The sequence below is a fragment of the Arthrobacter sp. FW306-1B-G06A genome, assembly GCF_058781765.1.
Window position 1 is genome coordinate 57,672 of the sequence record NZ_JBYSXB010000005.1, and the last position, 100,484, is coordinate 158,155.

At 64.7% G+C, this 100,484-nt stretch carries 104 protein-coding genes and 2 pseudogenes (1 of these 106 only partly in view); 34 read left to right on the forward strand and 72 right to left on the reverse strand.

Annotation, left to right across the window (positions count from 1 at the left end):
• From AC3WJM_RS03890 to AC3WJM_RS03900, 3 genes are all read right to left on the reverse strand, one after another.
• On the reverse strand, nt 1-165 hold the 5' portion of the coding sequence (locus AC3WJM_RS03890) for a regulatory protein RecX (protein ID WP_492271238.1). The gene continues 426 nt to the left of window position 1, outside the view; 165 of the gene's 591 nt are visible here — the first part of the coding sequence; its start codon is at nt 163-165; the stop codon falls past the left edge of the window.
• Nucleotides 166-229: 64 nt separating this feature from the next.
• A complete protein-coding gene (gene recA, locus AC3WJM_RS03895) occupies nt 230-1,279 on the reverse strand; it encodes a recombinase RecA (protein WP_059387807.1) in 1,050 nt (349 codons plus the stop codon).
• A gap of 241 nt (nt 1,280-1,520) precedes the next feature.
• The gene (locus tag AC3WJM_RS03900; protein ID WP_059387808.1) at nt 1,521-1,760 is read right to left on the reverse strand and encodes a DUF3046 domain-containing protein; all 240 of its coding nucleotides are present in this window, start codon (nt 1,758-1,760) and stop codon (nt 1,521-1,523) included.
• A 41-nt stretch (nt 1,761-1,801) separates the two neighbouring features.
• Here AC3WJM_RS03900 and AC3WJM_RS03905 point away from each other — a divergent pair, with 41 nt between their 5' ends.
• Nucleotides 1,802-2,299 carry a MarR family winged helix-turn-helix transcriptional regulator gene (locus AC3WJM_RS03905; protein WP_284989330.1) on the forward strand — a complete coding sequence of 166 codons (498 nt, stop codon included), beginning with the start codon at nt 1,802-1,804 and terminating at the stop codon, nt 2,297-2,299.
• Nucleotides 2,300-2,371: 72 nt separating this feature from the next.
• Here the strand turns inward: AC3WJM_RS03905 and AC3WJM_RS03910 are convergent, their stop codons facing one another.
• The 16 genes from AC3WJM_RS03910 to AC3WJM_RS03985 all read right to left on the reverse strand — a co-directional run bounded on the left by AC3WJM_RS03910 (nt 2,372) and on the right by AC3WJM_RS03985 (nt 17,857).
• Nucleotides 2,372-2,824 (reverse strand): helix-turn-helix domain-containing protein, encoded by a 453-nt coding sequence (locus AC3WJM_RS03910; protein WP_059387810.1) that lies wholly within the window; start codon nt 2,822-2,824, stop codon nt 2,372-2,374.
• A 132-nt stretch (nt 2,825-2,956) separates the two neighbouring features.
• A complete protein-coding gene (locus AC3WJM_RS03915; protein ID WP_306962853.1) occupies nt 2,957-3,460 on the reverse strand; it encodes a CinA family protein in 504 nt (167 codons plus the stop codon).
• Complete coding sequence (gene pgsA, locus AC3WJM_RS03920) at nt 3,457-4,059, reverse strand: CDP-diacylglycerol--glycerol-3-phosphate 3-phosphatidyltransferase (RefSeq protein ID WP_307053499.1); 603 nt, start codon at nt 4,057-4,059, stop codon at nt 3,457-3,459. The genes AC3WJM_RS03915 and pgsA overlap by 4 nt, the downstream gene beginning before the upstream one ends.
• A gap of 9 nt (nt 4,060-4,068) precedes the next feature.
• Nucleotides 4,069-6,939 carry an FtsK/SpoIIIE family DNA translocase gene (locus AC3WJM_RS03925; protein WP_492271239.1) on the reverse strand — a complete coding sequence of 957 codons (2,871 nt, stop codon included), beginning with the start codon at nt 6,937-6,939 and terminating at the stop codon, nt 4,069-4,071.
• A gap of 171 nt (nt 6,940-7,110) precedes the next feature.
• Nucleotides 7,111-8,802: a ribonuclease J gene (locus AC3WJM_RS03930; protein ID WP_059387811.1), complete on the reverse strand. Its 1,692-nt coding sequence runs from the start codon at nt 8,800-8,802 to the stop codon at nt 7,111-7,113.
• A 27-nt stretch (nt 8,803-8,829) separates the two neighbouring features.
• Nucleotides 8,830-9,741 (reverse strand): 4-hydroxy-tetrahydrodipicolinate synthase, encoded by a 912-nt coding sequence (gene dapA / locus AC3WJM_RS03935; protein WP_059387812.1) that lies wholly within the window; start codon nt 9,739-9,741, stop codon nt 8,830-8,832.
• Nucleotides 9,742-9,827: 86 nt separating this feature from the next.
• A complete protein-coding gene (locus tag AC3WJM_RS03940; RefSeq protein ID WP_306962846.1) occupies nt 9,828-10,190 on the reverse strand; it encodes a hypothetical protein in 363 nt (120 codons plus the stop codon).
• A 60-nt stretch (nt 10,191-10,250) separates the two neighbouring features.
• Entirely contained in the window at nt 10,251-10,739 is a 489-nt protein-coding gene (locus AC3WJM_RS03945) for a hypothetical protein (protein WP_306962844.1), read from the reverse strand.
• Between the two features lie 4 nt (nt 10,740-10,743).
• Entirely contained in the window at nt 10,744-11,502 is a 759-nt protein-coding gene (gene dapB / locus AC3WJM_RS03950; protein WP_492271240.1) for a 4-hydroxy-tetrahydrodipicolinate reductase, read from the reverse strand.
• Between the two features lie 61 nt (nt 11,503-11,563).
• Nucleotides 11,564-12,019 (reverse strand): molybdenum cofactor biosynthesis protein MoaE, encoded by a 456-nt coding sequence (locus AC3WJM_RS03955; protein ID WP_236816685.1) that lies wholly within the window; start codon nt 12,017-12,019, stop codon nt 11,564-11,566.
• Nucleotides 12,009-12,509 (reverse strand): MogA/MoaB family molybdenum cofactor biosynthesis protein, encoded by a 501-nt coding sequence (locus tag AC3WJM_RS03960; RefSeq protein ID WP_437773113.1) that lies wholly within the window; start codon nt 12,507-12,509, stop codon nt 12,009-12,011. The genes AC3WJM_RS03955 and AC3WJM_RS03960 overlap by 11 nt, the downstream gene beginning before the upstream one ends.
• Complete coding sequence (gene moaC, locus AC3WJM_RS03965) at nt 12,506-13,054, reverse strand: cyclic pyranopterin monophosphate synthase MoaC (protein ID WP_306962838.1); 549 nt, start codon at nt 13,052-13,054, stop codon at nt 12,506-12,508. The genes AC3WJM_RS03960 and moaC overlap by 4 nt, the downstream gene beginning before the upstream one ends.
• Nucleotides 13,042-14,262, reverse strand: coding sequence for a molybdopterin molybdotransferase MoeA (locus tag AC3WJM_RS03970; protein ID WP_476910567.1), 1,221 nt, complete (start codon nt 14,260-14,262; stop codon nt 13,042-13,044). Before AC3WJM_RS03970 ends, moaC begins: the two co-directional genes overlap by 13 nt.
• 46 nt (nt 14,263-14,308) lie before the next feature.
• On the reverse strand, nt 14,309-15,868 hold the full coding sequence (locus AC3WJM_RS03975; protein ID WP_284989341.1) for a molybdopterin-dependent oxidoreductase: 1,560 nt from the start codon (nt 15,866-15,868) through the stop codon (nt 14,309-14,311).
• Entirely contained in the window at nt 15,865-17,133 is a 1,269-nt protein-coding gene (locus tag AC3WJM_RS03980) for a sensor histidine kinase (protein WP_441433218.1), read from the reverse strand. Before AC3WJM_RS03980 ends, AC3WJM_RS03975 begins: the two co-directional genes overlap by 4 nt.
• Nucleotides 17,120-17,857, reverse strand: a complete 738-nt coding sequence (locus AC3WJM_RS03985; protein ID WP_059387814.1) for a response regulator transcription factor — start codon at nt 17,855-17,857, stop codon at nt 17,120-17,122. Before AC3WJM_RS03985 ends, AC3WJM_RS03980 begins: the two co-directional genes overlap by 14 nt.
• A 172-nt stretch (nt 17,858-18,029) precedes the next feature.
• Here AC3WJM_RS03985 and moaA point away from each other — a divergent pair, with 172 nt between their 5' ends.
• From moaA to AC3WJM_RS04000, 3 genes are all read left to right on the forward strand, one after another.
• A complete protein-coding gene (gene moaA / locus AC3WJM_RS03990; protein WP_492271241.1) occupies nt 18,030-19,160 on the forward strand; it encodes a GTP 3',8-cyclase MoaA in 1,131 nt (376 codons plus the stop codon).
• A 4-nt stretch (nt 19,161-19,164) separates the two neighbouring features.
• Nucleotides 19,165-19,431 (forward strand): MoaD/ThiS family protein, encoded by a 267-nt coding sequence (locus AC3WJM_RS03995; RefSeq protein WP_284989345.1) that lies wholly within the window; start codon nt 19,165-19,167, stop codon nt 19,429-19,431.
• 80 nt (nt 19,432-19,511) lie between these two features.
• On the forward strand, nt 19,512-19,805 hold the full coding sequence (locus AC3WJM_RS04000) for a hypothetical protein (RefSeq protein ID WP_492271242.1): 294 nt from the start codon (nt 19,512-19,514) through the stop codon (nt 19,803-19,805).
• Between the two features lie 25 nt (nt 19,806-19,830).
• Here the strand turns inward: AC3WJM_RS04000 and AC3WJM_RS04005 are convergent, their stop codons facing one another.
• From AC3WJM_RS04005 to truB, 9 genes are all read right to left on the reverse strand, one after another.
• Nucleotides 19,831-20,292, reverse strand: coding sequence for a DUF1579 family protein (locus AC3WJM_RS04005; protein ID WP_492271243.1), 462 nt, complete (start codon nt 20,290-20,292; stop codon nt 19,831-19,833).
• 87 nt (nt 20,293-20,379) lie between these two features.
• A complete protein-coding gene (locus AC3WJM_RS04010; protein WP_306962822.1) occupies nt 20,380-21,723 on the reverse strand; it encodes a M16 family metallopeptidase in 1,344 nt (447 codons plus the stop codon).
• Nucleotides 21,724-21,877: 154 nt separating this feature from the next.
• On the reverse strand, nt 21,878-24,130 hold the full coding sequence (locus AC3WJM_RS04015; RefSeq protein WP_492271244.1) for a polyribonucleotide nucleotidyltransferase: 2,253 nt from the start codon (nt 24,128-24,130) through the stop codon (nt 21,878-21,880).
• Nucleotides 24,131-24,384: 254 nt separating this feature from the next.
• Nucleotides 24,385-24,654, reverse strand: coding sequence for a 30S ribosomal protein S15 (gene rpsO, locus AC3WJM_RS04020; protein ID WP_028266602.1), 270 nt, complete (start codon nt 24,652-24,654; stop codon nt 24,385-24,387).
• A 199-nt stretch (nt 24,655-24,853) separates the two neighbouring features.
• Entirely contained in the window at nt 24,854-25,708 is an 855-nt protein-coding gene (gene kynA, locus AC3WJM_RS04025; protein ID WP_332603265.1) for a tryptophan 2,3-dioxygenase, read from the reverse strand.
• Nucleotides 25,709-25,717: 9 nt separating this feature from the next.
• Nucleotides 25,718-26,701, reverse strand: coding sequence for a bifunctional riboflavin kinase/FAD synthetase (locus AC3WJM_RS04030; RefSeq protein ID WP_284989351.1), 984 nt, complete (start codon nt 26,699-26,701; stop codon nt 25,718-25,720).
• 116 nt (nt 26,702-26,817) lie between these two features.
• A complete protein-coding gene (locus AC3WJM_RS04035; RefSeq protein ID WP_059387818.1) occupies nt 26,818-27,267 on the reverse strand; it encodes a hypothetical protein in 450 nt (149 codons plus the stop codon).
• Nucleotides 27,268-27,269: 2 nt separating this feature from the next.
• A complete protein-coding gene (locus AC3WJM_RS04040; RefSeq protein ID WP_284989353.1) occupies nt 27,270-27,623 on the reverse strand; it encodes a hypothetical protein in 354 nt (117 codons plus the stop codon).
• Nucleotides 27,624-27,625: 2 nt separating this feature from the next.
• Nucleotides 27,626-28,546, reverse strand: a complete 921-nt coding sequence (gene truB, locus AC3WJM_RS04045) for a tRNA pseudouridine(55) synthase TruB (RefSeq protein ID WP_307053508.1) — start codon at nt 28,544-28,546, stop codon at nt 27,626-27,628.
• Nucleotides 28,547-28,632: 86 nt separating this feature from the next.
• Here truB and AC3WJM_RS04050 point away from each other — a divergent pair, with 86 nt between their 5' ends.
• Nucleotides 28,633-29,787, forward strand: a complete 1,155-nt coding sequence (locus tag AC3WJM_RS04050; protein WP_492271245.1) for a pyridoxal phosphate-dependent aminotransferase — start codon at nt 28,633-28,635, stop codon at nt 29,785-29,787.
• Nucleotides 29,788-29,790: 3 nt separating this feature from the next.
• Here AC3WJM_RS04050 and AC3WJM_RS04055 read toward each other — a convergent pair whose 3' ends face one another.
• The 6 genes from AC3WJM_RS04055 to rimP form a co-directional block, all read right to left on the reverse strand.
• Nucleotides 29,791-30,276: a nucleoside deaminase gene (locus AC3WJM_RS04055; RefSeq protein WP_284989356.1), complete on the reverse strand. Its 486-nt coding sequence runs from the start codon at nt 30,274-30,276 to the stop codon at nt 29,791-29,793.
• 117 nt (nt 30,277-30,393) lie between these two features.
• Entirely contained in the window at nt 30,394-30,903 is a 510-nt protein-coding gene (rbfA, locus tag AC3WJM_RS04060; RefSeq protein WP_236816645.1) for a 30S ribosome-binding factor RbfA, read from the reverse strand.
• A gap of 235 nt (nt 30,904-31,138) precedes the next feature.
• Nucleotides 31,139-33,988, reverse strand: a complete 2,850-nt coding sequence (gene infB / locus AC3WJM_RS04065; RefSeq protein ID WP_284989357.1) for a translation initiation factor IF-2 — start codon at nt 33,986-33,988, stop codon at nt 31,139-31,141.
• Between the two features lie 152 nt (nt 33,989-34,140).
• Complete coding sequence (locus AC3WJM_RS04070) at nt 34,141-34,482, reverse strand: YlxR family protein (protein WP_306962811.1); 342 nt, start codon at nt 34,480-34,482, stop codon at nt 34,141-34,143.
• Nucleotides 34,483-34,705: 223 nt separating this feature from the next.
• Nucleotides 34,706-35,686, reverse strand: a complete 981-nt coding sequence (gene nusA / locus AC3WJM_RS04075; protein WP_059387823.1) for a transcription termination factor NusA — start codon at nt 35,684-35,686, stop codon at nt 34,706-34,708.
• Nucleotides 35,686-36,309: a ribosome maturation factor RimP gene (gene rimP / locus AC3WJM_RS04080; protein WP_059387824.1), complete on the reverse strand. Its 624-nt coding sequence runs from the start codon at nt 36,307-36,309 to the stop codon at nt 35,686-35,688. Before rimP ends, nusA begins: the two co-directional genes overlap by 1 nt.
• A gap of 166 nt (nt 36,310-36,475) precedes the next feature.
• Here rimP and AC3WJM_RS04085 point away from each other — a divergent pair, with 166 nt between their 5' ends.
• From AC3WJM_RS04085 to AC3WJM_RS04095, 3 genes are read left to right on the forward strand one after another with little or no spacing between them, the layout of a single operon-like run.
• Complete coding sequence (locus AC3WJM_RS04085; RefSeq protein WP_441437843.1) at nt 36,476-37,480, forward strand: DUF4439 domain-containing protein; 1,005 nt, start codon at nt 36,476-36,478, stop codon at nt 37,478-37,480.
• Between the two features lie 51 nt (nt 37,481-37,531).
• The gene (locus tag AC3WJM_RS04090; RefSeq protein WP_234753091.1) at nt 37,532-38,260 is read left to right on the forward strand and encodes a VIT1/CCC1 transporter family protein; all 729 of its coding nucleotides are present in this window, start codon (nt 37,532-37,534) and stop codon (nt 38,258-38,260) included.
• A gap of 35 nt (nt 38,261-38,295) precedes the next feature.
• The gene (locus tag AC3WJM_RS04095) at nt 38,296-39,318 is read left to right on the forward strand and encodes an aminoglycoside phosphotransferase family protein (RefSeq protein WP_492271246.1); all 1,023 of its coding nucleotides are present in this window, start codon (nt 38,296-38,298) and stop codon (nt 39,316-39,318) included.
• Between the two features lie 39 nt (nt 39,319-39,357).
• On the opposite strand, the gene AC3WJM_RS04100 is transcribed toward AC3WJM_RS04095, so the two are convergent.
• From AC3WJM_RS04100 to AC3WJM_RS04110, 3 genes are read right to left on the reverse strand one after another with little or no spacing between them, the layout of a single operon-like run.
• Entirely contained in the window at nt 39,358-40,743 is a 1,386-nt protein-coding gene (locus AC3WJM_RS04100) for a pyridoxal phosphate-dependent decarboxylase family protein (protein WP_492271247.1), read from the reverse strand.
• Nucleotides 40,744-40,799: 56 nt separating this feature from the next.
• Nucleotides 40,800-41,597, reverse strand: coding sequence for a sulfite exporter TauE/SafE family protein (locus AC3WJM_RS04105; protein WP_441433207.1), 798 nt, complete (start codon nt 41,595-41,597; stop codon nt 40,800-40,802).
• On the reverse strand, nt 41,594-43,405 hold the full coding sequence (locus tag AC3WJM_RS04110) for a proline--tRNA ligase (protein WP_441433206.1): 1,812 nt from the start codon (nt 43,403-43,405) through the stop codon (nt 41,594-41,596). Before AC3WJM_RS04110 ends, AC3WJM_RS04105 begins: the two co-directional genes overlap by 4 nt.
• A 564-nt stretch (nt 43,406-43,969) precedes the next feature.
• Between AC3WJM_RS04110 and AC3WJM_RS04115 the strand changes: the two genes are divergently transcribed.
• Genes AC3WJM_RS04115 through AC3WJM_RS04125 form a run of 3 tightly spaced genes read left to right on the forward strand, consistent with a single transcriptional unit; the run spans nt 43,970 to nt 46,136 of the window.
• Nucleotides 43,970-44,767, forward strand: coding sequence for an ABC transporter ATP-binding protein (locus AC3WJM_RS04115; RefSeq protein ID WP_172465501.1), 798 nt, complete (start codon nt 43,970-43,972; stop codon nt 44,765-44,767).
• Nucleotides 44,768-44,778: 11 nt separating this feature from the next.
• Complete coding sequence (locus AC3WJM_RS04120) at nt 44,779-45,522, forward strand: ABC transporter permease (protein WP_307053541.1); 744 nt, start codon at nt 44,779-44,781, stop codon at nt 45,520-45,522.
• Nucleotides 45,519-46,136, forward strand: a complete 618-nt coding sequence (locus AC3WJM_RS04125; protein ID WP_307053516.1) for a TetR/AcrR family transcriptional regulator — start codon at nt 45,519-45,521, stop codon at nt 46,134-46,136. Before AC3WJM_RS04120 ends, AC3WJM_RS04125 begins: the two co-directional genes overlap by 4 nt.
• A gap of 66 nt (nt 46,137-46,202) precedes the next feature.
• Here the strand turns inward: AC3WJM_RS04125 and AC3WJM_RS04130 are convergent, their stop codons facing one another.
• From AC3WJM_RS04130 to dxr, 5 genes are read right to left on the reverse strand one after another with little or no spacing between them, the layout of a single operon-like run.
• A complete protein-coding gene (locus AC3WJM_RS04130; RefSeq protein ID WP_306962922.1) occupies nt 46,203-47,090 on the reverse strand; it encodes a GNAT family N-acetyltransferase in 888 nt (295 codons plus the stop codon).
• Nucleotides 47,053-48,219: a flavodoxin-dependent (E)-4-hydroxy-3-methylbut-2-enyl-diphosphate synthase gene (gene ispG, locus AC3WJM_RS04135; RefSeq protein WP_013600504.1), complete on the reverse strand. Its 1,167-nt coding sequence runs from the start codon at nt 48,217-48,219 to the stop codon at nt 47,053-47,055. The genes AC3WJM_RS04130 and ispG overlap by 38 nt, the downstream gene beginning before the upstream one ends.
• A gap of 60 nt (nt 48,220-48,279) precedes the next feature.
• The gene (locus tag AC3WJM_RS04140; protein ID WP_284989364.1) at nt 48,280-48,573 is read right to left on the reverse strand and encodes a YciI family protein; all 294 of its coding nucleotides are present in this window, start codon (nt 48,571-48,573) and stop codon (nt 48,280-48,282) included.
• Nucleotides 48,574-48,605: 32 nt separating this feature from the next.
• Nucleotides 48,606-49,937: a M50 family metallopeptidase gene (locus AC3WJM_RS04145; RefSeq protein ID WP_059387828.1), complete on the reverse strand. Its 1,332-nt coding sequence runs from the start codon at nt 49,935-49,937 to the stop codon at nt 48,606-48,608.
• Between the two features lie 17 nt (nt 49,938-49,954).
• Nucleotides 49,955-51,139 (reverse strand): 1-deoxy-D-xylulose-5-phosphate reductoisomerase, encoded by a 1,185-nt coding sequence (gene dxr / locus AC3WJM_RS04150; protein ID WP_332603275.1) that lies wholly within the window; start codon nt 51,137-51,139, stop codon nt 49,955-49,957.
• Nucleotides 51,140-51,177: 38 nt separating this feature from the next.
• Here dxr and AC3WJM_RS04155 point away from each other — a divergent pair, with 38 nt between their 5' ends.
• Nucleotides 51,178-52,644: a lipase maturation factor family protein gene (locus AC3WJM_RS04155; RefSeq protein ID WP_492271248.1), complete on the forward strand. Its 1,467-nt coding sequence runs from the start codon at nt 51,178-51,180 to the stop codon at nt 52,642-52,644.
• Between the two features lie 15 nt (nt 52,645-52,659).
• Here the strand turns inward: AC3WJM_RS04155 and AC3WJM_RS04160 are convergent, their stop codons facing one another.
• Genes AC3WJM_RS04160 through AC3WJM_RS04190 form a run of 7 tightly spaced genes read right to left on the reverse strand, consistent with a single transcriptional unit; the run spans nt 52,660 to nt 60,421 of the window.
• Nucleotides 52,660-53,496 carry an HpcH/HpaI aldolase/citrate lyase family protein gene (locus AC3WJM_RS04160; protein ID WP_284989368.1) on the reverse strand — a complete coding sequence of 279 codons (837 nt, stop codon included), beginning with the start codon at nt 53,494-53,496 and terminating at the stop codon, nt 52,660-52,662.
• Nucleotides 53,493-54,011 carry a MaoC family dehydratase gene (locus AC3WJM_RS04165; protein WP_059387831.1) on the reverse strand — a complete coding sequence of 173 codons (519 nt, stop codon included), beginning with the start codon at nt 54,009-54,011 and terminating at the stop codon, nt 53,493-53,495. Before AC3WJM_RS04165 ends, AC3WJM_RS04160 begins: the two co-directional genes overlap by 4 nt.
• Nucleotides 54,008-54,760, reverse strand: a complete 753-nt coding sequence (locus tag AC3WJM_RS04170) for a CoA transferase subunit B (protein ID WP_284989369.1) — start codon at nt 54,758-54,760, stop codon at nt 54,008-54,010. Before AC3WJM_RS04170 ends, AC3WJM_RS04165 begins: the two co-directional genes overlap by 4 nt.
• Before the next feature lie 2 nt (nt 54,761-54,762).
• Nucleotides 54,763-55,530 carry a CoA transferase subunit A gene (locus AC3WJM_RS04175; RefSeq protein WP_284989370.1) on the reverse strand — a complete coding sequence of 256 codons (768 nt, stop codon included), beginning with the start codon at nt 55,528-55,530 and terminating at the stop codon, nt 54,763-54,765.
• Nucleotides 55,531-55,549: 19 nt separating this feature from the next.
• On the reverse strand, nt 55,550-56,713 hold the full coding sequence (locus AC3WJM_RS04180) for an acyl-CoA dehydrogenase family protein (RefSeq protein WP_234753077.1): 1,164 nt from the start codon (nt 56,711-56,713) through the stop codon (nt 55,550-55,552).
• A gap of 2 nt (nt 56,714-56,715) precedes the next feature.
• Entirely contained in the window at nt 56,716-58,809 is a 2,094-nt protein-coding gene (locus AC3WJM_RS04185) for an acetyl/propionyl/methylcrotonyl-CoA carboxylase subunit alpha (protein WP_492271249.1), read from the reverse strand.
• Between the two features lie 4 nt (nt 58,810-58,813).
• On the reverse strand, nt 58,814-60,421 hold the full coding sequence (locus AC3WJM_RS04190; RefSeq protein WP_492271250.1) for a carboxyl transferase domain-containing protein: 1,608 nt from the start codon (nt 60,419-60,421) through the stop codon (nt 58,814-58,816).
• 150 nt (nt 60,422-60,571) lie between these two features.
• Here AC3WJM_RS04190 and AC3WJM_RS04195 point away from each other — a divergent pair, with 150 nt between their 5' ends.
• Nucleotides 60,572-61,201 carry an SACE_7040 family transcriptional regulator gene (locus tag AC3WJM_RS04195; RefSeq protein WP_059387833.1) on the forward strand — a complete coding sequence of 210 codons (630 nt, stop codon included), beginning with the start codon at nt 60,572-60,574 and terminating at the stop codon, nt 61,199-61,201.
• Nucleotides 61,202-61,351: 150 nt separating this feature from the next.
• Here the strand turns inward: AC3WJM_RS04195 and AC3WJM_RS04200 are convergent, their stop codons facing one another.
• The 3 genes from AC3WJM_RS04200 to pdhA are packed head-to-tail and all read right to left on the reverse strand — an operon-like array spanning nt 61,352 to nt 64,934.
• Nucleotides 61,352-62,761, reverse strand: coding sequence for a dihydrolipoamide acetyltransferase family protein (locus AC3WJM_RS04200; protein WP_492271251.1), 1,410 nt, complete (start codon nt 62,759-62,761; stop codon nt 61,352-61,354).
• Nucleotides 62,758-63,768, reverse strand: a complete 1,011-nt coding sequence (locus AC3WJM_RS04205; RefSeq protein WP_059387835.1) for an alpha-ketoacid dehydrogenase subunit beta — start codon at nt 63,766-63,768, stop codon at nt 62,758-62,760. The genes AC3WJM_RS04200 and AC3WJM_RS04205 overlap by 4 nt, the downstream gene beginning before the upstream one ends.
• Entirely contained in the window at nt 63,768-64,934 is a 1,167-nt protein-coding gene (gene pdhA / locus AC3WJM_RS04210; protein WP_492271252.1) for a pyruvate dehydrogenase (acetyl-transferring) E1 component subunit alpha, read from the reverse strand. The genes AC3WJM_RS04205 and pdhA overlap by 1 nt, the downstream gene beginning before the upstream one ends.
• A gap of 195 nt (nt 64,935-65,129) precedes the next feature.
• Here pdhA and AC3WJM_RS04215 point away from each other — a divergent pair, with 195 nt between their 5' ends.
• From AC3WJM_RS04215 to AC3WJM_RS04230, 4 genes are all read left to right on the forward strand, one after another.
• A complete protein-coding gene (locus tag AC3WJM_RS04215) occupies nt 65,130-65,615 on the forward strand; it encodes an Lrp/AsnC family transcriptional regulator (protein ID WP_059387836.1) in 486 nt (161 codons plus the stop codon).
• A 146-nt stretch (nt 65,616-65,761) separates the two neighbouring features.
• On the forward strand, nt 65,762-66,391 hold the full coding sequence (locus AC3WJM_RS04220; RefSeq protein ID WP_284989375.1) for a hypothetical protein: 630 nt from the start codon (nt 65,762-65,764) through the stop codon (nt 66,389-66,391).
• A gap of 127 nt (nt 66,392-66,518) precedes the next feature.
• Nucleotides 66,519-66,932, forward strand: coding sequence for a DUF4383 domain-containing protein (locus tag AC3WJM_RS04225; RefSeq protein ID WP_059387837.1), 414 nt, complete (start codon nt 66,519-66,521; stop codon nt 66,930-66,932).
• A 29-nt stretch (nt 66,933-66,961) separates the two neighbouring features.
• Nucleotides 66,962-67,525, forward strand: coding sequence for a hypothetical protein (locus AC3WJM_RS04230; RefSeq protein WP_492260116.1), 564 nt, complete (start codon nt 66,962-66,964; stop codon nt 67,523-67,525).
• A 143-nt stretch (nt 67,526-67,668) separates the two neighbouring features.
• Here the strand turns inward: AC3WJM_RS04230 and AC3WJM_RS04235 are convergent, their stop codons facing one another.
• Nucleotides 67,669-69,285 carry a monocarboxylic acid transporter gene (locus AC3WJM_RS04235; protein ID WP_492271253.1) on the reverse strand — a complete coding sequence of 539 codons (1,617 nt, stop codon included), beginning with the start codon at nt 69,283-69,285 and terminating at the stop codon, nt 67,669-67,671.
• Nucleotides 69,282-69,659 (reverse strand): DUF485 domain-containing protein, encoded by a 378-nt coding sequence (locus AC3WJM_RS04240; protein ID WP_059387841.1) that lies wholly within the window; start codon nt 69,657-69,659, stop codon nt 69,282-69,284. Before AC3WJM_RS04240 ends, AC3WJM_RS04235 begins: the two co-directional genes overlap by 4 nt.
• 163 nt (nt 69,660-69,822) lie before the next feature.
• On the opposite strand from AC3WJM_RS04240, the gene AC3WJM_RS04245 reads away from it, so the two are divergent.
• Genes AC3WJM_RS04245 through AC3WJM_RS04260 form a run of 4 tightly spaced genes read left to right on the forward strand, consistent with a single transcriptional unit; the run spans nt 69,823 to nt 73,552 of the window.
• Complete coding sequence (locus AC3WJM_RS04245) at nt 69,823-70,989, forward strand: histidine kinase (protein ID WP_306962773.1); 1,167 nt, start codon at nt 69,823-69,825, stop codon at nt 70,987-70,989.
• 15 nt (nt 70,990-71,004) lie between these two features.
• Nucleotides 71,005-71,724 carry a LytR/AlgR family response regulator transcription factor gene (locus AC3WJM_RS04250; protein ID WP_284989378.1) on the forward strand — a complete coding sequence of 240 codons (720 nt, stop codon included), beginning with the start codon at nt 71,005-71,007 and terminating at the stop codon, nt 71,722-71,724.
• Nucleotides 71,721-72,083, forward strand: coding sequence for a DUF485 domain-containing protein (locus tag AC3WJM_RS04255; RefSeq protein WP_059387842.1), 363 nt, complete (start codon nt 71,721-71,723; stop codon nt 72,081-72,083). The genes AC3WJM_RS04250 and AC3WJM_RS04255 overlap by 4 nt, the downstream gene beginning before the upstream one ends.
• Complete coding sequence (locus tag AC3WJM_RS04260; protein ID WP_059387843.1) at nt 72,080-73,552, forward strand: sodium/solute symporter; 1,473 nt, start codon at nt 72,080-72,082, stop codon at nt 73,550-73,552. Before AC3WJM_RS04255 ends, AC3WJM_RS04260 begins: the two co-directional genes overlap by 4 nt.
• On the opposite strand, the gene AC3WJM_RS04265 is transcribed toward AC3WJM_RS04260, so the two are convergent.
• From AC3WJM_RS04265 to rpsB, 6 genes are all read right to left on the reverse strand, one after another.
• Nucleotides 73,549-74,133, reverse strand: a complete 585-nt coding sequence (locus tag AC3WJM_RS04265) for a DivIVA domain-containing protein (protein WP_059387844.1) — start codon at nt 74,131-74,133, stop codon at nt 73,549-73,551. The two genes, AC3WJM_RS04260 and AC3WJM_RS04265, sit on opposite strands and share 4 nt — an antisense overlap.
• Before the next feature lie 21 nt (nt 74,134-74,154).
• On the reverse strand, nt 74,155-75,078 hold the full coding sequence (locus AC3WJM_RS04270; RefSeq protein ID WP_306962769.1) for a phosphatidate cytidylyltransferase: 924 nt from the start codon (nt 75,076-75,078) through the stop codon (nt 74,155-74,157).
• The gene (gene frr, locus AC3WJM_RS04275) at nt 75,078-75,635 is read right to left on the reverse strand and encodes a ribosome recycling factor (RefSeq protein WP_078105729.1); all 558 of its coding nucleotides are present in this window, start codon (nt 75,633-75,635) and stop codon (nt 75,078-75,080) included. The genes AC3WJM_RS04270 and frr overlap by 1 nt, the downstream gene beginning before the upstream one ends.
• A gap of 102 nt (nt 75,636-75,737) precedes the next feature.
• Complete coding sequence (gene pyrH / locus AC3WJM_RS04280; protein ID WP_059387847.1) at nt 75,738-76,475, reverse strand: UMP kinase; 738 nt, start codon at nt 76,473-76,475, stop codon at nt 75,738-75,740.
• 146 nt (nt 76,476-76,621) lie between these two features.
• Complete coding sequence (gene tsf / locus AC3WJM_RS04285) at nt 76,622-77,458, reverse strand: translation elongation factor Ts (protein ID WP_184735951.1); 837 nt, start codon at nt 77,456-77,458, stop codon at nt 76,622-76,624.
• A 120-nt stretch (nt 77,459-77,578) separates the two neighbouring features.
• Complete coding sequence (rpsB, locus tag AC3WJM_RS04290; protein ID WP_078105731.1) at nt 77,579-78,457, reverse strand: 30S ribosomal protein S2; 879 nt, start codon at nt 78,455-78,457, stop codon at nt 77,579-77,581.
• 435 nt (nt 78,458-78,892) lie between these two features.
• On the opposite strand from rpsB, the pseudogene AC3WJM_RS04295 reads away from it, so the two are divergent.
• Nucleotides 78,893-79,405: pseudogene (locus tag AC3WJM_RS04295) on the forward strand (M23 family metallopeptidase); the annotation flags it as partial.
• A 33-nt stretch (nt 79,406-79,438) separates the two neighbouring features.
• On the opposite strand, the gene AC3WJM_RS04300 reads toward AC3WJM_RS04295, so the two are convergent.
• Nucleotides 79,439-80,629, reverse strand: a complete 1,191-nt coding sequence (locus AC3WJM_RS04300) for an acyl-CoA dehydrogenase family protein (RefSeq protein ID WP_492271254.1) — start codon at nt 80,627-80,629, stop codon at nt 79,439-79,441.
• Between the two features lie 138 nt (nt 80,630-80,767).
• Here AC3WJM_RS04300 and AC3WJM_RS04305 point away from each other — a divergent pair, with 138 nt between their 5' ends.
• The 3 genes from AC3WJM_RS04305 to AC3WJM_RS04315 all read left to right on the forward strand — a co-directional run bounded on the left by AC3WJM_RS04305 (nt 80,768) and on the right by AC3WJM_RS04315 (nt 84,252).
• Nucleotides 80,768-81,640 (forward strand): SGNH/GDSL hydrolase family protein, encoded by an 873-nt coding sequence (locus tag AC3WJM_RS04305; RefSeq protein WP_059387851.1) that lies wholly within the window; start codon nt 80,768-80,770, stop codon nt 81,638-81,640.
• A 104-nt stretch (nt 81,641-81,744) separates the two neighbouring features.
• Nucleotides 81,745-83,289 carry a polysaccharide deacetylase family protein gene (locus AC3WJM_RS04310; protein ID WP_492271255.1) on the forward strand — a complete coding sequence of 515 codons (1,545 nt, stop codon included), beginning with the start codon at nt 81,745-81,747 and terminating at the stop codon, nt 83,287-83,289.
• Nucleotides 83,290-83,403: 114 nt separating this feature from the next.
• Nucleotides 83,404-84,252, forward strand: coding sequence for a DUF427 domain-containing protein (locus AC3WJM_RS04315; protein ID WP_492271256.1), 849 nt, complete (start codon nt 83,404-83,406; stop codon nt 84,250-84,252).
• A gap of 93 nt (nt 84,253-84,345) precedes the next feature.
• Here AC3WJM_RS04315 and AC3WJM_RS04320 read toward each other — a convergent pair whose 3' ends face one another.
• Genes AC3WJM_RS04320 through AC3WJM_RS04330 form a run of 3 tightly spaced genes read right to left on the reverse strand, consistent with a single transcriptional unit; the run spans nt 84,346 to nt 86,784 of the window.
• The gene (locus AC3WJM_RS04320; protein WP_492271257.1) at nt 84,346-84,684 is read right to left on the reverse strand and encodes a putative quinol monooxygenase; all 339 of its coding nucleotides are present in this window, start codon (nt 84,682-84,684) and stop codon (nt 84,346-84,348) included.
• A gap of 37 nt (nt 84,685-84,721) precedes the next feature.
• The gene (locus tag AC3WJM_RS04325) at nt 84,722-85,723 is read right to left on the reverse strand and encodes an aldo/keto reductase family protein (protein WP_284989385.1); all 1,002 of its coding nucleotides are present in this window, start codon (nt 85,721-85,723) and stop codon (nt 84,722-84,724) included.
• Nucleotides 85,724-85,758: 35 nt separating this feature from the next.
• A complete protein-coding gene (locus AC3WJM_RS04330; RefSeq protein ID WP_492271258.1) occupies nt 85,759-86,784 on the reverse strand; it encodes a LacI family DNA-binding transcriptional regulator in 1,026 nt (341 codons plus the stop codon).
• A 56-nt stretch (nt 86,785-86,840) separates the two neighbouring features.
• On the opposite strand from AC3WJM_RS04330, the pseudogene AC3WJM_RS04335 reads away from it, so the two are divergent.
• Nucleotides 86,841-87,575 (forward strand): annotated as a pseudogene (locus tag AC3WJM_RS04335) (SDR family NAD(P)-dependent oxidoreductase).
• 264 nt (nt 87,576-87,839) lie between these two features.
• On the opposite strand, the gene AC3WJM_RS04340 reads toward AC3WJM_RS04335, so the two are convergent.
• The gene (locus tag AC3WJM_RS04340) at nt 87,840-88,265 is read right to left on the reverse strand and encodes a YybH family protein (RefSeq protein WP_492271259.1); all 426 of its coding nucleotides are present in this window, start codon (nt 88,263-88,265) and stop codon (nt 87,840-87,842) included.
• A 514-nt stretch (nt 88,266-88,779) separates the two neighbouring features.
• Between AC3WJM_RS04340 and AC3WJM_RS04345 the strand changes: the two genes are divergently transcribed.
• On the forward strand, nt 88,780-88,995 hold the full coding sequence (locus AC3WJM_RS04345) for a helix-turn-helix domain-containing protein (RefSeq protein ID WP_284989387.1): 216 nt from the start codon (nt 88,780-88,782) through the stop codon (nt 88,993-88,995).
• 143 nt (nt 88,996-89,138) lie between these two features.
• Here the strand turns inward: AC3WJM_RS04345 and AC3WJM_RS04350 are convergent, their stop codons facing one another.
• The 4 genes from AC3WJM_RS04350 to AC3WJM_RS04365 are packed head-to-tail and all read right to left on the reverse strand — an operon-like array spanning nt 89,139 to nt 92,569.
• Complete coding sequence (locus AC3WJM_RS04350; RefSeq protein WP_306962755.1) at nt 89,139-90,641, reverse strand: aminotransferase class I/II-fold pyridoxal phosphate-dependent enzyme; 1,503 nt, start codon at nt 90,639-90,641, stop codon at nt 89,139-89,141.
• The gene (locus AC3WJM_RS04355; protein ID WP_306962753.1) at nt 90,583-90,903 is read right to left on the reverse strand and encodes an aminotransferase class I/II-fold pyridoxal phosphate-dependent enzyme; all 321 of its coding nucleotides are present in this window, start codon (nt 90,901-90,903) and stop codon (nt 90,583-90,585) included. Before AC3WJM_RS04355 ends, AC3WJM_RS04350 begins: the two co-directional genes overlap by 59 nt.
• Nucleotides 90,904-90,915: 12 nt before the next feature.
• Complete coding sequence (locus AC3WJM_RS04360) at nt 90,916-91,827, reverse strand: NAD(P)H-hydrate dehydratase (RefSeq protein WP_306962751.1); 912 nt, start codon at nt 91,825-91,827, stop codon at nt 90,916-90,918.
• On the reverse strand, nt 91,811-92,569 hold the full coding sequence (locus tag AC3WJM_RS04365; RefSeq protein WP_284989400.1) for a histidine phosphatase family protein: 759 nt from the start codon (nt 92,567-92,569) through the stop codon (nt 91,811-91,813). The genes AC3WJM_RS04360 and AC3WJM_RS04365 overlap by 17 nt, the downstream gene beginning before the upstream one ends.
• Nucleotides 92,570-93,165: 596 nt before the next feature.
• Here AC3WJM_RS04365 and AC3WJM_RS04370 point away from each other — a divergent pair.
• Nucleotides 93,166-93,411, forward strand: a complete 246-nt coding sequence (locus tag AC3WJM_RS04370; RefSeq protein WP_492260106.1) for a DUF6480 family protein — start codon at nt 93,166-93,168, stop codon at nt 93,409-93,411.
• Nucleotides 93,412-93,584: 173 nt separating this feature from the next.
• Entirely contained in the window at nt 93,585-93,797 is a 213-nt protein-coding gene (locus AC3WJM_RS04375; protein ID WP_284989390.1) for a hypothetical protein, read from the forward strand.
• 121 nt (nt 93,798-93,918) lie between these two features.
• Here the strand turns inward: AC3WJM_RS04375 and AC3WJM_RS04380 are convergent, their stop codons facing one another.
• The 3 genes from AC3WJM_RS04380 to AC3WJM_RS04390 form a co-directional block, all read right to left on the reverse strand.
• Nucleotides 93,919-94,158 carry a hypothetical protein gene (locus AC3WJM_RS04380; RefSeq protein ID WP_306962748.1) on the reverse strand — a complete coding sequence of 80 codons (240 nt, stop codon included), beginning with the start codon at nt 94,156-94,158 and terminating at the stop codon, nt 93,919-93,921.
• Nucleotides 94,159-94,559: 401 nt separating this feature from the next.
• Entirely contained in the window at nt 94,560-95,621 is a 1,062-nt protein-coding gene (locus AC3WJM_RS04385; RefSeq protein WP_492271260.1) for a glycosyltransferase family 4 protein, read from the reverse strand.
• A 755-nt stretch (nt 95,622-96,376) separates the two neighbouring features.
• Entirely contained in the window at nt 96,377-96,691 is a 315-nt protein-coding gene (locus AC3WJM_RS04390) for a MerR family transcriptional regulator (protein ID WP_306972560.1), read from the reverse strand.
• A 134-nt stretch (nt 96,692-96,825) separates the two neighbouring features.
• Here AC3WJM_RS04390 and AC3WJM_RS04395 point away from each other — a divergent pair, with 134 nt between their 5' ends.
• The 5 genes from AC3WJM_RS04395 to AC3WJM_RS04415 form a co-directional block, all read left to right on the forward strand.
• Entirely contained in the window at nt 96,826-97,251 is a 426-nt protein-coding gene (locus tag AC3WJM_RS04395; protein WP_492271261.1) for an Hsp20/alpha crystallin family protein, read from the forward strand.
• A gap of 211 nt (nt 97,252-97,462) precedes the next feature.
• Nucleotides 97,463-97,885 (forward strand): J domain-containing protein, encoded by a 423-nt coding sequence (locus AC3WJM_RS04400; RefSeq protein ID WP_492271262.1) that lies wholly within the window; start codon nt 97,463-97,465, stop codon nt 97,883-97,885.
• A gap of 268 nt (nt 97,886-98,153) precedes the next feature.
• Complete coding sequence (locus tag AC3WJM_RS04405) at nt 98,154-98,429, forward strand: hypothetical protein (protein ID WP_306961453.1); 276 nt, start codon at nt 98,154-98,156, stop codon at nt 98,427-98,429.
• A gap of 474 nt (nt 98,430-98,903) precedes the next feature.
• Complete coding sequence (locus AC3WJM_RS04410; RefSeq protein ID WP_306961451.1) at nt 98,904-99,662, forward strand: HAD family hydrolase; 759 nt, start codon at nt 98,904-98,906, stop codon at nt 99,660-99,662.
• Nucleotides 99,663-99,835: 173 nt separating this feature from the next.
• A partial coding sequence (locus AC3WJM_RS04415; protein ID WP_492271263.1) for a hypothetical protein occupies nt 99,836-100,484 on the forward strand: 649 nt, incomplete at its 3' end.

The following is a 100,484-nucleotide window of genomic DNA, read 5'->3' on the forward strand; positions in this document are numbered from 1 at the left end:
GACTTCCTCGAAGCGGTCCAGCACGGCTTCGGCCACCTCCTCCGGCACGTTCCGTTCAGCCAGTTTGCGGGCAAGCTGAAGCCTGCTCTTGGGCGAGTTGGTCAGTTGCCGCAAAACAATGGACCGGGCTACCGATTCCGGATTGGCCTCAGGGTCCGCCGCCACGGACGAATCCGCAGACGGGCCCCACGACCGGGAAGAACTTGAGGAACGGGAGCGGCCCTGGCGCTTAGCCGTCAACGGCCTTCAGCTTCGGAGATTTTTCGGCTTCGGCAGGCTTGACTACTCCGACGCCAAGCTTCTCTTTGATGAGCCGCTCGAGGTCCGCAGCCAACTCCGGGTTGTCCCGCAGGAAACGGCGGGAATTCTCCATGCCCTGGCCCAGCTGGTCACCGTCGTAAGTGAACCATGAACCGGACTTCTTGATGATGCCGTGCTCGACGCCCATGTCGATGATGCCGCCCTCGCGGGAAATACCCTGGCCGTAGATGATGTCGAACTCCGCGATCTTGAAGGGCGGAGCCATCTTGTTCTTGACGATCTTGGCCTTGGTCCGGTTACCTACCGAATCCGCGCCTTCCTTCAGCGTCTGGATACGGCGGACGTCGATGCGGATGGACGCGTAGAACTTCAGGGCCTTGCCACCGGTGGTGGTCTCCGGGGAACCGAAGAAAACGCCGATCTTCTCGCGGAGCTGGTTGATGAAGATGGCAGTCGTCTTGGTCTGGCTCAGCCGGCCGGTGATCTTACGCAGGGCCTGGCTCATAAGGCGGGCCTGAAGGCCGACGTGGGAGTCGCCCATTTCGCCTTCGATTTCAGCGCGGGGAACCAATGCGGCGACGGAGTCGATCACGACGATATCCAAGGAGCCGGAGCCGATCAGCATGTCCATGATCTCCAAGGCCTGCTCACCGGTATCCGGCTGCGAAACCAGCAGCGCGTCGGTATCGACGCCCAGCTTCGCCGCGTACTCGGGATCGAGGGCGTGCTCGGCGTCGATGAAGGCTGCGATGCCGCCCTGGCGCTGGGCGTTGGCCACAGCGTGAAGCGCGACGGTGGTCTTACCCGAGGATTCCGGGCCGTAGATTTCCACGATACGGCCGCGCGGCAGGCCGCCGATTCCCAGGGCGACGTCCAAGGCGATGGAACCAGTGGGAATGACTTCGATGGGCGCACGGATATCGTCACCCAAGCGCATGATGGAGCCCTTGCCGAATTGCTTGTCGATTTGGGCAAGCGCTGCCTCGAGCGCCTTCTCACGATCCTGGTTTGCCGCCATGGTTCACACCTCTGATGCTTTCTCGCTGTGGACTGGCCTGAACGGCCGCTTTCCTGTCTCATCCGACGCTAGTACGAGCCGCTGACAATTTTGTGTGCGACTTCGTCTATGTGGACAACTACGGGCTTCGAATGACACGGAAACCGCTCCGTCAGGACCAATTTTCCTCTGATAGGAGCATAGCCTCATCCGAACAGATATTCGAACAAATTTGTGGGCGTGTCCGTCCAGGAACCGGAACTCAGAACGTCCGGGAACCCTTGTCGGCGGGCTTGATATCCCTGCCGAGCCGTCGCTCCGGCGGAACGTCCTGGACGTCGCACAGGGCAAGCCAGACGTCGCGGGGGCTGTAGCCCGCTGCCAAGGCGTCGTCTGCCGTCCGTCCGCCGACGCCGGCCAATACAAGGGAGCTGCTGAGGACCCGGGAGTAGCCAGCTCCGAATTCATCGTCCATCAGCCGCCAGAAGTCACTGATCCGCACCAATAGAGTCTCTCATGGGAGCGGACTCTAGAATGGTTGTCATGAGCAACACTCCCGACGACGCGCCAGAGATGGTGGAGGTTGGCGACAACGTCGACGCCGCCCTCCAGCAGGTGGAACACCAGCTGAGCATGTTCTGGCGACGCGCACGATCGCTGTCCCACCAGTTGTCCCGCCAGGTCCATCCCGACATGGAACCAGCCGCCTACGGACTGCTGACGATCATCCGGAAAGAGGGGCCAATCCGCCTCACGGAGCTCGCCTCGTGCATCGGCGTCGGGAAGCCATCGGTGAGCCGCCAGATCGCGTTCCTGGAAAGCATCGGCATGGTCTACAAAGAGGCCGACCCTCAGGATGGCCGCGCACAATCCATCCGGCTCACCCCCAAGGGCGAAGAAAAGATGCACCAGGTCCAGGACGCACGCCGGCAGGTGTTCCGGGAACGCCTGGGTGAATGGCCGCTGGAAGAAATCCAGACGCTTGCTGACTACATTGAACGGCTCAACGCCGCGTATGGCGAAGGTATCGGCAAGGACTGACCTCGCCAGGCCACAAAAGCCCAAGAAGGAGGGCCTCCAGCTGGAGGCCCTCCTTCTTTACTTCAGGTCCGCCTAGCGGGCTCCGGAGAGCATGCCCTGGGTGAAGTCGTCGTTCAGTTCGGCGCTGAGCTCGCGATCGAGATCGCGGCCATAGCGCTGGGCGAATTCCTGCGGGACGGTGTCCGGAACAGCGACGCCTTCGGCGACGGCAACCCGGTCACTGACCTCGCGGAGCATGCCGGACAACGGAACGTCCAGGGCCGAGCAGATCGAGGACAGCAGCTCTGAGGATGCTTCCTTCTGGCCGCGTTCAACTTCGCTCAGGTAGCCAAGGGAAACGCGGGCGCTGTGCGAGACTTCGCGGAGCGTACGGCCCTGGCGCTGGCGGACATCGCGCAGGACATCACCAATTTCGTGACGCAGTACAACCATTTTGCGCTCCTTCTGTTCGCTCGGTGCCTTCTCGGCCAAGCCCACATCCTTCCAGCGGACAACGCCGTTTATGGATACGGGCTGCTTAACCATCTGTATCGCCTTGCTCCCTCGTGAGGCCGGTTCACCTTGCGGGTGCACCGGTTGTTTTTTACATCCTAGGCGCCCCGGCCATTCCGGGGCGACACAATGTAACAACTATTGGGCCGCTGTTTTTGTTCCCGGCTACTTTACGTGCGGTAAGTCGGCATGGACAAGGCACTCCAACAAGCGCTCCAGTGCGGCCGCGGTCGCCTGCGCACGGATACTTGGGCGATCTCCCCGAAAGGAGTAGGCATGGGCCGCAGCTCCGCCCTGCGTGGCGACGCCAATGAAGACGGTGCCAACCGGCTTCCCGTCATGCGGCAAAGGTCCCGCAACCCCCGTCGTGGAGACCCCGACGTCGGCCCCGCACGCGCGCCTGGCACCGTCGGCCATGGCCGCCGCCACTCCGGCGTCGACGGATCCGACGGCGGACAGCAACTCCTCGGAGACCCCCAGGATTCCGGCCTTGACGGCATTCTGATAGGCGACCACCCCGCCCTGGAGCATGCCTGACGCGCCGGGAGTATCGGCGAGGGTGGCGGCAACCATTCCGGCTGTCAGGGATTCTGCGGTAGCCACGGTAACGCCCCGCTCGATGGCGAGGGCGACGGCGGACGCAGCCGCCTCATCAGCGGTGGGGCTCATGCGCGCTTGCCCGCCGAGCGAAGCTTTGCGGCTTCGATCACATATTCGGCGCCGGTCCACACTGTAATGGCGAGTGCGACGATCATGACCCAGAAGGCCACGCTGACGAGCCACGGCGCGAAGGAATTCAGCGGCAGGATGTAGAGGAAGATCGCGACGGTCTGGATGACGGTCTTTAGCTTGCCGCCCCGCGAGGCCGGCATCACGCCATAGCGGATGACGAAGAAGCGCAAGGCGGTGATGCCCCATTCGCGCACGAGGATGAGGATCGTGATCCACCACGGCAGCTCCCCCAGCGCCGAGAGGAGAACGAGTGCCGATCCGATCAGCAGCTTGTCGGCAATCGGGTCCGCGATCTTGCCGAAGTTGGTGACGAGGTTGCGGCTCCGGGCGATGTCGCCGTCGAGCTTGTCCGTATAGATCGCCACAGCGAAGGCCACAACGGCGGTCCAGCGCCAAATGCCGTGCTGGCTGTTGTCCGCCAAGAGGAACCACACGAAGAACGGGACGAGGACAATTCGAAGCATCGTCAGGATGTTGGGCAGGTTCCAGATATCGGAGCTGCTGGAACCGGCTTTGCTGCCGTCGGATGTAGTCACCCCTCTAGGCTACCGTCCGGTCAATGACCAGGCGTCTTCGCCGCCGTCGTCCTCGTCATCGATGCCATCTGCTCCGTCGTGGTACTCCGTGGCCTGCTTGCGGCGTTCGAGATCGGCGGCGACCAAGTCCTCGGCGTAGCCGCCGACGGCGATGTTCGCGTTCGCGTTGTCGCTCAGCGCCGCGGTGTGCGCGTCGGGGATAGCCGGAGCATCCTGCCCCTTCATGGCTGCCAGCACGGGAGCGAGGTCGTCGGGCTTGACCAGGACATCGCGGGCCTTGGAACCTTCGGACGGGCCCACGACGCCGCGCGACTCGAGCAGGTCCATGAGGCGACCGGCCTTGGCGAAGCCGACGCGGAGCTTGCGCTGCAGCATCGAGGTTGAGCCGAACTGCGTGGTGACCACCAGTTCGGTGGCCTGGAGCAGGACCTCGAGGTCGTCTCCGATGTCGTCGTCGATCTGCTTCTTCTGCGCCTCGGGTGCGACGTCGTCACGGTAGACAGCCTTGAGTTGGCCCTTGACGTGTTCCACCACGCGGTGGATTTCGGACTCGGTGACCCAGGCGCCCTGCACGCGCATCGCCTTGGAAGCGCCCATCGGCAGGAAGAGGGCGTCACCCTGGCCAATGAGTTTTTCCGCGCCGGGCTGGTCCAGGACCACGCGGGAGTCGGTGACGGAGGAGGTTGCGAACGCCATACGCGAAGGGACGTTGGCCTTGATCAGGCCGGTGACGACGTCAACGGACGGACGCTGGGTGGCGAGGACCAGGTGGATGCCGGCAGCACGGGCCAGTTGGGTGATGCGGACAATCGAGTCTTCGACGTCGCGCGGGGCCACCATCATGAGGTCGGCGAGCTCGTCCACGATCACCAGCAAGTACGGGTACGGCTTGATGACGCGCTTGGAGTCGACCGGCGGCAGAACCTTGCCGGCGCGGACCGCCTTGTTGAAGTCGTCGATGTGCTTGAAGCCGTAGTTGGCGAGGTCGTCGTAGCGGGCGTCCATTTCGCGCACCACCCACTGAAGTGCCTCGGCGGCCTTTTTGGGGTTGGTGATGATGGGCGTGATGAGGTGCGGAACGCCCTCATACGCGGTCAGTTCCACGCGCTTGGGGTCCACCATGACCATGCGGACCTCATCGGGTGTGGCACGCATCAGGATCGACGTGATCATGGAGTTCACGAACGACGACTTACCGGCACCTGTGGCACCGGCCACGAGCAAGTGCGGCATTTTGGCGAGGTTCGCGACGACGTAGCCGCCCTCGACGTCCTTGCCGACGCCCATCACCATGGGGTGGTCTGTCCGCCTGGCGTTCTGGCTGCGCAGGACATCGCCGAGGGACACGGTCTCGCGGTCCGTGTTGGGGATCTCGATGCCGATGGCAGACTTGCCCGGAATAGGGCTGAGGATACGGACATCACTCGATGCCACCGCGTAGGAGATGTTCTTGGACAAGGCAGTGACGCGCTCCACTTTGGTGCCGGGAGCAAGTTCGATCTCGTAGCGGGTCACGGTGGGTCCACGGCTGAATCCGGTGACAGTGGCGTTCACGTTGAACTGCTGCATCGTGTCCGTCAAGGCGGCCACGACGGCGTCGTTCGCTTCCGTGCGTTCCTTCGGGATGGAGCCCGGAGTCAGGTTGTCGGAGGACGGCAGCGTGTACGTGACGTCCCCGGCGAGCGAAAGTTGTTCGGTGCGCTGCGGGATCGGCGTCGGGGGCGGTGGTGGACTGACCGGTGCCGAAGGCACGATGACCGGTGGAACGGCGGCGGCCGGCGCGACCAAGGGGATCGCTTCGGTGGCGTTGTCCGCAACCGCCTTCGCGCTTCCGAGTCCCTGTGCACTTCCAAGACCTTGCGCGGCTTTGATCTTCTCGACGGCGATTTCAGCCTGGGTCGGCCTGCGCACGCCCGGCGGCACGGCGGGCCCGCCCTTCGCGGGAGGGGCATCGTCGTCGACGATTGCGTGCTCGAAGGCTTCGTCGCCCACATAGCCCTCGAGTGTGGGGTCGTCGTCGTGGTCCTTGCCGAAGAAGCGCTTCCGGCGCTTCTTCTTTGGCTCAACGGCCGCCTCGTTTTCGTAAAGGTAGCTGCGGTCGTGGGAATCGTCGTGCTGCGAGCCGGCATCCACGAGATCGACGCCCATGAGGTGCTCGTAGGCGCCCCGGATACGCCGGGGGATGGCGCCGAAGGGCGTGGCCGTGACAATCAGGAGGGAGACGAACGCCAAGGCACCGTAGACCAGGACGGGTACGGCAGGGTGGATGGCGGCAAGAGGCGATGCCGCGAGGAAACCGAGCATCCCGCCCGCACGCCGGAGGCCATCGAAGCCGTCGGCGACGGTCGGCTGGCCCCCGATGATGTGGGCCAAGCCGGTTCCGGCGAATGTCATGATCAGGAAACCGATGCCCACGCGGTTGTTGCCCCGGCTGTCCCATGGCTGCCGGAAGAGCCGGAAGGCGCAGACAAAAAGCATGAGCGGCAGGAGCAAGGACACCCAACCGAAGGTTCCGTTCACGATGCTGTAGACAACGTCCGGGAACCAGCCTTTGAAGCCCCACCAGGCGAAGGTTGCGATGAAGACACCGAGAGCCAGGTTGAAAAGGGCGGCGCCGTCCCGGCGGTCGGCGGGATCAAGGTCACTGACGTCATGGCCGATCCGGCGGACCCCCGCACCCACCACGTGCCCGATTCCCAGCCAGACACCCGCAAGCACACGCAGGATCCAGGGCTGTTGGGGTTCGACGACGGCGGCCTGCTTGCCGCGGGCCGCGCCTGTGCTGCTCCTGCCGGTCTTGGTCGGGGTCCGGCCGCTGCCCGAGCCGCTGGTTTTGCTGTTGGAGCTGCCTCTAGGCGCGGAGGTAGTACGAGTCGCCATATCGGCCACGCTACCCCAAGCCGTCCGGAAAGCCGCGGATTTCAGGGGAACGGAGGAGCCATGTTGCCCCTGTAGAACAATCCGCGGACCTGGTTCCGCTGCGGGCTTGGCGTACAACACGAACGGCCCGGTTCGCTTGAACCGGGCCGTTCGGAGGCTTCTCCGTCCGGGCTATGCTTCCAGAACCAACGGGATGATCATGGGGCGCCGGCGAAGCTTGCGGTTGACCCACGTGCCGATCACACGGCGCACGACTTGCTGGAGCTGGTGGTTGGTGTGGTCCGCGTGGTGGAGCACCGCGTCTTCGAGGGCAGCATTGATCTTGGGGATGATTTCGTCGAATACGGAATCGTCCTCGGCCACGCCGCGGGCGTGGATTTCCGGGCCCGAGACGATCTTGCCGGTGGTCCGGTTGATCACGGTGATGACCGAGATGAAGCCCTCGTCGCCGAGGATCCTGCGGTCCTTGAGGTCGGCGTCGGTGATTTCACCCACGCTGGAGCCGTCCACATAGACGAAGCCCACTTCCACCTGGCCAACAACATTGGCTTTGTGGTCCCTGACGTCGATGACTGTGCCGTTGTCGCTGAGGATGACGCGGTCCGACGGCACGCCGGAGTCCTCCGCCAGGTTGCCGTTGGCGATGAGGTGACGGGTTTCGCCGTGCACAGGCATCGCGTTCAGGGGCTTGAGGATGTTGTAGCAGTAGAGCAGTTCGCCCGCAGCGGCGTGTCCGGAGACATGCACTTTGGCGTTGCCCTTGTGCACGACGTCGGCGCCGAGCTTGAGCAACCCGTTGATGATCCGGTAGACCGCGTTCTCGTTGCCGGGGATGAGGCTCGAGGCCAGAATAACGGTGTCGCCCTGGCCCACCACCACGCGGTGGTCACCGTTGGCCATCCGGGACAGTGCCGCCATGGGTTCGCCCTGCGAGCCCGTGGACATGAGGACCACGCGGTGGTCCGGCAGGTTGTCGATGTTCTTGATGTCCACGAGGATTCCCGGCGGGACGTCAAGGTAGCCCAGTTTCGCGGCGATAGCCATGTTGCGCACCATGGACCGGCCCACGAAGGCGACATTGCGGCCATGCTTGGCGGCGGCGTCGAGCACTTGCTGCACCCGGTGCACGTGCGAGGAGAAGGAGGCAACGATGATCCGCTTCTTGGCCTGGCCGAACAAACGGTCCAAGGTGGGGCCGATCTCCTTTTCCGCCGTGGTGAAGCCGGGAACATCCGCGTTGGTGGAGTCGGCCATGAACAGGTCCACCCCTTCTTCACCCAGGCGGGCGAAGTGGCGCAGGTCCGTGATGCGGCCATCGAGGGGCAACTGGTCCATCTTGAAGTCGCCCGTGTGCAGGACGTTGCCGCCGGCAGTGCGGATGAAGACGGCCAAGGCATCCGGAATGGAGTGGTTGACGGCAACGAATTCGCATTCGAAGGGGCCGAACTGCTCCACCTGCCCTTCGGCGACCGTCAGCGTGTACGGCTTGATCCGGTGTTCCTGGAGCTTGGCCTCGACGAGGGCAAGCGTCAGCTGGGAACCGACCAACGGCAGGTCCGCGCGCAGGCGCAGAAGATACGGCACAGCGCCGATGTGGTCTTCGTGGCCGTGCGTCAGGACGATGGCAACTACGTCGTCCAGCCTGTCCTCGATGTACGAGAAATCGGGCAGGATCAGGTCGACACCCGGCTGTGTCTCTTCAGGGAAGAGCACGCCGCAGTCAACCACCAGCAGCTTGCCGTTGATTTCGAAAACGGCCATGTTGCGGCCGATCTCCCCCAGCCCGCCGAGGGGCACAATCCGGAGTGTTCCCTGCGGAAGTTTGGGCGGGGTGACAAGTCCGGGAAGGGCGGTTTGGGTCATAATGCGCTACTTTCCGGCGGAATCGTTCTAGACAGTGAAGTCCATTCCAGCTTCCGCCAAGTCCTCGCGGATGATTGCGATCTCGGCGGCGTCCGGCTCCACGAGGGGCAAACGGACAACCGAGTTGGGCAGGACTCCCTGCCATTTAAGAATTTGTTTGGCGGCGACGGCGCCTTGGACCCGGGTCATGGTTGCGCGGATCACGGGCTCGAGTTCGAAGTTGATCTTGCGTGCCGTGCCAAGGTCGTTCGAGTTGATGGCGTCGATCAGCTCACGGAAGCGGCGGGTGACAACGTGGGTGGTGACGCCAATCAGGCCCACCGCACCCATGGCCATCCACTGGAGGGTCAGTCCGTCGTCCCCCGAGTAGAAAAGAAGGTCGGTTTCCGCCATGACGCGTGTGGCCGCGGCGAAATCGGCCTTGGCATCCTTGACCGCAACGATGTTGGGGTGGGAGGCAAGGCCGATCATGGTCTCCGGCGCGATCTGGATGGAGGAACGCCCGGGAATGTCATAGAGCATGACAGGAAGCTCGGTGGCGGACGCAATGGCCTCGAAGTGGGCCCGGACGCCAGCCTGGCTCGGCTTGTTGTAGTACGGGGTGACGAGCAGGAGTCCGTCGACGCCGAGCTTCGCGGCTTCCTGGGAGAGGTGCACCGAGTGCGCGGTGTCATTGGTTCCCGTGCCCGCGATGATTGCCGCGCGACCGCCCACGGCTTCCTTCACGGCGCGGAACATGCCGAGGTTTTCCTCGTCGGTGAGCGTGGACGTCTCCCCCGTTGTTCCGGTGACCACCAGGCCATCGCAGCCGTCGTCAACAAGCTTGACTGCCAGTTCCGCTGCCTGCTTGTAGTCAACTTCGCCGTCCTTGGTGAACGGGGTGACCATGGCGGTCAGAAGGGTACCGAGAGCAGGAACGTTCGCACGAGAGTCAGACATATGAAAAACGTTACCCTGTCAGCTGCGGGTTAGGAGAATGGGGCCCGCGTGATTGTCGTCAAATTCAACGAAATGGGAGCACGGCCTCAGGCCGAAGCGTCGCTGTGGCGCCCGGGCGTCGCTGGCCTCTCCGGCGAGCAATACCGGGCAACCGCGGACTCCCGCAAGCGGTCCGCCCACGCTCCCAGCCGCTGTGCTGCCCGCACATAGTCGAACAATTCAACGGGGGTCAGCGATTCAACGTCGGTCTCCGCGAGCCGCCTGGCAAGTTCGGCGCCCGGTTGCTGTTCGCCCAGAACGGTTCCCTCTCGGCGCCACTGCACATCTTCAGGGGGTTCCCCTGCGACAAGCTGCCGGAAGAGGAAATCGACGACGCCCGGGCTCATCGCCTTCATGGGCCCATCCAGGCCTTGGGGATAGCCATTCGGCCGCTTCGAAGGATCGTTCATGCAGCCATGGTATTCGAACATATATTCGAATACAAGGTGTTCTCTCCGAGGGGCCGGCCGCTACCGCTCCGCTGCGGTGGGCTCAGCGCGGAAGAGTCGCACGGCGTCGCGCATGGATTCCCGCGCGCGCTTGCGGTCGCCGGCGGCATCGTAGGCGCAGCTGAGCCGGAACCAGGAACGCCAGTCCTCGGGGGCGGCCTCGGCCTCCACGCGGTACTTTTCAAACTCGGCGTCCGCGGCTGCACGCACGATGCGGCCTCCCGGCGTGCGCGGCAGGTTGTCCACCGGCAGCCCGCCTTCGGCTTCGAGCACCTTCGCCATCTTTTCCGTGCGCGCACCGAAAACAAGCTCGCGGATCAATGCCCACGCTCCAATGATCGGAAGCACCAGGTAGGCGGCTCCGATTCCCTTGGCGACCAGGTTCGCGTCACTGAGCAGCAGGATCGAGCGCTCGAAGGTAACCACGAGGTAGAGAACCAGCAACAGGGTGACGGCACCCACCCAGATCTTGGTGCGGTTCTCCTTGAATGCTTTCCAGAGCGAGCCCATGCGCCTACAGCCCCAGATCCAAATAGCCGTCCAGGCCGACGGTCAGCCCGGGGTGGGACGCCACATTGCGCAGTCCCAGCAGCACACCGGGCATGAAGGACGCCCGGTCGAAGGAATCGTGGCGGATGGTCAGTTGCTCTCCCGGGCCGCCGAGGAGCACTTCCTGATGCGCCACGAGTCCACGCAAACGGACGCTGTGGACGCGGACACCGTCCACGTCGCAACCGCGGGCACCGTCGAGGGCCGTGTTCGTGGCATCCGGGCTGGCCGGGACGCCGGCTTCTTCGCGGGCGGCGGCAATGAGCTGGGCGGTGCGGACGGCGGTGCCCGAAGGCGCGTCCACCTTGTTCGGGTGGTGCAGCTCGATGATTTCCACCGATTCGAAATACTTGGAGGCCTTGGCGGCGAAAGCCGAGGCGAGGACGGAGCCGAGGGCGAAGTTGGGGGCGATCAGGACGCCGGATTCCGGGTTCGCCGCAAGCAGGCCGCGCAAGGCCGCGAGCCGTGCAGCGTCCCAGCCGGTAGTGCCGACAACAGCGTGCATGCCGTGTTCGACGGCGAAGCGGACGTTCGCTTCGGTGCTGTCCGGAACGGTCAGGTCGACGACATACTTCGCACCGGCGTCGAGCAGGGTATCAAGGGAATCGCCGCGGCCGAGCGCCGCGACGAGCTTCATGTCGGCGGCTGCCTCCACCGCCTTGACGGCTTCGATACCCATGCGGCCCTGGGCGCCCAGAACGGCGACAGCAAGTTGTTCGATCATGCCCTTAACCCTACCGGGCGGCGCGCCGGGTTTTTCGCCCCAACGTGGGGTCGCCGGGAAGCTACTCCCCTGCCCCGACCCACTCGACCGTACCGTCGCTGAAGAACTGTTCCTTCCAGATGGGCACTTGCGCTTTGATCCTGTCCACGAGCTCCGAGCACACTGCGAAAGCCTGTCCTCTGTGTGCAGCAGCAACGGCGCAGACGAGCGCAGGTTCGCCAATCTCCAGCAGGCCGATCCTGTGCGCTGCCCAGATCCGTACAGGCTGGGCTGCCTCCCCCGAGTGCTCGGCCACGAGCTTCGCGACGACGTCGGCCATGACCTGGTGCGCCGTGGGGTGGGCGCTGTAGCTGAGCCTGTCGACGGGTTTGCCGCCGTCGTGGTTCCGGACCACGCCGCTGAAGCTCACTACCGCTCCCGCCGTGTCCGATTCAACCGCCGCTATGGCCTGGTCGACGGAAATCGGCTCCGCGCTGAGGATCGCGCTGATGACTTCGAAGTCGGTTTCAGTGGTCATGGCTTCCCTCCAACTGATCGCATAGGTGGGCGATGACAGGATCAAGGACGGCAAGGCCGTCCATTACGCCCTTCGGTGAGCCCGGCAGGTTCACGATGAACGTCTTGCCGGCTGTACCTGCATGGCCCCGGCTCAACATCGCCATGGGGGTCTTGGCGGCACCGGCGCGCCGGATGCCTTCCATGAGCCCCGGTATTTCTCGGTCAAGCAAAGGCAAGGTGACTTCCGGAGTGCGGTCATCGGGGCTCAGACCGGTACCGCCGCTCGTAATGACGACGGCGGGTTCCAGGGTCAGCAGCGCCCGGATGGCGGCACCGACCGGCTCCCCATCCGGCACTACCATGACGGGGAAGGTCTCGTAGCCGTGTTCGACCAGCCAGTCCAGGATCACGGGGCCGCTCTTGTCCTCATAGATTCCTGCCGCGGCACGGTTGGAGGCGATGACCACGCCGGCCTTCCGCGGCCCACGGGCGGGTTCGCAGGCATTCATGTGCGCTCTCCTTCGCCGGGCGCGCCGGACGGGGCGGGAACGGCCCAGTCGCCGCTCTTTCCGCCGCTCTTGGCCAGCACCTGGATGCCGCTGATGACTGCGTGCTTGTCCACTGCCTTGATCATGTCGTAAACGCTCAAGGCGGCCACCGATGCCGCAGTCAACGCTTCCATTTCCACGCCCGTGACGCCCCTGGTCTTCACCGTTGCCAGGACAACCACCGTGTCCGGGCCAAGTTCGAAGTCCACGGTGACCTTGGAAATCGGCAGCGGGTGGCACAGCGGGATGAGTTCGGGCGTCTTCTTGGCTGCCATGATGCCCGCAACGCGCGCTACCGCGAGGGCGTCGCCTTTCGGAAGCTCACCGGCGCCGAGCAAGGAAAGCACCTCGGCGGTGCTGTGGACGGTGGCCGTGGCGGTCGCCTCCCGTGTGGTCACGGCCTTCCCGGAGACGTCGACCATTTGGGCTGTACCATCTTGGCGCAAATGCGTAAGGGCGCCGCCGACCATGCCGGCGGGTTCTGGAGTGTCGTTCACAACATCCATACTTCCACTTCCGCCCCGGCGTCGAGTTCCGTGACGGCCGCAGGCACCTGGACCAGCGCGTTCGAGTTGGCCAGCGCATGGATGAGATGGGAGCCGGCACCGCCCTCCAGCCGGACTGTTCCCCCCGGAAGCAGCGTTCCGCGGCGGACCTGGTGTTTTCCGGCGGGCGAAGTCAAAGACTCCGTAAGGCGGGCCTGCAGGCTGGGCCGCAAGGCGGGGCTTCCGACCACGGCGGCGAGCGCCGGGCGAAGGAACATTTCGAAGGACACGAGGCAGCTCACGGGATTGCCCGGGAATCCCAGGAAGGGCACGCCGTCGAACATTCCGATCCCCTGGGGGCCGCCGGGTTGCATGGCCACCGACACGAATTCAACTGCGTGGCCCATCATCGCCTGCCGGACCACTTCGTAGGCTCCTTTGCTGACGCCCCCGGTGCTGACGATGAGATCGACGGTCCCGCTCCGGCCGCGGAGGAGCGCCAACAGCTCGGCGGGATCGTCGCCGCTGATTCCCGTCCGTGTGACGTGGAGGCCGGACTGCAGCATGGCGGCTTCGAGCAGGGTTCCGTTGGAATCGTAGATCTTGCCTGCCGGCAGGGACGTGCCGGGCTCCACGACTTCGTCGCCCGTGGTCACCAGGAGCACGCGCACCGGCGTGCGGACCTCGACGGCGGTCATCCCCAAGGCGGCGAGGAGCCCCAATTGCCCGGGCCCGAGGGCTGTTCCTGCGTGCAAGGCGACGGTTCCCGCGGTGATGTCGCTCCCGGCGTCGCGGACGAACGTTCCCGGCTCGGTGGTGGGAAGACGGACAGTTGCTGGCACGCCGGGGACGGGAAAGACATCAGGCAGGGCCTGTTCGATAGGCACGACGGCGTCGGCCCCCTCGGGCATCATGGCGCCCGTCATGATCGGGGCTGCGGTGCCCGGGATGAGTCGGACCGGTGCCGCGCCGGCCGGGACCGGGTCCACGACCGTCAGCTCCGCACCGGCGTCGCTCCCTGCGTGGGGGGCAAGGTCGGCTGAGCGGACGGCGAACCCGTCCATCTGGGAGTTGGCGAACGGCGGCAGGCTGAGCGGGGCCAGGACATCGGCGGCAAGTACCCGGCCGAGCGCCCCCATCAGCGGAAGCTCCTCGGTGCCCTTCGTGTCCGCGAGGCCGGACAGCAGCTCCTGGACGGCTTGGCGGTGTGCTGCGACGGATCGTGCCACGAGGGTTCCTCCCGGATTGGTTCGCTCAGACTTTCACAGCCTAATGTCAGTTGGCGGTGACATGGATGGTGTGGAACCCCGTGGCGCCGTCCGGGGCGACGGGAGTTTGGGCTTCGGGCTGCGGCGTACCCGTGGCATCGGTGGCACGGACCTGGACTTCATGGTTCCCGGAGCCCAGCTCAAGGCCCAGCTGCCATTGGTACCACGTATCCGACGAGATCCCGGGCGCGAGCTTGGCTTCCTGCCACTTGCCGCGGTCGACGCGCAGCTCCACCCGGGAAACGCCGCGGTGTTGAGCCCACGCGACACCGCCGAACTGGACCGTTCCCGCCTTTACTGAGCGGCCGTCCCGGGGCACGTCGATGCGCGACTGGGTCTTGATGGGACCGTGGTCGCTCCAACCGCGAGGGACCCAGTAGCCCTGATCGTCGGCGAAACGCGTCACCTTCAGTTCGGTCAGCCATTTGGTGGCCGAAACATAGCCGTAGAGGCCCGGGACGACCATCCGGACGGGGAAGCCATGCTCCAGCGGCAGGGGTTCGCCGTTCATTCCGACGGCGAGGATCGCGTCCCGATTGTCGGTGAGCGCCTCGAGGGGGGTTCCGGCGGTCCAGCCGTCAGTGCTGCGGGAGAGCACCATGTCCGCACCGGGCTTCGGTCCGGCCATGGCGAGGAGTTCGCGGACCGGCCAGCCCAGCCAGAGGGCGTTGCCGATCAGGTCTCCGCCGACTTCATTGGATACGCACGCGATGGTCACGTGACGCTCGATCATCGGCTTCGTCAGCAGGGTGGCGAAATCCAAGGTGACTTCGCGTTCCACCAGGCCAGTCACCTTGAGGGTCCAGTCCGGCGGATTCACGGCAGGCGGGATCAGCGCGGTGTCGATCCGGTAGAAGTCGGGGTTCGGCGTGACGAGCGGCTGCAGGCCCGCCAAGGTGAGGGCGGCGCCGTCGGGAACCTTTTGCGGGGGCGTCACCGGGGCAGGAAGCGCCACCCCGCGGCGGAAATCGGATGCCACCGTTCCCGCCCTCCGCACGAGGGTCGTGACGATCCCCGCCGCCGCCGCTGCTATCGCGGTTCCACCCAGCAATTGCATAAAGCTTCGGCGCGCCAAGGGCATGTCGCTTGCAACGGGCACGGGTCGCCAGGTTTCCAGCCGCTGGATCAGGAGCCGGAGGAAAAGCATGGTGACGATCGTGGCCACGACGGGGGCAATTGCGGCTGTCGGCGCGGCTTGGGCACGGGTCAGCACTGCAGCCAGCCCCGCAGCTCCAGCGAGCAAGGCGAGCGCCAGCCCCGCTCCTTTTCGCCGATACTCCAGCAGTCCTGCTACCGCGGCAAGGACCAAGGTCACCAGGGCGATGCTGACAATCAGGGCAAGTTTGTCGGCGGTGCCGAAAAGGTTGACGGCCAGTTCCTTGGCCCAACCCGGCACGGCGTCGATGACCACACCGCCCAACGCAGTGACCGGTGAAACGGACGGGCTCAGGAACCCGGCCAGCAACTCGCCGGCCGCCACCCCGAACCCGATGGCCACCACGCCGCACGCCGCCGCCCACCGGACGGCCGTCCTGGTACCGGCTTTCTTCGAAGTGGTCCTGCTCATAATGTGCCTGCCTGTTTGGGGCTCTCTGACGGAACGGTGTCCGCGTGGACTGTCTGCTTCGGAAATACCTCGGCGTGGGCCGGGGCGGCCTGTGCACCCGACGGAAGGCGGAGCGTGAATCGGCAGCCCTCGCCGGTGTTCGCCACCGTGACCGTGCCGCCGTGAGCCTTCACGATGCCTGCCACCATGCTGAGCCCCACGCCTGCTCCGCTGTATCGCGGTGGACCCCCTTCCACAGGCTTCCCCGCTCCCCGGGAACGGTCCTTTTGCCAGCCGGTCTCGAAAACGTGGGCGAGATCCTCCTCGTCGATGCCTCCGCAGCTGTCCACGACGTCGACGACGGCGTCGCTCCCGTCGCGTCCGACGCGAACCATGACCCCGCCGTCGGGCCGGCTGTAGATGATCGCGTTGAGCAGCACGTTCCGGACTGCCCGTCCCAGGCTGGGGCCGTCCGCGACGGCCATGCACTCCCGGTCGCCGCCGCCGTCGAGCCGGATGCCGCGTTGGGCGGCGAGGGGCGCGAGATCGGCGATGGCGTCGCTCACGAGGTCGTAGAGGTCGAGGGATTCTGCGCTCAGGCGGAGCGTTCCCGCCTGGATTTTGGACAGTTCCAGGAGGTCGTTGACCATGACCGCCATCTGGTCCGTCTGGGCGATGATCTTGCGGTAGTACGCGGGGATGTCGGAGGCCATGCCATCTTCCAGCGCTTCGGCCATGGCCCGCATGCTGGCCAAAGGGGTCCGGAGGTCGTGCGAGATCCAGGAGACCAGTTCGCGGCGGGCGGTTTCGACGGCGGCTTCCCGTCGCCGGGATTCCTCAAGTTTGACGCTGCTCGCTTCGAGTTCCTGGGCTAGCTGGGCGAGCTCGGAGTTCATTGCCGGTCCGGCCCGCCGCGATCCCGATTGTGGCAGGAAGGAGCCATCGAGGGCTTCTCCGCTGCCGAGGCGCCGCGTTGCTGCGACGAGCCGGATGGCGTTGCGGGACACCCCGGCCCCGAGGACCAGGGAAATCGCGATCGCCACGGCCGAGGCTACCCCGAGGATGTACCACATGACTTCGAGGTCCAGGGCGGAAATGAACATCGCATTGAAGGCGCTCACCATCCCTGCCACGAGGACGGCAACGGTGGCCACCACCACGAGGCAAATCTGGACCAGGATCGACGCGCCACGCAGGAAACGCAGCAAGGCAAGGGTCAAGGCGCCGATGAGGACAGCCCACAACAGCATCCAGCCCAGGATGGTGAACATTTCAGCCGGCTGCATGTCCACCTTCCTTCGCGTCAAAGCGGTAGCCGACTCCCCAGACCGTTTTGAGCAGCATCGGGGTGGTGGGGTTGTCTTCGATCTTTTCCCGCAAGCGACGCACGTGGACGGTCACAGTGGACAAATCCCCGAAGTCCCAACCCCACACTGCCTTGATGAGATCCTCGCGGCTGAACACCTGGTTGGGCCGGCGGAGGAGGAACGCCAGCAGATCGAACTCACGCACCGTAAGCATCAGGGGTTTGCCATCCTGGAGCACTGTGCGCGAGGCAGGATCCAATTCGAAGCCGGCGAGTTCGACTGGCGGTTCCGGGCTGAATTCCCGGATGCTCCGGCGCAGGACGGACTTCACACGGAGGACCAACTCGCGGGGCGAGAAGGGCTTGGTGACATAGTCGTCCGCTCCGCTTTCCAATCCCAGGATCCGGTCGTCTTCCGTGCCGAGGGCGGTCACCATGATGATCGGTACGCTCATGGCCAGGCGGAGCCTGCGGCACACTTCCACGCCGTCAAGTCCGGGCAGCATCCGGTCCAGGATGACAAGGTCGGGCCGCCTGGCGGCCGCGAGGCTCAGCGCGGTGAAGCCGTCGCCCGCGAGATCGACTTGGAAGCCTGCCTGGACCAGGTAGTCCCGGACGACGTCGGCGATGGTCTGTTCGTCTTCGACCAGCAGGATGCGCCGATTGCCGACGTCGGCACCGTGCGGGGCGGGCTGCGTGTTCACACCTTCAGCATAGATTCGCGTGGTGCCCGCGGTACGTGTTCCGGGCGTCCACGGGCCAACCGTATGCATTCCGTAAGAAGTCACCTCTTGCGTTGCCTTCCACGGGAGCGGATGACGAACGTGACTGGTGGCCGATATCACGCTCGGGCCCTGCCTGGCGTAGCCTGAACCCATGAGTGTTCAGCTAGGCATGCCGTTGCCCCCTACGGGCGATGGGACGGGAAGCAGCGTGTCTGCTCCTCCGCCGCGCCCTGCCGGAACTCCTCCGGGCCTGTTCGACCGTTACGGACGCCGGGCCACCGACATGCGCTTGTCCCTGACCGACAAATGCAATCTCCGCTGCACCTACTGCATGCCGGCCGAAGGCCTCGAATGGTTGTCCAAACAAGCCGTGATGACCGCCGCCGAGATCGGCCGGCTGGTGCGGATCGGCGTCGAACACCTCGGGGTCCGCGAACTGCGCCTCACCGGAGGCGAGCCCCTGGTCCGCGCCGACCTGGTGGACATCATCACCGCCCTCCGCCAGGCGCACCCCGATCTGCCGATCTCCATGACCACCAACGGCGTCGGACTCGACAAGAAAGCAGCAGCGCTCAAGCAAGCCGGACTCACCCGCATCAACGTCTCCCTCGACTCCCTCCACGAAGAAACCTTCACGAAGCTGACCCGGCGGCCTTTCCTGGACAAGGTGTTGGCCGGCGTCGACGCCGCCCGGGCCGCAGGCCTGGGACCGGTCAAGATCAACGCCGTCCTCATGCGCGGAATCAACGACGCCGAGTCCCCCGAGCTCCTGGCCTGGGCAGTGGAGCGCGGCTATGAACTGCGCTTCATCGAACAAATGCCGCTGGACGCCGACCACGGCTGGACCCGGCGCGACATGATCACCGCAGCCGAGATCCGCGAACTGCTCTCCCGCGACTTCGCCCTGGCCCCGGACCCGCGCGAACGCGACGGCGCACCAGCGGAACGATTCGAAGTACGACGGCGGCACTACGCATCCGCACAAGCCACCGGTCCGATCCTGGGCACCGTCGGCATCATCGCCTCCGTCACCGAGCCGTTCTGCTCCGATTGCCGGCGCACAAGGATCACCGCCGAAGGCAAGATCATGAGCTGCCTGTTCTCCCGCGAAGAATTCGACCTCCTCGGCTTGCTCCGGTCCGGAGCCAGCGACGAGGAACTCGCCCAACGCTGGCAGGACGCCATGTGGATCAAACCCAAGGCACACGGCATGGACCACACCGGCCTCGGCGCACCCGACTTCGTCCAACCAGACCGCAGCATGAGCGCCATCGGAGGCTGAGGCTTTGCTCGTAAGATACTTCGCTGCCGCGCGCGCCGCGGCAGGCGTCGAAGAGGAACACCACGATCTCCCGGACGGAACCAGCTTGGACGGGCTGATCGCGGCCGTGCTCGCCGTCGAACGTCCGGAACCACCGGCCGGCACGCCGCCCCTGGCCCGGATCATTTCGCGCAGCAGCTTCCTGCGCAACGAGATAGCGGTCCGCGACCATTCGGCCGCTCTCGGTGCGGACGACGTCGTCGACGTCCTCCCGCCGTTTGCCGGGGGCTGAGCCGGCCACGGCCGGAGGGTGGCTCCCGGGGTCCAAGGAGCCTACGCTGTGCCTATCCGCGCAACAGCAAAGGAACAGCCATGTACACCCTCCTGATCGAACACGCCGTGAACGACTTCGACGCATGGAAGCGGTCGTTCGACTCGGATCCGGCAGATCGCGCCGGCTCCGGCGTTGTTTCGTACAGGGTCTCCAAGCCCGTGGACGATTCCCAGCGGGTCCTGATTGAGCTTGATTTCGCCGAGCGGGAGCGCGCTGAATCAATGCTGGACACCTTGCGGACACGGGTGTGGAGTGGACCTGGAAGGCCGGCCTCGCTCGACGGCATGCCGGATGCGCGGATCGTTGAGTTGTTGGAGGCCAAGGTCCTCTGAACGCTGTGCCTGCCGGACGTGTGCCTTAGACGCGCCTGCACACAGAGACCATGAACGGGCTGAACGTCGGGGCATCCCCGAGCCTCAGTTCCGCCGTGTGGGTCAGCACGCCACCGTCCACCTTGAAGGTGTGGCGCGCGGTCCCGCGAGGACTACGCCGCTCAAGCCTGAGCGTGCCGTCCTCCCAATGCCCGCGGGCCGGAGCTTCCGGTGGCCGGCCCATGCTGTCCACGTAGTACCAGAGGGTCTCTCCGTGGTCCGGGTCAACGGTGAAGACACCGTGGCCCTCGAAATGGGTGCCGTCAGGCTCGATGTGCCGGTAGCTCTGCACCAAGGCGTAGCCTCCCGCCGCGCGCGAGAAGGTCACCTCGGCGTCGGCGGTCCGGGCGGGTCCCCAGGGCGAGGCCGCAAGCTCGGTGCTCCCCCGCCAATGACCCAGGAATGCCTCCAGCGCAGTGTGTGCATGACTCTTCGATGGCTCGTTCATGGCGACTCCTGCGCGGGACGATGGATACGTCACCATCATGTTCCCGATCGAGCAGGCGCGTCCAGCCTTCCCCACCCGGACGCGGGTTTAGAGGCCGAACGTCTCGGTTTCCTCGAAGGGCCCGACGACGGTTACGGTGCGGGGGGCTTCGGCGAGCACCCGGGCGAGTTCCTGGACCTGCTCGGCGGTGACGGCCTTGATGCGGTCCAGCGTTTCGTCGATGTCCTGGAATTCGCCGGAGACGAGCTCGGCGCGGCCGAGGCGGGACATCCGCGAACCGGTGTCTTCAAGGGCCAGGACGATTCCGCCGCACAATTGGCCGACGGCCTTGCGCAGTTCCTCGTCCGTGATTCCGTCGGCAGCGAGCTTGTCCAGCTCGGCGCCCAGGAGTTCCAGGACCTGTTTGACCTTCGACGGCGTGCAGCCGGCGTACATGCCGAAGTAGCCTGCGTCGGCATAGGCGGAGGCGAAGGAATAGGTGGAGTAGACGAGGCCCCGCTTTTCGCGGATCTCCTGGAAGAGGCGCGAAGACATGCCACCGCCAAGGACAGCGTTCAGGACGCTCATCACGAAGCGCCGATCGTCGGTGGCCACGATCGAGGGGCAACCCATGATGATGTTGGCCTGCTCCACGGGACGCTTGATCACATGCAGTCCTGCGGTACCCGTGATGTCCGCCCGCTCGGTGGAGCGGCGCTCAACGGGGGCAGCGGTCTCCTTCAGCTCCCACCCGGCCGTCCGCAAGGCATCGAGCACGAGGCGGCACACGATGTCGTGGTCCAGGCCGCCAGCGGCGGTGATGACAATTTCGTCCGGCCGGTAGTAGCGCTGGTAGTGTGCCCACACCGAATCGCGGGACACAGCCTTGATGGCGGCAGGGGTGCCCCCGATCGGTCGGCCCAGCGGATGCACACCGAGCACTGCGGCCACGAAGTTTTCATGTGCGACGTCGGTGGGGTCATCGCTGTCCATGGCGATTTCCTCAAGGATCACGTCGCGTTCCTGCTCAAGTTCCGCAGGATCCAGCACGGCGCCGGTGATCATGTCCGCGATGACGTCGATAGCCATCGGAAGATCTGTGTCCAGCACCCGCGCAAAGTAGCACGTGCTTTCCTTCGCGGTGGCCGCGTTCGATTCACCGCCGACCTCGTCGAAAGCGGACGCGATCTCCAGGGCTGTGCGCTTCTTGGTGCCTTTGAACAAGAGGTGCTCAAGGAAGTGGGTGGAGCCGTGCTGGCCGTCCGCCTCGTCCCGGGAACCGACACCCACCCAGAATCCGATGGTTGCGGATCGCTGCCCGGGCATGGCCTCTGTGAGCACCCGGACGCCTCCCGGAAGCACTGAACGCCGGACAACGGAGCCGCCTTCGGCGCCATGGATCAATTCGCCGCCGGGCACGGTCTGCGCCAATGGGAGGGGTACGACAGTCATCAAGACCTTTCAGTTCTGCGGGAAATCATGGGTGCCAAATCTGGCTGCAATCGTACCAGCGGGCGCATCGCCCCCGGGACGGGAATCCGTCGTTAAAACCGGGCAGGACCGGTGGACATGTCCACCGGTCCTGCCGCGTGTTTGCCGGTTCAGGCTACTCGGCGGAAACTTCAGCCTCTTCGGCGGGAGCTTCCTCGGAGACGGCGCCTTCTTCCTCGGCCACAACCGGGGAGAGGGAGAGCTTGCCGCGGTCGTCGATCTTGGTGATCTCGACCTGGATCTTCTGGCCCACGGAGACGACGTCGTCGACGTTGTCCACGCGCTTGCCGCTGGCCAGCTTGCGCAGCTCGGAGATGTGCAGCAGGCCGTCCTTGCCCGGGGTCAGGGAAACGAACGCACCGAAGGTGGTGGTCTTGACGACCGTGCCCAGGTAACGCTCACCGATTTCCGGGATCTGCGGGTTGGCAATGGCGTTGATCGCGGCACGGGCTGCTTCAGCAGACGGACCGTTGGTGGCGCCGATGTAGACGGTGCCGTCGTCCTCGATGGAGATGTCGGCGCCGGTGTCTTCCTGGATCTGGTTGATCATCTTGCCCTTGGGGCCGATGACCTCACCGATCTTGTCAACGGGGATGTTGACGGCGATCACGCGCGGTGCGAACTCGGAGAGCTCGTCCGGGGTGTCGATGGCGGCGTTGATGACGTCCAGGATGTGCAGGCGGGCTTCGCGGGCCTGCTTCAGGGCTGCGGCCAGGACCGATGCGGGGATGCCGTCGAGCTTCGTGTCCAGCTGGATGGCCGTGACGAACTCGGAAGTACCGGCAACCTTGAAGTCCATGTCGCCGAAAGCGTCTTCGGCGCCGAGGATGTCGGTCAGGGCAGCGTAGCGGGTCTGACCGTCAACCTGGTCGGAAACCAGGCCCATGGCGATACCGGCAACGGCGGCCTTCAGCGGCACGCCTGCGTTGAGCAGGGACAGCGTGGAGGCACAGACGGAACCCATCGACGTCGAACCGTTGGAGCCGAGGGCCTCGGACACCTGGCGGATGGCGTACGGGAATTCCTCGCGGGACGGGAGAACCGGAACCAGGGCGCGCTCTGCGAGTGCACCGTGGCCGATTTCGCGGCGCTTCGGGGAGCCGACGCGGCCGGTTTCACCGGTGGAGTACGGCGGGAAGTTGTAGTTGTGCATGTAGCGCTTGCGCGTGACAGGAGACAGCGAGTCGATCTGCTGTTCCATCTTGAGCATGTTCAGCGTGGTGACACCCATGATCTGGGTTTCTCCACGCTCGAAGATGGCGGAACCGTGAACGCGGGGCAGGACCTCTACCTCGGCGGTCAGCTGGCGGATGTCCGTCAGGCCGCGGCCGTCGATGCGGATCTGGTCCTTGAGGATGCGCTGGCGGACAACCTGCTTAGTCAAGGAGCGGAAGGCTGCGGACAGTTCCTTCTCGCGGCCCTCGAACTCGTCGGCGAGGGCGCCAAGGACTTCGTCCTTGAGTTCGTCGGAGGCGTTGTCGCGGTCCTGCTTGTCGGCGATCTGGAAGACAGCAGCAAGCTTCTCGGCAGCGGCGGCTTCAACAGCGGCGTAAACGTCGTCCTGGTAGTCCAGGAAGACCGGGAATTCAACCGTGGGCTTGGCAGCGCGGGCGGCCAGGTCAGCCTGGGCCTCGCACAGGGCCTTGATGAACGGCTTGGCAGCCTCGAGGCCCTCGGAAACGACCTCTTCGGTGGGAGCGGTGGCGCCCTGTTCCTTGATGAGGTTCCAGGAGTTGTCCGTGGCTTCGGCTTCAACCATCATGATGGCGACGTCGTCCCCGGCGATGCGGCCGGCAACAACCATGTTGAAGACGGCGTTCTCGAGCTGGGAGTGCTTCGGGAAGGCAACCCATTCGGTGCCCTGTTCGTCGGCGATGAGGGCAACGCGGACGCCGCCGATCGGGCCGGAGAACGGGAGGCCGGAGAGCTGGGTGGACATGGACGAGGCGTTGATGGCCACGACGTCGTAGAGCTCGTCCGGGTTGATCGCCAGGACGGTCACGACGATCTGTACCTCGTTGCGCAGGCCCTTGACGAACGCGGGACGCAGCGGGCGGTCCATGAGGCGGCAAGCCAGGATGGCTTCGGTGGACGGGCGGCCTTCACGGCGGAAGAACGAGCCCGGGATGCGGCCGGCGGCGTACATGCGCTCTTCGACGTCGACGGTCAGCGGGAAGAAGTCGAAGCCTTCACGCGGGGACTTGCCTGCGGTGGTTGCGGACAGCAGTGCGGTGTCTTCGTCGATGTAGACCATCGCGGCGCCGGCTGCCTGCTTGGCGAGGCGGCCGGTTTCGAAGCGGATTACACGCTTGCCGAAGCGGCCGTTGTCGATGATGGCTTCTGAGAACTGGATTTCGGGACCCTCCATTGAGAGTCACCTCCGTTTCTTGTTTAGCGGAAGTCCTCCCGCATCGACCCAGGCCAGCGTCTGTTCCTGGCCTGTACGACACCCGGTCATCGATCGAGACCCACGGGCTGTGCCTTCATCGCAGAAGGCTGCTCCCGGGGATCACTACCGAGGACCGCGAATGCGCGATGCGGTTGAACTCCTGTTAAGTGTTGGATTTAGTTATGGAGAAAAGGCGGCCCGTTCCGCGGAGGATCGGGCCGCCCGAAGTCAAACTAGCGGCGCAGGCCGAGGCGCTCGATGAGCGCACGGTAGCGGGCAATGTCAGTCTTCTTGAGGTAGCCCAGCATGCGCTTGCGACGACCAACCATGGCCAGCAGACCGCGCTGGGTGTGGAAGTCGTGCTTGTGCTCCTTCATGTGCTCAGTCAGATCCTTGATCCGCTGAGTCAGGACTGCAATCTGGACCTCCGGCGAACCAGTGTCGCCCTTGGACGTTGCGTATGCCTCGATGATGGACTGCTTAACAGCGGCTTCAAGTGCCACGTGAACTCCTAGAGTTGTGCCGTGCGTCCCGATTCAGCGCCTCGCTGCCGGGTTGTAATGCGCCGATGACCGCACACAAAACAGGTCCAGCCGCCACGGACTGCAGCCGGATCCATCCCTCAGTTTACCGGCAGCCCGGCAATCTTGTCGAAAGCTGCCGTGTGACCCTCATCAAAGCCTCTTCAACGACGGCCGCCGCTCACTGCCCGATCTCGGTCCGGACGGCGAAAAGCTCAGGGAAGAACGTCAAGTCAAGGGCCTTCTTCAGGAAGGAGACACCGCTCGAGCCTCCGGTTCCGGTCTTCATGCCGATGGTCCGCTGCACCGTGCGGAGGTGCCGGAAGCGCCACAATTGGAAGTTGTCTTCCAAGTCCACCAGTTCCTCGCACGCTTCGTACGCCGCCCAGTTGTCTGCGGCATGTTCGTAGATGTGCTTGAAAAGAGGCAAGAGCTCGGGGGCGAACTCGTGGGCCTGGGTGACGTCCCGGTCCAGGACGGACCGCGGAACGTCGTAGCCATGCCGGTCCAGGTAAGCCAGGAATTCGTCGTAGATGCTCGGGGCATTCAGGAGCTCCTCCAGCATGGTCCGGGACTCCGGATCCGATTCGAACACTGGCAGCATTTTGGCGTTCTTGTTGCCGAGGATGAACTCGACCGCGCGGTATTGGCTCGACTGGAAGCCGGAGGCATTGCCCAGGAAGCCACGGAACTGGGAGTACTCGGTGGGGGTGAGCGTTGCGAGCACCGACCATTGCTCGGTGAGCGTCTTCTGGATGTGCTTGACCCGGGCGATGGCCTTGAGCGCGGAGCCGAGGTCGTCCTGGCGGAGCCAGGCGGCCGCGCTGCGGAGTTCGTGCAGGACCAGCTTTAGCCAGAGCTCGGTGGTTTGGTGCTGGATGATGAACAGGAGTTCGTCATGGTGTTCAGGCTGGCTGACAGGTTGCTGGGCGCTGAGCAGCACGGGCAGCTGCAGGTAGGAGGCGTAGCTCATGCGTGAGCTGAAGTCCTTGACGATGCCTTCGTCGAGTGGCCGGGTGTTCTTCTCAACGCTCACGGTAGGGGGCTACTTGTCCAGCAGGAGATGGTGGGCTTGGACGACGTCCAGCCGCATCTGTTCCACCAGGGCCTCGGGTCCGCGGTAGGCCACCATGCCTCGCAGCCGCGCCGTAAATTCCACCACGACGGTCTGGCCGTAGAGGTTGAAGTCCTCCACCGCCTCCTCGGGGCGGTCGATCACGTGCGCTTCCACCTGGCGGCTCACGCCGTCGAACGTGGGGTTGGAACCCACTGAAATCGCGGCTGGCCAGCGGGTTCCGGATTCGTCCACGAGCCAGCCGGCGTAGATTCCGTCCGCCGGTACGTAGCCCGTGGCGCCGTGGTCGAGGTTTGCGGTCGGAAAGCCCAGGGCGCGTCCGCGCGCAGCGCCATGGACCACTTCGCCGCGCATCCTGTGCGGGCGGCCGAGGACGGCGGACGCGGTCTCCACGTCGCCTTCGGCAAGGGCCTCGCGCACCCAGGTGGAGGAACAGCGGCGGTCCGTGCCGCCGTCGTCGTGTACTGGAAAGCCTTCCGCGCCGAACTCGTTGACCACGTGGACGCCGAATCCGAGTTCCTTGCCCAATTCCTGCATGGTGCCGACGTCGCCGGAATTTCCCACGCCGAAACGAAGATCGTGGCCCACAACGACATGTGCTGCGTGAAGCCCGTCCAGCAGGACCTTGACGACGAATTCCTCGGGCGTCATGGCGGCAAGCGTGAGGTTGTATTTCATGACGAGGACGGCGTCCACGCCCGTGCCGGCCAGGGCATCGAGCTTGTCCTGCAGCCCCATGAGGAGCTCCGGAGCGGAGTCGGGCCGATGGACCAGTGCCGGGTGGGGATCGAAGGTCACGACGACGGACCGCGCACCGTGCTGCTTTGCCGTGCGCAACAGTTGCGTCAGCACTTGCTGGTGTCCGCGATGGACGCCGTCAAAGTTGCCGATGGTCACGACGCTGGGACCGAAATCCTCGGGGACCTCGGTGGGATCGTTCCAGATGTGGACCATCAACCTCGCCTTTTACTGCTGGTATTGACTATGCCCGGTGCCTGCTCCGGCGCCGGAATTCTCTAAGGTTACCCGCTATCCCACGGCGCCCTTGCCCGGTGGCGGGGCTCCGATTTCTACTGCGTGAGTGGTGCCGGACGCCGACGGTAGAGCCACAGTAGTCCCAGGACCGGCAGGATCAACGGCACAAAGCCGTATCCACGTCCGAACAAGGACCACACAGTGTCGTGCGGGAAAGCCACCGGATCGAAAAGGCTGATGGCGCCAACCACCACCACGCCGACCATCTCAACAAGGACGGCCGCGAGGGACACCTTGAACCACGTGCGGCCTGGCTTCGCGAGGGAGACCGTGGCCACGATGTACACCACGGCGGCGAAAGCCGAGAGGATGTGGGCCAAGGGAGCATCCGAGAACTTGGTCAGGATCTGGTAGCCGGCACGAGCCGTGGCCGAGATCGCGAACACCGCGTAGACCGCAATCAGCAGCCTCCCGGGCCCGGTGTTGCGGGTGTCCCGGTTCTTCTTCCCGGTGGTTTCAACAGTCACTTCGTGTGCTTCTTCCAATGTCAGTACCAGATCTGGTTCATGCGGGCCGCCATGACCAATGCGGTGACGCCCACGGCGCCCATGACGAAATTGCTCCAACGGGTCCGCTCCAGGATGGACCAGTACACCGCGACGACGGGGAGGATCAGCGCCGTGATGATGTAACCCCAGAATTCCCAGGGCTCCCCCGCGATCTTTTCACCCATCGCCACGCGGATGATCGATCCCACCAGATAGACCAGCAGGACGAGTTCGACGGCGGCAACCGACAGTATGGTGACGTCGTTGGGGGCCTTCTTCATGATGCCGGCCGCGACGCAAATGATGGTGGACAACAGGCCCACTATCAGGACAGCGTAAAAGTATCCGTCCATGGTTACTGTGCCTGCTTTTCGTTGTCGGGGGCGAACACCAGGACGGGCTTGGCGAAGCTCCCCGCATCGGCCAACAGCGCCACCAGCTCCCCTGACGGAGAGAACGCGGCAGCCGGGTTCTCGGCGGTGGCCGCGCCGGCCGTGCCGGCAGCGGGTCCCGCGGCGATCCTGCGGCCAAAGGAGATTTCGGTGGTTTCGGCGTCGCTCAGTTCCCGGTTGGGCATGAGCGCCCGGGCGGCGGCGGACATGTCGAGGACTTCTAGTTCCTCGGCAAGCTGTTCGAGGGTGCGGGCTTGCTCCAGGGAGTACGGTCCCACGTGGGTGCGGCGCAGCGCCGTCAGATGGCCGCCGACGCCGAGAGCCTCGCCCAGGTCGCGTGCCAGCGCGCGGATGTAGGTGCCTGAGGAGCATTCGACGGTCACGTCGATGTCCACCACCCTGCCGTCGTCGACCCTCCGGATGGCGTGGATCTCGAAACGGTGGATGGTCACGGGCCGGGCGGCGAGCTTGACCTCTTGCCCCGAACGCACGCGCGCGTAGGACCGTTCGCCGTTGACCTTGATGGCGCTGACGCTGCTGGGGACCTGCTGGATCTCGCCGCTCAGCTGCGCGACGCCGGAACGGATGGCGTCCTCAGTGACTGCGGCGGCGCTGCGGCTTGCGGTGATGTCGCCCTCGGCATCGTCCGTGATGGTTGATTCACCGAGCCGGATGGTGGCGGAGTACGTCTTGGAGGTGCCCACGATGTAGGTCAGCAATCGCGTGGCCTTGTTGATGCCAAGCACAAGCACCCCCGTGGCCATGGGATCCAGGGTCCCCGCATGGCCCACTTTCCGGGTACCGGCCAGTCGCCGCATCCGTCCAACCACATCGTGGCTGGTCCATCCTTGCGGCTTGTCAACGATTACCAGTCCAGAAAGCACGCCTCCCAGTATATCCGCGCCGGGGCATGCATCCTGCGGCCCGCGGCTTCCCTGGACGCTCCGGGACCGCGGCTAAGATGGCTCCCATGCCTGAGCTTGCCGCACACGTCTGCGAAGTGCCCGTGAACCAGATCCGCGAGATCACCGAGGCGGCCTGGAGCACCCCCGGGGTGATCGTCCTCAGCATCGGCGAGCCGGGCTTCGCGCTGCCCCGGCATATCCTGGACGCGGGGATCGCATGCCTGGACAGGGACGAGACCAACTACACCCCCAATGCCGGAATCCCGGCGCTGCGTGAAGCCTTTGCCGACCGCTTCCGTGCCCACAACAAGGTGGATATCGGGGCGGAGCGCGTGTACGTCGTGGACGGAGCCCAGCAGGGACTGCACTTCGCGATGAGCCTGCTCCTCTCCCCCGGCGACGAGATCCTGATTCCCAATCCGGGCTACCCGACTTTTGCCATGACAAGCCATTTGTTGCACGCCGTCCCGGTGCAGTATCCGCTCTACCCGGAGCACGAGTTCCAACCCCGCATCGAGGACATCGAGGCCCTGATCACGCCGCGCACCAAGGTATTGGTCCTGAATTCGCCGTCCAATCCCCTGGGCGCAGTGATCTGCGAGGAAACGACGCGCGAGCTCGTGGAATTGGCCGTCAAACACGATCTGTGGATCATTTCGGATGAATGCTACGAAGCCTTCACCTTCGACGTTCCGCACACGAGTCCCGCCCGCTTCGACAGCGCCGTTCCCGGGGAGGCCCGGGTCTTCACGTCCCTGACCTTGTCCAAAACGTACGGGCTGACGGGACTGCGGATCGGCGCACTCATTTGCCCGCCGGGCCTCGAACGGAAGATGAACAACATCATGGAAGCGATCGTTTCCTGCGTGGCTTCGCCGTCCCAGTACGCTGCCGTCGCGGCGCTGACCGGCCCGCAGGACTATGTGGACACGGCACGGGAGCACTACCGTTCCAACCGCGATGCTGCCTCGGCGGTGCTTGCCCGGAAGGGCATTCCCTTCCTGGGCGCCCAGGGAGCTTTCTATCTCTGGGCGGACGTCTCGCATGTGAGCGGCGGGGACGTGCGTGCCTGGGTGCGCACCTTCTTGGCAGACTCTGGAGTGGCCGTGGCACCGGGAACCGCGTTCGGTTCCATCGGCGAAGGATGGATCAGGATCGCTTTGTGCGGTGACCAGCAGCAACTGCTCGACGGCGTCGGGCGTCTCCCGGCGCGGACGTGAGCCTCAGTATTTGGTCCGGTTCTTGTGCCCGCGCCAGGCATCGAAGGGAGCCTCGGATGCAGGAACGTCAGTGTGTTGGACGGGCAGCAGGTCGGGCCTGTTGCCGTCGAAATATTCGTAGAACACGGCATCGTCGAAGCCTGCGGCCGCTGCCCCGTGCCGATCGGCGGCAAAGTAGACGCGGCTGACCCGGCCCCATAGGGCCGCCGAGAGGCACAAAGGGCACGGTTCGCAGCTTGAGTAGAGCACCGAGCCGCTGAGGTTGAAGCTCCCCAGTTCCGACGCGGCCCGCCGGATGGCCACTACTTCTGCGTGCGCCGTGGGGTCGTTGTCGCGGGTGACCCGGTTGACGCCGTCGTGGAGCCGTCCGTCCGGAGTGACCACGACGGCGCCGAAAGGGCCGCCGCCGTCGGCCACGTTTTGAACCGCGAGCCGCACGGCGTGTTCAAGGTAGTCTTCGGGACTCTGAGCTGCATCGTGGGCCGCCATGCTCCGATCTTAGCGACGGGCCAGCATTTTGGCCCGGCTTTTCACGGTTAAACAAGGAGGACCGGACCCGGCAGCCCTCAGAGCTGCGGATCCGGTCCCACCCAGGGAAGCGCCGGACTATTTGCCGCCGTCTTCGTCGATGTCTTCATCGGCACGGAGGTCGATGTCTTCTTCGTCAAAATCGTCTTCGTCGATGTCCGCATCCTGCGGGGCATCGCTCTTGTACGGGTCTGCGTCGCCGGCGTGCTTGGCGCCGGCGGCCAGGGCGGCCACCTCGGCGTCGCGCTGCTTGGCGGTGCGCAAGAGCTCCTCAAGGTTCGAGGCGTTGACCGGGATGAGGTCGGCAACGAATTCCAAGGTCGGAGTCAGGCGCACGGTGATGTTGCGGCCCACTTCCTGGCGCAAAACACCCTTGGCCTTCTCCAACGCCCGAACAGCATCAGAATGGGCGGCTTCGTCGCCGAAGACGGTGTAATACACGGTGGCGTGCTGAAGATCGTTGGTGACGCGGGCATCCGTAATAGTGATGCCCTCAACCCGAGGATCCTTGATCCGCCGGCCCAGTGCCTCAGCAACAACAACCTTAATCCGCTGCGCCAACTTGGCAGCGCGTGCCGGATCAGCCATTTCTACTCCTAAAATTTGCGTACGACGGCGCGGTGGCGTCTCGCAATGTTGAGTCTGCATAAGCTGCCACGCACCTGAGGTGAGTCTATGACGATGCCGGAGAGTTGTGGGGGCGCCCGGGAGTGGCATCGGGCCTACCGGAGCTGGGCGGCTCAGGATCGTAGATCCCGGGCCGCCCAGCGTAGGGGCGGGGCGCCCCCACAATTCGGAGGCACCCCGCGCAAAAGCGAATACCTTAGACCCGCGGCTTTTCGCGCATCTCGAAGGTCTCGATGATGTCACCTTCGTTGATGTCGTTGTACGAGCCAAGACCGATACCACACTCGAAGTCCGTGCGGACCTCGGTGGCGTCGTCCTTGAAGCGCTTGAGCGTCTCAACGGTGAGGTTGTCGCCGATGACCTTGCCATCGCGGCTGACGCGGGCCTTCGTGTTACGGCGGATGATGCCCGAGCGCACGATCGAACCGGCGATGTTTCCGAACTTGGAAGAACGGAAGACTTCGCGGACCTCGGCGGTACCGAGCTGGACTTCCTCGTACTCCGGCTTGAGCATGCCCTTGAGGGCCAGCTCGATGTCATCGATTGCCGAGTAGATGACGGAGTAGAAGCGCATGTCCACGCCTTCACGATCGGCCAGTTCAGCCACGCGCTCGGCGGGCTTGACGTTGAAGCCGATGATGATGGCGTTGTCCACCGTGGCGAGGTTGACGTCGTTCTGCGTGATGGCACCCACACCGCGGTGGATGACGCGCAGTTGAACGTCTTCGTCGCCCACATCGATCTTGAGCAGGGCGTCTTCGAGGGCTTCGACCGCACCGGAAACGTCACCCTTGAGGATGAGGTTGAGGGTGTCGATCTTGCCTTCGGCCACAGCCTTGTCGAAGTCCTCGAGGCTGATGCGCTTGCGGCGCTTGGCCAGTGCCGCGTTGCGGTCGGCTGCCTCGCGCTTTTCAGCGATCTGGCGGGCCGTACGCTCGTCGGAGGTCACCAGGAAGGTGTCGCCTGCACGCGGTACGTTGGACAGGCCCAGGACCTGGACCGGACGGGACGGGAGCGCGACGTCGAGGGCGTTGCCGTCTTCGTCGAACATGGCACGCACGCGGCCGTGGGCCGTACCGGCCACGATCGTGTCACCGACGGCCAGGGTACCGGACTGGACCAGGACGGTGGCCACGGAGCCGCGGCCCTTGTCCAGGTTCGCTTCGATGGCAATGCCTCGAGCGTCCTTGTCCGGGTTGGCGCGCAGGTCCAAAGCGGCGTCTGCGGTCAGCAGCACGGCGTCGATCAGTTCGTCAATGTTAATGTTCTGGCGGGCAGAAACCTCAACGAACATGGTGTCGCCACCGTATTCTTCGGGAACCAGGCCGTACTCGGTGAGCTGGCCCTTGACCTTGTCCGGGTTCGCACCTTCCTTGTCGATCTTGTTGACCGCGACGACGATCGGCACGTTGGCCGCTTGTGCGTGGTTGAGTGCTTCCACCGTCTGCGGCATGACGCCGTCGTCGGCTGCGACAACCAAGATGGCGATGTCGGTGACCTTGGCACCACGTGCACGCATGGCGGTGAACGCCTCGTGACCCGGGGTGTCAATGAAGGTGATGTCGCGCGGAGTGCCTTCGTGGACGTGGCTGATCTGGTAGGCACCGATGTGCTGCGTGATGCCGCCGTGTTCGCCGGCAACCACGTTGGTCTTCCGGATAGCGTCGAGCAATCGGGTCTTACCGTGGTCAACGTGACCCATGACGGTGACAACCGGCGGACGCGGTTCGAGGACGTCGTCGCCTTCGGCTTCCAGTTCGGCATCGAGATCGATGTCGAACGAGTCGAGGAGCTCGCGCTCTTCGTCTTCCGGAGAGACAACCTGTACCTTGTAGCCAAGTTCGGCGCCGAGCAGGCCGAAGGTGTCCTCGTCCAGCGACTGCGTAGCCGTTGCCATTTCACCGAGGTGGAACAGCACGGTCACCAGTGCAGCGGGGTTCGCCTCGATCTTGTCGGCGAAGTCCGTGATGGACGAGCCACGACGGAGCCGGACTACGGTGTTGCCGTCGCCGCGGGGTACGGATACGCCACCCAGCGACGGAGCACTCATCTGCTCCAGTTCCTGACGCTTTGCACGCTTCGACTTGCGCTGCTTGCCGCGTCCTGCGCCACCCTTGCCGAAGGCACCTTGGGTACCGCCGCGTCCGCGGCCGCCCTTGCCGAAGCCACCGCCGGCGGGAGCTCCGCCACCGGTGCCTGCACCAGGAGCGCCACCCGGACGGCCGGGGCCGCCACCACCGGGACGGCCAGCGCCGCCCGGACGGCCTGCGCCACCGGGAGCGGGACGCTCGGTGCGGTTGGGCATCATGCCCGGGCTGGGACGGTTTCCTGCGGGGCCACCTGCCGGACGCGGAGCGCCCGGACGGGGAGCACCGGGGCGCGGAGCACCCGGACGCGGACCACCGGAACCGGCTGCGGGGCGGGGACCGCCTGCGCCGGCCGCGGGACGCGGACCGCCGGGACGCTCGCCGTCAGTGCGGCCACCGGAACGTGGCATGCCCTGCGAAGTTGCGAAGGGGTTGTTGCCCGGACGGGGAGGACGCTCGCCGTCGCCACGGCCGCGGGGCATGCCCTGCGAGGTCGCAAACGGGTTGTTGCCCGGACGGGGGCCGCCTGGCCGCGGTGCCTGGCTGCCCGGACGTGCCGGGGCAGGGGCTTCGGCCTTGGGTGCCGGACGGGCGCCCGGTTTGGCGGAAACGGGGCTTGCTGCGGCTGCGGGAGCCGCAGGCGCCGCCGGGGCGGGGGTTTCAGCCTTGGGGGCTGGAACCGGAGCCTTGGGCGCAGCGGGGCCCGGAGCCGGGCGGGATGCTGCCGGTGCAGCAGGGGCAGCGGGTGCCGCGGGGGCTGCAACGCGAGGTGCTGCCGGGGCAGCGGCCTTCGCAGCGCCGGCGCCCGGATAGGCGTCGCGAAGCTTCTTCACGACCGGTGCCTCAATTGTCGAAGAGGCGGAGCGAACGAATTCGCCCAATTCCTGCAGTTTTGTCACTGCATCTTTGGAAGTAATACCGAGCTCTTTGGCGAGCTCATGTACGCGGACCTTGGCCACATTTCTCCTGTCTCGGTCCGCACCGAGCCAGGCACGAACCGTCTAATTCTTACTGCGGGCCCCTGCCGCTAACGCGGCGGATAGGCCCTGTGCAGAGCGCAACAAAGTTGTCATCGTTGCGCACTCATCGCTGGGAACTCATCGGGTTTCCATCAGTTTTCTGACCCGCTTTCAGGTTTGGACGGTTTTCCTGCTTTCACGTGGGTGTCCGCAAGGGGTATGACTGCCGCCAGGTAGCGTTCGACGGCGGTGACTTCACTTGCGCCCGCGAGGGCCCTAGCGAAAGCACGCCGTTTGCTTGCCAGCGTCAGGCATGTGGTGCTGGGGTGCAGCCACGCACCCCGGCCAGCCATCCGGCGTCGTTCATCCACCAGGACGACGGGTGACCCGCCGCCTTCGGCGACAAGCCGGATCAACTCGCTCCGCTTGCCTTGTTTCCGGCATCCGATGCAGGTGCGCACAGGCTGGTGCCTGGTGTGAAGCAGTTCAGTCACTGGGTGTATCAACCTGCCTCAGTGTCTTTGCCTGTCTTCTGCGGTTCTGCTTGGCTCGGCGCCCACCCTCGACTTGCCGGGATTATTGCCCCACAAGCCGCGAGCACGCCAAAGCGCACGGATACCGGGCATAGGCCCGGTTCCATCCATTCTAAGCCCCCGAGTGCCCGGCCACCGAATCCACAAGCTGCGGGGATCCGGGGCCGGGCACCGTTTGGTCTATTTAGTTGCCCTTGGCCGGAGTGGCGTCAGAGACGATGTCGATCCGCCAGCCGGTCAGCTTGGCTGCGAGGCGGGCGTTCTGGCCTTCCTTGCCGATGGCGAGGGAGAGCTGGTAGTCGGGAACAACCACGCGGGCCGAACGCGTGGCTTCGTCCGTGATAGTGACGGAATTCACGCGCGACGGCGAAAGGGAGTTGGCGATGAAGGTCGCCGGATCGTCGCTGAAGTCGACGATGTCGATCTTTTCGTCATTGAGTTCGGTCATGACCGCGCGGACGCGGGAACCCATTTCACCAATGCAGGCACCCTTGGCGTTGATGCCCGGGGTGTTGGCTTTGACGGCCATCTTGGTCCGGTGTCCGGCCTCGCGTGCCAATGCCACGATCTCGACGGATCGGTCCGCGATCTCCGGGACCTCCAGTTCGAAAAGCTTCCGTACAAGGCCCGGGTGTGAACGCGACAGCGTGATGGAGGGTCCCTTGGCGCCGCGGTGGACGTCCACCACAAACGCACGCAGGCGGTTGCCGTGGGTGTACTTCTCCCCCGGCACCTGCTCGGGCGGCGGCAACAGTGCTTCCACGGAACCGAGGTTCACCTGGATCATGTGCGGGTTGTTGCCCTGCTGGATCAGGCCGGCGACGAGTTCGCCTTCACGGCCCTTGAACTCGCCGAGGACGTTGTCGTCCTCGACGTCGCGCAGGCGCTGCAGGATGATTTGCCGCGCGGTGCTCGCCGCAATGCGGCCGAATCCGGCAGGAGTGTCCTCGAACTCGCCGATGGCTTCACCGTCGTCGTCGATTTCCGTGGCCCAAATGGTCACGTGCCCGCTCTTGCGGTCCAGCTCCGCACGGGCCTTTTCGAAGGCGCCCGGCGTCTTGTGGTATGCCACCAGGAGCGCCTGCTCAATGGTGGGAATCAGGAGGTCCAGCGGGATTTCACGCTCACGCTCCAGGAGTCTCAGCGCACTCATGTCAATATCCATTAGGCCTCCTCGGAAGGTCCGTTGTACTCGTCTTCCAGCACGGCCTCGTTGAGGTGGCTGAACTCTATCTCGACTTTTCCTTGGCGGATCCTGTCGAAAGGAATCTTCACGGGTTCGCCCTGCTTGGGCTTCATGCCCTTCTTGACCTCTTGCTCGGGAACCAGCGTGACGCCGTCGTCGTCGACGGACTGGATGCGGCCCGTCAGGTTCTCACCCTGGATCACGTTGACCTTGACCATGCGTCCGCGGGCCCGGTGCCAGTGGCGGGGCTCCGTGAGGGGGCGCCCGACGCCGGGCGAGGAGACCTCGAGGTCGTAGGGGCGGCCGTCGGTGCGGGGATCGTTGTCCAGGATGTCCGAGAGCGCCCTGGAGATTTCCGCGATGACGTCCAGGCTGACGCCGCCGGTTTCCTCCTGCGGCAGGTCGATGACCACGTGGACTACCCGGTGCGAACCGGCAACGTGGATGGCAACATCCTCAAGATAGAGCCGGCTCGCCAGGACGGCAGGCTCCAGAAGGGCCTTCAGCCTGCTCTCCTCGGGGTTGCGGACCTCGTGTTGTGCTGGACTCGTCGGATCCGTTCCAGCCTGGTCTGTTGAAGTCGTGGCTTCCGAATGACTCACTGGCCAGCCGCCTCCCGATAGATGATGTTGTGACTACTAGCTTAACGACATTTGCGGCGGCGTGGTGCACGGGGTCCCTCCGCGGGGACGCAAGTTGCCTGTGGGCGTGACACCATAGTCTGTTGTGAACCACGAGACTGTTGAGAAACCACGGAGCCATGGCTGGATGAGGACCCTCCTGCTGGCTTTCCTCGCAGTCCTTGTCCTCGGAGTCGGCGCCGTGCTTGTCCCGCGGGACGTTGGAAAGCCCCAGGCGGTGCCGTTTTCCGAAACTGCCCGTTCCGAAGCGCTCTCTTCGGCCGAGACGCTCCTGGGCAGCGCATCGCTCCTGGAGAGCACCGACACTGTGATGTTGCTGACAAGCCAGGCGCAGGCGCTGCTGCAACCTTCCGGCTCGTCGGCGTCGAGCACTCCCACGGCTTCCGCCAGCCTCCGTGCCACGCAGGACCGCCCAACGCGGGCTGGCTTCGTCTCCGCGCTCTCCGCGAGCGCTTCCCGTCGCTTGGCGGACGCCGCGAATGCCGACGGCGGCATGGCCCGGCTGCTTGCCGCCGTCGGGACCGCCCAGCTGCTTGAGTCATCGCGGCTTGCCACGAACTGGGGCTTGCCGCTACCAGCGACCCCGCCCGGGGCGAGTGCCGCCCCGGCACCGCCGCCGAGCTGCCCTGCCTCAACGGGCACCTCGACGACGGCACCGACACCCGGAACGGCGCCCACCCAGGCCGATCTGCCCGGAGCCCTTGCCGCCGTCGTCAGCTCGGAACAGGAGGCGATCTATGCATACCAAGTGGCCCTGACCAAGCTGGACGCGAAGGCGTCGGCGACGGCAAGCACGTGGTTGGCGCGCCACCAGGAGCTGCTCCGCGGAGCGGAGGCCCAGGGCCGGCTGCACTGCATCGCCACGCCCCCGCGGGAAGCCGGCTATCGCCTGCCTGCGACTTTCGCCGCCAAACCCGGGCTGGCGCTCGGGAGCATGGAGTCCAGCTCGCTGACTGCCTACGCCGACCTCGTCGCGTTGTCGGAGGGCGAGACGCGCCAATGGGCGATCGACGGGCTCGTGGACGCCGCCAAACGCAGCCAGGCCTGGGGAACCCCGGTTGGTCCCTTCGCTGGCCTTGCGGTCGACGGCAAGGCGCTGCCCCCGCTGCCGAGCAGCACTCCGGGTCCATAGGAAAGCCTTTCTTTGCTGGCGGCAGCAGATTCCAAGTGCTTGGCTTGTACCATGGCTTCCATCGAAACTGCAGCCCTGCACGAGAACGAACCACACGCCAACGACCTCGCCCACCGGCTCAACTGGCTCCGGGCAGGCGTCCTTGGCGCCAATGACGGAATCGTCTCCGTCGCCGCCATCGTGGTGGGTGTCGCCGGCGCCACCACGAACACCGGCGCGATCCTCACTGCCGGAGCCGCCGGACTCGTGGGCGGCGCGGTGTCCATGGCACTCGGCGAGTACGTCTCCGTCAGCAGCCAAAGTGACAGCCAAAAGGCCCTCATCGAGAAGGAACGCCGGGAGCTCGCCGAGGAACCCGAAGAAGAGCTCGCGGAATTGACTGCGATCTATGAGGCCAAGGGACTGCGGCCTGAAACAGCGCGGAAAGTGGCCGCGGAGTTGACGGAGCATGACGCCTTGGCGGCCCACCTTTCCGCCGAATTGAACATCGACGAGGACGACATCGTGAGCCCTTGGCATGCGGCCTTCGCGTCCGCCATTGCCTTCACCCTCGGCGCGGTACTGCCGATGCTCGCGATCCTGCTCCCGCCTCCGGGACTGCGTGTACCGCTGACCTTCATTTCCGTGCTGCTCGCCTTGGCCATCACGGGAGCGATCGGGGCGTGGATCGGCGGCAGCTCGAAGACCCGCGCCGCCGTGCGGGTCGTCATCGGCGGAGCCCTTGCGCTTGCTGCGACGTTCTTCATCGGAAGCCTCCTGGGCTCCTCCGGAGTGGTCTGAACCATCCCCGGACCGGCTTGGGTAGGCTGACAGTGATGTCTACCTTCGTTTCGATCCCTGGCGACCTCCAGGCACGCTACTCCCGCACAGCGGAGGGGCGGGCGTGGCTCTCAGGGTTGCCCGGACTGATCAATGCCAGCTTGGAACGCTGGCGGCTGTCCGTTGACCTGGAACCCGGCGGGCAACCTTGGAATGGCCACGGCGGCATCGTCATTCCGGTCCTCTACAACGGCGCCCGTTCGGTGCTCAAGATAGCGTTCCCGCACGAGGAGGCCCTCGTTGAACGGCACGCGCTGGCCCTGTGGGGCGGCACCGGGGCCGTCAGGATGCTCGACGCCGATGCCGCGTCCTGCGCGATGCTCCTGGAGCGGCTCGACGCCGTCAGTTGGCTACAGGGCGCCCCGATGGACGAAGCCCGCGACGTGTGGGGATCGCTCGTGAAGGAACTCAGCATCGAACCCGACGAGCGGCACGAGTGGAAAGAGTTTGAGCATATAGCGGCACGTGCCGAGCGCTGGAGCGATGAGTTGCCGGCGGACTGGGAGCACCTTGGCCAGCCCTTCCCCCGATGGCTCCTGGAAGCCGCATTGGAGGTGTGCCAGACCCGGGGCGCTGTCGGACGGCGGGCGGGCAGGGACGTCCTGGTCCATTGCGACCTGCATTTCATGAACATCCTCCCCCACCTCAATGGCGCCCGGGCCGCCGGAAGGCGCGCATACGTGGCGATCGATCCGCAACCAAAGATCGGTGAGGCGGAGTTCGCCGTCGCCCCGATCTTGTGGAACCGTATCCGCGACCTCTCCACGACGGCCCCGGAGGTTGCGCTCCTGGAGCGTTGCGCGGATTTCAGCCGCGCGGCCGGCCTGGACGGCGAAGCGGCCCGCGAATGGAGCCTGGTTCGCGAGGTCGAAAACGCCCTGTGGTATGCCCGAAAGCCACGGCATGAGGGCGACCTTGCACGCTCCTTGTGGGTGGCCAGCACCCTCGCAGGACGTCCCTTGGACGGCCTGCCCGCCGCACACGACCTGCCCGAACCTGGACTGGCCGCCTCGAGCTAGCTTCAGGGCGCCGGAGGCCGTACCGTTCAGGCGCCACGCTTAGGCGGTGGCCGCCAGAGCATCCTTGATGGCCTGCACCGCGATATCCAGGTCTGCCGAGTCCGTGGACCAGTTGGTCACCGAGACTCGCAGGATATCCCTGCCCTGCCAGCGTGAACCGGACATCCAGACCCTCCCGTCGGCCATGATGAAGTCCGTCACGGCACGCGTCCTCTCGTCGGAACCGAAGGCCAGCGACAACTGCGTGAACACCACATCGTTGAGGACCTCGACGCCGGGCACCTCGGCAAGCCGCCTGGCCAGTTCCGCGGCACACTCGGCGCGCCCGGCGACAAGCTCCCGCACGCCATCCCCACCCAGGGAACGCAAGGCCGCCCATACCGGCACTCCCCTGGCCCGTCGGGAAAGCTCGGGTACCTTCTCCATGGGGTCGCCGGGGCCGTGGTCATCCTGCATCAAGTATTCGGCGTGCATGCCGATGGCGGATCGCAGGGCAGCAACGTCACGTACCACCACGATCCCGGCGTCGTACGGCACATTGAGGGTCTTGTGGGCATCAGTTCCCCACGAATCGGCCAATCCGACGCCCTCCACCAGATGCCGCAGTCCCGGCACAGCGGCTGCCCACAGCCCGAAAGCCCCGTCAACATGGACCCACGCGCCATGATCCTTGGCAGCGGAAATCGCCTCAAGGAAAGGATCGAAGGCTCCGGAATGCAGGTTCCCGGCCTGGAGGCACACGATTGCCGGACCGGAACCGGACTCCAACGCAGTCCGAAGCGCGGCTGGGTCAATCCTTCCTTGATGGTCCGCCGCAACAACCTCCGGGGCCCCGAAGCCCAGGAAGCGCAAGGCCATGTCCAGGCTCTCGTGGCGCTCGGCCCCGACGAGGACACGAAGTTTCGGCGCGCCCTGGAGTCCCCCGGCGTTGACATCCCAGCCGACGGCGGCCAGCTGGCGCCATCGGGCCGCCGCGAGCGCCGTGAAGTTGGCCATGCTTGCGCCGGTCGCGAATCCGACGTCGGAGCCAACAGGTAGGCCGAGCAGCTCAAGGAGCCATTGCCCTGCCGCCTCTTCGATCCCGGCAGTGGCGGGTGTGGCAAAACGCAGTCCGGAGTTCTGGTCCCATGCGGAAACCATCCAGTCCGCAGCCAGGCCTGCCGGCACCGTGCCGCCGATGACCCAACCGAAGAAACGCCCCGATTGCATGGCCATGAGCCCGGGCTCTGCATGTTCGGCAAGGAAATCAATGACCGAGGCTGCGTCCAGTCCGCTGGCCGGCAACGGTCCACCGAAGACTGCCGCGACGTCGTCAGCCGTGGTGCTTGGCCGTACCGGCCGCCCGGGCAAGGCCCTCAACCACTCACGCGTATGCTCCCATGCACGTTCCAGTGCCTGCTCATAGTCGCCGGAATCGACCCACATGAGTGCATGCTACGCCCGGGGCTTCCCTGCGGCCATCGCTTGCGACGTCCGGGGCGCTACGTGGCGAAGTAGTCGTTCCAGACGTCCACGCCGAGTTTGACGATCAACGCGCCGACCACGATCAGGAACACAATCCGCACAAACCCGCTGCCCTGTTTCACGGCTGTCCGGGCGCCCAGGTAGCCGCCGGCCATGTTGGACAAGCCCAGCACGGCGCCGACGCCCCACAGCAGTGATCCGTGCGGCAGGAAGAACAACAGGGCACCGGCGTTCGTGGCCATGTTGACGATCTTCGCCTTGGCGCTGGCCTCAAGGAAGGCATAGCCCATCGCGGAGACGAGGGCGATCACCAGGAAGGAGCCTGTACCAGGACCTATCAGGCCGTCGTAGAACCCGATCACGCCGCCTATGGCGCAGGCCACCACGTAGTGCGTGTGGCCGTCATGACGCAGCGCGGTCAGCTCGCCTGCATTGGGCCGCAGCGCAGTGAAGAGCGCGACGGCGATGAGGGCCACCACGATGATGGGTTTGAAGACGCTCGCGGGAAGGTTGGCCGCCAGGACGGCTCCGCCGAAACTGCCCGCGAGGGCAATCACCGCCATGGGTATGGCCGTCTTGAGGTCAGGGCCAACCCGGCGGTAGTAGGTGACAGCGCTAGTTGTCGTCCCGAAAATAGAGCCCATCTTGTTGGTGGCCAGCGCCTGGACCGGGGTGATCCCCGGAACCAGGAGCAAGGCGGGGAGCTGGATCAGTCCCCCGCCGCCCACCACGGCATCGATCCAACCGGCCGCGAATCCAGCCACCACGATCATGACGAGCGTGGTGAGCTGGACCGACTCGAAGCCGGAGATCACTTCTGGCGTACGGCGTTGACCACGTAGTCGGCAGCCTTCTCGACTGCCACGTTCTCTGCCTGGCCCGTGCGACGGTCCTTGATCTCCACAACGCCGTCCACCAAGCCACGGCCCACCGCCACGATGGTGGGGACGCCCACGAGCTCGGCGTCGCCGAACTTCACGCCGGGGGAAACCTTGGGGCGGTCGTCGTAGATCACGTCGAGGCCGGCGGCCTCGAGTTCGGCGGAGAGCTTCTCGGCCGCCGCGAAAATTTCCTCGCCACGTCCGACGGCGACCACGTGGACGTCCGCGGGGGCCACGGAGCGCGGCCAGATCAAGCCACGGTCGTCGTTGTTGGCCTCGGCCAGGGCGGCCACGGCACGTGTCACGCCGACACCGTAGGAGCCCATGGTGACCACAACCTGCTTGCCGTTCTGGTCGAGGACCTTCAGGTCGAGGGCCTCGGCATATTTGCGGCCGAGCTGGAAGATGTGTCCCATTTCGATGCCGCGGGCAGTCTCCAAGGGGCCGGAGCCGTCCGGGGCTTCGTCTCCCGCGCGGACCTCGGTGCATTCGATGACGCCATCCCAGGCGAAGTCGCGCCCGGCTACGAGACCGAACACGTGCTTTCCGTCTTCGTTCGCCCCGGTAACCCAGCTGGTACCCGAGACAACCCGGGGGTCAACAAGGAAGAGCAACTTGGACGTTCCTTCGAGCCCCAGAACGGCCTCGCCGAGGACAAGTCCGGGGCCGATGTAGCCCTTGACGAGTTCCGGAATCTTCTTGAGGTCGTCCTCGTTCGCCGCTTCGAGCCCGATTTCGCCAGCAATGGGCAGGAATGAACCGATGTTGGCTTCGACGCGCTTGAGGTCCACGGCGCGGTCACCGGGAACGCCGATGACCACGATCTGGCGTTCGCCCGTGGGCAGCGTGACGGCGAGGACCACGTTCTTGAGGGTGTCGGCGGCAGTCCAGGCGCCGCCGTCGGAATCGCTGCGCGCGGCGAGCTGGTTGGCAGCCGTCACGAGGGTGTCGATCGTGGGCGTGTCCGGGGTGTCCAGGACGCGTGCGGGAGGCGCGTTGCTGAAGTCGATCTCGGCCGGGGCCACGGTGGTCACGGCTTCGACGTTGGCGGCATAGCCGCCCGCCGAGCGCACGAAGGTGTCCTCGCCGATCTCGGTGGGGTGCAGGAACTCCTCGCTCTTGGATCCACCCATGGCGCCTGCCGTGGCGGCAACGGGGATGACCTCAAGGCCAAGGCGCTCGAAGATTTTCAGGTACGCGGCACGGTGGGCCGCGTAGCTCGCGTCCAGGCCGGCGTCGTCGACGTCGAACGAGTAGGAATCCTTCATGATGAATTCGCGGCCGCGGAGGAGGCCTGCCCGGGGGCGTGCTTCGTCGCGGTACTTGTTCTGGATCTGGTACAGGCTCAGCGGCAGGTCCTTGTACGAGGAGTACAGGTCCTTGACCAGGAGGGTGAACATTTCCTCGTGCGTGGGGGCGAGGAGGTAATCGGCACCCTTGCGGTCCTGGAGGCGGAACAGCCCTTCGCCGTATTCGGTCCAGCGGTTGGTCGCCTCGTACGGTTCGCGGGGCAGCAGTGCCGGGAAGTGGACTTCCTGGGCGCCGATAGCGGCCATTTCCTCGCGGATGATCTGCTCGACCTTGCGCAGGACGCTCAATCCCAAAGGCAGCCACGTGTAGATGCCCGGTGCGGCACGGCGGATATAGCCCGCACGGACCAGGAGTCTGTGGCTTGCGACTTCGGCGTCGACGGGATCTTCACGCAAGGTGCGCAGGAACAGCTGGGAGAGGCGAAGGACCACGGGTCAGAATCCGTTTCTATGGCAAGAGCTGGCAAAAACTACTGTGTACCAATCTACCGGCTTGCGGCCGGGGAACCTGCCGGGGCCGTCCCCCCGGATTCCTTCCCCGGGTTCTTCGGAAAGCAAAGCCGCCCCGAACGAACATGAGCCACGCCATGGTGCGAGGAAGCCCCTGGCCGCTGGGCGGCTGGTCATCCTGCCATGGCGTGGCTCAGCGGCTGGTCGGCCGCGGGCGTTGTCCTGGAGGCTTAGTCGGACTCGTCGAATGCCTTCGAAAGATCAACGCCTACAGCCATTTGGTTTTGTGTTTCCTCTCTGAAACCGTCCGCGCCCCAGCGACACGGCTGGTTCTGAATTTATGTGATGGTGGACACTTTTTTCAAGGGCTTGGACTAATCAATTCTGGCAACGAACAACGCGGGGTCAGTTAGCGCCCATCCGGAGGTCCGACATGGGCCGTAAGTGACCCCGCGTTGCAGATCCGTCCCCGAAGCTCACAGTTGACGCGCTTGTGTATCGGATTTACCTTTTATTCATCACCTGATGAATAAATCGGAGGCCGCGATGTCCCACAGTCCAGCGGGAAGTCCTGCACCAGGCATGTCCCCTGCGTCCCCTGCGGTCACGGTGGAGGGCCTGCACGTCACGCGCGGCCGCAAGAAGATTCTCCGTGGCGTGGACTTCGCCATGGAGCCCGGACGGATCACGGGCCTGCTTGGACCCTCGGGGAGCGGCAAGACAACCCTCATGCGCTGCATCGTCGGCGTCCAGCGGCTGACAGCCGGCAGCGTGGACGTATTGGGCCGTCCAGCAGGTACTCCGTCATTGCGGCACGACGTCGGATACGTCACCCAGGCACCGAGCGTCTACACGGACCTCAGCGTCGAGGCGAACGTGAGGTATTTCGGAGCCATGCACGGCGTCTCGGCGGCCGACACCGCGGAGGCGATTGCCGCCGTCGGGCTCGAATCACTGGCACGGCGGAAGACGGCAGACCTTTCCGGCGGTGAATTCAGCCGGGTCTCGCTGGCCTGCGCGCTCGTCTCGCATCCGAAGCTGCTGGTCCTCGACGAACCGACGGTTGGCTTGGATCCGGTACTGCGTGCCGAGCTGTGGGAACGGTTCGCCGCCTTGGCCAAAGCGGGCACCACCTTGCTGGTGTCCAGCCATGTCATGGAGGAGGCCTCGCACTGTTCCTCGTTGCTCCTGCTCCGCGATGGATTGCTGCTGGCGCAGCTCAGTCCGGCGGAACTGAGCGAGCGGGGACACAGCAACGACCTGGAACAGGCCTTTCTGCACATCATCCAGGAAGCGGGCGCCGCTTCGAGCCACCGGAGTGCCAATGAAAGCCAGGTGGCGTGATGAATCCACGGATGATGTTTGCCACCACCAGGCGGGTCCTGGAACAACTGCGGCACGACCACCGGAGCGTCGCGCTCATCATGGTGGTTCCGGCCCTGCTGCTCACGGGCGTCTACTATCTGTTCGAGAACGAAACCCTGCCTCCCGGATTCCCCCGGACCTTTGACCGCGTGGGACTCATGATGCTGGCCATTTTCCCGTTTGTGGTGATGTTCCTGGTCACGTCGATCACTATGTTGCGCGAAAGGACGTCGGGGACGTTGGAACGGCTCCTGACGACGCCCATCCACAAAGCCGATCTCCTGTTCGGCTACGCGTTGGCGTTCTCTATCATGGCGGCCCTGCAGTCCCTTGTCGCAACCGCTGTGGCCTACTGGATCTTCAATCTGGATATCAAGGGCGGTCCCGGTTACGTCGTGATGATTGCCGTCATCAACGCAGTACTCGGTGTTGCGCTCGGCCTGTTGTGCTCGGCCTTTGCGAGGACCGAATTCCAGGCGGTGCAATTCATGCCGGTGGTGGTGATACCGCAGATCCTCTTGTGCGGACTCTTCGTGGCAAGGGACCACATGAACAGCCTCCTGGAGGGCATTTCCAATGTGCTGCCGCTGACGTTTTCGGTCGATGCGCTCCAGCAGATCGCCGACAACACCGAGGCGACGCAGGCCATGTGGCAGGATGCCGGGGTCATGGCGGCGATCGTTGTGGGGGTCTTGGTCCTGGCTTCGTTCACCCTCCGACGGCGGACCTCATGAGCGGCGGCGTGCCTCCCCTGCGGCGGGGACGCCGCAGCGGCGGGAGCGACTCCCGCGAGCTGATCCTCGCTACAGCGCGCCGGCTCTTCGCCGAACACGGCTTCGACGGCACGAGCCTGCGGCAAGTGGCCCGCGAAGCAGAGATGGACCCGGCCATGGTCCACCACTTCTTCAAGGGCAAGGACGAACTCTTCGCCCAGAGCATCGAACTTCCGGCTGATCCCGACGAGGTCCTGGCCGGCGTCGAATCGTTGGCCCCGGCACAGCGCTCCGAAGCAATCGTCCGTGCCGTGTTGCGTCTGTGGGAAAGCCCGGCACAACACGGGCTTGTCGCGTTTGTCAGGGGAACGATCGGCTCCAAGGCCAAGACCGCCTTGCTGCGGGAGATGGTGGCGAGGACCATCCTGTCCAGGATCACAGCGGGTCTTCCCGGTTCCCCTGAGGAGGCGAAGATGCGCGGCACCCTCGTTGCCACGCAGGTGGTGGGGCTCATGCTGATGCGCTACGTGGTCCGGCTGGAACCCCTGGCTTCGGCCTCCCAGGACGAGGTAGTGCGGCTCGTGGCCCCGAACGTCCAGCACTACCTCACCGGTGCGCTCACCCCTCCCAACTGACTCGCATTAGACGTCGTTATGAGCCCTCAAAACGACATCTATTGCGAGTTAGTTGGGTTGGGTTGATCAGTACAGCACCGTGGCGAAGGTTCCCAGGCGTTTGAACCCGACCCGCTCGTAGGTGGCGCGCGCCCTGGTGTTGTACTCGTTGACGTAAAGGCTGGTGATCGGCGCGAACTGCTGGGCCAGGACAACCACTCCCGCCATGTACCCGGCACTGAGTCCTTGGCCGCGGAACTCGGGGTTCATCCAGACGCCCTGCACTTGGGTGGCCTGCGCGGTGACCGCCCCGAGTTCGGCTTTGAACTTCACTTTCCCGCCGGCATCGATGTGCACCAGGGAATGGCCTTGCCGGATCAGTCCGGCCACCCGGCGGCTGTAGAAGTCCTCGCTCCCGAGGAAGGGAGAATACCCCACTTCCTCTTCGAACATGGCTGCGCACGCGGGCAGGATACGGTCGAAATCCGCGATGTTTCCGAAGCCGAGCTGCGGATTGGCTTCGATGGCGGGTGGCCCCGAGATGGCCAGAAGTGGCTGGTCGGCACGTACCTCGTGGGCGAAATGGCCCAGCTGCTCCAAGCGGGAATGCAGCGCCAGTACGGTCTCCGCCGGCCCGAAGATCGAGGCGTACCGGCGTCCTGCCCGGTGTGCAACCGCCGCAACGCGGGAAGCCAGCCCGGGGTCCAGCTGCACCGGAACCAGATTGGCGCCGGCCCAGCAGGCACCCACCAGGGCATCGCCGTCGAACACTCCAAAGACGCTCGCCCCACCGGACGTGGGTGCGGCGCTCCCCGACGAATCGAGATGCGCCAGAATGAAGACGTTCGCTACGGGGTCTTCCATCGCGAGCACGCGAAGGGCCCGGGTGTCGGCAGCGCCGAGCACCCGGACGGACATCCCATCGGCGGCTGTCTCGCTACGAGACGCTAACCACGGGGCTACCCTTGACAGCATCTTCGCCATCGGCCTCCCCCATCTCTTCGGCGATACGCATGGCCTCTTCGATCAGTGTCTCAACAATCTGGCTCTCGGGGACAGTCTTAATGACTTCGCCCTTCACGAAGATCTGGCCCTTGCCGTTTCCGGAGGCCACACCGAGATCGGCTTCACGGGCCTCACCCGGGCCGTTCACCACGCAACCCATGACGGCGACACGCAACGGAATCTCCATTCCCTCAAGCCCGGCCGTGACCTGCTCAGCCAGCGTGTAGACGTCCACCTGGGCGCGTCCGCATGAAGGGCAGGAGACGATTTCGAGCTTGCGGGGGCGCAGGTTGAGGGACTGCAGGATCTGGTTGCCGACCTTGATTTCCTCGACAGGCGGGGCGGAGAGGGACACGCGGATGGTGTCGCCGATACCCCTGGACAGGAGCGCTCCGAAGGCCGTCGCGGACTTGATGGTGCCCTGGAAGGCGGGCCCGGCCTCTGTCACGCCGAGGTGCAGGGGCCAGTCGCCCTTTTCGGCAAGCATCTCGTAGGCCGCCACCATGATGACGGGATCGTTGTGCTTGACGGAGATCTTGAAATCGTGGAAGCCGTGTTCCTCGAACAACGACGCTTCCCACACAGCGGACTCGACGAGGGCCTCCGGGGTGGCCTTGCCGTACTTCTTCAGGATGCCGGGCTCCAGGGACCCGGCGTTGACGCCGATCCGGATGGACGTACCGTGATCGCGAGCTGCCGCCGCGATTTCCTTCACTTGGTCATCGAACTTGCGGATGTTGCCCGGATTGACGCGCACCGCAGCGCAACCGGCCTCGATCGCGGCGAAGACATACTTCGGCTGGAAGTGGATGTCCGCGATCACGGGAATCTGGGACTTGCGGGCGATGATCGGCAGTGCCTCGGCGTCGTCCGCGGAGGGGCAAGCGACACGCACGATGTCGCAGCCGGACGCCGTCAGCTCGGCGATCTGCTGCAGGGTGGCGTTGATGTCCGTGGTGGGGGTGGTGGTCATCGATTGCACGCTGATGGGTGAATCGGAGCCGACGCCGACCGAACCCACCTTGATCTGGCGGGTCTTGCGGCGGGGCGCGAGAACGGGGGGCGGGGCTGACGGCATTCCCAGGCTGACCGAGGTCACGTGGACTCCTTGGGTTGAAATGGGTGGATCGTAGGGCCGGGAACCCGGCCGGTCATGCTGCTAGGAAGCGTGGGCGGAGAGCATTCCGATGACGGGGTTCCACTCCGACGTCCGGATGCCTGCAATCCCCCGGACGGCGGCGAACGGGTCCTCCTTCAGCGTGGCGTTCAGCTCGGCCTCGTCGGCGGCCTCGAGCAGGAGCAGCGCACCCGCCCCGTCGGTGTAAGGGCCGCTCGCCAGCAGGGTTCCCTGCTCGGCGAGGCTGGCGAGCCAGGCGCGGTGGGCGGGGCGGTTCGCGTCGCGCACCTCGGCGGACTCGGCGTCGTAAACGTACTCAACAGCGAAAACAGTCATATGGATAGCCTATCCCCCCAGCCCAATCCGGATCAGCCGAAGAGGTTGACGGGCTTGACGATGTCCGCGTAGATCAGCAGCGCGCTCATGGCCATGAGGACGCTCGCCACGACGTAGGTGAGCGGCAGGAGCTTGGCGATGTCGAAAGCGCCGGGATCCGGTTTGCCGAACAGCTTGGCGATTCGACGCCGGGCTCCCTCGTAGAGCGCGCCCGCCACGTGTCCGCCGTCGAGCGGCAGGAGCGGAACCAGGTTGAAGACGGCGAGGGCGAAGTTCAGTCCGGCGAGGAGCCCCACGAGGGCGCTGACGCGCGATTGCAGCGGAACCTGATCCATGGCAGCCACTTCACCGGCCACCCGGCCAACGCCGACGACGCTGATCGGGCCATTGGGATCGCGCGGTTCGGAGCCGAAAGCCGCTTGCGCTACTCCGACTACCCTGGCGGGGAGGTTGAGGATGACTCCGGCGATCTGCTTGATGTTCTCGCCAGCCATCGGAAGAACGGTCGACGCCGGTTGGGGCACCATGGCGGTTTGCGCACCGATGCCGAGGAACCCGACCTCCTCGTACAGCGGCTTGCCGTCCGAGCCCTTGGCCTGCTGGCCGTTGTCGGCGATGACGGGGCGTGCGGACAGCACCGGGGTAACCTGCGTGGTGACGCTCTTGCCGCCACGGTCCACGGTGATTTGCACGGACTTGCCGGCGGATGCCCGGATCCAGCCGCTCATCTCGGCCCAGCTCGTCACAGGCTTGCCGTCAAAGCTGGTGACAACGTCGTTCGGCTGGAGCTTGGCCACCGCGGCCGGGGTCAGTTGGCAGTTCGGCGAGTTTGGATCGACGGTTTCGCCGGCCTTGACTTGGCACTTTGACACCTCGGCGATGGTGGTGGTGGCGGTGGACACTCCGAAGCCCATGAGCAGCACCGCTGTCAGCACCAGGCCGATGAGCAGGTTCATGGCCGGCCCACCCAGCATAATGATGACCTTTTTCCAGACCGGCAGCCTGTAGAAGACCCTGTTCTCGTCGCCGGGGCCCACTTCCTCGTGCGCCGCGGACCGGGCTTCGGTGGCGAGTGTCTGGAACATGCCGGTGCTGGACGGCCTGACGCTGCCATCTTCCTTGTTGGGCGGGTACATGCCGATCATGGCGACGTAGCCGCCAAGCGGGATCGCTTTGACGCCGTATTCGGTCTCGCCTCTCCGCGTGGACCACAGGGTAGGACCGAACCCGATCATGTACTTCGTGACGCGCACCTTGAAGAGCTTGGCGGGAAGCAAGTGCCCCACCTCGTGCAGCGCAATGGAGACGGCCACGCCGATCGCGACGAAGACGACTCCGAGAATGAACAGAATGACGGGATTCATGCCTTAAGTACTGCTTCCTAAAGGGTGCTGTTGGCTAAACGATCATGGGTGCGCGTGCGTGCCCACCTCTCAGCATCCAACACCGAGTCCACCGTCAGCTCCAAGGATCCTGAATGTTCGCTGAGGACGGACTCCACCGTGTCCACGATGTCGGTGAAGCGGATCCTCCCGGCGTGGAAGGCTTCCACCGCTTCCTCGTTGGCCGCGTTGAAGACCGCTGGAAACGTGCTCCCCTGCTTCGCGGCGTCCTTGGCCAGTTCCACGGCCGGGAAAGCCACCGAGTCGAGGGGTTCGAACGTCCAACTGGTGGCCTTGGTCCAGTCGCAGGCCTTGGCGGCGCCGGGCACGCGGTCCGGCCACCCGAGGCCGAGGGCGATGGGCAGTCGCATGTCCGGCGGAGAAGCCTGGGCAATGATGGAGCCGTCCACGAACTCCACCATCGAGTGCACCACGGATTGCGGGTGCACCACGACGTCGATCCTGTCCAACGGGACGTCGAACAGCAGGTGCGCTTCGATGACCTCCAGGCCTTTGTTGACGAGGCTGGCCGAGTTGGTGGTGACCATGAGGCCCATGTCCCACGTGGGGTGCGCAAGGGCCTCGGCCGGGGTGACGTTGCGGAGTTGCTCCCGGCTGCGGCCCCGGAAAGGTCCGCCGGACGCCGTCAGGATGAGTTTCCCAACCTCTTTGTCGGTTCCTGCGCGGAGGCATTGGGCGATGGCCGAGTGCTCGGAATCCACGGGCACGATCTGGTCAACGGCGGCAGCGGCCTTCACCAGGGCACCGCCCACGATGAGGGATTCCTTGTTCGCCAAGGCCAGGATGGCGCCCGACTTGAGTGCTGCCAGCGTGGGCGCCAGCCCGATGGACCCCGTGATGCCGTTGAGTACGACGTCCGCTTCGATCGCGGCAATCTTGGTGGACGCATCCGGCCCCGTGATGATCGCCGGATCGTAGTTCCGGAGTCCGGCGGCGGAGGCGGCAGCGCCGATGAGTCTGTGGAGTTCGTGGGCGTCGCCGTAGGCGATGCCGACTGCCTGTGCCTTGGTGTGGACTGCCTGCTGCGCGATGAGTTCCAGGTTCCCGCCACCCGCGCTCAGCGCCACGACCTCAAACAGGTGGGGGGCGGCGTCGACGACGTCAATCGCTTGAGTGCCGATTGAACCAGTGGACCCGAGGAGGATGATCTTGCGCGGCTGCATTGCTTAAGTATCCCGCACCCCAGGCGTAGCGTTGGTTTGTGGACTGGGTCTCGTGGTTCGAGGCGCCGGACTATGAATTCGCCCGGCAGGTGCTCCAGCGCGGCACGGCCGCGCTCTATTTCATCGCGTTCCTGTCCAGCCTCAACCAGTTTCCCGCACTCCTTGGCGAACATGGGCTCCTGCCTGTCCCGAGGTATGTGGACGGCCACAGGGTCTTGCGCAGGCCCAGCCTGTTCCGCTGGAAGTACTCGGACACGTTGCTCCGCGCCGTGTGCGCCGCAGGACTTGCCGTGTCCCTGACGCTCGTGGGCGGGCTGCCGCAGCTTGGCCCGCCGTGGCTTCCCTTGGCCGCGTTCCTGGCCTTGTGGTTGCTCTACATGTCGATCGTCAACGTCGGCCAGACCTTCTACGGCTTCGGTTGGGAGATGCTGCTGCTGGAAATGGGCTTCACCGTCGGCTTCCTCGGTTCGGACCAGGTCCCCCCGCCCAGGACCATCCTCGTCCTGCTCGTGTGGTTGCTCTTCAGGCTGGAATTCGGCGCCGGCATGATCAAGATCCATGGCGGAAGCGAGTGGCGTGATTTAACCGCCCTGTACTACCACCACGAAACCCAGCCCATGCCCGGACCGTTGAGCCGCCAGGCGCATCTCCTGCCCAAAGCGATGCACCGCATGGAGGTGCTCGGCAACCACTTCGCCCAGCTGGTGGTGCCGTTCTTCCTGTTCGCCCCGCAGCCGCTGGCCACCATCGCCGCAGGAATTGTGGTCTTCACGCAGCTTTGGCTGGTGGGGAGCGGAAACTTCGCGTGGCTCAATTGGTCCGCGATCGTGCTTGCCTTCGCTGCGGTGAGCGACCCGGTTGCCCATGCTGTGCTGCCTTTCATCCCGCAACGGACCAACCCGGCAACGGCGGTTCCGCAGACCCCGGTGTGGTGGCTCGCCGTCGTGCTCGCGGTGACGGTGCTCCTCCTGGTGCTCAGCTATTGGCCCATCCGCAACCTGCTCTCGCGGGGGCAGCTCATGAACGCGAGCTTCAACCGATGGCAGTTGGTCAACACGTACGGGGCGTTCGGCACGGTGACGCGGCACCGCGTGGAAATCGTGGTGGAAGGCACCCAGGCAGACGTTCCCGTCGATGAGGCCGATTGGCGCGAATACGGCTTCAAGGGCAAGCCCGGCGACGTCCGCCGGCTCCCCCGGCAATGGGCGCCCTACCACTTGCGCCTCGACTGGCTGATGTGGTTCCTGCCCTTGCGCACTGTGCACGAGGAATGGTTCTACGCGTTCCTGGGCAAGCTGCTCGACGCCGATCCGCCCACCTTGCGCTTGTTGCGCCAGGACCCGTTCGACGGCGACCGGCCGCGTTGGGTGCGGGCCCGCAGCTTCCTGTACCGCTTCGCCACGAGGGCCGAGTTCCGGGAAACGGGTCAGCGCTGGATCCGGATGGAGCTCTACGAGGTCATCGCCCCGTTGTCGCTGCCGAAGCCACGACGGCGCGGTCAATAGACCCGGGGCGACCCTTCAGGAAAGCCGTGCCCTGCGCAGCGTGGATTCGGCGTGTTTCAGGATGGGACCGTCCACCATTTTGCCCTTGTGCTGGAACACACCGGTTCCGGCCGCAGCCGCAGCGTCAAGCAGTTCCCGCGCCACTGCGACGGCTTCGGGCGACGGTGCATACGCTTCGCGGACAACGGCGACCTGGTTCGGGTGGATGCAAGCCTTGGCACCGAATCCGCTGGCCACGGCGTCGGCGGATTCCACGGCCAGCCCGGCAAGATCGGGAATGTCGACGTAGACCGAGTCGATGGCCTCCTTGCCTGCGGCTTTGGCCGCCAGCAGCACGGTGGACCTGGAGTGCGTTGCGACGGCGCGGTAGCCGCCGTCGTCCTTGCGGCTGGAGGTGCCGCCCATCGAGGCGATCAAATCCTCGGCGCCCCACATGAGCCCGACGACGTTGGGAGCCTGGGCGATCTCAGCCGCGTTGACGATTCCCTTGGCCGTCTCGCACAGGGCGATGACGTGGTATCCGTCGAGTGCCTTCAACTGTTCGGCGGTCTCGGCCTTGGCCAGCATGATGGTGCGGTAAGGAGTATGCGCCAGGCAGTGCAGATCCTTCTCGAAGTCCGGGGTGCCCACCGGATTGACGCGCACAATCGTGCGGCTGGGGTCGAGTTCGGCGGTCTCGCCGCCTGAGCCGAGCTGGGCGAGGATCGCGCCCCGGGCCCGCTTCTTGTCTGCGGGCGCGACAGCATCCTCGAGGTCCACGATGACGGCGTCGGAACGCTCAGCGGCCTTTTGGAACCGTTCCGGCCGGTCGGCGGGGCAGAAAAGCAAAGCGGGGCCCATGGTGAAGGTCATGTATTGATTGTCCCCTGTTGCGCCTCCAGATGCGCTGTCCGGCTCCACATGAGGCAGGCCCGCGTCGCCAGCGCCACCACAGTGCCGTCCTGGTTGCGGCCGGTATGTTTCATGGTCACCACGCCTTGCCCGGGACGCGACGACGACTCCCGTTTCCCGATGATGACCGTCTCCGTGTAGAGGGTGTCGCCGTGGTAGAGGGGGTGCGGGAAGGAGACGTCCGTGAGGCCCAGTTGGGCAATGATGGTGCCCTGGGTCAGCTGGGTGACGGACTGTCCCACCATGGTGGACAGCGTGAACATCGAGTTCATGAGCCTCTGCCCGAAGGGCTGTTTGGCGCTCCACGCCGCGTCCAGGTGGAGGGCCTGGGTGTTCATGGTCAACGTGGTGAACAGGACGTTGTCCGTTTCGGTGACGGTCCGCCCGGGCCGGTGGGCGTACACAACGCCTTCCTCGAGTTCGTCGAAGTACATCCCCCGCTGCTCGACCACGCGGGGTTCAGCGTCCGCCGTCATACAGTCAGCTCCTGGTCCTCTTCGAAGAGCTCGACGCCGGTCGCTGCCGCCACGTCCTCGGCCGAGACATTCGGTGCCAGCTCGCGCAGCACGAGCCTCGAGGCCCCGCCTTCGGAGACGACGTCGATCACGGCGAGGTCGGTGATGATCCGGTCCACGCAGCCTTTCCCCGTGACGGGCAACGAGCATTCCTTGACGATCTTGGGCTTGCCGTTGCGGTCCACGTGCTCCATCATCACGATCACCCGCTTGGCGCCGAAGACGAGGTCCATGGCGCCGCCCATGCCCTTGACCATTTTGCCGGGGATCATCCAATTGGCCAGGTCCCCGTTGGCCGCGACCTCCATGGCCCCCAGCACGGCGACATCCACATGGCCCCCGCGGATCATGCCGAACGAGGTAGCCGAGTCAAAGAACGCGGCGCCCGCGTTGACTGTGACCGTTTCCTTGCCGGCGTTGATCAGGTCCGGGTCCACCGCGTCCTCGGCCGGGTAGGGGCCGACGCCCAGTATCCCGTTCTCGGAATGGAGGATCACCTCGACGCCCTCGGGGATGTAGTTGGGGATCAGGGTGGGCATGCCGATCCCCAGGTTGACGTATTGCCCGTTGGTGAGTTCACGGGCTACGCGGGCAGCGAGTTCGTTCCGCGTCCAGCCCTTGCCCTCGTGGTGCTCGGCGCCGGCGCGGCGGTACTCGTGCCTGACGGCCTCGGGACGCGGCGGCACATCCTGGGTGATGTTCGATTCCATGGCTACGCTCCTGCCTGCCGGGTCAACGCGACGGTCCGCTTCTCGATGCGCTTCTCGGTGTCCGGTGCCACGACGACCCGCTGGACGAAGATGCCCGGCGTGTGGATATGTTGCGGATCGAGTTCGCCGGGTTCCACAAGCTCTTCGACCTCGGCGATGGTGATTCGGGCCGCCATGGCACACAGTGGATTGAAGTTCATAGCCGTCGCGTGGAAGACGAGGTTCCCGTGACGGTCCCCCTTCCAGGCGTGGACCAGTCCGAAATCGGGTGTCAGGGATTCCTCCAGGACATAGTCCGCCCCGTTGAAGGTGCGCACTTCCTTAGGTGAGGATGCGATCGCCACGTTGCCGTCGGCGTCGTACTTTTGCGGCAGACCGCCTTCCGAAACCTGCGTCCCGACGCCGGCCGCCGTGAAGAACGCGGGGATTCCGGCCCCGCCGGCGCGCAGTTTCTCGGCGAGGGTACCTTGCGGGGTGAGGACCACCTCGAGTTCACCGGCGAGGTACTGCCGCGCGAACTCCTTGTTCTCACCAACATAGGAACTGATGGTCCGGCGGATCCGTCCGTCCTTCAGCAGGATGCCCAGGCCCCAGTCGTCCACGCCGCAGTTGTTGCTGACTGTTTCAAGGTCCTTGGTGCCTTGATGGTGGAGCGCATCGATCAGCGCCACCGGGATACCGCACAGGCCGAACCCGCCGACGGCGAGAGAGGCACCGTCGTGGATGTCCTTCACCGCTTCCGCGGCGCTGGCAACAACTTTGTCGATCATCGTTTACCTTCCCTGACGGTTAAAGGCCCAGCTCGCGGGCGATGAGCATCAACTGGACCTCGGTAGTGCCTTCCCCGACTTCCAGGATCTTGGAGTCGCGGTAGTGCCGTGCCACCGTGAATTCGTTGATGAAGCCATAGCCACCGAACACCTGGGTGGCGTCCCGTGCGTTGTCCATGGCTGCCTCGCCTGCGACCATCTTAGCGATGGCCGCTTCGGTCTTGAACGGCTTGCCGGCCAGCATCCTCGCGGCCGCATCGTAGTAGGCCAGGCGGGCTGTGTGGGCCCGTGCCTGCATGCGGGCAATCTTGAACTGGATGGCCTGGTACTTGCCGATGTTCTGTCCGAAGGCCACGCGTTCCTTGGCATATTTCACGGACAAGTCGACGCAGCCCTGGGCCGCGCCGGTGGCAAGCGCGGCGATGGCGATGCGGCCTTCGTCCAGGATGGACAGGAAGTTGGCGTAGCCCCGTCCCCGGACACCGAGCAGGTTCTCTTCGGGAACCCGCACGTTGTTCAGTGTCAGCGGGTGGGTGTCGGAGGCGTTCCAGCCCACCTTGTTGTAGGCCTTTTCGGCGGTGAAACCGGGTGTGTCGGTGGGAACCAGGATGGTGGAGATTTCCTTCTTGATGCTCCCGTCCTTGCGTTCGTGCTGCCCGGTGACGGCGGTGACGGTGACGAGCCGGGTGATGTCGGTCCCGGAGTTGGTGATGAATTCCTTGTTGCCGTTGATGACCCAGCGGCCGTCCTCGAGGTGCGCGTTCGTCTTGGTGCCACCGGCGTCCGAGCCGGCTTCAGGCTCGGTCAGACCGAAGCCTGCGAGCGCTTCGGCCGAGGTCAGCTGGGGCAGCCAGTGTTCCTTCTGCTCCTGGGTGCCGAAGCGGTACACGGGCATGGCGCCGAGCGAGACACCCGCCTCGAGGGTGATGGCCACGGACTGGTCCACCCGGCCCAGCTGTTCCAGCGCGAGCGCCAGGGCGAAGTAGTCCCCGCCCATTCCGCCGAACTCTTCAGGGAAGGGCAGGCCGAAAAGACCCATCTCACCCATCTGCTTGACTACCTCGTACGGGAAGCTGTGTTCCTCGTCGTGCTTGGTGGACACCGGCGCCACTACCTCGTCGGCGAATTCCCGGACGGAGTCGCTCAGGTCCTGGTATTCCTCGGTGAGTTCAAAACTTGCCATGGCTAGACTTCCTCGTCTTTCTGGTTTTCTGCTGAGACTTCTGGGGCGGGCTCCGCCGCCACGTGGATGGTGGCGAGGACTTGGTCAGCCTTGACGAGGTCCCCGGTCTTGCTGCTGAGGTGCACGGTGCCGGACACAGAGGCCACGAGCTGGTGTTCCATCTTCATGGCCTCTACTGCGAGGAGGACGTCGCCCGCTTCCACGTGGTCGCCGTTGTGCACCGAAACGGAGACGACGGTTCCCGGCATGGGAGACCGGACTTCGGGATCCGCGGCGCCTTCTTCGCGCTGGATGCCCGCGAGGATTCGTTGGAGCCGGGCTTCGCGGTCCAGGATCTCCAGCCGGCAGGACCAGCCGTCGCTGCCCAGCCAGAGTTCGCGTGACCCAAGCTCCGAAGATGGTGAGCCGTGCGCGAAAGGGTGCTCGACGCCGTCGAGCACCAGCACCGCATGTCCCGCGGATCCCGGCCGCAGGGAGGCAGAGTGCTCGGCGCCGCTGTCCACGCGCGCCGTGAAGCCCTGCCCGTCCACCGTCAGCCCCACGGTGGCCAGTCCGCCGTCGGGGCGTCCGACTGTGGTCTTCCACGGTGCGGGCGCGCCGACGCGCCAACCGTCGGCGGCGTTCCAGGGTGCTGCCGTTCCGGCAGGAGCCAAGACCTGACGGTTCAGCATCGCGGCGGCAACCAACTCGACGTCGGACACTTGGCGGAATTCCATCCCGTCCAGCTTGCGCTCGATCAAGCCGGTGTCGAGGCGGCCGGCGCGGACGTCGTCGTCGTTGACCAGGAGCCGCAAGTACTCGACGTTCGTGTGCACGCCCAGCAGCGTGTAGTCCCCCAGCGCGTGGTCAAGGGTGTCCAGCGCCGCTTTGCGGTCCGGACCCCAGGCAATGACCTTGGCGAGCATGGGGTCGTAGTCCCCGCTGACGGACAGGCCCGTCAGCATGGCCGAATCGACGCGGACGTGCGGATCGTTGCTTGCCCGTTCCCGGAGCATCATGATCTCGCCGATGGATGGCATGAACCCGCGTTCGGGTACCTCCGCGTAGACTCGCGCCTCTACCGCGTGGCCCTCAAGCACGACGTCGGACTGCGCCACCGTGAGGACCTCACCTGCGGCGATGCGCACTTGCCATTCGACAAGGTCGACGCCTGTCACCATTTCCGTGACAGGGTGCTCCACCTGGAGGCGGGTGTTCATCTCCATGAAGAAGAAGTGCTCCGGATCCTGGTCCGAGACGAGGAACTCCACCGTACCGGCACCGCTGTACCTGACGCTTCGGGCAGCCTGGCAGGCGGCCTCACCGATCCGCGCCCGGACCTCGGCCCCATTCGCGAGGGACTCCAGCAGGGGGGACGGTGCTTCCTCGATGACCTTCTGGTGGCGGCGCTGCAGGGAACATTCGCGCTCGCCGAGGTGGATCACGTTGCCGTGGTTGTCGGCGAGGACCTGGACTTCGATGTGCCGGGGCGACTGGATAAGACGTTCCAGGAACAGGGTGTCGTCGCCGAAGGCGCTCGCCGCCACCCGTCGGGCCGTGAGCAGCGTTGCCGCCATATCCTCGAGCCGCTCCACGATGTGCATGCCCTTGCCACCGCCACCGGCCGAGGGCTTGATGAGCAGGGGGAAGCCGACGCCGGGCGCCGCCTCGATGAGCGCCTCGTCGCTCAATCCCGGTTCGGCGATACCCGGGACGCAGGGGACGCCGTACGACATGACATGGTTCTTGGAGCGGATCTTGTCGCCCATGATCTCGATGGCGTCAATGCCGGGGCCGATGAACGCGATGCCTGCCGCGTCCAGGGCCTTGGCAAACTCAACGTTTTCGGCCAGGAATCCATACCCCGGGTGGACCGCCTGGGCACCGCTTTGCAGGCAGGCCTCGATGATGGCGTCGATCCGCAGGTAGCTGTCCGCCGCCGCGGCTGTGCCGATCCGGACGGCCGTGTCTGATTCGCGCACGTGGCGGGCCCCGGCGTCGGCGTCTGAATAGACCGCAACGGAACGGATGCCCATGGCCTTGAGGGTGCGGATGACGCGGCAGGCGATCTCGCCGCGGTTGGCGACAAGGACGGTGTCGAAGGAGTTGATGGTCATGGGGTCACATCCGGAAGAGGCCGAAGGAGGTTTCCGGCAGGGGTTGGCGGGAGACGGTATCCAAGGCCATGCCCAGGACGCGCCGGGTGTCAGCGGGGTCGATGATGCCGTCGTCCCAGAGCCGGGCGGTGGAGTAGTAGGGACTGCCTTGGTCCTCGTATTGCTGCCTGATGGGGGCCTTGAAGGCTTCCTCGTCCTCGGCGGACCATTCCTCGCCGCGGGCCTCGTACTGGTCACGCTTGACGGTTGCCAGCACGCTCGAGGCCTGGTTCCCGCCCATCACCGAGATCCGGGACGCCGGCCACATCCAGAGGAAGCGCGGCGAGTAGGCGCGGCCGCACATCGAGTAGTTTCCGGCACCGAAGGAACCGCCGATCACCACCGTCAGCTTGGGCACGCGGGCGGTGGCGACGGCGGTGACCATCTTGGCGCCGTTCTTGGCGATGCCGCCCTGCTCGACGTCCTTGCCGACCATGAAGCCGGAGAGGTTCTGCAGGAAAACCAAGGGGATGCCGCGCTGGTCGCACAACTCGATAAAGTGCGCGCCCTTGAGGGAGGACTCGCTGAACAACACACCGTTGTTCGCCACGATGCCCACAGGGTGGCCGTGCAGCTTCGCGAACCCCGTCACCAAGGTGGTGCCGTAGTTCTTCTTGAACTCGTGGAACCTCGAGCCGTCCACGAGCCGGGCGATGACTTCCCGGACATCGTACTGGGCGTTGACGTCCGTTGGAACGGCACCATAGATCTCGCCCGGGTCCACCACGGGCTCGACGGCGGTGTCCACGTCCCAGGCAGGGGCCTCAGGCTTGGGCAGGGTGGAGACGATGTCGCGGACGATCTGCAGGGCGTGCTCGTCGTTTTCGGCGAGGTGGTCCGTCACACCGGAAATCCGCGAGTGCACGTCGCCGCCGCCGAGTTCCTCCGCGGTGACGATTTCACCGATGGCGGCCTTCACGAGGGGCGGTCCGCCCAGGAAAATGGTGCCCTGGTTGCGGACAATGACGGTTTCGTCGCTCATGGCGGGAACGTAAGCGCCACCGGCCGTGCAGGACCCCATGACCGAGGCGATCTGCGGGATCTTCGCCGCTGACATCCTCGCCTGGTTGAAGAAGATCCGGCCAAAGTGCTCCTTGTCCGGGAACACCTCGTCCTGCTTGGGCAGGAACGCTCCCCCGGAGTCCACGAGGTAGACGCACGGCAGCCTGTTCTCCAGCGCGATTTCCTGCGCCCGGAGATGCTTCTTCACCGTCATCGGGTAATACGTTCCGCCCTTGACCGTGGCGTCGTTGGACACCACCATCACCTGGCGGCCATGGACCAAGCCGATCCCCGCGATCACTCCGGCACCCGGGGAGTCGTCGTTGTACATCCCGTTGGCCGCCAGCGGGGCGATCTCAAGGAAAGGGCTTCCCTCGTCCAGCAAGTAGTGGATGCGCTCGCGCGGCAACAGCTTGCCCCGGGAGATGTGCCGCTCGCGCGACTTCTCCGGGCCACCCAGGGCGGCCACCGCTAGGCGCTTCTTCAGCTCGTAAACCAGTGACAGCTGCGCTTCCGCGTTGGCCGCGAACTGATCGCTGCTGGTATCCAGCTGGCTGGCGAGTGTCTCCATCGACTGTGTCCCATCCCGGCCAATGGCCATCTCAGTTAGTACCGCATAACTGGAATTTAGGTTAGTCTCTATTAACTGTGTTGTCCATCACCCCGACACGGGGCCCGCCCGGTACCGGCGCTGAAGTGGACGCGTGCAAAAGGAGGAATTGTGGTCACCTTCCAGCGGAGCTCCCAGCAGGACGGCCCAGCACCGACCCAGCGGAGCCAAGCCAAGGAAACACGGCGCAAGGCCCTCCTGACCGCCGCAGCCGGGTTGTTCGCCGCCGATGGTTTCAACCGCGTGTCCCTTGAGGACCTGGGGGCCGCGGCAGGAGTCAGCGGACCTGCGGTGTACCGGCACTTCCCAGGAAAACAAGCCGTGCTCGCCGAGCTGCTGTTGAGTGTGAGCCGGAATCTTCTCGACGGCGGCCGCACCGTGGTGTCCGAAGCCGCCGACGCTGAAGCTGCGTTGCGCGGACTGGTGGAGTTCCACGTGGACTTCGCCCTCAGCAATCCCGATGTCATCCGGGTCCAGGACCGCGACTTCAGCAACCTCAGCGACGCCGACCAGGCCGAAGTCCGCACACTGCAGCGCAACTATGTGGAACTGTGGGTGGGGGTGCTCGGCGAACTGCATCCGGACACGGATCCTGCCGAGCTCCGGGTCCGCGCGCACGCAGCCTTCGGCCTCATCAACTCGACGCCGCACTCGGTCCGGCACCATGGTCGACGCATGGCCGTCAAGAGTGCCCGGCCCATCCTTGAACGCATGGCCCTGGCCGCCCTGACGGTGCGCTAGCCTTCCGCTAGCAAGGCCCAACTAACTCCCCACCGCCACCCTTGCCTCGCAAGCTCGGCCAGGGAACCCTGACGGCGTGGGCCCAGCAGTTGTTGTCGTTTTGAGCCTCCAAAACGACAACAACTGCGAGTCAGTTGGCCTGGAGAGCCGCTAGATCATGGTCATGACGGTTGCCGGGTCGGACAGGATCGCGCCCAGGTCGGCCAGGAACTTCGAGCCCTGTTCGCCGTCCACCAGTCGATGGTCGAAGGACAGGCTCAACGACATCACCTGGCGCACCGCGAGTTCGTCGTTGTGCACCCAAGGAGCTTTGCGCACTGATCCCAGCGCCACGATGGCAGCCTCGCCCGGGTTCAGGATGGGGGTTCCGGCGTCGATCCCGAACACGCCGATGTTCGTGATCGAAATGGTCCCGCCCGTCAGATCTGCCGGGGAAGTCTTGCCTGAACGTGCCGTGTCCGTCAGCTCGGACAGCGCCGTGGACAGTTCCAGCAGCGTCATCTTGTCCGCGTCTTTGATGTTGGGAACAGTCAGACCCCGCGGAGTGGCGGCGGCGATACCCAGGTTCACGTAGTTGAACTGCACGATCTCCTGTGCGCCTTCGTCCCAGCGGGAGTTCAGCGTCGGGTTCCTGCGCAAGGCGATCAACACCGCCTTGGCCGCGATGGTCAACGGCGTGAGCTTGTACCCGGCAAATTCGCGACTCGCCTTGAGCCGCGTCAGCAGTTCCATGGTGGGCGTGACGTCAACGGTCAGGAACTCGGTCACATGCGGCGCCGTGAACGCACTTTGCACCATGGCAGCGGCCGTGAACTTCCGGACTCCCTTGATAGGTGTGCGGGTCTCGCGTTCAGTGGAAACCCCGACGGCGGACGCGGCGGCCTCGGAAGCGATGAGCTGCGGCTGGGACCCGTCCGCGAAGTCCTGGACATCCGAACGGGTGATCAGGCCTCCCGGTCCGGTTCCCTTGACCAGCTCGAGGTCGATTCCGAGATCCCTCGCCAGTTTGCGGACCGGAGGCGTGGACCGCGGACGCTCTTTTTCCGCTGCGGGACCGCTTGGCACGGCGAGCGGTCCGGGCTGTTCAACCACGGGAACGGGCTCGACGGCCGGAACCGCTTCCCGGGCGGCCTCGCGTTCGCCGGTGCTTCCGTCAAAGGACCGCTGGCGGCGGGCCGGCCGTCCGGACTTTTCGACGACGGCGCCGTAGCCTACGAGGTTCGGCTCGCGCTTCGCCGCGGTCTCCGCGGGGCCTTCCACCGATGCGCCCGCAGCGGAACCGGCAACAGCGGAAGGCGAGGCTCCGGCGTCGTCGACTTCAAAGGAGACGATCGGCTTGCCGACCTCCACAACCGAACCGGCTTGTTCGTGCAGGGCGGCCACGGTTCCGGCGAAGGGCGAAGGCAACTCGACCACGGCCTTGGCCGTCTCCACCTCGGCAATGACCTGGTTCAGGGTCACGGTGTCCCCCACCGCAACCTTCCAACTGAGAATTTCCGACTCCGTGAGTCCTTCGCCGAGGTCGGGCAACCTGAATTCCTTGATCATGGTGGCGCTCATCCTTCCAGCCCGCTCAGGGAGTTGCCGCGGCCGAGTGCGCGGTCCACGCCGTCAAGGATCCTGTCCAGATCCGGCAAGTGGTGCATCTCGAGCTTTGAATACGGGTACGGAATGTCGAATCCCGTGATCCGGACCGGCGCCGATTCAAGGTAGTTGAAGCAACGCTCGGTAATGCTGGCGGCGATTTCGGCGCCGAGCCCGCCGGACTGCGCAGCCTCGTGGGTGATGACGAGCCTGCCGGTCTTGCGGACGGACGCCTCCACTGCCGGGAAATCGATCGGAGCCAGCGAGCGCAGGTCGATAACCTCCACCGAGACCCCTTCGTCGGCGGCGGCCATGGCGGCGTCGTTCGCGGTCTTCACGAGCGGTCCGTACGTCACCAAGGTGACGTCGCTGCCTGCGGTGACCACCCTTGCCTTCTCCATGGACAGTGCCGTGGACAGATCTGCGGTCTCGTCCACTTCGCCCTTATCGTGGTAGCGGCGCTTGGGCTCGAAGTACAGCACCGGATCGTCCGAGGCGATGGCCTGCTGGATCATGGTGTAGGCATCCTGCGGGTTGGAGACGCTGATGACGCGGAGGCCCGAGGTGTGGGTGAAGTACGCCTCCGGGGACTCCGAGTGGTGCTCGGGTGACCCGATCCCTCCACCGAAGGGAACGCGGATGGTGATGGGCATCTTGACGCGGCCCTGGGTACGGTAATGCATCTTGGCTACCTGGCTGACGATCTGGTCGAATGCCGGGTAGATGAAGCCATCGAATTGGATTTCGCAGACCGGGCGGTAGCCGCGGTAGGCCAGTCCGACGGCGGTGCCGATGATCGCAGATTCGGCCAAGGGGGTGTCAACCACCCGGTGTTTGCCGAAGTCTTTCTGGAGGCCGTCGGTGACCCGGAAAACGCCACCGAGCGCACCGATGTCCTCACCCATGAGGACAACTTTGGGATCGTTTTCGAGGGACTTGCGCAGGCCGGCGTTGATGGCGCGGGCGAAAGTCAACTTGCTCATCAGAGTGCACCTTCCTGGGTTGATCCGCTGAAGCTTTCCAGATAGCGGGCGTAGTGGTCCTTCTGGCGTTCGATCCAGGAGTTGGGCGTGCTGTAGACGTGCTTGAAGAGGTCAAGTGGCGCGGGATCCGGCATGTTGATGACGCCTGACCGCAGGCTCCTTGCCACCTCGTCCGCCTTGGCCTGGGTCCTGGCTTCGACCTCTTCCGTCAGGAGGCCCTTGGTGCGGAGCAGCGCCTTGAGGCGGGCAATCGGGTCCTTGGCCGCCCAGTCCTCAAGCTCGTTGGCGTCGCGGTAACGGGTGGGATCATCCGCCGTCGTGTGCGGGCCCATGCGATAGGTCACCGCTTCGATGAACGTCGGTCCGCCGCCCTTGCGGGCCCGGTCCAGCGCGATACGGGTGACGGCCAAAACAGCCAGGACGTCGTTCCCGTCGACGCGCATGCTGGGGATTCCGAAGCCCGAAGCACGGTCGGCGATCTGGATGTGGGACTGAATCCGGACGGGTTCGGAGATGGCCCAGTGGTTGTTCTGGCAGATGAAGACCACGGGTACCTGGAAGCTTGCCGCGAAGACCATTGCCTCGTTGACGTCGCCCTCGCTCGTGGCACCGTCTCCGAAGAGCGCCACCGCTACCGAGTCGGCGCCGTCGTGCTGGATACCCATGGCGTAGCCGGTTGCGTGCAGCGATTGCGAGCCGATGATGATCTGTTGGGTGGCAATGTTGTGCCGGTACGGGTCCCAGCCGGAGGAGGCATTGCCGCGCCAGGCACGGACCAAGTCCGTGGGCTCCACACCGCGGCAGTAGGCAACGCCGTTGTCCCTGTAGCTGGGGAAGACAAAGTCGTCGTCCCGCAGGGCCCGGCCGGAACCGATCTGCGATGCTTCCTGGCCCAGCAGGGGCGGCCACAAGGCCAGCTCTCCCTGACGCTGCAAGGCGGTGGCCTCGGCGTCGATGCGGCGGATGACCACCATGTCTTCGTACAGCGAGCACAGTTGCTCGTCCGTGACATCGCTGACCCAGAGATCGAACTCCGGGTGGCTGATGCGTTCCCCTTCCGGGGAAATCAGTTGGACCAGATCCCCGCCGGTCCGACGCGGGCTTGCTGCACTGATTCCGGGATTCGAAGCCTTGTAGGCGTCCTGGCCGGGTTCGTCCGTCAACACAGTTGATCGCACCTTTCAGCTCGTGCTCGCAGGCCTTAGGAGGGACTTGTGATCCACCCGCGGGCCAGCATCCGGGCGTCGTCGCCTGGATTAATTGTGACCCTACTCACAATGCTCATTGGGTACAACCACCATTGGAAATTCTGCGCATTTTGCCCTATCTGGGGCAGGCGCACCGTGCTAACGTTGCGCATTATGCAAGCTTTAGATGGCACCGACACACGCCTGCTTTCGGCCATGGCGAAGGATCCACGCGGCACGGTTGTCGCCTTGGCGCAGAAGCTGGGACTATCGCGGAATACGGTCCAGGCACGCATGGCCCTACTGGAAAAGAAGCATGCGTTCCTCTCCTTCGAACGGCGCATCAACCCCGCCGCCCTTGGCTACCCCCTCATGGCGTTCATCTCGGTGCATGTGCAGCAGCAAAAGCTTGGACAGCTTGCCTTGGACCTCGCCGAAATCCCGGAAATCCTCGAGGGGTACGGCCTGACCGGTTCTGCAGACCTCCTGCTGCGGGTGGTGGCGCTCGACGCCGAGGATCTGTTCCGGATCAACGGCAAGATCCTTGCGTGCGACGGGGTGGAACGAACGGACACGGCCATGTCCATGGGGGAATTGATTCCCTTCCGGGTGCAGCCGCTTTTGAACCGGAATACCAAGAAGGCGCTCCGCACCGGCTGAGCGCGTTAAAGGGAGCCAGCCAAGCTCGATGATGCCCTTGCTCCGCGCCGGAATGTGCGATTTGATGCAGGTGGACGCTTTGGGGCCGGGTGGCGGCTTCCGTCCGGTTGGCGACGCAGGCCTGGCCGCCGGGAAGGGGAACCACCGTGAGCACCCCGCAGGTACCGCCGCAGCCGAACCAGGAACCGCAAGCCTTCCCGCCGGCGTGGGGCGGTGGAGCGCCACAGTACGGCAGCACCCCGCCTTACGGTCCACCCGGCCAATACCCTGGCCCCTATGCGCAGCCAAACCTCTACGGCCCGCCGGGCCAATACCCCGGCCCGTACGGAATGCCCGTCCCGCCGCCAGCGAAGAAGCGAAAGCTCCTCTGGATCCTCCTTGGAGCGGGCGGCGCGGTCCTGGTGCTGATCATTGTGGGGATCGTCGTGCTGGTCAATCTGTTGGGAAATGCAACGAACAGGGCCATGGCCGTCTCTGATGATTTCACCCGCCTGATCGTGAACGGCCAAAGCTCGCAAGCCTACGACCAGTACATGGACCCTGTCCTCACCCAAAGCTTGACGAAAGAGGAGTTCGTTTCCGGCGTCGCGGGCCTCGGTCTGGACAACAGCTGCAAGCCCCACTATGACTCGGTGAACGTCAGTTCGGTCAACGGAACCAATACGGCCAACCTTGCTGGAACCCTGCAGTGCCAGGGCAAAATCCTCAATTTCAGGTACAGCTTCGAAGGCAATGATTTGAAGATGGACGCCATCCGTCTCCAGCCACAAGGTTGACGTCGAAAAAATTCGTCCGATCCCACCCATCCATAGCGCCGGGTGGTCCGAATCTCTGGTTGAGAGCCCCGTCCGGGGTTTCGAACACAGGCCGGATACAAACCGGCCATACCGGAAGGTTTGGACCATGCGCACTTCGCCCAACCGCCTGATCGCCACCATCTTTGGAGCCGTCTACCTGCTCGTGGGTGTCGTTGGATTCTTCGTCACCTCGGGAATTGGATTCTTCGCTACCGAGGGTGCCAATCTGATCATCTTTGCGGTAAACCCCCTGCACAACATCATCCACCTCGCTATCGGCGCCGCCCTGCTCTACGCGGGCATGAACAGCACCGTGCTGTCCAAGACCATCAACACCACAGTCGGTGCGGTCTACTTGCTTGTCGGCATCCTCGGACTGTTCCTCGTGGGCTCCGCGCTGAACATCATTGCCCTTAACGGCGCAGACAACGTCCTGCACTTGGCCAGCGCTGTGGTCCTCCTCGGCATCGGCCTCTCGCAGGACAAGGTTCCGGCCACCACCGCCAGGGCCCACGTCTAGAAAACCCGGAAATCCGGAAGGAGCCGTCCGTGTCAGCTCAAGCAGCGACGTCCGTAGGACCCACCGCCGGGGCATCCCTCACCCTGTTTTCGTGTTTCGCGGGAATGGGGGCCGGCCTCGTGGAGCTTTCCATCGCATCCAGCTACATTTCGGGCCGGGGACCCCTTGTGTGGGCGGGCGGCATCTTCGCGGCCTGGGGCCTGGCGCTTCTCGCCAGCTCGATTGGCAGCCTCCAACGGGGGCGGCTCCGGTTCCGTAAACCAACAACCCTGGGCCTCCTCGCGGCCGTGCTGGTCCACGTCGGATTCCTGGTTGCCGGTCTGGCCCAAAGAGTGCTCGACGGCGGGCATCTGGCAGCTCTGTTCCTGGTCCTGATGGCACTGGGATCCTCTGCCTGGCTAGCCCGAAGGTTCCGCGACGACGTCGGCGGAGTAGCGCAGGCTCCCCCGCGGGCCGGCGCGCTTTTGGGCGCAGCCTTTGCCGCCGCCGTCGTGGTCGCAGCAATTACGACGCCGGGACTCGCCGCCTCGGTGGCCGGAGCGCATGCTGTCCCGCACGGAGAGCACTCCCTGCCGGGCGGCCACAACCACTAAGCGGATGCCCGCTCACCTTTGGTTGAAAAATGCGGATCCCTCCTGCAGATCTTTCTGCAGGAGGGATCCGCCATTTGGCCTTGTTTGTGAGCGAGCGTCACTCCGAAGGGCCTTGTTTGTGAGCGAGCGTCGGACGGGTACTCCTAGTGGTTCACCGCTTTCTCGGCTCCGACGCCGGTCAGGGAGCGGACTTCCATCTCGGCCTGCTTTGCCGTGTCTTCGCGCCGCTTGTCCACCACGGTTCCGAGCCAGCCGAGCAGGAAGGCGAGTGGGATGGACACGATTCCCGGGTTGCTCAGCGGGAAGACGGCGAAGTTGGCACCCGGGATCATGGACGTCTTGGCGCCGGAAACAACCGGCGACAAGGCAATCAGGATGATGGCCGCCGCAAGTCCGCCGTACATGCTCCAGGTGGCGCCCTGGGTGGTGAACTTCTTCCAGAACAGGGAGTAGAGGATGGTCGGCAAATTCGCCGACGCCGCCACTGCGAAAGCGAGGGCAACGAGGAACGCTACGTTCTGCCCATTGGCGAAAATACCGCCAATGATCGCAAGGACCCCGATGACCACCACAGTCCGCCGGGCCACTTTTACCTCGGTTCCGGCGCCGGCTTTGCCCTTGGAAATGACGTTCGCATAGATATCGTGGGCGAACGACGCCGCTGCCGTGATGGTCAAACCCGCCACCACCGCAAGGATCGTGGCGAACGCAACCGCCGAGATGAAGCCGAGCAGCAACGGGCCGCCCAAGTGGAACGCCAGGAGCGGCGCGGCGGAGTTCACCCCGCCCGGGGCCGATTTGATGGTGTCGGCTCCAACGAGGGCTGCCGCGCCGTAGCCGAGGACCAAGGTGAACAGGTAGAACAACCCGATCAGCCAGATGGACCACACCACCGATTTGCGGGCTTCCTTGGCCGTTGGCACGGTGTAGAAGCGCATCAGCACGTGTGGCAGGGCGGCTGTGCCGAGGACGAGCGCCATCCCAAGGGACAGGAAATCGAGCTTGGACGTGTCGGTCTTGCCGTACTGCAGGCCGGGGTTCAGCACGTTGGGGTTCTTGGCGGTATCCGCTGCGGCACCCAACAGGTTGGACAGGTTGAAGCCGTAGATGGACAGCACCCAGAGCGTCATGACTGCCGCACCGCAGATGAGCAGCACGGCCTTGATGATCTGGACCCAGGTGGTGCCCTTCATTCCGCCGATCAGCACGTACATGATCATGAGGGCGCCGACGACGACGATCACCAGGGCTTGCCCGCCCCAGTCGCCGATGCCCAAGAGCAAGGAAATGAGGCTTCCGGCGCCGGCCATCTGCGCCAGCAGGTAGAAAAAGCAGACGACCAAAGTCGTGAGGGCCGCGGCGATCCGCACCGGGCGCTGGCGCAGCCGGAAGGAAAGCACATCGGCCATGGTGAACTTACCCGTGTTGCGCATGAGTTCGGCGACAAGCAGCAACGCGACAAGCCATGCGACGAGGAACCCGATCGAATACAGGAAGCCGTCGTAGCCGTTGACGGCGATCGCCCCGGTGATCCCGAGGAAGGAGGCCGCGGAGAGGTAGTCGCCGGCGATGGCGGTGCCGTTCTGCGAACCGGTGAACGAGCGCCCGGCAGCATAGTAGTCGGCAGCCGTTTTGTTGTTCCGGCTGGCCCGGAAGACGATCACCATGGTGACCAGGACGAACAGGGCGAAGATACCCATGTTCAACAGCGTGGTGTCCTTCAGAGCGGCAACGTTGACCATCGGGACCATGGCACTCATTTCGCCGCCCCCCTCACGGTGCTGCCCTTGTCGAACTCATGGCCCTCGATCTCATTCCGGATTTCCGTGGCTATCGGGTCCAGCTTCCGGTTGGAGTAGTGAACGTACCAGCCCGTAATTCCGAAAGTTGAGACGAACTGCAGCAGGCCCAAGACCAGGCCGACGTTGATGTTGCCCCACAGCTTGGTGGACATGAAGCCCACCGCGTAGTCAGCCAGCAGGACGTAGGCGAAGTACCAAAGCAGGAATGCGATGGCCATTGGAAAGACAAAACTGCGGTGGCGCTTGCGAAGCTCCTGAAACTGCCCCGTTTGCTGGACTTCCTGGAAATCAACGGACGCCGCTGCGTCCGGTGTCTGGGCCTCGTTACCCATGGCTTCCTCCTGGTTGTGGACGTCTACATCGACCACACACTCCTGGCCGATGTGACTGGAATCACTATCGCCGCGCAGCTTCGCCACTTCCAGATTCACCGGCATAGGCGTCGCCCAGCGGACACGTTGCTGCGCCGAACGGCGGGTTCGCTAGTCTTGCTCCATGCCGGATTCCCCGCTCGTCACCGCCGCCGCCATTGCGGTCATTGTGCTCGCCGTGGCGATCGTCGTCGGGGTCGGCCTCAAGGTGATCCGTTCCTTCCGCGAGCTGGGAACAGACGCCGAGAGGGCCACCTACCAAACCCTGCACGCGGCGTCGCGCGCTGGACAGCACCTGCGCACCGGGCTCCACGCGGCGGGAGCTGCCAAGGCAAGCAAGCAATTGCGTTCCCTGCTTGGCTGCGACGCCCTGGCGATCACCGACACCGAGTCAGTCCTGGCGTGGGATGGCGCGGCGGAAGAACTCAAAGCCTCCCTGATGGAGCTCGCCTCCGGGGTTCTCTCCGACGGACGGACCGTGGTTGTCCCGGCGTCGCACGAGCTGAACGCCGTCGTGGCACCGATCAGGGCCGGAAACCGCGTGGTGGGGGCGGTCGCCGCCTTCGCGCCGCAAACCGGTGCGGGGTTGGTCCGGGCGACAAGCGAGCTGGCCGACTGGGTGGCGGTGCAAGTGGAGTTGGCCGAACTCGACGCTTCCCGCACCTTGCTCATGGAGGCCGAAGTCCGGGCCTTGCGCGCACAAATCAGCCCCCACTTCATCTACAACTCGCTCAACGCCATTGCGTCGTTCATCAACACCGATCCCGCCAGGGCACGCGAGTTGGTGGTCGAGTTCGCGGATTTCACTCGGTACTCCTTCCGCCGCCACGGGGATTTCACCACCTTGGCGGAAGAACTCCGGAGCATCGACCGCTACTTGCTGTTGGAGAAGGCACGCTTCGGAGACCGGGTACAAGTGAGCCTCAGGATCGCGCCCGAAGTCCTGAGCACGGTGATTCCCTTCCTGAGCCTGCAACCGCTCGTGGAAAACGCCGTGCGCCATGGGCTTGAAGCGAAGGAAGGACCCGGGCACATCACCATCTGCGCCAACGACTCCGGCGCTTTCGCGGAGGTCACCATCGAGGACGACGGCGTGGGCATTGATCCGGAACACCTGCGCTCGGTCCTGGCGGGACACTCAGACGGCGAGCATGTTGGACTGCGAAACGTCGATGCCCGCCTTCGGCAGGTCTACGGGGACGAACACGGCCTCGTCATCGAAACCGCACCGGGCGAGGGCACCTTGATCACCATCCGCGTGCCAAAGTCCCAGCCGAGCCATGATGCCTGAGGCTAATCTATAACCATGATCAACGTACTCGTCGCCGACGACGAGCTCCCGGCGGTTGAAGAGCTCGCCTTCCTGCTGGGCCGGGACGAGCGTATCGGCGCAATCCACCGCGCAATCTCGGGCGCCGAAGCCCTCAGCGCCCTCGAAACGGAATCCGTGGACGCGGTCTTCCTGGACATCCACATGCCCGCGCTTTCCGGTTTGGACATCGCCCGCGCCATCTCGCGCAGCCCCCGCCCTCCCGCCGTCGTCTTCGTGACCGCCGACGAAGACTGCGCGCTGGAGGCATTCGAACTGGCTGCCGTCGACTACCTGCTCAAGCCGGTGCGTGCCGAACGCCTGGCGAGGTCCGTCAGCCGCATCAGCGAGCTCATCAAGGACGGCAGCAAGGTACCGGAGATGATCACGGTTGACCAAGGCGGAACAACCCGGATGATCCGGAGGGACGACGTCAGCTATGTCCAGGCCCAGGGAGACTACGCCCGGCTGCACACCGCGGAGGCAAGCTACCTCATCCGGGTGCCCCTGAGCGACCTCGAACAGCAGTGGGCGGAAGCCGGATTCATCCGCATCCACCGCTCATACCTGATGTCGCTGAACCACGTGGGGCACATGAAACTTGCCGCCGCACGCCCCAGCGTCACGGTGGCCGGAGCCGAACTGCCGATCAGCCGCAGGCACCTTCCGGCCGTGCGGGACAAGCTCGAGGCCACCCGGATCCGGCCCCAAGGATGACGCGGGTGAGGGTTACGGCCCCGCAATCAGTTGCCAGGGTAGCCCCCAAGCGTCCGTACAATTCGCGCGAGGCCGCCGAAGACTCCGACGTCGGGCAGGTCTTCGTCCGGTCACTCATCCGTTCGCAGTTGCGCCTTGCCGTAGTTGTGGCTTCCGGATTCCTGCTGGTGCTGGCCGCCTACGGTGCCATGGTGGCGCTGGTCCCCCAGCTCGCGCAGATGCGGATTCTGGGCGTCCCGGTAAATTGGATCATCCTTGGAGTAGCGCTCTATCCGGTGATCGGCCTGAGCGCATGGCTCTACAACCGCTCCGCGGCACGGAACGAAGCCCGCTACCGCGATCTTGTGGAGGAGAAGTGAATCCCGCCGTCGGGCTCGCGGCTTTTCTGGGCGTGGCGCTTGCGACTGCGGGGATCGGCTTCTACGGCCTGCGCATTTCGCGCACCACGAGCGACTTCTACGTAGCATCCCGCACTGTCCGGCCGTGGTGGAATGCCTCGGCGATCGGCGGCGAGTACTTGTCGGCAGCGAGTTTCCTGGGCGTCGCGGGGCTGATCCTGTTGACGGGGACGGATGCTCTGTGGTTCCCCGTGGGCTACACGGCCGGCTACCTGATGCTCTTGCTGTTCGTGGCTGCCCCCTTGCGCCGATCGGGTGCCTACACGATTCCGGATTTCACGGAGGCCAGGCTCCAGTCGAAAGCCGTCCGCCGCGTCACGAGCCTTGTGGTTGTTGCTGTCGGATGGCTCTACATCGTGCCGCAGCTTCAGGGCGCCGGGCTCACCATCCGGATCAGCACGGGATTGCCTTCCTGGGTGGGCTCCATCGCCGTCGTCGCGGTGGTCTGCGTCACGGTAGTGGCCGGTGGCATGCGTTCCATCACCTTCGTACAGGCTTTCCAATATTGGCTCAAGCTCACGGCGTTGGCCGTTCCTGTGGTGTACCTGCTGTTGAACCAGTCGGGCGGCGGCTCACCGGTCCTGGCGGAAGCGTCGAGCAATCCCACGGGCCTTCCCGCGGCCGGGCTCTACCAAACTGTTTCGCTCCTGGTGGCGCTGCTTTTCGGAACGCTCGGACTCCCCCACGTCCTCGTCCGCTTCTACACCAACCCGGACGGCCAATCGGCGCGGCGGACCACCCTCATCGTATTGGGCCTGTTGTCGGTCTTCTATCTATTCCCGACGGCGTCCGGCCTGCTTGGTCGGGTCTTCGCTCCTGAGCTTGCACGCAGCGGACGGCCCGACGCCTTGGTCCTGCTGCTGCCTGGAAAGCTGCTGGGCGGAATGCCGGGCGATCTCCTGTCGGCATTGGTGGTTGCCGGCGCGTTTGCCGCATTCCTCTCGACGACGTCGGGATTGGTGGTTTCGCTGGCCGGCGTCATCAGCCAGGACCTTCTTGGCGGGAGCGTGCGCGGATTCCGGGTGGCCGCCCTCCTGGCCGCCCTCGTCCCCTTGGCCTTTGCATTCACGACGGATTCAATGGCCTTGGCCGGCAGCGTAGGGCTGGTGTTCGCCTTCACGGCGTCCACCATTTGTCCTGTCCTGCTGCTCGGCATTTGGTGGCGCGGCCTGAGCGACGCAGGCGCGATTGCCGGCATGCTGACGGGAGCCGTCCTCTGCGGGGGTGCGCTGGTATCGAGTACGGTCATCGGTTCCGCTGCGCCCGGATGGATTGCCCAGCCCGCGGCGTGGACGGTGCCTGCCGCGTTTGCCGTGATGGTGCTCGTCTCACGGGCCACGAAACACCGGGTCCCCGGGACTGTCACCCGGCTGATGACCAGGCTTCACGTCCCGGAACGGCCGGTGGCCACGGAGCGCCAGCTCCGCTAGTCGATCGCCGCCATGAGCTCGACAACCCGGTCGAGGAAGGCATCAACCTGCGCCTCTTCGTAGCCGTCCCGCCCGCGGGCCTCGGAGAAAGCGGCTCGGCGGACGTTGTCGACGCTCAGCGGTTTGTCGTTTTCGAGGTAACCGATCAGGGAGACGCACAAGGCATCGACCTCGGCGATGTTGTAGCTGCGCGCACGCTTCTTGTCCGGCCGGCGGAAACGCTCGCCATCAGGCCGGTGCAAGCGGCCCCGCAACACTCCTGAGAGTTTGCCGATCTTCAGCAACCAGGCTTCCTCGCCTTCGGCCGCTATCAGCTCGTCGCGTTCACGCCGGGCGAAGGCATCTTCGAGGCGGTCCAACGCGGCGTCCACAGCGGTAGCGTCGTAGCCGCCCTTGACAGGATCAAACGAAACCGCGCGGACATCGCTGCTGACGATTTTCTCCGACGCCTCGGCCCGGTTTTCGAACGACAACCGGGCGCGCTGGAAAAACTGGTCAACTTGCTTTGCGTTGTAGCCATACTTGCTGTGCGCCACGCGCTCAAATGCTGCGGGGATCTGGCGACGAATGTCCACTGCCACTGCTTTCCTTCTGGGTGGTTATCAGGCGCCGCTCAACAGCGCGAAAAGAATATATGCTGCCGGGGCCGCGAAGACGATCGAGTCGAGGCGGTCCATGACCCCGCCGTGTCCGGGCAGGATACTGCTCATGTCTTTGACGCCAAGTTCCCGTTTGACCATGGATTCCGCGAGGTCACCGGCAGTAGCGGCGGCCACCATGCCCACGGCAAGCACCACCCCGACCCACCAAGGCCTGCCCAGGACGAAAACGCTGGCGAGGATCCCGATGACCATGGCACCTGCCACTGAGCCCGCGAACCCTTCCCAGGTCTTTTTGGGGCTGATCTTGGGGGCCATCGGGTGCTTCCCGAAGAGTGCCCCTACGAGGTACCCGAAAGTGTCGTTGGACACCACCAGCAGCAGCATCACGGCAATCTGCCAGGCACCCGCGGGAACCTGCCCGCCGGGCCAGGGACCCGCCGTCGTCGCTCCCCCGCCTGCATGGAGGGGCACGATGGCAAAGCTGATCAGGAAAGGCACCCAGGCAAGCGTGAAGATTCCGGAGAAGACGCTGCGTGGAGCTCCCGCGGCGCTTTCGAGGGAACGCCAGAGCAGGACCGCCGTGCTGCTCAGCACCATCGCGAAGAGCAGGCTTTCGGTGCCACCGAAGTAAGCCGCAAGCGGCATCGCCACGGTACCTGTCAACACGGGGATGATCGGCATCCTGGTGTCCTGGCCTTCGAGCGCACGGAAAATTTCCCACACGCCGAGGACCGCAAACGCAGTGGTCAGGAGAACGAACCCCAACGGCAGGAACAGCAGCCCGCCGAGGACGGCGAAGAGCATGGCGAGTCCGACGCCGATGGCGGCCGGAAGATTCCGGCCCGCCTTGGGCGTCGGGTTGCCTCGTTGGCGTCTGGCGCGTGTGGGAATCCCCTGCGCGGGCGCCGGCTCAGCCTCGCTCATCAGACCTCGAGCAGCTCGGCTTCCTTGCGCTTGAGGAGCTCGTCGATACCGTCGACGTGTGCCTTGGTGATAGCGTCGAGTTCCTTTTCACCGCGGGCACCCTCGTCTTCGCCGGCTTCGCCGTCCTTGACGAGCTTGTCCAGGGCGTCCTTGGCCTTGCGCCGGATGCTTCGGATGGAAACCTTTGCGTCCTCACCCTTGCCTTTGACGATCTTGACGTATTCCTTGCGGCGTTCCTGGGTGAGCTCCGGGATGGTGATCCGGATGACGTTGCCGTCGTTGGACGGATTGGCGCCGACCTCGGAGTCGCTCAGGGCCCTTTCGATATCGCGCATTGAGGTCTTGTCAAAGGGCGTGATCAGGATGGTCCTGGCGTCCGGGATAGCGAAGGAAGCCAGCTGCTGCAGCGGTGTGGGGGTGCCGTAGTATTCCACGATCACCTTGTTGTAGAGTCCGGGGTTCGCGCGACCGGTACGGATCGACGCGAAATCCTCCTTGGCTACCTCGACCGCCTTGTCCATCTTTTCCCCGGCTTCGAGCAAGGTTTCTTCGATCACGGTTTCTCCTCAGAAATAGTCGCGCCCCGGTCCACGGGCCGCAATGCACAATAAATTTCCGCCCCTGCGGGCGGAAGAGTCCTAGAAATATCCTAGCCCTTGCTAGGGGGTGACCAGGGTGCCCAGCTTTTCGCCGAGGATGGCCCTGGTGACGTTCCCTTCGCCTTCCATGCCGAAGACAACCATGGACAAATTGTTGTCCTTGCACATGGTCATGGCGGTCTGGTCCATGACGCGGATGTCGCGGCGCAGGGCCTCGTCGTAGCTGAGCTTTTCGAGCTTCTCTGCCGTGGGATCCTTCTTGGGATCCGCGGTGTACACGCCGTCCACACCGCTCTTTGCCATGAGGACGACGTCGGCATGCACTTCGAGTGCACGCTGGGCGGCCACGGTGTCGGTGGAGAAGTACGGAAGGCCTGCGCCCGCCCCGAAGATGACGACGCGGCCCTTCTCCATGTGGCGGATGGCACGGCGCGGAATGTAGGCCTCGGCCACCTGGCCCATGGTGATGGCGCTCTGGACGCGGGTCTCGACGCCCGCTTGCTCCAGGAAGTCCTGCAGGGCCAGGCAGTTCATAACTGTGCCGAGCATGCCCATGTAGTCGGCGCGGGAGCGATCCATGCCGCTTTGGGACAGTTCGGCGCCGCGGAAGAAGTTACCACCGCCGACGACGATTGCCACCTCGACCTCGGACACGGCGGCGGCGATTTGCTTGGCGATGGCGCGGACGGTTTCCGGGTCAACACCAAGCTTTCCGCCGCCGATGACCTCGCCGGACAGCTTCAGCAGTACACGACGACGGGTCTTCTCCGGATGGATTGCAGTGTTCTCGGTTTCCATGGTGCCTTCCCGTTTGTGGACTCTGGCTAGATTATCTTGCTGGGGGCCGGGCAGAAAGCTGCCGGCTGTGGATGCACTCGGCGCGGGCCTGCCGTTGCATGCAAAAGGGGCGGCCACCGAAGTGACCACCCCTTTTGTATGTCTAACTAGTTTCCGACGCGGAAACGGGCAACGGCAGTTGCCTTGACGCCGGCCTCTTCGAGGACCTGCGCAACGGTCTTCTTGGAGTCCTTGGCGAATGCCTGGTCCAAGAGAACTTCGCCCTTGTAGAAGCCCGTCACGCGGCCTTCGACGATCTTGGTGAGAGCGGCTTCCGGCTTGCCTTCGGCCTTGGCGGTCTCTTCGGCGATGCGGCGCTCGGACTCGACCAGCTCGGCCGGGACGTCTTCGCGGCTGAGGTAGTTCGGGGCCATGGCTGCAACGTGGACAGCAACATCGTGGGCTGCGGTAGCAGCGGCGTCGCCCTCGCCCTCAACAGCGAACAGGACGCCGACCTGGGCCGGGAGGTCCTTGGAGGTCTTGTGCAGGTAAGCGTCAACCGTGCCGCCTTCAATGCGGGCGATGCGGCGGACAACAACCTTCTCACCGAGAACGGCACCCTCTTCGACGACAACCTCGGAAAGGGGCTTGCCGTCGACGTCGATGGCCAGCAGGGTCTCGAGGTCGGCAGCGCCGGACTCGACGGCGACGGCCAGGACCTTGTCGGCCAGCTGGATGAACTTGTCAGCCTTGGCGACGAAGTCGGTTTCGCAGTTGACCTCGATCATTACGCCCACGCCGTCGGTGACCTTGGCTGCAACCAGGCCTTCGGCGGTGGAGCGGCCTTCACGCTTCGTAGCGCCCTTGAGGCCCTTGATGCGGATGATTTCGATGGCCTTCTCGGCGTCGCCGTTGGCCTCGTCAAGAGCCTTCTTGACGTCCATCATGCCGGCGCCGGTGCGCTCGCGCAGGGCCTTGATGTCAGCAGCAGTGTAGTTCGCCATGTGAACCCCTCTGTCTAGAAATTTATGTGTTTACGGACTGACAGGACGGCAGCCCACCTGGTGGGCCGCCATCCTGTCAGTAGCTCCCCGCACCGAAATCGGCGCGGGAAAGGTCCGGATTTACTTGTCTGCTTCGGCTTCGCCGGCAGCAGCTTCGGTAGCCTCGGCGGCCGGTGCTTCGGCAGCTTCCGCAGCCGGAGCTTCGGCGGCCGGTGCTTCAGCAGCTTCGGCCTTGCTGCCTTCGAGGAGCTCGCGCTCCCACTCAGCCAGCGGCTCTTCGGGGGCCTCTGCAGCACCGGTTGCGCGCTGGTTACGGGCGATGAGGCCCTCAGCAACGGCGTCGGCAACCACGCGGGTCAGCAGGTTTACGGAGCGGATGGCGTCGTCGTTGCCCGGGATCGGGAAGTCGACTTCGTCGGGGTCGCAGTTGGTGTCCAGGATGGCAACAACCGGGATGTTCAACTTCTTGGCTTCGTCAACAGCCAGGTGTTCCTTCTTCGTGTCAACAACCCACAGAACAGAAGGAGCCTTGGTCAGGTTGCGGATACCACCGAGGTTGGTTTCCAGCTTGGTGAGTTCACGCTTGAGGAGCAGGAGCTCCTTCTTGGTGTAACCCGAGCCTGCGACGTCCTCGAAGTTGATCTCTTCGAGTTCCTTCATGCGCTGGATACGCTTGGCAACGGTCTGGAAGTTGGTGAGCATACCGCCCAACCAACGCTGGTTGACGTACGGCTGGCCAACACGGGTAGCCTGCTCAGCAATTGCTTCCTGGGCCTGCTTCTTGGTGCCGACGAACAGGACGGTGCCGCCGTGGGCGACAGTAGCCTTGACGAACTCGAAAGCGCGGTCGATGTAGGACAGCGACTGCTGAAGGTCAATGATGTAGATGCCGTTGCGCTCCGTGAAGATAAATCGCTTCATCTTCGGGTTCCAACGACGGGTCTGGTGTCCAAAGTGGACGCCGCTGTCAAGCAGCTGGCGCATAGTTACGACGGGCATGCCGACGCTCCTTCCGGCAGGTCATTCATGAGAGAGCCACACGGGCCGCTCTTACCCTGCCAATAGTTGACGGTTATTAGCCGGACCCGAACGGGCCTTGGCTCCTGGCATCCATTGCACTTCTCATCCGGCCAATGACTCGCCGGACCGCAAGAGGCACAATCCTCCGCAGCATTGAATCCGCGAGGATTCGCAATTGGAGGGTTGGATACGCGTAGTCAGCCTGGGACCCCCGCGCAACTGAATGAGAAGCGCTTCTAAACAAGCTTGAGGGCACAGCAAACTGCTCCACCAAGTGTACTACAGCGCCTTCGGCCTCTTGACCGCAAAAGCCACGGGTTCGGCCTCTTTCCTTCGGCAGATTTCCCCCCACCGTTTTCCACATAGCCGAACTTGCGGCTTTCGGACCCTGGACGGCCAACGAAGGCTTGTTCCATGAGCACCGCACATCTTCCAGTCTACGTTCTCTTGCTCGTTGCCCTCGGCGCGGCGCCCGCCGCGGCTTCGCCGTCGCCGAACCCAACCGCCTCGCCCGGCGTCCGTCCGGACTGGGCGTGGCCTGTCTCCCCCAAGCCTGCCGTCCTGCGTGGCTTCGACCCTCCGGACAAGCCGTGGCTGAGCGGGCACCGCGGAGTGGATCTGCAAGCAGTCGACGACGGCGTCTCGGTCGCCGCCCCCGCCGACGGCACCGTGCGCTTCGTGGGCGTCGTGGTGGATCGTCCGGTGATCACCATCGACCACGGGGACGGATTGCGGAGCAGCTTTGAACCAGTGGACAGCGAACTCGCAGAGGGCGCACCCGTGAGCAAGGGCCAAGCCATCGGAGTAGTGAAAACCGGCCACTGCCCGGGATCACCGTGCCTTCACTGGGGAGTGCGGAAGGGGGAGGACTACGTCAACCCGCTCGCCTTCGTCACGGATCTCCGGCCGTCTGTGTTGCTGCCCCTGGATGATGTGCTGTCGCTGGACGATGTGCTGTCGCTAGACGATCGCGGAAATCCCCGTGATCGCCCTCCCCGTCACAAGAGTATTGATTTCGTGGGTTCCCTCGTAGGAGTAGATCGCCTCGGCGTCGGCGAAGATCTTGGCCATCTCGTAGTCCGTGACAATGCCGTTTCCGCCCAGGATGCCGCGGCCCAGGGCAACACTTTCGCGCATGCGGGCCGTGGTGAAGGCTTTCGCCAGCGCGGATTGCTCATCCTTGGCTACCCCGGCATCCTCAAGCTGGGCGAGGCGGACCATCATGCCCATGGAGCTGACTGTGTTGCCCAGAATCTGAACGAGTTGTTGCTGCACCAATTGGAACGATGCCAAGGGCCTCCCGAACTGCATCCGTTCAACCGCGTAGCGGCGGGCAACGTCGAACGCGGCAAGCTGCTGGCCCACAGCCTGCCACGCGACCGAAAGCCGTGTGACCTTGAGGACTTTGTTGGTGTCCCTGAAACTGTTGGCATTGGCCAGCTTGAAGAAGTCCGGGACCACCACGTTTTCGAGGGTGATGTCAGCATTCTGGACGGTCCGCAGCGAGATCTTGTTCTCGATCTTGCTGGCCTTGAATCCAGGGAGGCTCGTATCCACCAGGAAGCCCTTGACCTGATTGTCGTCGAGGTCGCGGGCGAAGATCACAACCCAGTCCGAGAAGGTGGCGTTGCCGATCCAGCGCTTGGCCCCGTTGAGGATCCAGTTGTCGCCGTCGCGGCGCGCGGTGGTCCGCGTGCCTCCTGCGACGTCCGAGCCACCCAATGGCTCGGTCAGCCCAAAGGCTCCGATTTTCTTGAGGGAGTATATGTCCGGCAGCCAGGCGTCCTGTTGCTCCTGAGATGCCAACGCCTCGATGGAACCGGTGAACAAGCCGTCGTGGACGCCCATGAACGTGGCAATTGAAGCATCGGCGCGGGTTGCCTCTGCGTGGACAAGGCCGGCGAATACGTTGGAATAGCCTTGCCGCCTCACCGGACTGACCAGGTCAATCTCAGCAAGCTTGGGAATCAGGGCCATGGGGAATTCCCCGCGGTTCCAGCAATCGACGGCAATCGGCTTGACCTCACGGGAAAGGAAGGTGCGGATCTCCGCCAGCCGGTCCTGCTCCTTGCCCGTGAGCAATTGCTCAAAGCCATAGAAGTCACCCTCGGCGTACGGGAGATTCTCTAGGTCGATTGCTGCCTTGGACATGGCACTCCTTCACGTAAGTTACTGGTGAGTAACTTACAGCAATAACGGTCCCGCCACAAGCAACGGGTGCACCCCTCTTGACGGTGTGCGTCTTGCATAGCCGTGGCGCGTTAGGCCCGGTAGGAGCAGTATGGAGGGATGAACGCTCCCAGCGCCGAAAGTCCGGCGCAGGGAGGCTCCGTTGGTTCCGGGGCCCGCCTGCACCCGTGGAGCCGTTACGTGGCCTTGGGTGATTCGTTCACCGAAGGGGTAGGAGATCCGGAGCCTCGCAGCCCGGGGGGCTTGCGAGGCTGGGCGGACCGGGTCGCGGAAGAACTGAGTGCCGGCCACGACGACTTCGCTTACGCGAATCTGGCAGTCCGAGGACGGCTGCTCCATCAGATCTTGGATGAGCAGATCGTCCCCGCCCTGGCCCTGCAACCGGATCTGATCACTCTCAATGCCGGGGGCAATGACCTGATCTTCCGCAGAAGCGATCCCGACAAACTCGCCGCCCGGATGGACGCCGGCGTGCAACTCCTCGCCTCTACCGGTGCAACGGTTGTGCTGTTCGCCGGACCGGACTGGGGCGATACGCCCGTGCTGGGACACACCCGCGCCAAGGTAGCCATCTTCAACGAGAACCTGCGCACCATCGCCGCGCGCCACGACGCGGTAATCGCTGATCTTTGGGCCCTGCGTCAACTCACCCACCCTCGAATGTGGGATCCGGACCGGCTGCACTTTTCTCCCCTGGGCCAGCACACCATCGCCATCATGGTGCTCGATACCCTCAACGTCCCCCACACTTTGGAACCGATGACACCGAAAGACCTACCTGGGCGCACGTGGCGTGAAGCACGGACCGATGACATTATCTGGGCACGGGAGCACCTTTTCCCATGGGTCCTGCAACGTCTCAAGCAAAGAGTCTCCGACGACGGGCGGCACGCAAAGCGGCCGGATCCAGGCCCCGTGTTCGGCGCCTGGATGCCGCCCGGAACGTTCGTGGAAAACGAGCCACAGAGCTAATTAGCTACATCAGGCCCGATACCTAAGGGAGCGGCAAAAAGAACGAGTGTTGACCACTCGTTTTTGCGGCTACCTGTTGGCCGTAGCCTCGAAAGTACGCGTGTGTGAGCAAATCACAACCCGGTGCCGCCCGCCGGAACCCAGATCGGACTCCCTCTTCGAGCGGCACCTTCTTGGAAATCAACGAAGGATCACTCGGCGTCTGGTGCATTACCCAGGCTGGGGAGGAGTTGACCATGGGTGCCACGGATAAGCAACAGGGGGCAACTGTATCGCCGCTCGAGAGCCGCGCAGGGCCCGGCGTCTCCGGAATCCGGATCGTTAACCACTTCCGCAAACGCTGGACCGCTTTTGGCAGCACGGCGCTGATTGTTGCCGGCCTGCTGGCCGGAGTGGGGTTCGCCGCACCGGCGCATGCCGCGGCAAACACGGTGGTCTCGCTAACGTTCGATGACGGCAACGCGGACCAGTTGACGGCCGAAGCCACGCTCAGGAGCCTGGGCCTGGTCGGCACGTTTTTCATCACCACCGGGTGGATCGACCAGCCCACCTACCTGACCACTGCCAACCTCCAGCAGATCGCCGCCGACGGCAATGAAATCGGCGGCCACACGGTCACCCACCCGGATCTTGTGTCCCTGACCCCCGCCGAGTCGACACGGCAGATCTGCAACGGGCGCGTGGCACTGATGAACATGGGCTTCAAAGTCACCAGCTTCGCTTATCCCTTCGCTTCCGAAGACCCCGCCACGGAGGCCCTGGTGAAACAGTGCGGATTCAACAGCGCCCGCGGCCTGGGCGACACTTCCAGCAAGGACCCGGCCTCGGCGACGCTTCCCGCGGCAGACACCATCCCGCCGGCGAATCCCTACGTCACTGCGGCACCGGATGAGGTGGACAGCACCTGGACCCTGCAGAATCTGGAGAACCAGGTGACACACGCCCAAACGACCGGTGGCGGGTGGGTCCAACTGACCTTCCACCACATCGCCGTCGGCACGGACCCCACGCTGACGATCACCCCGGCCTTGTTCAACCAGTTCGCCACCTGGCTGGCACAGCAAAAGACCGCCGGTACCGTCGCGGTTAAGACGGTGGACCAGGTCATCGGCGGGACCCAGCAGCCCGCCGTTCAGGGCCCTGCCGTACCTCCCCCACCCCCTCCGGGGACGAACATGATTCAAAACCCCGGCTTGGAGACCCTGGTCAACACGATTCCGCTGTGCTGGGCCGCAGGCGGGTACGGGACCAACACCCCCGCCTTCGCCGTCGTCTCGCCCGGCCACACCGGCGCCTACGCCGAACAACTCACGCTGACCGGGCGTTCGTCAGGGGACGCGAAACTTCTTCCCGCCCTGGACCTGGGCGGTTGCTCGCCGACTGGGACACCCGGACATCGATATCAGCTGAAGGCCTGGTTCAAATCCACCGCGCCAACCCAGTTTGAACTCTATTACCGCGTCGGTAACGGGAATTGGAAGTACTGGACCGCGAGCCCGTTGGTCCTGGCCGCGGCGAACTGGACCCAAATCACCTGGACCACGCCTCCCCTGCCGGCCGGCGCCTCGGGGATCAGTTGGGGCCTGAACATCCAGGCCAATGGCACCATCACCACCGACGACTATGAGATGTACGACGTCGGCCCCTGATTTTCGGCGTCCCGGCTTAGCTTGGCGGCGGCGTGAACTGGCTGGCAGTGAACTCATCTACCATCGGCTCACGAGGACATTGACCCCGCATGGCCCTGCGCTCACGCTTGAAGCATGGCCACCAAACTATCCGGAGTGATCCTCGGGACCTTCCCGGAGCTGCGCTACGAACCCACCGCCAAGCGAATCCGCGCGACCCTGGGCGGGAACACTGTCGTCGACACCCTGCACGCGTGGCTGGTCTGGGAGCCGAAGCGCATTACCCCGATTTATGCGGTGCCGCAGGCCGAACTGCTGGCAGAGCTCAGAGCCGCCGGCCCTGCGGCCGATGTCCCGGAGCTCGGCGTCAGGCTGTCGGCAGGCTCACCGACGTCGCTGGATCCGCGCACCGGGTTCGGCCGGCACACCACCCCCGGCGAACAGCTCGACGTCGTGACAGGGACGACGACGGCGCCAGGGGCAGCGTTCCGTCCGGACGACCCCGACCTTGCCGGGTATGTCGTGTTGGATTTCGCCTCCTTTCAATGGCGCGAAGACGACGAGGAGATCATCGGCCACCCCCGCGACCCCTTCCACCGCGTGGACATCCGGGCCTCCTCCCTGACCGTGGAGGTCTCCCTCGACGGCGTCACGCTCGCCAAAACGAACGGTGCGCAACTCCTGTACGAGACACTGCTTCCCGTCCGCTACTACATCCCGCCCGGGGACGTGCGGCTCGACCTCATGGAGGAGAGCCCCAAGAGGACCGTGTGCCCCTACAAGGGCGAAGCCCGTTACTGGAGCTACCCCGGCAGCGAGGACGGCAGGAATGTGGCCTGGAGCTACGACACGCGTTTCCGCGACGCCGCGCAGATCCACGGACTGCTGAGCTTCTTCAATGAAAGGGTGGACCTGAGCGTCGACGGCCTCCTGCAGGACCGGCCGGTGACGCCGTGGTCCCGGCCGCAGGACCGGCGGGAATGACGGAGAGGATATTTTCCGGACGGCCCTCGATCAACATAGGCATGGCGCCCAGACCGATGGCGCTGACCGGAACGGCGCCGATAGCGCGCCGGTTCACAGCCCTGCGCCGACCGTGTCGACCCGGAGTTCGCCCATGCTGTCCCAGCCGGCGCCGTCGAGCTGGCGGCTGATGATCTCCGGGGTCTCGGCGAGGGCGGGCTGCATGGCCGTCAGGCCGGCGGCGAAGTGCGGGGCGTTGACGTGCGCTTCGGCGGCGCCGTCCTGGAAGGCTTCGACCAGCACGTACGTGGAGGGGTCATCGAGGGAGCGAGACCACTCGAACCAGAGGTTGCCCTCCTCGGCACGTGTCGCGGCGGTGAAGTCGGCCACGATCTCCGGCCATTGCGCGGTGAATTCGGGCTTGGTCTTGAATTTGACGACGATGAAGATCACTGGGGATTCCTTGAAGAAGTCGATGCGGGGCGTTGATTCAGGGGCGTTCGAGGAAGGACTCGACCTTGGCCGGGTCGCGCTCGACGAGGTCGCCGAGGACCTCATCGGCCTTGGCGAGAAGCCCGGGGTCCAGGACGACGCCGGCGGCGGTCGCGTTGTCCTTGAGCTGCTCGGGACGGGAGGCTCCGACGATGGCGGCGGAGACGTTCGTGTTCTGCAGGACCCAGGCCACAGCGAACGCGGCCATTGACAGGCCAGCCTGGTTCGCGAGCGGGCGCAAGGCCTGGACAGCTTCGAGCACAGGTTGCTGCATGTAGCGGTGCTCGGTCTTGAACGCGCCGCCGTCGGAGGTGAAGCGCGACGCCGTGGGAGCCGCGGCGCCCGGGGCGTATTTGCCGGTCAGGACGCCCTGGGCGAGCGGGGACCAGACGATCTGGCTCAGGCCGAGTTCTTCGCTCAGCGGAACGACTTCCGGCTCGATAACGCGCCAGAGCATGTTGTACTGGGGCTGGTTCGAGACGAGGTGGATACCGAGCTCCTTGGCGAGGGCGGCGCCCCTGCGGATCTCCTCCGGGGTCCATTCGGAGACGCCGATGTAGTGCGCCTTGCCGGCACGCACGATGTCCGCGAACGCCTGCATGGTCTCTTCGAGCGGGGTTTCGTAGTCGTAGCGGTGGGCCTGGTACAGGTCCACGTAGTCGGTCCGGAGGCGGCGGAGGGAGCCGTTGATGGACTCCATGATGTGCTTGCGGGACAGGCCCCGATCATTCTTGCCGGGCTGGCCGATCGGGAAGTAGACCTTGGTGAAGATCTCCAGGCCTTCACGCCGGACACCGTCGAGGGCCTCGCCGAGGGCGGTCTCGGCGCGAGTGCCCGCGTAAGCGTCGGCGGTGTCGAAGGTCGTGATCCCGAGGTCCAGGGCCGTCCGGACGCAGGCCGTGGCCGCTTCCTGGTCGATCTGTTCGCCGTGCGTGGTCCAGTTGCCGTACGCGATCTCGCTGACGTACATGCCGGAGTTTCCGAGCTTGCGGTATTCCATGGGATTCCTTGTTCGTTTGGGTGGATTGTGAAAGGTCAGCGGGAGCCCGCCCGGAGGCGGCGGGGCGGTGCGGTCGAGCCGCGCACCACGAGACGGGGCTCGATGCGCCCGACGGCGGCCGGGGCCCCCGCCAGGGCCGCAACCAGCGCTTCGGCTGCGAGGCGACCTTGCTCGGCGACGCCGTGGTCCATCGTCGTGAGACCCACGACGCCCGCGAGCTCGTGGTTGTCGTAGCCGACGATGGAGAAATCGTCCGGGACGCTGAGCCCGGCCCCGCGGAGCGTGGCCATTGCACCGAAGGCGATCTCGTCCGACGCCGCGACAAGCGCCGTCGGCGGTTCCTCCGCGGTGAGCAGTGCGGCCATGGCGGCCGCACCGGCGTCGACCGTGTTCTCCACGACATGCTCAAGGCCCGGATCCGAGGGAAGGCCCGCCTCGGCCAGTGCCTCTCGGTAGCCGAGGAGCCGCTCGGCCGGCGGCACGCCGCCGAGGGTCGAACCTGGACCGGCACGCAGGCCGACGAAGGCGATGCGCTCATGACCGAGATTGATCAGATGACGCGCCGCGGCGCGTCCGCCGATCCGGTCCTCCACCTGGACGGAGGACGCGCCCGCACTCTCCGAACCGACAAGCGCGAGGACCTGCCCCTGCGCCTTGAGCGACGCGAGCTCCTCCGACCCGAGTTGAAGGGCTACGACGAGCGCACCATCGGAGCGCCCGTGCAGGCGCGGGCTCGCGAAGAAGCCGGCCCGCAGCTCGACGGTGGACAGCTCAGTCAACAGGACGTCATAGCCTTCGCGGCTCAGCACCCGCCCGGCGGCAGCAATAACCTCGGCGAAAAACCACTTCGTGAGAAGAGGGACGACGACGGCGACGGTGCGCGTGCGCCCCGTCGCGAGGCGGGACGCACTCGGCGACGCGACATACCCCAACTCCACGGCGGCATCCCGCACACGCTTGCGCGTTGTCTCCGAAATGCCGGGGACCCCGCGCAGGGCTCGGGACACCGTGGAAATCGAGACGCCAGCGCGGTCGGCGACAGCCTGGACGGAAACAGTCATGTGATCAGCCTAACGTCCGCAAAGATTGGTTCGCAAGCGCTTGCGAACGCACCGTCGTGCTCACCGGAGCCGCATCGGCCCGGGGCATCGGCCGGGCCGTCGCGGACCGGATGGCCAGCGAAGGCTGGGCCGTGGCCATCCTTGACATCAACGGCGTCGACGCAAAAGCCGCAGCAGATGAGATCGCCGCAAGACACGGCGTCCGGGCGCTCGGCCTGGGCGCCGACGTGTCCGACAAGGACTCGGTGGACACCGCAATCGCCCAGGTGGAGGCCGAACTGCCGCCCATCGTCGGCCTGGCCAACATCGCCGGCATCAGCAACCCCACCCCGTTCATGGAAGAGACCGTCGAGGATGGGACCGCGTATTCGACATCAACATGCGCGGCACCTTCCTGGTCAGCCAGGCAGTCCTCAAAGGCATGATCGAACGCGGGTCGGGCGCATCGTCTGCATCTCCTCCATCTCGGCCCAGCGCGGGGGCGGCACCTTCTCCAAGGTCGCCTACAGCGCTTCCAAAGGAGGCGTCATCGGCTTCACCCGGGCTCTGGCCGCGAGGTCGGCGAACACGGCGTGACGGTCAACTGCGTCGCACCAGGTCCCATCGACACGGACATCATGGGCGGCACCCTCACCGAGGAACGCAAATCGGAAATGTCCCAGGGGATCATGATGGGCCGCGTGGGCACCCGCGAAGAAGTAGCCGCACTGATGAGTTTCCTCCTCGGTGCGGACGCGGGCTACATCACCGCAGCAACGTACGACATCAACGGCGGCCTCCAGGTCTCCTGATCGTTCACAGACACCAAAAGGTGCGCCCCCCGGCTTTTCAGCTGCGGGGGCACACCGACGGCCGTATGGCCGGGGCCGAGCTAGCGCCCTGGTGCTGCATCGTTGGTCCAGCCGTATCGGTCCCGGAAACCGAAGGCCCCTTAGCCTCGTCAACGAAAGTCGGATTCGTTGGTCGCGTCCTGGCCCGCGAATCAAAGCATCGGCGGGAACAGTCCGATCAGATCCTCACGCGCGGCGCGGCTGCGCCTTCGTGGATCGCAAAACTCACTTCGTGGGGCGGATCGGTCCGTCGGGATGCCGTGCCATCAACGGGTCGGCGTGGCGACTGACCACTTGCCATCCGTCGCCTTCCAACCGAAAAGTGGTCGTAACGCGCAAGTCGAAGGGCGACGGTTCGTCGCGACCGCCCACCTTGGTCTCCCAATGCTCGTGCTCGAACAGCGTGACAAGATCTGCGCCGACGTAACGCGAAACTTCCTCAAACCGAACTGGCCTGCCATCGCGGAAGTTTGATGAAGCGAAGTCCAGCGCCTGTGAAACCGCATCCCAGCCGCGCGAAGAGCTGCCGAAGGGATTCGCTAGAAGCACGTCCTCGCTCCGCGCGTACATTGCCTTGATGGGCTCCGGATCGCCCTCGGCAAATACGTGTAGTCCCGAGTGGTATTGCTCGATTACCCGCCCAATGTCCATGACTGCCCTCCGATCTGATAGATACACCAGCGTCGCTAGTCACACAAGGGCTGGATTCAAGGATGACCCACGTCCCTGTTGGAGGCTTTCGGTCGGAGTCGGGAGTGATTCCGACCGGATGGCTACCTGAGAACTCCAAAACGAGAGTGCCCCTTCACCGCGTTTCCGCAGGTCAGGGGCACTTTTCGGGTAGGGCTACTCGGACTTGAACCGAGGACCTTAGGAGAATAATTTCGCGTTTTTCATCAGTATTCGGTGGATGCTAAAAATGCCTAGATTCCGCGGCAGAATGGGCCAAATGGGCAATTTGAGGGCTCAACATTTTCCGTTGCGCTTCGTTGTTTCCGGTGGGTAAACGGTGGGCGAATCGGCTTTTCCAGGCGGCGTGCTACAGGATTCTCTTGCGACGAGCTTCACCCGCCCGGTCATGCGGTCTCCTTCTCGCGCCTCCATGAAGTAGGAACACAGCTGGCGCTTCCGCCGGCGACCAACCGTGGACACGACGGGGACACTTATGACAACGACGCCAGAACGCAGCGAAACACTGGAAGCTGCCGAAGAACAGTGGCTGAGCCCGAGGGACATTTGTGCCGAGTTGCACATACCCGAGCGGACGTTCTACCAGTGGCGGGTGAAGCACCTCGGTCCCCGCGCCTATCGGATCGGCCGACATCTACGGATCAGCCGGAGCGACTTCAACTCGTGGTTGTCCTCGCACCTGGAAGACTAGACCCTGCATCTTTCCTGTTTGTCGTTCTGACACCACATCATCGCTGGGCGGCGCCTGCGCGCAACCAGGGCGCGATGCGCCGCACGTGACTCGAAATTTCGTTCGGCGCTCCTACGTCGCTTATTTCCTCGCGAATTTTTGAATCACGCCCGGTTCCCCAAGTTGCGCTCCAGCCCCTCATGCCCAGCGTAGGTCCCCGTATCAGAACGACGCCGACATCCAATGGCAGCGGGAGGGAAGACGAACATCCTTAGGGCCTTCGAGGTGAGCCGTCGGCCGCCGCATGCGTCCTGGTGCCGCCACCCTACGCCTGTGCCTGGGTCAGGCCCCATCATCCCTGTCGCCGTTCTCCTTGCGCAGTTCCTCGGCGAGGGATTCATCTCCGCGGTTCTTGTCTGTTCCCATGTAGCGGTGCAGTCTGGGACGTCCGGCGCCTTGGTCAATAGTCGAGGGTGTGTCCGGTTTGGCCGGATCTCTGTCGCCGTCCCCGTCAACAGCCTCAGCGTAAGTACGCATCCTTTCTGTGCGGTAGTACTTGTATAGGCGAGCCTCGTCCGTTCGCCGGGGACGATCGCGGGAATCCCAGGCGGGTAGGGCGTGATCTGCTCGGCCGCCACGCGCCCGATTGCGTCGCGGGTGGGGATATCCTCGGCCGGCCCGAAAAACGCGTCCCACGGCAGGACAACGGTCTCCAGTTCGAGTTCGTGCGGGGCGGGCAGGTCCACAGGCGCTGCAGGAGCAATTGTGGGCGCGGCGCCGATGAGTGGCCCAAGGGCGTCCATCAGCCTTGACGCCGCGACGTCGTCGTCGGCCATTGAAAGCGTGGCCATGATCCGCCGGTGGTCGCTGAGCCCCATATCGATCCGGCAGTTTTCCCGGAGCCAGTCCGCCGCCTGGTATCCGCTGATGCCGGGCCCGGAAAGGTCCATAAGGATCTGCATCCTGTCAAGGTCGTGGGAGGACTCCACGGCCAGCAATTCGTCTTCCAACACATGGATTCCAGCGAGTGCGTCGATGTCGGCACGGAGCTTGCGGGCAAGTGCCAGGGCGTTTCCGAGCAGCTCGCTTCCGTGCTGGACCATTTGGCGGCGCCATCCGTCGATCGCTGAATACAGGATCGCGTTCGGGCTGGTTGTCATCAGAAGGTCCGCGCAAGCGGACAGATGCGCCGGGTCCACACGGTCGCCCTGCAGGTGGTGCACCGAACCCTGCTCGAACCCGGCACCCATCTTGTGCACGCTGACGACGTAGATATCCGCGCCGGGATTCATCGCCCACGTGGGCAGGTCATCATGGAAAGGCAAATGCGCACCCCAAGCCTCAGCGACGACCAAGGGCTTGCCGCGGGCGTGGCAGATTTTCGCAATGGCAGCAATATCCGCACATGTTCCATACGGGGTCGGGCTAACAATCAGGCAGCCCGCCGCCTCCGGGTAGCGGTCCCACATCTCCTCCACATCGGCAGGGGAAGGAGGGTGCGCCAGATGCAACTTTGGATCCCAGCGGGGCCGGATCCAACGCGACTGGATACCGGAGAAGATCAGGCCGGCGACAATCGACTTGTGGGCGTCCCGACTGATGAGAAGTTCACCCTTTTCCGGCTGCGACGGCGAGGATTGCCGCCTTGACGGAAAGGGAGCTGCCACAGGTGGAAAAGAACGCCTGTTCCGCTCCTACAGCCTCCGCCATGAGCTGTTCGGCCTTCTTCAGGTAACCGCCCGACGACGAGCGGTCATCCAATCCTGCGGAGTCCAACACGTCTGAACGGAAAGCCTGCGCTCCCAGAACCTCCAGCACCCGCGGATCGGCGCCCCGGCCTTGGCGATGAACCGGCGGAGTGAAACTGTAGCGATCCAAGCGGTGATACTCGGCCAAAGCATTTACTAAGGGTGCTTCGTTTTGGTCCATGGTCCCGTTCTATCACGTGTTCAGTTCCATCATGAGGGGCGGTAGTTCGTCGGCAAGTTCACGGGCGAGGTATCCGGGGCTTCCTTTCCGGCTGGCCAGTCTGTCGCCGGCTGCCGCGTGCAGGTGCGATCCCCAGCAGGCTGCCTGCGCATCCGTTGTTCCGCGGGCCCGGAGTCCGGCGATGGTTCCGGCCAGGACGTCTCCGCTGCCGGAAGTGCCAAGTCCTCCGGAACCGGTGGTGATCTCCCAGCAAGTAGTGGATCCGGTTTCCGGCGGGTCGGTGTTCCGGGATTGGGCAATGACGCCCTGGCAGCTGACCACCGCATGATACATGCCGGAGACTTCGGCGACGTCGTTGCGGATGTCTTCAGGATCCCGCCCGAGGAGAAGACCCAATTCGGTCGGGTTCGGAGTCAGAATGAGGTGCCCGGCCCAAGGCTGGATATCGGGCAAGAGTTGCTTCAGGATCCCCAGTGCGTAAGCGTCGAGGACGATGGCCTGGTCCTCGCGTATCCGCCCCTTGCCGGAAAGGTTCCGCAGTAGTTGGGCCGTTTCGTCCGGGTCATCAAGGCCCGGCCCGATCAGCACTGCGTCGGCTGCCTCCAGTTCCGGCTGCAACGCCTCGTGGGCGGTCGAGCGGACGGAGCCGGAGGATGTTTCGGGCAGGCCGATGACTCCCGCCTCAGGCACGGCCACCGCCAACGCCACGGCCGTGGATTCAGCAACGGCAAGGGTGAGGCGGCCCGCGCCGGCACGAAGCGCCGCGGTGCCGGCGAGGAGGACGGCCCCGGGTGTTTTGCGGCTACCGCCGATGACCAACACGGTTCCTCGCTCGAGCTTGCCCGAACCCGTCGGCGGCAGGGGCCAGTTCCGCAGAAGGGTGGGGGTCACCGGGATAGCTGGAAGATCACCGCGGACGGACATCGGCGTCGCTTCCGTGCTCGGTGAGGGTAACTCCTTGCTCCGTAAGATGGTCTGCGACGTTGAAGCTCTCCAGCATCCAGGGGCCGTGACCATCGACGCGGACATACCGCGTGAGGGAAGCGTTTAAAATGGTGGTTGTGCCGGCAAGATCCAGGAGCTCCTTTTCGGAAAGGCCTTCGAGAAGGTAACGGAACAGCAGGATCACGGCGTCATGGCCGACCACGAGGACCCGCTCTCCGCCGGAAAGTCGTTCAAGATCAGAAAGAAAGCTCCGAAGCCTCAGCACGACGTCGGTCCAGGACTCGCCACCAGGAGGCCTGTAGTAGAACTTCCCTAACCATCTGCGACGACGGGCCTCCTCGGGCAGCCTGAGCTCCACGCCCTTGGTGGTCAGCATGTCCAGAATGCCGAGCTCGCGGTCTCTGAGCCGCTCATCCACGAGGAGCGGCACAGTCCAGCCCGCCGTCCCAACGATAATTTCGGCGGTACGGCGCGCCCTAGCGTACGGGGAGCACCAGACCACGTCCGGGCACCGCGACGATGGCAGCCTGTTGAACGAATCACCTAAAGCACTGGCCTGCTCGTAACCGAGCGGGGATAGGTCGACGTCGGCATCCCGAGCCGGGACCTCAATCACTTCCGCGCCGGACACCCCGGCCGCCGATGCGGCCACGTTCCCCAGGCTCTCACCGTGACGCACCAGCATCAGCTCGACCGCTCCATGGCCGGATGGGGCCCGCATGCTTTCGCTCACAAGAATCTCCTTCGTCGAGACAGGGCCCGGACTGCTTCGATGTCGCCCCGATCGCCACACGATACCGACCACTCGCAGGAATGGCCATAGACGGTCCGTCCGGCGAGAATCCAGGCCGAGCTCACCTAAAGATAAGCATGCTGATGGTCTCGTGCTCTCCGCCTGCTGGTTTTAGTTTTAGAGACCCAGCACACTTCAACTGTCCCGGCTATGCACAGGGAACCGGGTGATTCCCCCGACAACCCGATGGAGGAACAGAGATGGCACAAAGCACCTTCCCCGTCGGTGACCAGCAGACCGACCGGCTCTTCCGCAGCGCGGAATCGAGCGCAACGTATCTTGACGAAGATCTTGCGCCGGCCCTTGGAAATCAGATGGTCGGCCGCCCGGACTTTCCTGGATCCCAGGACCTTGTATCCGGGTGGCCGGCTCGAACCTCAACCGCAGGACTACTCCGGCCGAAACAGACACGGTGCCCCCTCCCGGACCACGGCGAAAGCACGTACATCGGCCACCACCGCATGGAGGGGTTCAAGAACCCTGATCACCGAAAATACCGAAGATGCTAACGAAAGGGACAAGTCATGACCAGCCATGACCCAGAAGACGACCTGGGGACGTTCCGAGCGCCCAGCGCTGACCGGCCAGCCGGCACGGACCAGCCAAGGCACGCCAGGGATGATGACACGGACCGGAACCCCGCCGCGTCGGCCAACCCGGATCCCCGCGAGGGAAACACCACGGGACTGGAGCCCGGCAGCGGGGTGCCGCCAGGCGAGACCCCGCCTGCAGAGGACCAGATGAGCGGCGACCAGGGGCACGACGAATAGAAATCCGGGGATCGTTCAACCGGCAGTGGATTTCACCCGGTTCGAAGCCGACTTCGTTAGTAAGTATGCTGATTGAGCAGGCCTGAGGCTGGCGGCGTTCCCGCTGACGATCAGTAACGGGAAGCAGTCGGCGTAGTGTTCTTGAAAACGCCCCAGTGAGTGAGGAGCCCGCAATGGCCATCCCCGTTCAGTCCCGACTTAAGGGAACGGCGCCCTTGAAGCGGATACGGCAGGGAGACCGCGTGGAGCTTAACGGTTCGCCGTTCATGGTTATCTCCGTGTCCAGGAAGGGCAAGACAGTGACACTGGAGCTCGAAGACGACCACAGCCAGCGCACGAGCGTCGGCGGAGTGGCCAGGGCCAGGTTTCTGGTTCGCCGCCCGTAATCGTCCCGCCGGCCGTTTTCATGCCTGCGGAAAATCCGGAGCCGGGGAATCGTCCCGTGCCGGCCGGCTCTTACGGTCCGCCGACTGATTCGACCATCGCCCGAGCGAGGCGCGCAATTTTCTACGAGCTTCTCGGCGTGGGGACTTCGGCGGCGTCATCATCAGCTTCTTCGCCACCAACCCCATCAGGCTGCTGATCCTCAGTGCGATCATCAACGGAATCGCGACCACCCGGTTCCTCATCGTCACCGTGCTCATCGCCAGGGACAAAAGAAATCATGGCCAAGCACCGCAACGACAAACCCGCCGCCACACCACCACCATCATGGTCGTCGCCAGCGCCGTCGGCGATCTGGACCACGTCGCCGGATCATCGTGAACCTTGAGGCGATGACCCGGTTTGGCGTCAATCGATCTTCGGGGTGGCTGGCCAGGATATAGCCGGCCGCGGCGGGCCCGGTCATCGCCAGGTCGCGTCCACGACAGCTCGATGGTGCAGTCCACGGGTTCCGCGGGAAAAATTCTCCAGCGTAATGTCGTCCGGGAGGCTGGGGCCGATATGACGTAACTGCCGGACCACCAGCGGGCTGTCGTCCGGCCATTTGGCCCGGTCCACGGACGTAGCCTCGAAAGCATCGGGACGCTGGGGCGCGGTGTCGGCGTTCCAAGGCGTCGCGGGGAAGGACTCCTTAGCTCACGGCGCGACGGCGGCGCCAGGGACAAGTACGGCAAAGGGTTATCATAGCCGGAGAACCGGTTGACTTATAGACTTTGGCTCGATGGGACCGACTCCGGAACCCGGCCCCCGCTCTGCTCCTCGATGAGCTCGGCGAACAGCCGCAAATGGTCAGCCACCATACGCTCCGCGCTGAATTGCTGCTCCACCTGGGCTCGGCACTGCGCACGGCTCAGGCCGGCTGCCGCCGGGATCATGGCCGCGAGATCCTCGATGGAGGCAAGGTAACCGGTTACTCCATGGGCTACGATCTCCGGCGCCGAACCGAACGGCGTTCCCAACACCGGTGTCCCGGTGGCGAGAGCTTCAATCATGACCAGACCGAAGGGCTCGGCCCAATGGATCGGGTTGAGGAACGCGAGCGCTTCGCCCATGAGGTGGTATTTCTCGGCGTCGTCAGCTTCGCCCATGAAGTCCTCGTTGGAACCGAGGATCGGTTTGATGACTTCCTCGAAGTACTTGATCTCCTCCGGTGCGCGCATCTTGGCCGCGATACGAAGCGGCACCCCCGCCTGACGGGCGATCTTGATGGCTTCGAGGACCCCCTTGTCCGGGCTCATCCGCCCCACGAAACAAAGGTAGCCGCCTTGGCCGGTGCCTACGGGCACGGAGGAGAGATCGATGCCGTGGTGGATCACTGCACAGACCGGCACACCGGGCGACCGCGAAGCCTGATCCCGGGAGATCGCGATGATTGAGGCGCTTCTTCCGATCGCCCGGTAAACCTCCTGGGCCGCCGGGGTGAGTAGGCCGTGGATCGTCGTCACCACGGGCACACCCGGCGGTCGCCCGCAGTACAGGGTGCCGGCCAGCGTGTGGTCATGGATGATGTCCACCTCCCCGAGCCCCTCGTAAGCCCTGACCACGTGGCTGAGCTCGGAGAGGGTGAAGCCAAGCTCCTTCGGGTTCGAGGTTCTCATCCCCGGCACCCGGCGGACGGGGCACCGACTGTCCGAGGACGCTGCCAACAACACCTCATGCCCAGCCTTGGCAAACCCCCGCGCCAGCAGGTCCACGACACGTTCGGTGCCGCCATAGGTCACCGGGGGAACGGGAATCCATGGTCCTGCAACCAGTCCTATCCGCATTTCTTGCCAGCCTTCCAGGAAACCGGCCCGGACTCTCTCTCCGCACCGGCACGCCAAACTATCCGAAGGCCTCTGCCTAACCTCTGCACTGACTATTACCTCGGAGATGCACACAGGACAAGTGCTACTGCGGAGTAGGCAATCATAATTGCTTCTCATCATCGAGCGCGTCCGTCACCGCCACCAGGATCATCGGCCGGACCGGTCCATCCGTCGATTGGGGAGGACTGTCCTGTCTTTCGGGCGGGATGTTCCAGACCGTCTTTCTTCGGCTTCAATGACCGAGACCGGACGAGGGACCACCATCGGCCATCAGAGCAAGGAGGCGGCCGAGCCGCACTGTCTTCGCCCGATGGGGCCGTGGCATCCGTCCCCAAATGACCAGACCTGGGCGAGAGTCCGCCGGCTGGCCTCCTCCTTGATGAAAGAGAAGGCAGTGATGGCCGCCGTGCGGGAATCCGTCGACGGGAAACCCCTACGCTAGAGCCGCGTCAGTCTCGCGCGGGCTTTTCATCGCATCGTCCTTCACGGTGGGCCGCGGTCGAGCAAACAGGCCTGTTTCGGGTTCACCGGTAGCCACGGGCTGACCGCCCAACCGCGGCGGTCGGCCCCTGTTCTTCACCGTTCACCGTTCACCGGGTGTACCCTTATCACGTTCCCGGAACCGGACCGGGTCCTTTTGCTCCCGAGGTTCAGCGAGGGACCACCATGGAGACAGCATGGGGCGCGGCGCCCTCTCCGTTATTGCATGCTCATCATGACCGGGGCCGGGCGGTGTCCCGGGTAGCGTTCGCGGACCTGAGTTCCGCCTCGAGGCGCCGGTTGTCGGCTTCGAGGACCAGGACCATCCGGACGCCGGCAAGGTTCAGCCCCAGCTCCAGCAGCTCACCAATCCGCCGCAATGTCACGAGATCGTTCTCGCTGTACTGGCGGGTCCCGCCCAGGGTTCTGCCCGGTTCCAACAAGCCTTTGCGTTCATAGAGGCGCAGGTTCTGTTGCCCCGTTCCCACCAGCTCGGCGGCAACGGAAATCGCGTACACGCCCCTCCCCCGATCGTCGGTCTGTCCCATCGGGCACCTCCAAAATCCGTCGAAAATCAGGCTTGCCCCGATCCTTGCGCAGTGCTATAAGAAATATATACCAGCCACCATAGATCGGCTGGGTTGACAACAAAAAAGCTGCGATCTGCAAGGAGTGACACACCATGCTGATGCGAACGGACCCCTTCCGTGAATTCGACCGGCTCGCCGAACAGGTGCTCGGCACGACAACCCGGCCGGCGGCCATGCCGATGGACGCCTGGCGGGAAGGCGAGGACTTCGTGGTCGCCTTCGATCTGCCCGGAGTCAACGTGGACTCGGTGGACATCGACGTCGAACGCAACGTCCTGACCGTCAAGGCCGAGCGCCCGGACCCCGTCGGCGAGGGCACGGAACTGATTGCCTCCGAACGCCCGCGCGGCGTCTTCAGCCGACAGCTCATTCTCGGTGACGCGCTGGACACCGACGGTGTCAAGGCGAACTACGACGCCGGCGTCCTGACCCTGCGCATTCCGGTGGCGGAGAAAGCAAAGCCGCGCCGCATCGAAATCGAAACCACCGGAAAACAGCGCCAGGAGATCAACGCCTGACCCGGCGCAGCCTCACGGACCGGGAGCACCACAGCGGCCCACCATGTGAAGAGGGCGGTCGGGTTCACAGACCACGCCACAGCGCAGCCAGCGCACGGATGGATGAGGCCCCGGGGATGACTCCCGCAACGATGGTCCCCGGCCGAACAGGCCGGGGACCATCCACCTCCCACGAGAACACCCCGCATCTAAGACACAGAACACGCCAACGATGAGGAACAACCGCCCCGACCTTTATGGCATCCTGCATATCGCCCCCACCGCCACGGCCCGCGAGGTAACCCGCGCCTACCGCACCCTCATGCGCGGCCTGCACCCCGACACCCGGGCGGCCCATGCACCCCGTGAACACCCCAGCCTGGCGGAACAGCAATTACAGGAAGAGCTCCGGGACATCATGGCCGCCTACGCCATCCTCGGCAACCCGGAAAAGCGGGCCGCCTACGACCGGGAGCACCCGCGTCCAGCCGCGAACGCCAAGCCGCAGCGGCCCGACGCCGCCTCCGTTCGGATCCCAGGGCAGTTGCTTCCCGCCGCGTCGCTGCTGATCGGACCGGTCATCTGGGAGCCGCCCTCCGGACGGTCCCTGAGGTCGCCGGGCCGGCAGCTTCGTATCCCAGCCGCTACGCCCTGATCCTGCGGATTAGGCGTTGAGGGCCGAAAACCAACCACGCAATGGCAAAGGAGCCCCATGAGTACCCGCACCCACACCACAGTCAATTGACGCGCGCGTCCCAAGAACGCTTCGAAAAGCGCTGGGGCAAGGAACAGCGCCGCTCCAAGGAATTCATCTGTGAACCCAGCGCTGAATACCGTGCCCGGACTAGCCAGAAGCCTCCTGCCATGGTCCGGGCTCCGATAGATAATATCCGGACTACCAAATCAATTACCCGGAGTACACCATGACCCCTCCACAGATCAGCCAGTTCCTCGAGGACTGCATCATCAAAGATGACACGAACGATTCAGGACTGAACGCCGACACATTGTATGGGCTCTACGTCAGCTGGTGCTCCCTGAACCGCAAAGTCCCCCTCCCCGACCATGCCTTCCGCACGGCCCTCCGGATCGCGGGCCTCCAGACGGAAAAGAACGGCAAAGGCAAGAAGGGCATCTTCCAAGGCTTGCGCATGACAGGACCAGCCGCAGTGGACTATATCCTCAACAGCAGCGACTAAGCCCGGACACATAGCACCTGCGGCACGGCAAGTAGGGCAGTATGGAGCGATGAATGCGCCCACCGCAGCGGGGGCCGCGAGGCTGCGCGGAACGGGTGCCGAAGAACCGAGAGCACCGGCCCAGGGCAAGGAAACGCGCCAATGCCCGGTGTCACCCTTGCCGGGCATTGGCGCAGCTACCGCCGAGAGCATCTTCCAAGGAAATCACCCTCGTGCCGATCGTAAGCCGTGGACACGGTCCGCCGCCTGAGTACCGGCTACCTGTTTCTACCGTGAAGGGCCCGGGCTGGCACCATTCCTGGTGATCTGCGCGGCCTTCGCAAAAAGACGTCGGGCGTTCATTTCGGTAAGTATACTTACCATATTCTTCTGCACTCCGAGGGCCGGACGGACAAGGACCGCCCACCTACGGAAGCGTTGCCCGGAATCTCCTCGTGGCCCGCGGCGCGAGCAGCCATAGGAAGGTTGCCACTCATGAATGACCAATCGAAGAGCGCTAAAGACGTCGGGGTCCTGTTCGACGTGGACGGAACCCTGGTTGATTCCACCTATTTCCACACATTGGCGTGGTGGCAGGCCTTCCGGCAACAGGAACTGGATGTGCCCATGGCATTAATCCACCGCCACATCGGCATGGGCGGAGACAAACTGCTTGAACGGCTGCTCCCGGAGGATTCCGATCGGGATTTCCGCGCTACAGTCGAGCGAGCCCACGGCTCAATATTCTCGACCTTCTGGCCCGCTATCCGGCCCTTCGACTCGGCAAGGGCCCTCCTGCAATCGTGTGCGGAATCAGGATTGGCCGTGGCGTTGGCCTCCTCGGCACGCGAGCAGGATCTTCGGGTGCTCCGAAGCATTCTCGACGCCGAACCCTGGATCGACTGTGCGACAAGTTCAGCCGACGCTACTGAGAGCAAGCCCTCCCCCGACATTCTTCTGGCCGCACTTGAAAAGCTGCATCTAAACGCAGCAGATGTGGCATTTGTCGGCGATTCCGTCTGGGATGTCAAGGCTGCGGCCCGGCTCGGCATCGAAACCATCGGCCTCACGTGCGGCGGGATCAGTGCAGCCGAGCTTTTCGAAGCAGGAGCGGTCGAGGTCTATTCGGGGCCAAGAGCACTCCTCCACCGACTGGACGCCAGCTCCATTGGAATACTTGCACACCGGAACGATAGCGAGGAACTCACCAGTGGAGCGGCCCCGGGCACGCCAACGGACGACGCGTCGCGATAGTCGCCGCAGGAAGTATCGTCCGACCCGGACCATTCCCCGTTCGGTTCGCGGACTTCTCCCCGCTGGATTGGCGGACAGGGGGTTCCGCTCGGAAGCTAAGCATGCTTACTATCTTAACTGCCAGTATTTCTGGTTCTTGATCCGCAGCAGACCTTCTTGGAAAGAGAGCGAAGATGACAGAGAACCAATGGGACGGGAATTACACGCCCCCGCCGGCCATCGAGCAACCAGCGGGTAAGCACGTACCCCCGCCGCATAACCAGAACAACGGCATCCCGTCGACGGAAACCATCAAAAACGAAGCAGGGAACGTGGCTGCGCAGGCCGAGGACTCTGCGAAGAACGTGGTCGAAACCGCGAAATCCGAAGTCGCGGACGTTGCCTCTGAAGTGAACTCGAGCGCAAGGGAGCTGCTGGACCAGGCCAGGCTGGACCTGACGGACCAAGCCGGAAAGCAGCAGCAAAAAGTGGCCGCAGGCCTTCGGTCCATCTCGGAGGAACTGCAATCCATGGCCACCGCCTCGGAGCAACCCGGCGTTGCAACGGATTTGGTGCGGCAAGCCGCCGAACGGTCTTCATCCGTGGCGACATGGCTGGAGGACCGGGATCCGGGCTCCCTCCTGGCCGAAGTGAAGACCTTCGCGCGGCAGCGTCCTGGCGCGTTTCTCCTCCTGGCCGCCGGAGCAGGCATCCTCGCCGGCCGACTGAGCCGTGGACTGAGCGCCGGCGCCGACGGCTCCCCGCAAGGATCGGCCCCCGCACGTGCCCCCATCCAACCCACGCACGAGGCCAAGCCTTTCGTCCCCGGACCAGGGATGACAG

Excerpts from the sequence above, each read along its gene's own strand:
- AC3WJM_RS04345 (WP_284989387.1), top strand. The coding sequence starts at position 88,780 with ATGACAACGACGCCAGAACGCAGCGAAACACTGGAAGCTGCCGAAGAA.
- dapA (WP_059387812.1), bottom strand. The coding sequence starts at position 9,741 with ATGTCTGACTCTCGTGCGAACGTTCCTGCTCTCGGTACCCTTCTGACC.
- rpsB (WP_078105731.1), bottom strand. The coding sequence starts at position 78,457 with ATGCCCGTCGTAACTATGCGCCAGCTGCTTGACAGCGGCGTCCACTTT.
- AC3WJM_RS03940 (WP_306962846.1), bottom strand. The coding sequence starts at position 10,190 with ATGAACGATCCTTCGAAGCGGCCGAATGGCTATCCCCAAGGCCTGGAT.
- AC3WJM_RS04385 (WP_492271260.1), bottom strand. The coding sequence starts at position 95,621 with ATGCGGATAGGACTGGTTGCAGGACCATGGATTCCCGTTCCCCCGGTG.
- AC3WJM_RS04365 (WP_284989400.1), bottom strand. The coding sequence starts at position 92,569 with ATGCGGGCCCCATCCGGCCATGGAGCGGTCGAGCTGATGCTGGTGCGT.
- AC3WJM_RS04405 (WP_306961453.1), top strand. The coding sequence starts at position 98,154 with ATGACCCCTCCACAGATCAGCCAGTTCCTCGAGGACTGCATCATCAAA.
- AC3WJM_RS04175 (WP_284989370.1), bottom strand. The coding sequence starts at position 55,530 with ATGATCGACAAAGTTGTTGCCAGCGCCGCGGAAGCGGTGAAGGACATC.
- AC3WJM_RS04390 (WP_306972560.1), bottom strand. The coding sequence starts at position 96,691 with ATGGGACAGACCGACGATCGGGGGAGGGGCGTGTACGCGATTTCCGTT.
- dapB (WP_492271240.1), bottom strand. The coding sequence starts at position 11,502 with ATGATCGAACAACTTGCTGTCGCCGTTCTGGGCGCCCAGGGCCGCATG.
- AC3WJM_RS03980 (WP_441433218.1), bottom strand. The coding sequence starts at position 17,133 with ATGCAGCCGGCTGAAATGTTCACCATCCTGGGCTGGATGCTGTTGTGG.
- AC3WJM_RS04055 (WP_284989356.1), bottom strand. The coding sequence starts at position 30,276 with ATGGCGGCCCACGATGCAGCTCAGAGTCCCGAAGACTACCTTGAACAC.
- moaA (WP_492271241.1), top strand. The coding sequence starts at position 18,030 with ATGAGTGTTCAGCTAGGCATGCCGTTGCCCCCTACGGGCGATGGGACG.
- AC3WJM_RS03925 (WP_492271239.1), bottom strand. The coding sequence starts at position 6,939 with ATGGCGACTCGTACTACCTCCGCGCCTAGAGGCAGCTCCAACAGCAAA.
- AC3WJM_RS04205 (WP_059387835.1), bottom strand. The coding sequence starts at position 63,768 with ATGAGCAAGTTGACTTTCGCCCGCGCCATCAACGCCGGCCTGCGCAAG.
- AC3WJM_RS04240 (WP_059387841.1), bottom strand. The coding sequence starts at position 69,659 with ATGGGTAACGAGGCCCAGACACCGGACGCAGCGGCGTCCGTTGATTTC.
- AC3WJM_RS04090 (WP_234753091.1), top strand. The coding sequence starts at position 37,532 with ATGGCTTCCATCGAAACTGCAGCCCTGCACGAGAACGAACCACACGCC.
- AC3WJM_RS03910 (WP_059387810.1), bottom strand. The coding sequence starts at position 2,824 with ATGGTTAAGCAGCCCGTATCCATAAACGGCGTTGTCCGCTGGAAGGAT.
- AC3WJM_RS04125 (WP_307053516.1), top strand. The coding sequence starts at position 45,519 with ATGAGCGGCGGCGTGCCTCCCCTGCGGCGGGGACGCCGCAGCGGCGGG.
- AC3WJM_RS04395 (WP_492271261.1), top strand. The coding sequence starts at position 96,826 with ATGCTGATGCGAACGGACCCCTTCCGTGAATTCGACCGGCTCGCCGAA.
- AC3WJM_RS04030 (WP_284989351.1), bottom strand. The coding sequence starts at position 26,701 with ATGGTCCACATCTGGAACGATCCCACCGAGGTCCCCGAGGATTTCGGT.
- AC3WJM_RS04015 (WP_492271244.1), bottom strand. The coding sequence starts at position 24,130 with ATGGAGGGTCCCGAAATCCAGTTCTCAGAAGCCATCATCGACAACGGC.
- AC3WJM_RS03945 (WP_306962844.1), bottom strand. The coding sequence starts at position 10,739 with ATGGGCTCGCTCTGGAAAGCATTCAAGGAGAACCGCACCAAGATCTGG.
- AC3WJM_RS04360 (WP_306962751.1), bottom strand. The coding sequence starts at position 91,827 with ATGTCCGTCCGCGGTGATCTTCCAGCTATCCCGGTGACCCCCACCCTT.
- AC3WJM_RS04250 (WP_284989378.1), top strand. The coding sequence starts at position 71,005 with ATGATCAACGTACTCGTCGCCGACGACGAGCTCCCGGCGGTTGAAGAG.
- AC3WJM_RS04400 (WP_492271262.1), top strand. The coding sequence starts at position 97,463 with ATGAGGAACAACCGCCCCGACCTTTATGGCATCCTGCATATCGCCCCC.
- AC3WJM_RS04005 (WP_492271243.1), bottom strand. The coding sequence starts at position 20,292 with ATGAACGAGCCATCGAAGAGTCATGCACACACTGCGCTGGAGGCATTC.
- AC3WJM_RS04190 (WP_492271250.1), bottom strand. The coding sequence starts at position 60,421 with ATGGAGACACTCGCCAGCCAGCTGGATACCAGCAGCGATCAGTTCGCG.
- AC3WJM_RS04130 (WP_306962922.1), bottom strand. The coding sequence starts at position 47,090 with ATGCTGTCAAGGGTAGCCCCGTGGTTAGCGTCTCGTAGCGAGACAGCC.
- AC3WJM_RS04215 (WP_059387836.1), top strand. The coding sequence starts at position 65,130 with ATGCAAGCTTTAGATGGCACCGACACACGCCTGCTTTCGGCCATGGCG.
- AC3WJM_RS04330 (WP_492271258.1), bottom strand. The coding sequence starts at position 86,784 with ATGACTGTTTCCGTCCAGGCTGTCGCCGACCGCGCTGGCGTCTCGATT.
- AC3WJM_RS04000 (WP_492271242.1), top strand. The coding sequence starts at position 19,512 with ATGTACACCCTCCTGATCGAACACGCCGTGAACGACTTCGACGCATGG.
- AC3WJM_RS03960 (WP_437773113.1), bottom strand. The coding sequence starts at position 12,509 with ATGAATGCCTGCGAACCCGCCCGTGGGCCGCGGAAGGCCGGCGTGGTC.
- AC3WJM_RS04410 (WP_306961451.1), top strand. The coding sequence starts at position 98,904 with ATGAATGACCAATCGAAGAGCGCTAAAGACGTCGGGGTCCTGTTCGAC.
- AC3WJM_RS03905 (WP_284989330.1), top strand. The coding sequence starts at position 1,802 with ATGAGCAACACTCCCGACGACGCGCCAGAGATGGTGGAGGTTGGCGAC.
- AC3WJM_RS04270 (WP_306962769.1), bottom strand. The coding sequence starts at position 75,078 with ATGAGCGAGGCTGAGCCGGCGCCCGCGCAGGGGATTCCCACACGCGCC.
- dxr (WP_332603275.1), bottom strand. The coding sequence starts at position 51,139 with ATGCAGCCGCGCAAGATCATCCTCCTCGGGTCCACTGGTTCAATCGGC.
- AC3WJM_RS04145 (WP_059387828.1), bottom strand. The coding sequence starts at position 49,937 with ATGAATCCCGTCATTCTGTTCATTCTCGGAGTCGTCTTCGTCGCGATC.
- AC3WJM_RS04160 (WP_284989368.1), bottom strand. The coding sequence starts at position 53,496 with ATGACCTTCACCATGGGCCCCGCTTTGCTTTTCTGCCCCGCCGACCGG.
- moaC (WP_306962838.1), bottom strand. The coding sequence starts at position 13,054 with ATGGATGTTGTGAACGACACTCCAGAACCCGCCGGCATGGTCGGCGGC.
- pyrH (WP_059387847.1), bottom strand. The coding sequence starts at position 76,475 with ATGGAAACCGAGAACACTGCAATCCATCCGGAGAAGACCCGTCGTCGT.
- AC3WJM_RS04050 (WP_492271245.1), top strand. The coding sequence starts at position 28,633 with ATGCCTGAGCTTGCCGCACACGTCTGCGAAGTGCCCGTGAACCAGATC.
- AC3WJM_RS04095 (WP_492271246.1), top strand. The coding sequence starts at position 38,296 with ATGTCTACCTTCGTTTCGATCCCTGGCGACCTCCAGGCACGCTACTCC.
- nusA (WP_059387823.1), bottom strand. The coding sequence starts at position 35,686 with ATGGATATTGACATGAGTGCGCTGAGACTCCTGGAGCGTGAGCGTGAA.
- AC3WJM_RS04315 (WP_492271256.1), top strand. The coding sequence starts at position 83,404 with ATGGCCACCAAACTATCCGGAGTGATCCTCGGGACCTTCCCGGAGCTG.
- recA (WP_059387807.1), bottom strand. The coding sequence starts at position 1,279 with ATGGCGGCAAACCAGGATCGTGAGAAGGCGCTCGAGGCAGCGCTTGCC.
- AC3WJM_RS04325 (WP_284989385.1), bottom strand. The coding sequence starts at position 85,723 with ATGGAATACCGCAAGCTCGGAAACTCCGGCATGTACGTCAGCGAGATC.
- AC3WJM_RS04255 (WP_059387842.1), top strand. The coding sequence starts at position 71,721 with ATGACGCGGGTGAGGGTTACGGCCCCGCAATCAGTTGCCAGGGTAGCC.
- AC3WJM_RS04010 (WP_306962822.1), bottom strand. The coding sequence starts at position 21,723 with ATGACTGTCGTACCCCTCCCATTGGCGCAGACCGTGCCCGGCGGCGAA.
- AC3WJM_RS04180 (WP_234753077.1), bottom strand. The coding sequence starts at position 56,713 with ATGGCAAGTTTTGAACTCACCGAGGAATACCAGGACCTGAGCGACTCC.
- AC3WJM_RS04200 (WP_492271251.1), bottom strand. The coding sequence starts at position 62,761 with ATGAGCGCCACCATGATCAAGGAATTCAGGTTGCCCGACCTCGGCGAA.
- AC3WJM_RS04340 (WP_492271259.1), bottom strand. The coding sequence starts at position 88,265 with ATGGACATTGGGCGGGTAATCGAGCAATACCACTCGGGACTACACGTA.
- AC3WJM_RS04115 (WP_172465501.1), top strand. The coding sequence starts at position 43,970 with ATGTCCCACAGTCCAGCGGGAAGTCCTGCACCAGGCATGTCCCCTGCG.
- AC3WJM_RS04040 (WP_284989353.1), bottom strand. The coding sequence starts at position 27,623 with ATGGACGGATACTTTTACGCTGTCCTGATAGTGGGCCTGTTGTCCACC.
- AC3WJM_RS04165 (WP_059387831.1), bottom strand. The coding sequence starts at position 54,011 with ATGACGGCGGACGCTGAACCCCGCGTGGTCGAGCAGCGGGGGATGTAC.
- AC3WJM_RS04375 (WP_284989390.1), top strand. The coding sequence starts at position 93,585 with ATGGCCATCCCCGTTCAGTCCCGACTTAAGGGAACGGCGCCCTTGAAG.
- AC3WJM_RS04245 (WP_306962773.1), top strand. The coding sequence starts at position 69,823 with ATGCCGGATTCCCCGCTCGTCACCGCCGCCGCCATTGCGGTCATTGTG.
- AC3WJM_RS04170 (WP_284989369.1), bottom strand. The coding sequence starts at position 54,760 with ATGGAATCGAACATCACCCAGGATGTGCCGCCGCGTCCCGAGGCCGTC.
- tsf (WP_184735951.1), bottom strand. The coding sequence starts at position 77,458 with ATGGCGAACTACACTGCTGCTGACATCAAGGCCCTGCGCGAGCGCACC.
- AC3WJM_RS04085 (WP_441437843.1), top strand. The coding sequence starts at position 36,476 with ATGAGGACCCTCCTGCTGGCTTTCCTCGCAGTCCTTGTCCTCGGAGTC.
- AC3WJM_RS04225 (WP_059387837.1), top strand. The coding sequence starts at position 66,519 with ATGCGCACTTCGCCCAACCGCCTGATCGCCACCATCTTTGGAGCCGTC.
- AC3WJM_RS04100 (WP_492271247.1), bottom strand. The coding sequence starts at position 40,743 with ATGTGGGTCGATTCCGGCGACTATGAGCAGGCACTGGAACGTGCATGG.
- rbfA (WP_236816645.1), bottom strand. The coding sequence starts at position 30,903 with ATGGCTGATCCGGCACGCGCTGCCAAGTTGGCGCAGCGGATTAAGGTT.
- AC3WJM_RS04120 (WP_307053541.1), top strand. The coding sequence starts at position 44,779 with ATGATGTTTGCCACCACCAGGCGGGTCCTGGAACAACTGCGGCACGAC.
- AC3WJM_RS04355 (WP_306962753.1), bottom strand. The coding sequence starts at position 90,903 with ATGGACCAAAACGAAGCACCCTTAGTAAATGCTTTGGCCGAGTATCAC.
- AC3WJM_RS04235 (WP_492271253.1), bottom strand. The coding sequence starts at position 69,285 with ATGAGTGCCATGGTCCCGATGGTCAACGTTGCCGCTCTGAAGGACACC.
- AC3WJM_RS03915 (WP_306962853.1), bottom strand. The coding sequence starts at position 3,460 with ATGAGCCCCACCGCTGATGAGGCGGCTGCGTCCGCCGTCGCCCTCGCC.
- AC3WJM_RS04185 (WP_492271249.1), bottom strand. The coding sequence starts at position 58,809 with ATGACCATCAACTCCTTCGACACCGTCCTTGTCGCCAACCGCGGCGAG.
- AC3WJM_RS03975 (WP_284989341.1), bottom strand. The coding sequence starts at position 15,868 with ATGAGCAGGACCACTTCGAAGAAAGCCGGTACCAGGACGGCCGTCCGG.
- AC3WJM_RS03955 (WP_236816685.1), bottom strand. The coding sequence starts at position 12,019 with ATGACCACTGAAACCGACTTCGAAGTCATCAGCGCGATCCTCAGCGCG.
- AC3WJM_RS04300 (WP_492271254.1), bottom strand. The coding sequence starts at position 80,629 with ATGTCCAAGGCAGCAATCGACCTAGAGAATCTCCCGTACGCCGAGGGT.
- AC3WJM_RS04305 (WP_059387851.1), top strand. The coding sequence starts at position 80,768 with ATGAACGCTCCCAGCGCCGAAAGTCCGGCGCAGGGAGGCTCCGTTGGT.
- AC3WJM_RS03930 (WP_059387811.1), bottom strand. The coding sequence starts at position 8,802 with ATGACCCAAACCGCCCTTCCCGGACTTGTCACCCCGCCCAAACTTCCG.
- AC3WJM_RS04140 (WP_284989364.1), bottom strand. The coding sequence starts at position 48,573 with ATGACTGTTTTCGCTGTTGAGTACGTTTACGACGCCGAGTCCGCCGAG.
- AC3WJM_RS04370 (WP_492260106.1), top strand. The coding sequence starts at position 93,166 with ATGACCAGCCATGACCCAGAAGACGACCTGGGGACGTTCCGAGCGCCC.